We start from the raw sequence: 113532 nt of genomic DNA on the forward strand, positions 1-113532 counted from the left end.
CGAGGCGATGGCCGCCATCTCGATGCCGGGCGTGCACACGCTGCCGCGCACGCGCGAAGGCATTGTCGCCGCGGTCGAGCGCTCGATCGCCTCGTTCGCGGCCCAGGTCGATATCCCGAGCGAAGAGTCGTATCTGTTCGTGCTCGAAGACCTGCAGGATGACCTGAATGCACGCGAAGTGGTCGGCACCGCCATCATCCACGCCTCGGCCGGCTCGAACGGCACCTATTTCGCCTTCCGCAACGACGTGATCCAGCAGGTCTCGCGCGACCTGAACATCAGCCACAGCGTGCACGCGCTCACCTTGTGCTCGGAGCTGACCGCGTATTCGCAGCTCTCGGGTTTCTTCCTGCGCCACCGCGACAGCGCCGGCGTCGAGGCCGCGCTGCTGTCGCGCGCGCGCCTGCTGTACGCCACGCTGGCCCCGCACCGCTTCGGCGACCGCTTCTTCGTGCCGCTGGCCGGGCGCCTCGATGCCGACGGCCAGTCGCCGTTCTGGAATGCGCTGGGCCGCAAGTTCTTCAGCATGGACTTCCTCGAAGCCGAGCGCCTGATCGAGGGCGCCCGCAACCGTACCCTGATCGTCGAGCTGATGCCGCATTATCCGGTCTACGTGCCGCTGCTGCCGGGCGACGCCCAGGCCGCGCTGGGCCAGATCCATCCGGGCGGCCAGATGGCCTTCGACCTGCTGGCGCAAGAAGGTTTCGAGGCCGACGAATACATCGACATCTTCGATGGCGGCCCGATCCTGCAGGCACACAAGAATGCGCTGCGTTCGTTCTGCGCCTCGCACCGGGTGCGCGTCGGCGCCGGCCCCGAATCTTCCCCGCGACCTGCACCTGACGTGGAACCGGTCGAGTATGCCGTGGCTGCTCTCGACAACGGTTTTCGCGCCGTGACCGTGCGCTCGGCGCCGATCGAACACGCGCACACCATCGCGCTCGCGCGCGACGTCCAGCAGGCGCTGGGCGTGACGACGGGCGACGAAGTCGTGTGCGTGCGCATCCAGGGAGAAGCCGCATGCTCGTGATCCGTTCCGCCAAACTGTCCGACCTGGACGCCCTGATCGAGATGGCGCGCCAGGCCGGCAGCGGCATGACCACCCTGAAGCCCGATCCCGAGATGCTGGGCCAGCGCCTGGCGACGTCAGAGGCCTCGTTCGCCGAGACCATCGCGCCCGAAAAACGCGACTATATGTTCGTGCTGGAGCATACCGAAGACGCCAGCATCGCCGGCGTGTGCGCGATCAAGGGCGCGGTCGGCCTGACCGAGCCGTTCTACAACTACCGCATCGGCACCCTGGTGCACTGCAGCCGCGAGCTGAACGTGTTCACCCGGATGGAGACGCTGTACCTGTCGAACGACCTGACCGGCTCGACCGAACTGTGCTCGCTGTTCCTGCTGCCGCAGTACCGCGCCGGCTTCAACGGCAAGTGGCTGTCCAAGAGCCGCTTCCTGTTCATCGCCCAGTTCTCTCACCTGTTCACCGAAAAGATCATCGCCGAGATGCGCGGCTACCAGGACGAGGCGGGCGACTCGCCGTTCTATGAAGGCCTGGGCCGCCACTTCTTCAAGATGGATTTCAACCATGTCGACGGCCTGACCGCGATCGGCAAGAAATCCTTCATCGCCGAGCTGATGCCGCGCCAGCCGCTGTACGTCGACTACCTGCCGCCATCGGCGAGCGAGGTGATCGGCAAGGTGCACACCTCGACCCAGCCGGCGCGCCGCCTGCTGGAGCAAGAAGGCATGCATTACGAGGGCTATGTCGACATCTTCGACGCCGGCCCGGTGCTGCAGGGCCGCGTGTCCGAGCTGCGCGCAGTGCGCGACAGCGTGCTGGCGGTGGCGGCCGAAGGGCTGCCCGCGGAGGATCACGATGCGGCGCCGGACACCGAGCACATGCTGGTGTCGAACACCCGCCTCGACGATTTCCGGATGATCCTGACCCGCGCCGTGCCCGGCGCCACCAGCGTGGCCCTGACGCCTGAGGAATTGATTCAGCTGCGCTGCAGCGCGGGCGACAACGTGCGTACCCTGACACTCAATACCAGGAAAAACAGCCATGGCTAATCTATCGAACTACATCAATGGCGAGTGGCTCGCCGGCAGCGGTCGCGAACTGGCCACGGTCGATCCCTCGACCGGCCGCCAGACCTGGACCAGCAATGAATCGACGCAGGACGACGTGGCGCGTGCTGCACAAGCCGCCCACGACAGCTTCGAAGCCTGGGCGCTGGCGTCGCTGGACGAACGCATCGCGGTCGCCACGCGCTTTCGCGACCTGCTGAAGGAAAACGCCGAGGAGCTGGCGGCGACCATTGCCGAGGAAGTCGGCAAGCCCCTGTGGGAAGCGCGCACCGAAGTGGCCACCATGGCCAACAAGATCGACATTTCTGTCCTTTCCTACGGCGCACGCACCGGCGAGACGGCCAGCAAGGTCGCCGACGGCAATGCCGTGCTGCGCCACCGCCCGCATGGCGTGTTCGCCGTGTATGGCCCGTATAACTTCCCCGGCCACCTGCCGAACGGCCACATCGTGCCGGCCCTGATCGCGGGTAACACCGTCGTGTTCAAGCCGAGCGAATACGCGCCGCGCACCGCCGTCAAGACTGTTCAATTGTGGGCCAAGGCCGGCCTGCCGGCAGGGGTGCTCAACCTGGTCAATGGCGGCCGCGAGACCGGCATCGCGCTGGGCCAGGAGCCGCTGGTCGATGGCGTGCTGTTCACCGGCAGCAGCCAGACCGGCGCCGCCCTGCACAAGCAGTTCGGCGGCCAGCCGGGCAAGATGCTGGCGCTGGAAATGGGTGGCAATAATCCGCTGGTGGTCTGGGACCTCAGCGACAACCCTGAAGATATCGACGCCGCCGTCCATCACACCGTGATGTCGGCCTTTATCTCGGCCGGCCAGCGCTGCACCTGCGCGCGCCGCCTGGTGATCCAGGATAACGAGGCGGGCCAGGCGTTCCTGGCACGCCTGGTCGAAGTGGCGGCACAGCTGCAGGTCGGCCCATCGAACGCCGAGCCGCAACCGTTCATGGGGCCGGTGGTCTCGAGCGCCGTGGCCGCACGCCTGGTGCAGGCGCAAGCCGATATGGCGACCAAGGGCGGCAAGATCCTGCTGCAGATGCGCCAGCTCGACACCAATGCCGGCTTCGTCACCGCCGGCATCGTCGACACCACCGATGCGCAAGGTATTCCGGACGAAGAGTGGTTCGGCCCGCTGCTGCAGGTGATCCGCGTGCACAGCTTCGACGACGCCCTGCGCGTGGCCAACGCCACCGAATTCGGCCTGGCTTCGGCACTGCTGTCGCCGAGCCAGGAACTGTGGTCGCGTTTTTCCGTCCGCGCTCGCGCCGGCATCGTCAACTGGAACCGGCCGACTACCGGAGCTGCCAGCTCGGCGCCGTTCGGCGGCGTCGGCAAGTCGGGCAACCATCGCCCGAGCGCCTATTACGCGGCCGACTACTGCGCCTATCCGGTGGCCTCGATCGAGACGGCGGCGCTGGAATTGCCGGCCAAGCTGTCGCCCGGCCTGGCCTTCCCGGGCAAGGGAGCGTAAGCATGCGTGACGCCCGCGAATTCAATTTCGACGGCCTGGTCGGCCCATCGCACAACTATGCCGGCCTCTCGTTCGGCAACGTCGCCTCGTTCAATAATGTGCGCGCGGCCTCGAATCCGCGCCAGGCCGCGCTGCAGGGCCTGGCCAAGATGCGCGAGCTGGCCGCGCGCGGCTTCGCCCAGGCGGTGATGCCGCCGCAGGGACGCCCGAACTTCCGCCTGCTGCGCAGCCTGGGCTTCTCTGGCACCGATGCAGATGTCCTCGCGCGCGCTTACCGCGAAGCGCCGGTGATCCTGGCCTGCGCCTGGTCGGCCGCGCCGATGTGGACGGCGAACGCCGGCACCGTGAGCCCGTCGGCCGACTCGCTCGACGGCCGCGTGCATTTCACCGCCGCCAACCTGAACAACAAGCTGCACCGCGCCGAAGAGCACCTGCAAGCTACCCGCACCCTGCGCGCCATCTTCGCCGATAGCAATCGCTTCGTGGTGCACGATACGCTGCCCTCGGTGCCGGCCTTCGCCGACGAAGGCGCCGCCAACCACACGCGCTTTGCCGCCAGCCATGGCGCCCCCGGCGTCGAGTTCTTCGTGTATGGCCGGGTCGAGTTCGATCCGTCGGCGCCAAGCCCGAAAAAATACCCGGCGCGCCAGACGCTGGAAGCCTCGCAGGCCATCGCCCGCCTGCATGGCCTGGACCCGGCGCGCACCGTGTTCGCCGCGCAGAATCCGGACGTGATCGACCAGGGCGTGTTCCACAACGACGTGATCTCGGTCGGCAACGGCAATGTGCTGTTCTATCACGAGCAGGCCTTCGCCGACGAGGCGGGCACGCTGGAGGCGCTCCGGCGCGCGCTGGCCGGCGTCGACACGGAGTTGCAGGCCGTGCGCGTGGACGGCAGCCAGGTGCCGGTGGCCGATGCGGTGGCCAGCTACCTGTTCAACAGCCAGCTGCTGTCCAAACCAGACGGCCGCATGGCGCTGGTGGTGCCGCACGAGTGCCGCGAGAACGCGGCGGTCTCGAACTACCTGGCCGGCCTGGTCGCCAGCGGCGGCCCGATCGACGAGCTGGTCGAATTCGACCTGCGCCAGAGCATGCGCAATGGCGGCGGACCGGCCTGCCTGCGCCTGCGCGTGGTGCTGACCGACGAAGAAGCCGCCGCCATGCACCAGGGCGTGATCATGACCGAGACGCTATATGCGCGGCTGGTCGCCTGGGTTGAACAACATTATCGCGACCGCGTCGAGCCGCAAGACCTGGCCGACCCGCAGCTGGCCATCGAATGCGCCGCGGCGCTGGAAGAACTCACACGCATCCTCGGATTGCCGGGGCTGTACGACTTGTAACGATGTAGTATCCGGACGGGAGATCCCTGTCCAGCATAAGCAGGGAAGCGCGCAAGGCCACGAGCCGATGGCGCACCAGGCACACAACTTTGGAGAAGCAAGATGAAAGACATGCCCAACGATTTGCGCAACCAGACGCTCGCCCTGGTCGGTGCAAACCAGTCCGCCAACAGCGCCCAGGTCAATGCCCTGATCGCCGCCTGGCTCGGATCGCTCGACGACGAAGACCTGGCCGGCACCGCGCCGCACAGCCTGGCTCCGGTGCTGGTCGAGGGATTCTCGCAACTGGCCCAGCGTACCGGCCCCGGCGCCCAGATCGCCAACATGCGCTATTCGGACGGCCGCGGCGGCACCGCCACCGCACTCCTGATCCTGAATGACGACCGTCCTTACCTGGTCGACTCCTTCGTCATGGCTTTGCGCCGCGAACGCATCACCGCCGCCGGCGTGATGAACGCCGTGCTGGCGGTGCGCCGTGACGCGCAAGGCGCGGTGGTGGCCGTCGGCGAAGCCGGCAGCCCGCTGGAATCGATCGTCCTGTGCCTGCTGAACGACGAGCTGCAATTCGAAGAGCTGGACAAGCTGACCGCGCGCCTGCGCATGGTCGCCAACGACGCCGCCACCGTGCAGCGTGACGCCGTCGCCATGGGCGACCGCATGACGGCCGTCGCCGCCGCCGCCGCTGCCGCCGGCACCCCGGAAGGCCAGGAAGTCGCGGCCTTCCTCGAGTGGGCCAAGAACGAAGGCTACGAGCCGTTCGGCTACGCCTACTACGTCGTCAAGCCGGGCGCGCGCGAACTCGAACGCGACATCCCGAGCCGCATCGGTGTGCTGAAGGACACTGACCATCCGGTCTACGGCACCTGCCTGGCCAGCATCCCGGGCGACTTCGAGACCCTGTCGCTGCGCGCCGAGAACCTGTCGATCGTCAAGGCCGACGTCGCCGGCACGCTGCACCGCGATGCGCCGCTGGACTTCATCGGCGTGCGCGACCTGGATGCGCAAGGCAAGATCCTGGGCGAGCACTGCTTCATCGGCCTGTTCACCCGCGCCGCCACCTCGACCCCGCTGGCGCGCCTGCCGTTCGCGCGCGGCCGCGTCGCGCGCGTGCTGTCCATCGCCGGCGTGCGCCAGGAAGGCTTCCGCGCCGAGAAATTCATCGAGATCCTCGAATCGCTGCCGCGCACCGAAGCGCTGGAAGCCGAGCCGGAATGGCTGGCCGAGGTCTGCGGCGCCGTGGTCTCGCTGTACAAGCAGCCGCGCGCGAAAGTGTTCGCGCGCCGCGACGTCTACCAGCGCCACCTGAACGTGCTGGTCTACCTGCCGCGCGAGCGCTTCAGCAATGCCGTTGCATCGAGCCTGGCCGCTGCCCTCAAGGACAGCTCGGGCGCGCGCGAGGTCGACGTCCAGACCCTGGTGGCCGATGGCCCGCTGGCGCGCGTCTACCTGACCGCCCACGCCGCGCGCTACCCGCTCGACCTGGAAAGCGACATCCAGCGTCCGCTGCTGGGCGTGCTCGATGGCTGGCACGACCGCTTCGCCGAGTTGATCAACTCGGTCGACGAGAGCCGCCAGCGCAGCCTGATGCGCAAGATCGTGCCGACCCTGCCAGTGAACTTCGTGGCCGCCACCGCGCCCGAAACCGCGTTCCGCGACGTGCATGCGCTGCTCACCAAGTGCCGCCCGGACCGCGTGACCGCGCGCATCGAACACGATGACGCCGCCGGCGCCTCGATCCGCCTTTATTCGAGCGAGACCGTGCCGTCGCTGTCGCGCATCCTGCCGGCGCTGCAGAACGCCGGCATCGCGGTCGACCGCGAGCAGACCTACCGCCACACCGGCCTGGATGGCGTGCGCCGCTACGTCAGTGCGCTGACGGTCGATGCCGAGAGCGCGGCCAAGCTGGCCAAGCCGGGCATCGCCAACGTCGCCGAAGAGTTGTTCAGCGCCCTGTTCAACGACGAGGCCGAAGACGGCCGCATGAACGGTCTCACCATCGAAGGCGGCCTGGCGCTGCGCGAAGTGCAGCTGGTGCGCGCCTACATCAGCTACTGGCGCCAGCTCGGCTCCAAGTTCTCGGTGCGCTACATGGCCGAAACGCTGCGCACCCAGCCTGCGCTGGTCAAGGAATTCGTCGCCGGCTTCCTGGAGCGCTTCGACCCGGCCCTGAGCGAAGAGCAGCGCAACGAAGGCAGCACCAGGCTGGCCACCCTCAAGACCGGCCTGCCGAGCGTGAACCACGCCGACACCGAAGAGATCATGGGCGCGCTGGTCGACCTGGCGCTGGCCACCGTGCGCACCAACTACTTCCAGAACAGCGGCGAGAAGATCATCTTCAAGGTCGACACCAGCAACCTGGCGCTGGCGCCCGAGCCGCGTCCATTCCGCGAGATCTATGTGTTCTCGCGCCGCTTCGAAGGCGTGCACCTGCGCGGCGGCCCGGTCGCCCGCGGCGGCCTGCGCTGGTCGGACCGCATGGAAGACTACCGCACCGAGGTGCTGGGCCTGGTGAAGGCGCAGATGGTCAAGAACGCCGTCATCGTGCCGGCCGGCTCGAAGGGCGGTTTCGTGTGCAAGCAGATGCCTGCCGGCGCCCCGCGCGAAGTGGTGGCGGCCGAAGGCGAGGCATGCTACCGCCTGTTCATCGCAAGCCTGCTCGAAGTGACCGACAACCGCGTGCAGGGCGAGATCGTGCCGCCGCCAGCGACCGCGCGCCATGACCAGGACGACCCCTACCTGGTGGTGGCGGCCGACAAGGGCACCGCGACCTTCTCGGACATCGCCAACAGCATCGCGGTCGAGCGCGGCTTCTGGCTGGGCGACGCCTTCGCCTCGGGCGGCTCGAACGGCTACGACCACAAGAAGATGGGCATCACCGCCAAGGGCGCGTTCGAAGCGGTCAAGCGCCACTTCTACGAACTGGGCCACGACCTGGCCAACAATCCGATCACCATGGTCGGCGTGGGCGATATGTCGGGCGACGTGTTCGGCAATGGCGTGCTGCTGTCGCGCCAGTTGAAGCTGGTGGCGGCCTTCGACCATCGCCATATCTTCCTGGACCCGACCCCGGATGTCGAAGTCTCGTTCAAGGAACGCGAGCGCATGTTCGCGCTGCCACGCTCGTCGTGGGAAGATTATGACCGGAGCCTGATCTCGGCGGGCGGCGGCGTGTATCCGCGTAGCGCCCGTTCGATCGAGCTGTCGCCGCAGATCCGCGAAGTGCTGGGCATCGAAGAGACCTCGCTCCCTCCGCAGGAACTGATGCACCGCATCGTCAAGGCGCCGGTCGACCTGTTCTACAACGGCGGCATCGGCACCTATATCAAGGCTTCGACCGAGACCCACGCGCAAGTAAAGGACCGCGCCAACGACGGGATCCGCGTCGACGGCAACGAACTTCGTTGCAAGGTGGTGGCCGAAGGCGGTAACCTGGGCGCGACCCAGGCCGGCCGCATCGAGTTCGCCCTTAGCGGTGGCCGCATCTTCACCGATGCGATCGACAACTCGGCCGGCGTGGATTGCTCGGACCACGAAGTGAACGTCAAGATCTGGCTCGACACCGAAGTCAACGCCGGCAAGCTGCCAGAGAATGACCGTAACCGCATCCTGAACGAGATGACGGGCGAGATCGAGCGCCTGGTCTTGCGCGACAATACGCTGCAGACCCATCTGCTGACCCGCGAAGTGCAGGCGCAGGCCAATAGCGCGGTGGTCGACGGCTACATTGCCCTGATCGGCAACCTGGAAGCCGAAGGCGCGGTCTCGCGCGAGCTGGAACAACTGCCGGCGGACGTCGAACTGCAGCGCCGCAAGTCGCTGGGCCTGGGCCTGACGGCGCCGGAACTGGCGGTGGTCATTGCCAACGTCAAGAACCGCTTCAAGCGCACCCTGGCGGCGCTCGACCTGACCTCTGAAGTGTGGGCCGACTCGCTGCTGCGTCCTTACTTCCCGGCGCAACTGGTCGCGACCCGCGATCCGCTGGATCACCCGCTGGCCAATACCATCCTGGCCACCGTGCTGGCCAACGAGGCGGTCAACCGCTGCGGCCCGTTGATGCTGCGCGACCTGGCGCTGGAACACCGCATCGATGAGACCGAAGTGGTGAAGGCCTGGGCCCGCGCCTGGGCGGCCCTGCACCTGGCGCCGGTATTCGAGGCGCTCGACCACGATGCGCTGGTGGTGCCGCGCGACGTGTCGGTTTCGGTCGACAACCGCAGCCGCGCCATGCTGCGCGCCACGGTCGAAGGCGTGCTGTCGCTGCCGGCCAATTCGGAAGGCCTCAAGGAGCTGTCGACCCTGTTCGCCGAAGCGGACGCGAGCCAGGCGCCGCAGATCCGCTCCGAAGCCGACGGCCACACCGGCCTGCCGGTGCCGTTCGCGGCGGCCTGGAAGGCGGTCGAGATCATCGAATCGCAGGCCTCCTTCCTGTTCGCGGCGGTGTCGGTGCAGCGTCCGGGCGGCATGACCCTGCTGCAGTTCCTGCAGATCGGCACCGTGCTGCGCCAGAAGGTCGGCATCGACACGCTGGAGCTGGGCCTGAAACTGCCGGCGCAGAGCAAGTCGCAAGAGCAGCTGCGCAACTATGCGCTGCAGTCGCTGCGCCGCGCCCAGCAGCGCCTCCTGCTGCAGGTGATCGAGCGTGCAGGTAGCAATGGCAGCAATATGGAAGCGGCGGTGGAAGAGGTGATGGCTGCGCGCGGCCTCTCCGGCTTCGCCCAGCCGGCCGACCTGGAGCAGGCGATGCTGGATGTGTGGGCCTTGTCCGAAGGCTTGAACCCAGAACGCCTGGCGGCCTGAGTCGTGAGCGCATTGCCCGAAGCAGTGCGCGCGCTGGCCGAGGCGGACTTCGCCTCGGTCGCGCAGCGCTTCCAGGATGCCGGCTTCGCGGTTGCGCAGCCGGCATCCGGTGTGCTGACCGTGAAGTCGACGACGCCCGATCCGGCGCGCGCCAGCGTGCTGGTGTCGGTCGGCGTGCATGGCGACGAGACCGGGCCGATCGAGATGGTCGCGTACCTGGTCGAGGCGCTGTCGCGTACCCCGGATGCGCTGGCGGTGGACCTGATGCTGTGCGTCGGGAATATCGACGCGATCCGGCTCGGCAAACGTTTTGTCGACGCGGACCTGAACCGGATGTTCCGTCTCGAGCGCGGCTCGCTGGCCGGCACCTTCGAGGCGGGACGCGCCGACGTGCTGATCGCGGCCACCCGCGCCTTTTTTGACGGCAGCGGCCCGCAGCGCTGGCACTTCGACCTGCATACGGCGATCCGGCCTTCGCACTACCCGATGTTCGCGATCGTGCCCGAGCTGATCGAAGACACGGCGCGCACAGGCCTGGTCGACTGGCTGGGCGAGGCCGGCATCGGGGCCGTCATCATGAACCCGGCTTCGGCCGGCACCTATAGTTACTTCACCTGCGAACACCTGGGCGCGGCCGGCAGCACGGTCGAGCTGGGGCGGGTCGGCACGCTGGGGCAGAACGACCTGTCGCAGTTCGCCGATGCGTCGAAGGCGCTCGACCGTTTGCTGCGCGGCCAGCCTGCTGGAGAGGCGAAGGCGGCGCCGCACGTGTTCGCGACGGCGCAGTCGATCATGAAGCTGTCCGACGCATTCACCATGCGCGTGGGCCGCGAGACCTGGAACTTCACGCCGATGAAGCAGGGCGAGGTGATCGCCTCCGATGGCGACACGGTCTATACCGTGCAGCGCGACGAGGAACTGGTCGTGTTCCCGAACCCTGACGTGCGGGTAGGATTGCGCGCCGGGATCATGGTGGTGCGCATCAATTAAAGAAGAGCGAGCCGCGGCTCGCTCTTTTGCCGCCTGCACGAATCCGTCCGCCGGGCTAGACTGATGATCCTCGATCTGCAGGAGTCATCATGAGCATGCTCTTTTCCCCGTATTCCCTCGGCGCGCTGGAGCTGTCCAACCGCATCGTGATCGCCCCGATGTGCCAGTATTCCGCCGCCGATGGCTTGCCCACCGACTGGCATATGATCCACCTCGGCAGCCTGGCGCTGTCCGGCGCCGCACTCCTGATCCTGGAAGCGACCGCCGTCGTGCCGGAGGGGCGCATTTCGCCTGAAGACCTGGGCCTGTGGTCGGACGAGCACGCGAAAGCGCTCGAGCCGGTGGTCGCCGCGATCCGCCGTCATTCCCCGATCAAGCTGGGCGTCCAACTGGCCCATGCCGGCCGCAAGGCCTCGACCGAAGTGCCGTGGGAGGGTGGCGGCAACATTCCGCTCGACCAGCCGCGCGGCTGGCAGACCGAAGCCCCGTCCGCCGTGCCGCATGCGGACGGCGACACGGTGCCGCTGGCACTGGACGCCGCGGGCCTGGCGCGCGTGAAGGATGCCTTCGTCGCCGCCGCCCGCCGCGCCCATGCGCTCGGCCTGGATGCGATCGAACTGCACGGCGCCCACGGCTACCTGCTGCACCAGTTCCTGTCGCCCCTGGCCAACCAGCGTGACGACGAGTATGGCGGTTCGCTGGAAAACCGCATGCGCTACCCGCTCGAGGTATTCGCCGCGGTGCGCGCCGCCGTGCCGTCGATGACGGTCGGGATGCGCATCTCGGCCAGCGATTGGGTCGAAGGCGGCTGGGACCTGGAGCAGAGCGTGCGCCTGGCCCGGGAATTGGCGCGCCTGCAGTGCGACTTCATCCACGTCTCGAGCGGCGGCGTCTCGCCGCACCAGCAGATCGCGCTGGGAGCGGGCTACCAGATCGGCTTCGCCGAGCGCATCAAGGAAGAATCCGGCCTGCCGACCATCGGCGTGGGCCTGATCACCGAAGCGCAGCACGCGGAAACCATCCTGCAGAAAGGCCAGGCCGACCTGATCGGCCTGGCGCGTGCCATGCTGTTCGATCCGCGCTGGCCCTGGCATGCGGCGGCCGAACTGGGCGACCAGGTATTTGCGCCACCCCAGTACCTGCGTTCGCAGCCGCGCGAGTACAAGACGCTGTTCGGCAGCTGACTGGTTCGCGCCGTCCATGCGCAGTCCAGGCCCTCTTTTTTGCAGTTTGTCGCATGCAGATGGCGGTAGAAAAGGGGGATTGTTAGAGTGCCATCACTCGAACAACAAACCTGATTGGACTGCCATGCGTACCCTCATTGCCCTCGCTTCCCTTGCAGCACTCACCGGCTGCGCCATCATCGTCGCGCCAGGCGACGGCGATACGCGCGTGCACACCGCGTGGAGCAGCGATGCGAAGGAAGGCAACGGCATCGCCGCGCGCGACCAGCGCGAGGTCAAGGCACTGCCGGCCATCAGCGTGAGCGGCTCGCTGCCGGTCGAGGTGCGCGTCGGCCCGGCGCCGTCGCTGGTCGTCGAGGCGGACAGCAACCTGCTGCCGCTGATCGTCACCGAGACCAAGGGCGACACCCTGCGCATCTATTCCGAAAAAAGCCTGCGTAGCAAGAGCCCGCTGCGCATTGTGTACACCACGCCGCGGCTGTCTGAAGTACGTGCCTCGGGCGCCACCCGCGTCGAGGTCGAAGGCTTGAGCGGTGCGCCGCTCGACGTACGCAAGAGCGGTTCGTCCGACGTGCGCCTCTCCGGCAAGGTCGACAGCCTGAACGCGCGTTCGAGCGGGTCGGGCCTGCTCGATGCAAGCCGGCTGCAGGCCGACGGTATTGACGCGACCCTGTCGGGATCGAGCCGTGCGCGCCTGGGTGAAGTCAAGGGAGACCGCGCGCGCGTGGAGCTGAGCGGTTCGAGCTCGCTCGACGCCAGCGGCGGCGCGGTGCGCTCGCTGAGCGCCCGCGTGAGCGGCTCGGCCAACGTCGACCTGGCCGGGCTGCAGACGATGGACGCCGACCTCGGCGCCAGCGGTTCGGGCGGCATCCGCGCCACCGTCAAGCAGTCGCTGTTCGCCCGCACCTCGGGCTCGGGCGGCATCCGCGTGTATGGTCACCCGGCCCAGCGCAGCATCACTGGCGACCGGGTGCACCTGCTGGATTGATTACAACAGATTATCCAGCAGGTCAGGGCCGAACACTTCGCGGTGGATGCGGCTGGCCGGCGTGCCGGCTTCCAGCAGCGCACCCCACTGCGCCTGCATGAACGGCAACGGTCCGCACATATAGACGTTGGCCTCGGTGCGCGGCCACGACGGCAGGCGCGCCAGGTCCATGAAGCCGGGCAGGGTGCCTGGAGCGTTGCCTTCTTCATGGAAGGTCACCACCTGCAGGTTCGGCATGCGCGCCTCGGCGGCGGCAATGTCTGCCTGGTGCGGATGATGCTCGGCGCTGCGCGCGGCATGCGCGAAGACTACGCGGCGCTGCGGGTTGACCAGGGCGATACGGTTCAGGGCGCCGATCATCGGGGTGATGCCCACGCCGGCCGACAGCAGCACCACCGGCTCGTCGGACTCGGTATCCGGCAAGAAGTCGCCGAACGGATGGCTCACCTGCAGGATATCGCCCACTTCCACGTTCCGGTGCAGCCAGTTCGACACGGCGCCGGCCGGGATATTCTGGTTGCCTTCCTCGCGCTTGACCGAGATGCGCATCGAATCCAGGCCCTGGGCATCCGACAGGCTGTACTGGCGCAGCTGGCGGAATCCGTCGTCGAAGATCGCTTCCACGCTCACGTACTGGCCGGCCTTGAACGGCGGCAGCGGTTGGCCGTCCTGCGGCACGAAGCGGATCGACAGCACGTTCTCGCTTTCGCGGACGACTTCGGTCACCCGCATCGCGCGCAGGTAGCCGGCCTCGATGCGGGCATCGGCATACAGCTTCGTTTCGGCGTCGATGAAGACCTTGGCCAGTGAGCCATAGGCTTCTTCCCACGCCTTCATCAGCGGATCGACGGCGGCGTCGCCCAGGGTCGACTTGATCGCGCCGAGCAGGTGGAAGCCGACGATCGGGTAGTGGGCGGCGGTCAGGCCCACCGAGACGTGCTTGTGGACGATACGGTTCACCACCGGGCCGAGGGCGGCGGCATTGTCGATATTGGCCGCGTAGGCGAACAGCGCCGAGGCGAGCGACTGCTGCTGCACGCCGCTGGCCTGGTTACCCATATTGAACAGATTGGTCAGCTCCGGGTGGGCCTTGAACATATTGGCGTAGAAGGTTGTCGTGATGGCCGGACCGTGCTGGCGCAGGACGGGAACCGAGGCGTCGATATAGGGGCGGGAAGCTGCAGAAATCATGGGAGTCCTTATTAGATGCAGTTTAAAAGCATGTTTTAATGCCAAAAAAAAGCCCGCCTGATGGTCTGTGTTCGCGGGCTACGGTAAGTCGACGGAAGAAATTCTATCAAAGATGCGCAGCGAATGCACCTTATTTAAACTATTTATTGCGGGGGAGGCGGAGTCCCCTATAATCGCTCCTTCATTTTGAGACTGACGAGCTGCGGCTGCCGAGCCGCGATCGCCAACGCGCATTGAAGGACTCGCCGTGAACCAGACCCTGGGCCAGAAGCTGTTACGTACCAAATCGGCAGTACCGCATCATGAGGAAACCGCCAGCGTCGGCGTCGCCGGCGCCGTGCCCGGCCTGCATCGCTCGCTCGGCCTGTTCCCCCTGACCATGATCGGCGTCGGCGCCACGATCGGCACCGGCATCTTCTTCACGATGGTCGAGGCGGTGCCGAAGGCCGGTCCGGCGGTCGTGCTGTCCTTCCTGCTGGCCGCGCTGACGGCCGGCCTGACGGCCTTGTGCTACGCCGAACTGGCCGGCCGCGTGCCGGCCTCGGGCTCGTCGTATTCCTTCGCCTACGCCACCGTCGGCGAATTCGCGGCCTTCATCGTCGCCGCCTGCCTGCTGCTCGAATACGGGTTGGCCGCCAGCGCGACCTCGATCGGCTGGTCCGACTACCTGAACAACTTCCTGCTCAATGCCTTCAACTGGCAGATACCGGAACAACTGCGTTCCCCGATGTTCGTCTCGGACCACCATAACGTGACCTTCCATCCGGGGAATATCAACCTGCCGCCGATCCTGCTGGTGATCATGTGCGGCTTCCTGCTGGTGCGCGGCGCCAGGGAGTCAGCCACTACCAACGCCATCATGGTGATCATCAAGCTGGCGATCCTGGTGTTCTTCTCCGCCATCGCCTTCACCGGCTTCGACGCCAATAACTTCCAGCCCTTCTTCAATATGAACGAGGCCTCGGGCTATGCCGGCATGGCCGGCGTGACCGCCGCCGCCGGCACCGTGTTCTTCTCCTTCATCGGCCTGGACACCATCGCCACCGCCGGCGAAGAAGTGAAAGACCCGCGCCGCAACGTCCCGATCGGGATCCTGGCCGCGCTGATCATCGTGACCGTGTTCTATATGCTGGTCGCGGTGGCCGCCATGGGCGCCCAGCCGGCCCATCTGTTCGAGGGCCAGGAGGCCGGCCTGGCGGTGATCCTGCAGAACGTGACCGGACAAGCCTGGCCGGCGCTGGTGCTGTCGGCCGGCGCCGTAGTCTCGGTGTTCTCGGTGACCCTGGTGACGATCTATGGCCAGACCCGCATCCTGTACGCAATCAGCCGCGACGGCCTGATCCCGCAGGTATTCCAGAAGGTGAGCGCGCGCACCCAGGCGCCGGTCAAGAACACCATGATCGTATGCCTCGTGGTGGGCCTGGTGGCCGGTAGCGTCGACTCCACCTTCTTGTGGGATATGGTGAGCATGGGCACCTTGACCGCCTTCATGGTGGTCTCGATCGCGGTGCCGGTGATCCGCAAGCGCCAGGGCGCGGACGCGCCACCGGGCTTCCGCGTGCCCTTCGGTCCCTACGTGGTCCCGGGCCTGTCGGTGCTGGCCTGCCTGTACATCATGAAAGACCTGTCGCCTGCCACCTTCCGCGTCTTCTTCATCTGGATGGGGGTAGCCGTGGTGGCCTACTTCGCCTACGGCATGCGCAACAGCCGCCTGAACAAGGCACAGTAAGAAGGACAACCGCGATGGACAAATTCGAACAGCGGCGCGACCGTTTCGCGCTGTTCGACGGCATGGACAGCCCGTCGGTCAACCTGTGCTTCCCGCTCGAGCTGCCCGATTTTCGCCCGTGGTGCAAGGCACAGGGCCTGGCCCCGTTCCACGTGCTGCTGTGCGCGGTGCTGCGCTCGGTGCTCAGGATCGAGAACTTCCGCTACCGCATCGTCGACGGCGAAGTGATCCGCATCGAGCGACTGATCCCGTCGTTCACCGTCAAGAACCAGAACGACGACCTCAATTTCGCCACCTTCGACTGGTCGGACGACCTGCGCGAGTTCGTCGCGCGCGGCCGCGCCGCCGGTCTCGAAGCGGCGAACATGACCGGGCTGAACGGGCGCTACGCCACCCTGTCGCCGCGCGACGCCAAGGACCAGGTCTTCGTCACCTGCATCCCCTGGCTCGAGTTCACCTCGATCCAGCACCCGACCACGCGCCTGGTCCGCTCCGATATTCCCTCGCTGGCCTGGGGCCGTTTTCGCGATGGCGCGGACGGCAAGCTGGTGCTGCCGTTCTCGGTGCAGGCCCACCATGGCTTCGTCGACGGCTTCCACATCTATTCGCTGGGCCAGCAGATAGCTAGCGAACTGTTGGCGATGATGCGGCCTACTTCACCAGCGGCCGCACATACTCCAGCAGGCTGACCAGGGTCTTGCCCGGCTCTTCCCAGGGCGCCATATGGGCCGAGCGCTCGAACCACACCGCTTTTTTCGACGGCGCCTCAACTTGCGCCAGCCAGGCCTCGGTCGGCGCGGTCGGCGTCGTGTAGTCGTGCCGGCCCAGGAACATCACGACCGGAATCGGAAACTCTTTCACCTTTGAGTAATCGACGTCGACGAATTCCGGCAGCAGCCGGCCCAGCGAGAGCAGGCTGCCGGCGTTGATGGCCTTGACCTGGTCCATCGTGTAATCGGGAGAGAGAAGAGGACCCTTGAAGAAGTAGGTCGATTCGCTGCGGTAGGCCGACAGCCCGCCGTAGTGCTGCGGCCACTTGCGCGCCGCCACGATGCGCTCGCGCGTGATCGGCTGGTCGCCCGGGTAGGGCGCGATCGCCTGCAACTCCTTGAGCGCTTCCTTGTCGTCGTGGATCCTGGCCTGTTCCAGCGCGTACTCGAAGCTGATGCGCTCGTTCTCGCGGGTACTGATCACCTGGCCGATGCCGACATAGGCATGGAACAGGTCCGGGCGTTTGATTGACGCCGCCATCGAGATCACGGTGCCCCAGCTGTGCGCCATCAGCACCAGCTTTTGCTTGCCGTAGCGCCCGCGCAGGTGTTCGGCGACCTCGATCAGGTCGTCGACATAGCGTGCGATGTGGATCGTCTCGCCCACGATCGCCGGATCGGTCTCGCCATAGGTCTTGCCGGCGCCGCGCTGGTCGTAGTGCGCGACCGTGAAGAATTCCTCGATCGGCCGCTGGAACTGCCACATGGTCGGCACGATGGGCGACGCCGGGCCGCCATGCACGAACAGGATCATCGGATTGGCGCGGTCCTGGCCGCGCACATTGATCCATTGGTCGATGCCGCCAATGCGGGTTGTATAGGACTCTTGCAGGCCGTGCGGCGCCACGATGCGCTGCAGGTCTTCGACCGCGGCGCGGGCGCCGGCCAGGGTCTTGGCATCGAGGCTCTCTTGCGCCGCGGCGCTCGCGCACAGCATGCCCAGCGCGGCCAGGCAGCCTATCAGGGTGTGTTTCATCTCGCTCTCCCGAACTTGTATGACGCCAGTGTAGCGAGCACCTTGCAACGGGTCGCGGCGCGCGCGATAGACGGGCGAAACAGCGGAATGGACTGCACGAACGCTATGAAAAAAGGCCGCGCCCCTTGCGGTGGCGCGGCCCTTCGTGGAGCAGGAACGATTACAGCGCGTTCATCTCTTTCAGCAGATTATCCGCCTTGTCGACTTCCTTCATATTCCACAGCATGTAGCGGGTGTCGACCTGGATCGCGCGGGTCATCTTGTTGTTGAAGTCCCAGTCCGAGATGATCGAATCCAGGGTGCCGTCGAAGGCCAGGCCGATCAGTTCGCCCTTGGCGTTCAGCGCGGCCGAACCCGAGTTGCCGCCGGTGATGTCCAGCGTTGCCAGGAAGTTGACCGGCAGGGTCTTGAGCTTCGGATCGACGTACTTGCCGAAGTTCTTGGCCTGGATCGCGGCCAGCTGGTTGTCCGGCGCATCGAATTCGCTTTCGCCCGTGTGCTTGGCGGTCACGCCCGAGACGGTGGTGAAGGCGGTCCAGCCGGTGGTGCCGTCGGCGCCCACGTCGCGGCCCGCGATCTTGCCGAAGGTGACGCGCAGCGTGCTGTTGGCGTCCGGGTAGACGGCCTGGCCGCGGCTGTTCATGTAGGCGATCTTGGCCTTCATGTAGTTGCCGTAGGCTTGCTGGATCTTGCCGGCCGATTCTTCGCCTTTTTCTTCATCCTTGATGTCGGCGTCGTACATCGCGACCGCGGCCTTGATGAAGCTGTCGTTCGAGGCCTTGAACTCGGCCGGCGACTTCTTGAGCCAGGCGGTGCGCTCCTCCTTGCTGGCCAGCTTGGAACCGGCATAGATGCGGTCCAGCGCCGACTTCAGATCGGCTTCGCTCATGCCCGGCTTGATGCCCAGTGCGGCGTCGAACGCTGCGTCATGCTCGGCGGCCGGCTGTGCGTTGTATTGCTTCAGGAAGTTCAGCACCAGCGCCTTGTCGACTTTTTCGTCGTAGGTGCGGTCCTGGCCTTCGACGACCGAGGTCAGGCGCGGCAGGTCGCGATCCTGGTAACCGGTCTTGCGCTCGGTGTCCGGCTTGGCGCGTTCGTTGGCCAGGCGGTACAGGGTGCGCGCCGAGCTCAGGAACTTCGGCTGCGCATAGGTCAGGAAGAAGCCTTTTTTAGTGCCAGCGTCGCGCTCGGCGATCAGCTTCTCGGCCGCTTCGATGTCGGCGCCGTATTGCGCCTTGCGCGATGCGTCGGCATTCACCCAGGCCTTCAGTGCATTGTGCTCGGCGGTCTTGCGCTGCAAGAAGTCGCTGCCCTGGTACGAGACCAGCATGCCCTTGCGGTTCTTGTAGTAGTTGTTCACGCCTGCGATCTGGCCGGCGTATTTCAGCTTGGCGGCCGGGTCGTTCCTGGTCTCGCGGTCGATGATGGCCAGGGTCTCGCCCGAAGCCTGCACGAAAGCCGGGTAGTTCCAGTCGAAGGTGAAGGCCACTTCGGACGGCAGGCGGTGGCGGTTGGTGCGGCCCGGGTAGCCCAGCACCATCACGAAATCGCCTTCCTTGGCGTGGTCTTGCGCAAGCTTGATGACGTGCTTCGGCTTGTACGGGACATTGTCTTTCGAGAACTCGGCCGATTTGCCATCGCGGCTGACATAGGCGCGGTAGAAGCCGTAGTCGCCGGTGTGGCGCGGCCACATCCAGTTGTCGGTGTCGCCGCCGAACTTGCCGATGCCGTTGGCCGGCGCGTGCACCAGGCGCACGTCGCGGATCTCGAGCTGCTTGATGCGATAGAACTCCAGGCCGCCGTAGTAGCTGGCCACGGTGCAGCGGTAGCCGGCGTCCTGCTCGCAGGCCGCCACCAGGGTCTTCTGGTTCTTCTCGATGGCGTCGATGCGGGCCTTGCCGGTCAGCTTGGCCACTTCTGGCGTGATGACCTGGTTGCTGACGTTGGTGACTTCATCGGTGACGAAGATGCGGCTGCCCGGCGAGGCAGGCAGTTCCTCGGCCATGGTCTTGGCCAGGAAGCCGTTGGTGAGCAGGTCGCGTTCAGGGGTCGAGTTCACGGCGATGCTGCCGTAGACGCAGTGGTGGTTGGTGACCACCAGGCCTTGCGGCGACACGAAGGAAGCCGAGCAGCCGCCCAGGCTGACGATGGCGCCCATCGGGAACTCGGTCAGGCGGGTCAGGTTGGCGGGATCCAGCTTGAGGCCGGCGGCTTTCAGTTGCTTGGCTACTTGTGGCAGCTGTTGCGGCATCCACATGCCTTCGTCCGCGTGCGCGGCGAAGCTGCTCAGGATGGCGAGCGAGAGAAGAGTTTTTTTCATGCGCGTGTGATCTGGTTGGGAAGGGATACTCATGAAATTCTGGAGCGTCCATGAGTATGGTAATCCCATGATGGATCGTCAACCGCTATTTCGACCGCGCAAGCAAATTCCGCATTTCCCGCTTTTTGCCGTGTTTACTACAGCTGTTTCTGGACCAGCGATGCCGCCCAGGTGGCAAAGCGCTGCCACACGGTGCGCTTGGCGAACTTGTGCTCGGTGACCGGCGTGGCGCGGGCCCAGTCCTGTTCGTAGATCTCGCTCATCTGCGCCGCGAATGCCTCGTCCATCACGTTCAGGTTGGCTTCGTCATTGATGCTGAACGAACGGTTGTCGAAGTTGGTCGACCCGACCGAGACCAGCAGCTTGTCGACGATCAGCGTCTTGACGTGGTACATGGTCGGCTTGTACTCCGAGATCTGCACGCCGGCATCGAGCAGCTCGGGCCAGCGGTCGCGCGAGGCGGCTTTCACCAGGTCCGAATCGATGATCGCGCCCGGCGTGATCAGCCGCACCCGCACGCCGCGTTTCGCGGCCGCGATCAGGGTGCGGATGGTCAGGTCGTCCGGCACGAAATAGGCGGCCGACAGGTCGATCGTCTCGCGCGCGGCGGTGATCGACATCAGGTACATCAGGTGCATGCTCTCGCTGCCGCCAGTCGGCGAGCTCGAGAACATCTGGGCCGGCATCGTGCCTTTCGGCTCGAGCGCAGGGAAGTAGTCGGGGCCATCGAGGACGCTGCCGGTGGCCTTGGTCCAGTTATCGTTGAACACGGCCTGGATCTGGCCGACCACCGGGCCTTCTATGCGAAAGTGGCTGTCGCGCCAGTGATTCTCGTCTTCGGCATTGCCACGCCACTGGTCGGCGATGCCGACCCCGCCGGTAAAGCCGATCTTGCCGTCGATAACCAGGAGCTTGCGGTGGGTGCGGTTGTTCATGCGCGCCAGCTTCCACCAGACCGGCTTGTGGTAGCGCTGCACGCGCACGCCGGCCTTCTTCATCTCGTCGACCAGTGCGTTGTCCATCTTCATGCTGCCCATGAAGTCGAGCATGACGTGGACTTTCACGCCGGCGCGGGCGCGCTCGGACAGCGCATCGGAAAATTCCTTGCCGATGGATTCGGACCAGTAGATATACGTCTCGAGATTGATCGATTTCTCGGCCTGGCGGATCGCGGCCAGCATGGCGGGAAAGATCTGGTCGCCATTGATCAAGGCCTCGACCTTGTTTCCTTCAAGAATAGGGGGACCCAGCAGCACACCCATCGAGCGGCGGAATTGCGGGTCGCGGGTATCGTACTGCCGTGTCAGTTGCCGTTCGATCTGCTTTTCGCTCGGCATGAAATTCAGCGCCAGCACGCCAAGCACCAGCGTCGCGGCGATCGTGATCAACACTGTCCAGAACATTTTTTGGCTCATCAATAAAACCACAGAGGAAAAAAAACCAACGCACGCGGCGTTGGTTTTTACAGGTTGCGTTCCGCGTGCATTAACGAACGCGACCGCGGCGCAGCAGATTCACGATGGCCAGCAGGATGACCGCGCCCAGGAACGAGACCAGGAGCGAAGCGACACTGAAGTCGTCTGAATTGATGGTGCCGCTGCCAAACAGCGGCGACAGCAGCCAGCCGCCCAGGAAGGCGCCCACGATACCAACGACAACGTTAAGAATGATGCCTTGCTCTGCGTCGGTTTTCATGACCATGCTGGCAAGCCAGCCCAGGATGCCGCCGACGACGATCCAGATAATGAATAACATGGTTGCTTCCTCCTCAAGTGAAAAGACTTACCCCCAGGCCCAACAATTGCCGTGACCATGGGAAAAAGTCTAGAGATGCGCTCCCATCAAGTCGGTGCGGCAACTCACGTTGGATAGCGTTTTTGCATCGCTGTTCATCGCCGCTCCGATCGATCGCGCCTGCGACGGCCGGTTTGCGCGGGCAGTGCGTAACCGTGCGTCATCGAACAGAGCCGTACTGCGCATGGGCATATCGTGGCCTTTCATGGCGGCGCCGCCCGACAGCGCCTGACCACCCCAATTACCCGCATCGAAAGGAAACCTCATGAGCAGCTTCGACAGCAATCGCCAATCCCAGAACCAGCGCATGGTCACCGGCCTGTTCCCTGACCGTGCCAGCGCCGAGCGCGCCTACGGCACGGTGCACGACCGCGGCTATACCCGCGACGACGTCAACCTGTTGATGTCCGACTCCACCCGCACCACCCACTTCGCCGACAAGGATACGGAACTGGGCAGCAAGGCGGCAGAAGGCGCGGGCATCGGCGCCGGCATCGGCGGCACCATTGGCGCCGTGCTGGCTGGCATCGCTGCCGTGGGCACGACCCTGGTGCTGCCGGGCCTGGGCGTGGTCGTCGCCGGTCCATTGGCGGCGGCCCTGGCCGGCGCCGGCGCGGGCGGCATCACGGGCGGCCTGATCGGCGCCCTGATCGGCGCCGGCATCCCCGAGGAACGCGCGAAACACTATGAAGAAGGCATCAAGAACGGCGGCATCGTGATGGGCGTGCACACTCGCTCCGACGAAGACGCGGCCCATATTCAAGAGAACTGGACCAAGCAGGGCGGCTCGCACGTGATCGGCGCTGGCCTCGGCATCGCGGGCGGCGCTGCGCTGGGCGCCACGGTTGGCACGGTGGCCGGTCCGATCGGCACCGTCACCGGCGCCGTGGTCGGCGGCGTGGCCGGCGGCATCGCGGGCAAGGGCGTGGGCGAAGTCGTCAATCCGAAGGCAGGCGACGACCTGGCCGAGCACCACCTGGCCAAGGGCGTGGGCGCCGGCAGCGGCGCTGCCGCCGGTGCTGCGGTGGGCGCCGTGGGCGGCCCGATCGGGATGGCGGCGGGCGCCGTGGTCGGCGGCCTGGCTGGCGGCGCGGTTGGCCGTGGTGCGGGCGAAGTGGTCAATCCGAAGGCCGACGACGAACTGCATGACCACAACCTGGCGCAGGGCGTGGGCGCCGGTGGCGGCGCCACCGCGGGCGCGATCATCGGCGCCGCGGCCGGCCCACTGGGCGTGGCGGCGGGCGCGGCGATCGGCGGCCTGGCGGGCGGCGCGGCCGGCAAGGGCGTCGGCCACATGGTCAATCCGCACGAGGAAAACGAGTACTGGCGCACCCAGTACCAGACCCAGCCTTATTATTCGCCGGGCTACACCTATGACGACTACGCGCCGGCCTATGCGCTGGGCTACAACAGCTACGGCAAGTACGATGGCGGCTACGACGCCAACGAAGGCCATCTGGCCGGCGAATGGGAACGTTCGAAAGGCAACTCGCGCCTGAAGTGGGAACAGGCCAAGGGCGCTACCCGCGCCGGCTGGCATCGCGTCGAGCGCGCGATTCCGGGCGATTTCGACCGCGACGGCCGCTGATCGCACAGGTCTGTTTGACACGGGCATGAAAAAGCCCCGCCGGCTCGCGCCGGCGGGGCTTTTTTGCGACGGTCGATCAGCGCTTGACGGCTTCGACCTGGATCGCCAGCTTCACTTCAGGCGAGAAGTTTGGCAGCGCGTAGTTGATGCCGAAGTCGCTGCGCTTGAAGGTGCCCACCACGTCGGCGCCGCAGGCTTCTTTTTTCAGCATCGGGTGCATGATGCACTTGAATTTGTTGATCTGCAGCGTCAGCGGCTTGGTCACGCCGTGCAGGGTCAGCTCGCCGTCGACCGAAGTCGGCACGTCGCCGGTGTACTTGATCGACTTTGACTTGAAGGTCGCGGTCGGGTACTTGGCGGCGTCGAAGATGTCCGCGCCCTTGGCGTGCTCGTTCATCTTGTCGTGGCCGAAGTCGATGCTGTTGATGTCGACGGTGATGTCGAGCGAGCCGGTCCTGGCTTCGCGGTCGATGGTCACGCTGCCGCTCGACTTGTTGAACTTGCCGCGCCATACCGACAGGCCCATGTGGTCGGCCTCGAAGCTCGGGTAGGTGTGGTTCGGCTCGATGTCATAGGTGACCGGAGCGGCGAAGGCGGTGCTGGCGGCGAGGGCGGCGGCGGCCGCGATCAGGTGCTTGATCTTCATGTAGTGATGTCCCTTGTAGGTGTGGTGGTGGTGAGGATGACTGTGCTGCGCTTATGGCGCCGCGGTGACGCGGAACTTGATGACGACTTCATCGGCGACCATGCTCGTGTCCTTCCACTCGCCTTCGCCGATATTGAAGGCCAGCCGCTTGATCGGCAGCTGACCCTCGAATACCTGTTTGCCGCCTTCGGCCTTGACCGCCAGCGGGAAGCTCACGTCCGCGGTCTTGCCCTTCATGGTGAGCTTGCCCGACACGGTCAGCTTGCCGGCGCCGGCCGGCGCAATGCTGGTCGAGACGAAGCTGGCCTTCGGGAATTGCGCCGAATTGAACCATTCCTTCTTGGCGACCTCTTTGTTGTACATCGGGTCGCCAATGTCGAAGCTGGCGGTATTGATCTCGACGCTGGCCTTCGAGGCGGCCGGCTTGGCCGCGTCGTAATCGATATTGGCGGTAAAGGTGCGGAACGGCGCCTCGACGGGCACGTTCATCTGCTTGAACACGGCCGAGACGCTGCTCTTGGCCGGATCGGTCTTGAGCGGGACGGCGACGGCGAGGGCGCTGGCGCCGGCCAGGGTCGCGACCAGCAATGCCTTCAATGGTTTCATCGTTTTTCCTTCGGGGTAGGGATGGGTAGCATGCGCTGCATCACGCCGTCGCGGTCGACCAGCAGGTGCTTGAACGCGGCCAGCACGTGCAAGGCCACCAGGCCGGCCAGCAGCATATTGAGCCAGTAGTGCACGCCGCGCAGCACGGCCCTGAGTTCGGGATCGGGGCCGATCAGCACCGGCAGCGGGATCTCGCCGAAATACACGACCGGGAAGCCGGCCGCCAGGCTGAAGAAATACCCCGATAGCGGCACCGCAAACATCAGCACGTACAGCAGGATGTGCAGGCCGTGCGCGGCGCCGCGCTGCCAGGCCGGCATGGCGTCGGCATACTGCGGCGGGTGGTTGAACAAGCGCCACAAGAGGCGCAGCGCGGCCAGGGCGAGCACGGTGACGCCGGCCCATTTATGCCAGTTGGTGTAGCGGATCTTGGCCATGCTGATGCCCTGGATGTCGGTCATGACCAGGCCCAGCGTGAACGTACCGATGATGGCGATGGCGATCAGCCAGTGCAGCAGGATCGCGGGCATCGTATAGCGGCGCATGTTTGTCTTTAGGTAACTAGTACGAGTTAGAACTAACCAACTATAGCAAAAAAGCGGTCACTGTGCTGTCGAGTGCGATTTTCCCGGTCAAACACTAGCACGGTCTTGTACGAGATGCACCATTCAGCGCGACAGAATGTAAAATCCGATCATGAGCGCGTTTATCAGTTATTGCTGCAGGAATCTTGTGTTGGCCTCGGGCGCAGCCGCCTGCCTGGTGCTGCCCGCCATCGCCGCGCCCGGCGGGCAGGCCGACCTGGCCGACCTGTCGATCGAGGAGCTGGCCAATATCCAGGTGACCTCGGTCTCGAAGCGTCCCGAGCGCCTGCAGGATGCCCCGGCGGCGGTGTTCGTGATCACGGCCGACGACATCCGCCGCTCGGGCGCCGATTCGCTGCCCGAGGCGCTGCGCCTGGCGCCCAACCTGCACGTGGCGCGCATCAACGGCTATGCCTATTCGATCAGCGCGCGCGGGCTCAATAGCGGCGGCAGCGCGCTGTCCAACAAATTGCTGGTGCTGGTCGACGGCCGCTCGGTCTACACGCCGCTGTTCTCGGGCGTGTTCTGGGACGCGCAAGACGTGCTGCTCGAAGACGTCGAGCGCATCGAGGTGGTCAGCGGTCCGGGCGGCGTGCTGTGGGGCCTGAACGCGGTCAATGGCGTCATCAACATCACCACCCGCTCCGCGCGCGACACACAGGGCGGCATGGTGGCGGCGCATGGCGCCAACGACGGCGACGCCGGCGCCGCCTTCCGCCAGGGCGGCACCAGCGCGGGCGGCGTCGCCTGGCGCGCCTTCGGCAAATATACGCGCCGGGCCGACAGCGACCGCGTCGAGGGCGGGAATATCGACGATGGCTATCGGCGCGCCATGGCCGGCGTGCGCGCCGACTGGGAGCAGGGCAGCGACCGCTTCACGGTGCTGGGCAATGTCTACCAGGGCCGGCTCGACCAGCCGGCGCCGGGCGAGATCGCCACGCCGGGCGGGCCGGACCGCTTCGGCCGCGTGCATTCGGATGGCGTCAACCTCACGGCGCGCTGGCAGCGCATGCTTGACGACGGCGGCAGCGTCGACGTCCAGGCCTATCTCGACCACACGCTGCGCGAGTCGCCGCCGCTGTTCACCGAGCGCCTGACCACTGCCGACCTGCAGTTCCAGCACACGCTGCCGGCGCAAGGCAGGCATGGCATCGTGTGGGGCGCCAACTACCGGCATTCGCGCGACCGGGTCGACAACAGTCCCTATGTCGCCTTCCTGCCGGCGCGCACCACGCAGCGCTGGGGCAGCCTGTTCGTGCAAGATGAGATAACGCTGCGCGACGACTGGCGCCTGGTGCTTGGCGGACGGGCTGAGTACAACCACTACACGGGCACCGAGTTCCTGCCCAGCGCGCGGCTGTCGTGGCGGCTGTCACCCCAGCACGCGCTATGGGCGGGCATGGCGCGCACGGTGCGCGCGCCGTCGCGCCTGGACGTCGACGCCTGGGTGCCGGGCCAGCCGCCCTACATCCTGCAGGGCGGGCCGCAGGTACGCAGCGAAGTGGCGCGCGTCATCGAGCTCGGTTATCGCGGCCAGCCGGCGCCCACATTGTCGTATTCGGCCACGCTGTTCCACCACGACTACGAGCACCTGCGCACGCAAGAATTCGACCCGACCCGCAGCTACCTGCAGTTCGCCAGCCTGATGGAGGGCTATGGCAGCGGCATCGAGGCCTGGGGCAGCTGGCAGGCCATGCCGCGCTGGCGCCTGGCGGCCGGCTTCACGGCGCTGCGCCAGCGCCTGTACACCAAGCCGGGCAGCAACGACACAGGCAGCGTGCTGGCGGCGCGGCGCGATCCCACGCATACCTTGCAGCTGCGTTCGAGCTACAACATCGACGATACGCGCGAGATCGACGTCAGCCTGCGCCGGGTGGGCGAGCTGGCCGCCGCCGGGGTGCCGTCGTACACGGCGCTCGACGCGCGCTTCGGCTGGCGCCTGCGGCCAGGGGTGGCGCTGTCGGTGTATGGCGAGAACCTGAACGGTGGGCACACCGAGTTCGGCACCGCGCTGTACCGCGCGCAGTTCGAGCGCCGGGTGGGCGTCAAGCTGAGGTGGGATTATTGAGGCGATGCCGCCGGCGCGGCGGCATCGTTCGATGCAGGCTTAGATCTCGGCTGCCAGCTTGGCCGCCAGGCCGGTGTAGTTCGCCGGCGTCATCGCCAGCATCAGGTCCTTGGCTTCCTGCGGCACGGCCAGCGTCTCGATGAACTCGCGCAGCGCGTCGCGGGTGATGCCCTTGCCGCGGGTGAGTTCCTTGAGCTGTTCGTACGGGTTGGCGATTCCATAGCGGCGCATCACGGTCTGCACCGGCTCGGCCAGCACTTCCCAGTTGGCGTCCAGGTCCTGCTCGAGGCGGGCAGGGTTCACTTCGAGCTTGTTCAGGCCGCGCAGGCAGCTGTCGTAGGCCAGCAGCGCGTAACCGAAGCCGACGCCGATATTGCGCAGCACCGTCGAATCGGTCAGGTCGCGCTGCATGCGCGACACCGGCAGCTTGTCGGCCATGTGGCGCAGCACGGAATTGGCCAGGCCCAGGTTGCCCTCGGAGTTCTCGAAGTCGATCGGGTTGACCTTGTGCGGCATGGTCGACGAACCGATTTCGCCGGCCTTCAGCTTCTGCTTGAAGTAGCCCAGCGAGACATAGGTCCAGATGTCGCGGTTCAGGTCGAGCAGGATGGTGTTGGTGCGCGCGATGGCGTCGAACATCTCGGCCATGTAGTCGTGCGGCTCGATCTGGATGGTGTACGGGTTGAAGGTCAGGCCCAGGCGTTGCTCGATCACGTCCTTCGAGAAGCTTGGCCAGTCGAATTCAGGGTAGGCCGACAGGTGGGCATTGTAGTTGCCGACCGCGCCATTCATCTTGCCCAGGATTTCGACGTCGGCGATGCGGCGGGCGGCGCGCTGCAGGCGCGCGACCACGTTGGCGATTTCCTTGCCGAGCGTGGTCGGGCTGGCAGTCTGGCCATGGGTGCGCGACAGCATCGGCAGCGCCGCGTTGGTGTGCGCGATCTCGGTCAGCCTGGCGATGATGGCCTGCAGGGCCGGCAGCATCACGCCGTCGCGCGCCGCTTTCAGCATCATGCCGTGCGAGGTGTTGTTGATGTCTTCCGAGGTACAGGCGAAGTGGATGAACTCGCTGGCCGCGACCAGTTCGGGCACGTCCTTGACCTGCTCCTTGAGCCAGTACTCGACCGCCTTGACGTCGTGGTTGGTGACCGCCTCGATTTCCTTGATGCGCGCGGCATCCTTTTCACTGAAATCGGCCGCCATCCGGTCGAGGTGAGCGATCGCTTCACTTGAGAATGGCTTGATCTCGGCAAAGCCTGCCTGCGACAGCGCCTGCAGCCACGCGATCTCGACCTTCACGCGGTGGTGCATGAAACCCGTTTCCGACAGGATCGGGCGCAACTTGTCGGTTTTGGAGGCGTAGCGGCCGTCGAGCGGGGACAGGGCCGACAAGGTAGGGGACAGGGCGGTAGAGGTCATGGCAGGCGGTCCGGGCAAAAACGCGGATTTTACCACCGGACCGGTTTTGAATCCTTGCGCATGCCGCACCTGGCCGATGTGTGCAGGCGGCGACAGCGCAGGTTTTGCGGCAGGGCCCGATGCTATACTGGGTTTCGATTCCCAACTCCGTGCTTCCATGAAACTCATCGGTTCTGTCACCAGCCCTTACGTCCGCAAGGTCCGTGTCGTGATGGCGGATAAAAAGCTCGACTATTCCTTTATGCAGGAGAATGTCTGGGCCGCCGATACCACCATCCAACAGACCAATCCCTTGGGCAAGATTCCATGCCTGGTGATGGAAGACGGCAGCACCCTGTACGACTCGCGCGTGATCGCAGAATACCTCGACACCCTCACCCCGGTATGCAAGCTGCTGCCGCCCAATGGCCGCGACCGGGCCGAGGTCAAGGTCTGGGAAGCGCTGGCCGACGGCGTGCTCGACGCCGGCATCCTGGTGCGCCTCGAAACCACGCTGCGACCCGCAGCCCAGCAAAGCCCGGAGTGGATCGATCGCCAGTGGGGCAAGGTGCACGCCGGCCTGCGCATGATGTCCGAGCGCCTGGGCGAGTCCAGCTTCTGCGCCGGCAACCACTACTCGCTGGCCGACGTCGCCGTCGGCTGCGCGCTGGGCTGGATCGCCTTGCGCTATCCCGACATCGACTGGCGTGGCGACTACCCGAACCTGGCCCGCCTGTTCGATAAGCTGTCCGAGCGCCAGTCGTTCAAGGACACCGTCCCCTTCCTGGCATGAACGGCACGCCGGGCATGTCCACCGCCGTGATTTTCGGCGAAGCGCTGGTCGACGATTTCCAGTCCGGGCAAGTCGTCGGCGGGGCGCCGTTCAACGTGGCGCGCCACCTGGCCGCCTTCATGGCGCCCGTGCTGGCCATCACCCGCATCGGCGACGACCAGGGCGGCCAACTGGTGCGCGCCGAGTTCGAGCGCTTCGCCATGAGCGAGGCCGGGCTGCAGCGCGACCCGCTGGAAGAAACCGGCCGGGTGCTGGTCGAGCGCGGCCCGCGCGGCCACCGCTTCACGATCCTGCCGAACCAGGCCTACGATTTCATCGACCGCGCCGCGGCCGTGGCGAGCGTGCAGGGCGTCGGCGCCGGCATCGTCTATTTCGGCATGCTGGCCCAGCGCAACGAGGTATCGCGCGGCGCGTTGAAGGCCGTGCTGGAGGCGAGCAGCGGCACGGCTGCGCGCTTCCTTGACCTGAACCTGCGCGAAGGCCAGTACGACGAGCGCGGCGTCACCCGCGCGCTGCAGGTGGCGAACATCGTCAAGGTCAACGAAGAAGAACTGCAGGCGCTGTTCGGCTGGCACTTCCAGATCAAGCCCGACGATCCGGCGCTGTCGGCCGACGAGGTGCACGCCTCGTGCCAGGCCTTGCTCAAGATGTTCTCGCTCGACGCCCTGGTGGTCACGCTGGGGCATCGCGGCTCGGTGTATTTCGGCAGCGACGGCCGGGTGCTGACCCAGCGCGATCATCCCGCGCCGCCGTTCGTGATCGATACGGTGGGCGCGGGCGACGCCTTCGCGGCGATCTTCCTGCTGGGCCGCATGCGCGGCTGGCCGCTCGAGACGGCCTTGTCGCGTGCGAACGAATTCGCCGGCGCGATCTGCGCGATTCCCGGCGCGGTGCCGACCGATATGGGGTTCTACGACAAGTGGATGACGCGCTGGCGCTGAGCGCAGCGCATGCGAGGGGGCAATGCAAAAGGGCCGGCGAAAGCCGGCCCTTTTTCAATCACGGAACGATCACGGAGCGATCTGGCTCTGCAGGTAGTTCTGGATGCCGACCTTGACGATCAGGTCGAGCTGGGTTTCCAGCCATTCGATATGCTCTTCGGTGTCTTCCAGGATCATCAGGAACAGGTCGCGCGACACGTAGTCGGCAGCCGCTTCGCAGGCGGCGATGCCTTCCTTGACGGTCACTTGCGCGGCGCGTTCCAGCTTCAGGTCGCATTCCAGCATTTCCTGGGTCGATTCGCCGATCAGCAGCTTGTGCAGCGCCTGCAGGTTCGGCAGGCCGTCCAGCATCAGGATGCGGTCGATCAGCTTGTCGGCGTGCTTCATCTCGCCGATCGATTCTTCGTACTCTTTCTTGCCCAGTTTTTCCAGGCCCCAATGGCGGTACATGCGCGCATGCAGGAAATACTGATTAACTGCGGAGAGTTCATTGGTCAACTGTGCGTTCAGCAGACGGATGACGTTTTGATCGCCTTTCATTGGAGTGCCCTTGGTAATTTCGAATGGGCTCAATGATAGCAAACAAGCCGCCGTAATATGCCCTCAAAAGAGAGAAAAATGGCGAAAAAAGCGCATTAAATCGAAGAAAAAGCCACAAAATGGCGCGTAATAAAAACCGTTCTCACTCCATAGTGAAAACGCTTCTCGCTACCGAAAAAATGAAATGAAAGCGCTTCTCATTTCACCCCGCCGGACATTATCCCCAGCATGGTTTCATGCATAAAAAAAGGCGATGTCACCGTTACCTATGGATGAATCTGATCGCGACGCGCAGCAATTGCTCTACAGAAGTAACTCGCCCACCATCGAGCGCCCACAGCCAACCCAGGTAATTTGGCAGGCGCCATGACGCCACGCCATGAAAGCGAGCCAGCCACTCCTTGAACCGCCGATGATAGGCGTTCACGTTCTGCACGTGGATGGCGCCCTGGGTGCTTGCGCGCACCCGCTGGCCCGCCTGGAGATTGACGGCGTGATGGGCGATGCCGTGCTCGCGGGCGAAGGCGCGGTAGGCGGCGTTGGCGTCGGTGACCAGCAGCGCCTGGGGATCGAGCTTGGGAAACAGGTATTCGTTTAACTGGGATTTTGTCAAAGCGCCGCGGCCGGTGACGGCGTCGATGGTCTGCCCGCTACGGTCGCGTGCTACCAGGATGCAGTCGAGGTGGTGTGAGAGGCCGCGCAAGGCCGCCTTGCCGCCGCGCTTGCGCGGTTTGCGATCGAGCTTGCGTGAACCCTTTTGCGATTCGAGCAGGAAGGTCTCGTCTGCTTCGACGATGCCTGTGAGTTGCTGCGGCCGGTCGTATTTGACCCAGTGAAGAAAACGGTGACGCCAGCGAAAGGTGGTGTTGCGGTGGACGCCGACCTGCCTGGCTGCGCTGCGCACGGTGCGCGAATCGAGTAGCGCAGTCAGGTAGTCTAGCCACTTGCCCTTGTGCCTGAGCCGCGCCAGTGGCGTGCCGGTCAGGTCGTTGAAGGTACGGCCACACTGGCAGCAACGGAACCGTTGCAAGTCATTGGCCTGCCCATGGCGATGGCAGCGCTCGCAGGCACAATCCGGGCAGCGGCGGCCTGGCGCGCGAATCTCGGCGATGAGCGCGATTACGCGGTCGAGCCCGGCTGCCGGATGCAGGGCGGCGAGCACCTGCAACCGCTGTGGCTGGTTCAAGGACGGCAGTTGCGCGAACAGCTTCATGAACTTGGGCGCTTTCACGATCCCCTCCCATGAGGGACACCAGGAGTTGGACCGCTGGGCAGCTCAACAGTTCAATACTCATCCATATTTAACGGTTACAGCGCCTTAAAAAACCGTTAATCGTTGCCCGGTATGGTTCGCCCTGTCATGGTCCGCCATGGTACGCCTGCCGACCGCGGCCGGCGTAATCGCCACAGATTGTTTCTATCGCCGATGACTCCAGTATCTCTTCCTATCCGTTCGACCACGCTGCTGCTGGCGGCGCTGGCTTGCGCCGTGCCGGCGTCGGCCCAGGTCGTGGCGCCCGAGCAGGTCGCCGCAGAAGCCTCGCCCAGGACCTCCCAGTGGGGCCTCGGCTTCGGCGCCGGTTTCGATAAAAGCCCGCTGCGCGACTTCGACGATGACGTCGATCCACTGCCGCTGGTGCTATACGAGGGCAAGCACCTGAGCGTGTTCGGCGCCCGCATCGACTACAAGCTGCCGTCCTACGGTCCGCTGCAGTTCCGCCTGCGCGCGCGCTATGCCAACGATGGCTACGAGGCCAAGGATTCGCCTTACCTGGCCGGCATGGAAGAGCGCAAGGGCGGCCTGTGGCTGGGCGGCGCGGCCATCTGGCGCAGCGGCGCCATGAGCGTGGCCAGCGAATTCACGGCCGCCACCGGCGACGCCGAGGGCAAGCGCTTCAAGCTGGAACTGAACCGCGAGTTCCGCACGGGCGCCGTCACCATCACGCCGCGCATCGGGGGCGAATGGTACGACAAGGACTACGTCGACTATTACTACGGCGTGCGCGCCAATGAGGTACGCGCGGACCGCCGCGCCTACCGCGGCGACTCGTCGCAGGCGATCGAGGCCGGCGTGCGCTTCGGCTATGCCTACCAGCGCCGCCACAACTTCTTCGTCGACGTCAGCGCCAAGTCGCTGGGCAGCGAGATCAAGGACAGCCCGCTGGTGGAGCGCTCCACCGAGAGCAGCGTCAAGCTGGGCTATCTGTACGCGTTCTGACGGCCGGAGCGGCGCCTGCGGCGGTCGCCTGGAACGCGATCCGCACCAGGAAGCCCTTGCCGGCCAGGCCGTCGCCGGTCTCGATGCGCGCCGCATGCAGGCGGGCGATGGCGGCCACCAGCGACAGGCCGATGCCGCTGCCGCGCCCCTGGTTGCCGGGCAGGCGATAGAAGCGCTGGAAGATGGCCGTGCGTTCGGCCTCCGGCACGCCGGGACCGTCGTCGGCCACGTCCAGCCACGGTCCTTGCGGCCCCACGCCGCAGGCGACCTGCACCTGCCCGCCGTCGCGCGCGAAGCGAATCGCATTGTCCAGCAGGTTGCGCAGCAGGGTCGCCAGCTCGTCGAGATTGCCCTCGACCCAGGCCGGCGCCATATCGCAGTCTAGCCTGCAGCCCAGGCGCTGCGCGTGATAGGTGTATTCATGCACCACATGCTCGACCAGTTGCGCCAGGTCGAGCGCTTCGGTGCGGATCGAACACGACATCGCATCGAGCCGCGCCATGTCGAGCAGCTGCTCGGCCATGCGCGCGCTGCGCCGCACACCCTGCTGCAGCATCTCCAGCGCCTGCTGGCGCTCGTCGTCGCTGCGCGCGTGCAGGGCGACCTCGACGTGGGCCTGCAACACCGACAGCGGGGTGCGCAGCTCGTGGGCGGCGTCGCCCAGGAAGCGGCGCTCGTTCCCCACCGCCTTGTCGAGCTGCACCAGCAGGTGGTTGAACGAGGTGACCAGCGGCTGCAATTCCACCGGCAGCGCGTTCACCGGCAGCGGCGTCAGGTCGAAGTCCTTGCGCCGCAACAGCGCGCGCTCGATGACCGACAAGGGCCGCAGCGAGTGCTCCAGCGCATGCAGCAGCAGCACGGCCACCAGCACCAGCACCGCCGTCATCATGGCCAGCGCGAACAGGACCTCGCCATACATCTCGCGGTCGATCACGCCTTGCAGGTTGGCGACCTGCACCGACACCAGGCCATCGCGGTCCGAGATGGTGTACACACGCCATGACTGGCCGCCAGCCTCCAGCGTCGCGAAGCCATTGCGGAAGGTCGGCTGGAACGGCGTTTCGGGCGCGGCCGGCGAGCGCAGCACCAGCCGGCGATCGTGGCTCCAGACCTGGAGCGCGAAGTTCTCGGGGTCGCGCTCCATATCCGGCAGCAGCTCGAGGCCGGGGCCGAACGGCCCTTCGTTGATCTTCTCGGCCGGCAGCGACAGCAGCAGGCGGGTGCCGAACGATTGCAGCTTGCCGTCCCACAGGCTGTGTTCATTGCTGGCGATATAGGCGACCACCACGCCGCCGCCGCAGATCCAGCAAAAGGCCAGCGCCAGGCCGAATACCCGGCGCACGCGGGCGCGGATCGAATTCATGCCACGTCCTTGTCCGCGCCCCTACCCAGCCTGTAGCCCTGGCCGTGCACGGTCTCGACGATGTCCTCGCCGAGCTTGCGCCGCAGCTGGTGGATGAAGACGGCGATCGTATTGCTCTCGACGTCGCCGTCCGCACCATAGATCAGGGTTTGCAGGTGGCTGCGCGCGATGATGTGGCCGGGCCGCTCCATGAAGGCGAGCAGGGTCCGGTATTCGTAGGCGCTGAGCGTCACCGGCCGGCCGTCGCAGGTCACGGCCTGGCGCGCCACGTCCAGCACCACGTTGCGGCAGGTAAGCGTCGGCACCGTCTTGCCTTCGCTGCGCCGGGTGACGGCGCGCATGCGCGCCCACAGCTCGCTGAATTCGAAGGGCTTGACCAGGTAGTCGTCGGCGCCGGCGTCCAGCCCGGCAATGCGCTCGGACATCTGGGCGCGCGCGGTGAGGATGATCACCGGCGTCGCGTTATACGCCGCGCGCAGGTTGCGCAGCAGGGCCAGGCCCGATTCGCCCGGCAGCCCGAGGTCGAGCAGGATCACCGAATAGGCGTTGTCGATGAGCGCCAGGCGCGCACCGTCGGCGTCGCCCGCATGGTCGAGCGCCAGACCCTCCTGCCGCGCGCGTTCGCGGATGGCGGCGGCGAGCATGGCGTCGTCCTCGACGAGCAGGATCTTCATGGGCGTGGCGGGTAGTCGTTGACCGGCCAGTATAACGGGGGCCGATTAACGGCTTGTTAAGAGGGATGGACGAAAAAAAGCCCCGCTACATGGCGGGGCAGGAGAGATGTGGGAGTCAATTCAGGCCGCTTGCGGGGTGCGACGCACTTCGGTGATCGTGGTCTTGCTGTCGATGTGATCGTGCAGGACTTCGCGCGCATAGCTGACGCATTTGCCGCACATGGTGCCGACGCCCAGTTCCTTGCGCAGCTCGGCCATCGAGGAGATGCCCAGGTCGGCCGCCTGGCGGATTTCACGGTCGGAGATGTTGTTGCAGACACAGACGATCATCGAAACTACCCTTGCTGTTTATGCTACAAAAATGCGAATCATTCTCATTTGCGTTGCTATTTTCTGTAAACTCGGCGGCGAACGCAAGCAGAATTTGCCTATCGTGTGCACTTTTTTTGTGCTTTTCGTCCAGGCAATGACAAGCTGCAAATAGTAATAGTTCGCATTTAGGTTTATGATGTCGGCATCATTCCTGTCGCTGTCTCATAAGCGCAACAACCTATTGGAAGCTGCCATGACCCTAGCCCCGTCCCTGTCCACCCTCGACTCGCTGAAAGCGGGCCAGAGTGCCACCGTAGTCCAGCTGGCGCCGCATGCGCAGGGCGGCGTCGACGTGCAACGCCGCCTGATGGAGCTGGGCTTCGTGCCGGGCGAGCGCATCCGCGTGCTCAAGCGCGTGCTGGGCGGTCCGCTGGCGGTCAAGGTCGGCGAGTCGACCTTCGCCCTGCGCCGCTTCGAAGCGGCGCTGGTTTCGATCAAGGCGGATTGAACGCATGGGAGTCATGGAACAACAAGTCGCCGCCCGCACGCCATTGGTCGCACTGCTCGGCAACCCGAACTGCGGCAAGACCGCGCTCTTCAACCGTTTGACCGGCTCGCGCCAGAAGGTCGCGAACTATGCCGGCGTTACCATCGAACGCAAGGAGGGCAGCTTCAAGTCGCCGGCCGGCCGCGCCTTCCGCGTGCTCGACCTGCCGGGCGCCTACAGCCTGAACGCCCAGACCCCGGACGAGGGCATCACCCGTGACGTGGTGGCCGGCCTGCGTGCCGGCGAAGCCGCGCCGGATGCCGTGCTGTGCGTGGTCAATGCCACCAACCTGCGCCTGAACCTGCGCCTGGTGCTGGAACTGAAGCGCCTCGGCCTGCCGATGGTGCTGGCCCTGAACATGGTCGACGTCGCGAAAAAGCGCGGCATCGAGATCGACACCGCGAAGCTGTCGCAAGAGCTGGGCATGCCGGTGGTGGAGACCGTCGCCATCCAGTCGGGCGGCGAACAGGCGCTGCTGGCCGAACTCGATCGCATGCGCTTCGATGCGCCGGTCAAGGCCAATCCGCTGTCGGCGATCGACGCGGTGCCGGTCGAAGAGACCCAGCGCGAAGTGCGCCGCATGCTGGCCGTCGCCGTCTCGACCGCGAAGGACACCGGCAACCTGACCGAGAAGATCGACAACGTCGTGATGCATCCGGTCGTGGGCCCGATCATCCTGGCGGCGCTGATGTTCCTGATCTTCCAGGCCGTGTTCAGCTGGGCCGGCACGCCGATGGACCTGATCGAGGCCGGCGTCGGCGCGCTGGGCGAGGCGGTCGGCTCGTTGCTGGGCGAAGGCATCCTGCACAGCCTGATCGTGGACGGCATCATCGCCGGCGTCGGCAGCGTGCTGGTGTTCCTGCCGCAGATCCTGATCCTGTTCTTCTTCATCCTGCTGCTCGAAGACGTCGGCTACCTGCCGCGCGCCGCTTTCCTGCTCGACCGCATCATGGGCAGCGTCGGCCTGTCGGGCCGCGCCTTCCTGCCTTTGCTGTCCTCGTTCGCCTGCGCGATTCCCGGCGTGATGGCCGCGCGCACGATCCAGAATCCGCGCGACCGCCTGGTGACGATCATGATCGCCCCCCTGATGACGTGCTCGGCGCGCCTGCCGGTGTATGCGCTGCTGATCGCCGCCTTCATCCCCGACCAGACCGTGGCCGGCTTCCTCAACCTGCAGGGCGTGGTGCTGTTCATCCTGTACATGGCCGGCATCCTGTCGGCGATGGCGGTGGCCTGGTTCATGAAGCGCCAGGGTGAATTCAAGCAGCACGCGCTGATGCTCGAACTGCCGGCCTACCACTGGCCGCAACTGAGCGCCCTGGCCTCGGGCCTGTGGGAACGCACCAAGATCTTCCTGATGCGGGTCGGTACCCTGATCCTGACCATGATGGTCCTGCTCTGGCTGCTGTCGAGCTTCCCGGGCGCCCCGGAAGGCGCGACCAATCCGCCGATCTACTATAGCGTGGCCGGCATGATCGGCCGTGCACTGGAAGTGATCCTGGCGCCGATCGGCTTCAACTGGCAGATCGCGATCGCCCTGGTGCCGGGCATGGCCGCACGCGAAGTCGCGGTCGGCGCGCTAGGCACCGTGTATGCGCTGTCGGGCGGCGACGAAGTGGGCGACCTGCTGGCGCCGATGATCGCCGAGTCGTGGTCGATGGCCACCGGCCTGGCGCTGCTGGCCTGGTATGTGTATGCGCCGCACTGCCTGCCGACGCTGGCCACCGTGGCCCGCGAAACCGGCAGCCGCAAGTACGCCTGGATCATGGCCGGCTATATGTTCGGCCTGGCCTATGTGGCGGCCTTCATCGTCTATCGCGTCACCCTCGCCATCACTGGAGCGTAACCATGCAGGAACTGCTTGTCGTCGTCATCGTGGCCGTCTCGGCGCTGTACCTGGGCGCGAAGTACATGTCGGCCGGCCTGCGTGCGCGCCTGGTCATGCACCTGACCCGCGGCGGCAAGCGTTCCTTCATCGCCCGCTGGCTCGACAAGTCGGGCGGCGGCGGTTGCGGCGGCGGCAGCTGCGGCAGCGGCTGCGCGCCCAAGCAGCCCGACCCGCCGGGCAAGCACCGCGTGATCAAGCTGCACCAGCGCTGATCCATCCTCGCGGTCCGTGCCCTGGTACGGGCCCGCCCCGGGCTTGTTGGTGCATGCGCAACGGTGCTAAGCTGGCGCCCATCGCCACTTCGCCTTCCCGCCATGATCGTCGTCCATCACCTGAACAACTCGCGCTCGCAGCGCATCCTGTGGCTGCTCGAAGAGCTGGGCCTGGAATACGAGATCAAGCGCTACCAGCGCGACCCCAAGACCATGCTGGCCCCGCCCGAGCTGAAGGCCGTGCACCCGCTGGGCAAGTCGCCCGTCATCAGCGACGGCGACCTGGTCGTGGCCGAATCGGGCGCCATCGTCGAGTACCTGGTCGAGCGTCATGGCGACGGCCGCCTGCGGCCCGCGGCCGGCACGCCGGCGCGCCTGCGCTATACCCACTTTTTGCACTATGCCGAGGGTTCGGCGATGCCGCCGCTGCTATTGAAGCTGGTGTTCGACAAGGTCGAGAATAGCCCGATGCCGTTCTTCGTCAAGCCGATCGCGCGCGGCATTGCGCAAAAGGTCAAGGGCAGCTTCGTGCTGCCGCAGATCGCGCTGCACCTGGGCTACCTTGAGGCGGAGCTGGGCAAGCACCCCTGGTTCACTGGCGAGGAATTCACTGCCGCCGACATCCAGCTCAGCTTCCCGCTGGAGGCTGCGGCCTCGCGCGGCGGGCTGGACGCCAGATACCCGAACCTGCTTGACTTCCTGAAGCGCATCCATGCGCGGCCGGCCTACGGGCGCGCGCTCGAGCGCGGCGGCAAATACGAGATCGGCAAATGAGTGGCAACGTTTGACGGAGTCCACGGCATGGCCAAGCTGCTCGCCATCGACGGCCTGAACATCGTGCGCCGGGTGTACGAGGCCAGTCCCGAGCCGGATTCGGACCTCAAGGCCAGCATCGCACTGCGCCACGCCTTCTCGTCGTTTCGCAACGTGCTCGAGACGCATGCGCCGACCCATGTGCTGGCCGCCTTCGACCACGGCGGCCCGAACTGGCGCCATGCGCTGTATCCGCGCTACCGCGAGGGCCGGGCGGCGATGCCGCACGAGCTGCGCGCGGCGCTGCCCGAATTCCACGAGCGCCTGCGCGCGGCCGGCGTGCACGTCGTGAGCGTGCCCGAGGTCGAGGCCGACGACGTGATCGCCACCGGCGTGATGCGCTGGCTGTCGGAAGGGCGGGGCGAGGCCATCGTCGCCACCACCGACAAGGACCTGCATCCGCTGATCGCGCACGGCGCGCTGGTGTGGGACCACTTCAAGAACGAATGGCATGACGACGCCTGGGTGCGCCAGCGCTTCGGCGTCGCGCCCGAGCTGCTGCACGACCTGCTGGCGCTGATGGGCGACCCGACCGACGGCGTGCCGGGCGTGTCCAAGGTCGGCATGAAGACCGCCGCGCGCCTGCTCAACGCCTATGGCAGCCTGGATGCCGTGATCGCGGGCGCCGGCATCCTCAAGACGCCGCTCGGCGAAAGGCTGCGCGCCGAGCGTGAGATACTCGAGATCTCGCGCTGCCTGGTGTCGCTCAAGCTCGACGTGCGCCTGGGCGTGACCTGGAAAATGCTGGCCTATGACACAAATTAAAAGGAAAACGACGCGATGCTGAAGGCGGTAATCGTGGATGGAAACGCGGTCTCGCGTTCGATGCTGGGCACCGTGCTGGCCGACGGCAGCTACGATGTCGTGGGCACGACCCACACCAGCGCGCTCGGCTACGCGCTGGCAATGAAGCACCGCCCGCACGTGGTCTGCATCGCACGCGAGCAGGTCGAGGACGGCAACGACGTGGTCGAGCAACTGCGCGCCGATTTGCCCAAGACCCTGGTGTTCCTGGTCTCGGGCACGCTCGACGCGCAAGCGGTGCAGTCGGCGGCGGCGCGCGGCGTGCACGGCTTCATTGTCAAGCCGTTCAAGGCCGACACCGTGCTCAGGACGATCCGCAATACCGTGCTGGCCTTCGTCAAGAAGCAGCAGGCGGCAGTCAAGCCCGACCCGCAGTCCTAGTGTCCTGAATTGAAGATTCGTTGAATAAATGCGGCGAGAATCGCCCCGATACTGCGTCGCAAATGCGCGCAAGGCCCCGGCCTTGCTGTGCTTTGCTCCTTGTCTCGCGCCGATTTCGCCACATTTACTATTCAACGAACTTCCAATTCAGGACACTAGGGAAGCGCTGATTTATTCATGGCGGCGGTCTTGGCACGGAAAAAACACGCCCTGCTGCGTGGTAAATCCTCGTCATACCACGCGGTATGGCTGCGGTTTACGCCTTGCCGTGCGCCTTTTTCCCCCGCCAATCCCATCCGCCAGAATAAATCAGCGCATCCCTAGGCGCGGCGCTTGATCTCGTCGGACGCGATGGCCGCCAGCTCGCGCAGGGCGCGCAGTTCGCGTTCGCGCAGTCGGCGCGGTTCGCGGTCCAGTACGCACAGCGAGCCCAGGGCCATGTCGTTGGCGTCCAGTACCGGATAGCCGGCATAGAAGCGGATGTGCGGTTCGCCCGTCACCAGCGGATTGGCGGCGAAGCGCGGGTCGGCGTCCGCATCTTCCACGACGAATGCCCCATCCTGCATGATGGTATGGCTGCAGAAGGCCACCTCGCGCGGGGTCTCGCGCTGCGTCATGCCCAGGCGCGACTTGAACCACTGGCGCCGGCCGGATAGCAGCGTCAAGAGGGCCATCGGACAATCGGTCACATGGCTGGCCAGCCAGGTCAGGCGGTCGAACACTTCTTCGTCGGCCGATTCCATCAGCTTCGACGCCGCCAGCGCCCGCAGGCGCCGGGCTTCATCGGATGGCGCCGGATAGGCAGGCGCCGGGCAGGGCAGGAATTCGCCGGTCGGCGCGGCGCTCTCGGCATCCACTTTGCGCTGTCGCAGCAGCCCGTGAACCGCGCTCAGGCGCACGCGGCGATGGCCTCCCGGAGTCTTCCAGGTCGGCAATGCGCCGCCCTCCATCCAGACCTGTGCCGTGCTCACGGCCACGCCAAGCAGCCGCGCCGCCTCGCGCGTGGTCAGGATCGGATCGTCGTCTTCTTGTCTCAATATCACGGTGCATTTTCCTTTGATATTGTAATTTTACACCAAGCAACAAAAAATGACGAATATGACGAGAGAATTGGATATATTTGTTGACTTGAAGAATCTTTGTTGCAACAATGAATTTCAATCCGTCAATTTCGTCATATTTACGTACGTGTGTACGTATCCAGGCCAACTATGAATTCACCGATCGATCCAACACTGTGGACATGTTCCGCCTACGAGGTGGCGCGCCTCGACGCCCTGCATCGCCTTGAACTGCTGGACACCCCTCCCAGCGAAGCCTTCGACCGCATCACCCGCATGGCAGCCCAGCTGTTCAACTTGCCGATTGCGGCGGTGTCGCTGACCGACAGCGACCGCCAATGGTTCAAGTCGAAGGTCGGTGTCGAGCACGACGCGATCCCGCGCATGCGTGCGCCGTGCGCGACAGTGGCCGATACCGCCGGCGTGCTGGTCGTGCCCGACCTGCTCGAGGACGAGCATTTTCGCGACAGTGGGCTGGCCGAAGGCGGCATCCGCTTCTATGCCGGGGCGCCGCTCAATACGAGCGAAGGTTACTGCCTGGGAGCGATGTGCGTGCTGGGCACCGAACCACGCCAGGTGACGGCGGCCGAAAGCCAGGCGTTGCAGGACCTGGCGACGATGGTGATGGCGCAGATCGAGCTGCAGCATGCGCTGGGCAGGATCGATCCGGTCAGCGGACTGCCCAACCGCAACCAGTTCATTGGCGACTTCACCGACATCGAGCTGGCCGGCCAGGCCGGCGACATGCGGCTGGCGGCCCTGGTCAGCCTGGCCAGCCCGCAGGAACTGAGCGATGCCCAGCGCGTGATGGGCGCCGGCTGCCTGGACGACATGGTGCGCGACGCCATGCCGCAGTTGCGCCTGGCGGGCGCCGGCAAGATCTACCATGTCGGCACCACCCAGTTCGCCTTCTTCGCGCCGCCTGGCATCTCGCTCGAGACTTTTTGCTCGCAGCTGCAGTCCTGGCTCGACGTGCGCGCCAGCCATGGCCGGGCGCGCTTCCTCACCACGACCACGGTCGGCATCGCGCCGTTCACGATCGGCCAGACCGAAGGCCTGGATCTGCTGCGCAATATGCACAGCGCGGCCCACGACGGCCTGGCAGCCGAGCGCTGCGTACGCGTGTTCTCGTCCGAGCACGATGCGATCCTGCAGCGCCGTTTCTGGCTGGTGAACGCCTTCGGCGCGGCGCTCGCGGGCCGCGACCAGCTGCACCTGGTGTACCAGCCCAAGGTGATGCTCAAGGACGGCGCCTGTGCCAGCGTCGAAGCCTTGCTGCGCTGGACCCATCCCGAGATCGGGGCGATCTCGCCGGGTGAATTCATCCCCGTGATCGAAGGCACGTCGCTGGCGCGCGCCACCACCGAATGGGTGCTGACCGCAGCCATGCGCCAGATGGCCGCGTGGCGCCACGACGGCGTCGCATTGCAGGTGGCGGTGAACGTGTCGGCGGTGAACCTCGAAGAGCCCGATTTCTGCGACCGCGTAATGCAGCTCCTGCGGCGCCATGGACTGCCGCCGTCAAGCCTGGCGATCGAGCTGACCGAAAGCGCGCTGATGCGCAATCCGAAGGTGGCCCAGGCCACGCTGGAACGCCTGGCGCGCGCCGGCGTGCAACTGGCGATCGACGATTTCGGCACCGGCTACAGCAGCCTGTCGTACCTGCAAAGCCTGCCGGCCAATGTGGTCAAGATCGACCAGAGCTTCATGCGCAACCTGGCCCATGACGAACGCCGGCGCGCGCTGGTGGGCACGATGATCAAGCTGTCGCACGACCTGGGCCACAAGGTGGTGGCCGAAGGCGTGGAGACGGTGGAAGTGGAAGACTTCTTGCGCGCGGCGGGCTGCGACGAGGTGCAGGGCTACCTGCATGCGCGCCCGCTGGCGCCGAACGCGCTGGCCGAATGGCTGGCCGGGCGCGCTGGCTGAGAGGGTTTACGCGACGCCCGAGCGGGCGTCGATGATGCCGCCGCCCAGGCACACGTCGCCGTCGTACAGCACGGCCGACTGGCCGGGCGTGACCGCCCATTGCGGATCCGTGAAGTCGAGGGCGAAACGGCCATCGCTTGCAGCTTGCACCTTGCAGGCGACATCGGCCTGGCGATAGCGGGTCTTGGCCGACAGCTCGCACGGATCAGGCGCTTCGCCCGCGATCCAGCTGGCCTGGCCGGCTTCCAGCCGGTTCGACAACAGCCATGGGTGGTCGTGGCCCTGCACGATGTACAGGGTGTTGGCCTCGATGTCCTTGCGCGCCACGAACCATGGCTCGCTGATGCCGTCCGCCGTCTTGCGCGACTTGAGGCCGCCGATGCCGATGCCCTTGCGCTGGCCCAGCGTGTAGAACGACAGGCCGACGTGTTCGCCGACCTTGCTGCCGTCGTCGAGCCTGATCGGGCCCGGTGTATAGGACAGGTAGCGGTTCAGGAAGTCGCGGAAAGGGCGCTCGCCGATGAAGCAGATGCCGGTCGAATCCTTCTTGGCGGCGTTAGGGAGCTTGAGCTTTTCGGCGATCTTGCGCACCTCGGTCTTGGGGATCTCGCCCAGCGGGAACAGCGACTTGGAGAGCTGCGCCTGGTTCAGGCGGTGCAGAAAGTAGCTCTGGTCCTTGGTGGCGTCGAAGGCCTTGAGCAGCTCGAACTTGCCGCTGCCGGTGTTTTCGCGCACGCGCGCATAGTGACCGGTGGCGATCAGGTCGGCGCCCAGCTTCATCGCATGGTCGAGGAAGGCCTTGAACTTGATCTCGGCGTTGCACAGCACGTCCGGGTTGGGCGTGCGGCCGGCCTGGTATTCGCGCAGGAATTCGGCGAACACACGGTCCTTGTATTCCGAGGCGAAGTTGACCGCCTCGATGTCGACGCCGACCACGTCGGCCACGCTGGCCGCGTCGATCCAGTCCTGGCGCGTCGAGCAGTATTCGGAGTCGTCGTCGTCTTCCCAGTTCTTCATGAACAGGCCGACCACGTCATAGCCTTGTTCCTTCAGCATCCACGCCGCGACCGAGGAGTCGACTCCGCCCGACATCCCGATCACGACTTTTTTCTTGCTCATATCACGTCCGTATTGAATTCAGATCCCGCCCTCGAATACCGAGGAGTGGGTGTACAGCAGGGACAGCGGCGTGCTTCTTCCGGCCAGGTAGTCGTCGACGCACTGGAGCACGATCGGGCTGCGGTGGCGGTCGGCGGTGGCGGCGATCTCGTCGCGCGTCATCCACAGGGTGCGCAGGATGCCTTCGTCGAGCGGCTGGTCGAACTTGCGGCCGACATTGCCGGCGAAGGTGAAGCGCAGGTAGGTGACGTCGGCATTGCGCGACTTGGAGTGGTAGCGCGACATATACATTCCCACCAGCGTGCGCGGTATGAACTCGTGGGCGGTTTCCTCCAGCGCTTCGCGCACGACCGCTTGTTCCAGCGACTCGTGCGGGTCGAGATGGCCGGCGGGCTGGTTCAGCTTGACGCCCTCGCTCGTCTCTTCCTCGATCAGCAGGAAACGGCCCTCGTGCTCGATGATCGCAGCCACGGTAACCGATGGTTTGAAGATGTCGCTCATGCCTGTCCTTGAAAATGAGCCGGTATTCTACATCGGGCCGGGCCTGCTCTGCTCAGCCTTGCCCCGCCTCTGGTGCTTGCCTGTCGTTAATTCGGTTTGATCTGTCGCAAAAATGCCGGTAAATCTTCCGGTAAGCATGAGTTTTGTCATAAGCATTGCAAATTCGTTAAAACTTCGCGTATATTGGAGTAATTGCTGTAAAGACAGATTCTGCACTCGTATTCCAACGTACGGAGGTGGCATGAAGATAGGCATACCGGTCGAGACAAGGCCGGGCGAGACACGGGTTGCAGCAACGCCCGAAACCGTCAAGAAACTCGCCGCGAAGCACCAGGTACTGGTGCAGGCCGGCGCCGGCCTGCATGCGGCGGCGCCGGACGCCGCCTACGAGGCGGCCGGCGCCAGCATCGTCGACGGCGCCACGGCCTTTGGCGCCGACATGGTGCTCAAGGTGCGCAGTCCCGACGCCACCGAACTGGGCCTGATGCGGCGCGAGGCGGTGCTGGTCGGGATGCTCGACCCTTTCGATACCGATAATCTTTCTGCCCTGGCCGGCGCCGGCCTGACCGCCTTCGCACTGGAAGCGGCGCCGCGCATCACGCGCGCACAGTCGCTCGACGTGCTTTCTTCGCAAGCCAATATCGCCGGCTACAAGGCGATCCTGCTGGCCGCGAATACCTACGGGCGCTTCATGCCGATGCTGATGACGGCGGCCGGCACGGTCAAGGCGGCGCGGGTGCTGATCATGGGCGTTGGCGTGGCCGGGCTGCAGGCGATCGCCACCGCCAAGCGCCTGGGCGCCGTGATCGAGGCATCCGACGTGCGCCCGCCGGTCAAGGAACAGGTGGAGTCGCTCGGCGCCAAGTTCATCGACGTGCCGTACGTGACCGACGAAGAACGCGAGATCGCGAAGGGCAGCGGCGGCTATGCGCGGCCGATGCCGCCCGACTGGATGCGGCGCCAGGCCGAACTGGTGCACGAGCGCGCGAAGCTGGCCGACATCGTCGTCACCACCGCCCTGATCCCGGGCCGCAAGGCGCCGTTGCTGATCGGCGAAGAGACGGTGCGCGCGATGAAGCCGGGCTCCGTGATCGTCGACATGGCGATCGCACAGGGCGGCAACTGCCCGCTCACGGAACTCGGACAAACCGTGATCAGGCATGGGGTGCACATCATCGGCGAACCCAATCTGGCGGCGCTGGTGCCGGCCGATGCGTCGGCGCTGTATGCGCGCAATGTGCTCGATTTCCTCAAGCTGGTGATCGACAAGGACGACCGCTTCTTCATCGACCGCGAGGACGAGATCGTGACCGCGACGCTGGTATGCGCGAACGGGGAAGTGCTGCGCAAATAGATTGCTTCAGGCAGCCGGGCCCGCTGGCCAGGACAAGAAAAGACAGGAGACTAGGCATGGACATCAGCCACACCATCATCAACCTGATCATCTTCGTGCTGGCGATCTACGTCGGCTACCACGTGGTCTGGACCGTCACCCCCGCGCTGCACACGCCCCTGATGGCGGTGACCAATGCCATCTCGGCGATCGTGATCGTCGGCGCCATGCTGGCCGCCGGCCTGACCGAGGGCCTGACCGGGCGCGTGGCCGGGACGGTCGCGGTGGCGCTGGCGGCGGTGAACGTGTTCGGCGGCTTTTTGGTCACCCAGCGCATGCTGGAGATGTTCAAGAAGAAGGAGCCGAAGGCGGCGCCGCGCGCCGACGCCAAGGAGCAGCTGGCGGAGGAGCGGGCATGAGCTACATCAGCATGAATGTCGTCACCCTGTTCTATCTGATCGCCTCGGTATGCTTCATCCAGGCGCTCAAGGGCCTGTCTTCTCCATCGACTGCGCGCCTTGGCAATACCTTCGGCATGGCCGGGATGGCGATCGCGGTGGTGACCACGGTGGCGCTGATGCTCAAGCTGCAGGCCGAGCTGGGCCAGGGCGGCGGCTCGGGCTTCGTGCTGGTGCTGCTGGGCGTGGTGGTCGGCGGCGCGATCGGGGCGTATGCCGCGAAGAAGGTCGAGATGACCAAGATGCCGGAGCTGGTGGCGGCCATGCACTCGCTGATCGGCCTGGCGGCGGTGTGCATCGCGATCGCGGCGGTCTCCGAGCCCTGGGCCTTCAACATCGCCACGCGCGAGACGCCGCTGCCGTTCGGCAACCGCCTGGAGTTGTTCATCGGCACCTTCGTGGGCGCGGTGACTTTCTCGGGCTCGGTGATCGCCTTCGGCAAGCTGTCGGGCAAGTATAAGTTCCGCCTGTTCCAGGGAGCGCCGGTGCGCTTCGGGGGCCAGCACATCCTGAACCTGGTGCTGGCGATCGCGATCGTCGTGCTGGGCCTGATGTTCTGCTTCGCCGATGGCGTGGCGCCGGCCTGGACGCCGTTCATCGTGATGGCGGCGCTGGCCTTCGTGCTGGGCGTGCTGATCATCATCCCGATCGGCGGGGCCGACATGCCGGTGGTGGTGTCGATGCTGAATTCCTATTCGGGCTGGGCGGCGGCAGGCATCGGCTTCTCGCTGAACAACTCGATGCTGATCATCGCCGGCTCGCTGGTGGGCTCGAGCGGCGCGATCCTGTCGTACATCATGTGCAAGGCGATGAATCGCTCTTTCTTCAATGTGATCCTGGGCGGCTTTGGCGGCGAGGCGGCGAGCGACACCGGCGGCGAGAAAGAGCAGCGCCCGGTGAAATCGGGTTCGGCCGAAGACGCCGCCTTCATCCTGCAGAATGCCGAGTCGGTGATCATCGTCCCCGGCTACGGCCTGGCGGTGGCGCGCGCCCAGCACACGGTGAAGGAACTGGTCGACAAGCTGACCGAACACGGCGTGACGGTACGCTACGCGATCCACCCGGTGGCGGGCCGCATGCCCGGCCACATGAACGTGCTGCTGGCCGAGGCCGAAGTGCCCTACGACCAGGTCGCCGAGATGGAAGACATCAACGGCGACTTCGGCCAGACCGACGTGGTTCTGATCCTGGGCGCCAACGACGTGGTGAACCCGGCGGCGAAGGATCCGAAATCCCCGATCGCCGGCATGCCGATCCTGGAGGCCTACCGCGCCAAGAGCATCATCGTCAACAAGCGCTCGATGGCCTCCGGCTACGCCGGCCTGGACAACGACCTGTTCTACCAGCCCAACACGATGATGGTCTTTGGCGACGCCAAGAAGGTGATCGAATCGATGGTCAAGGCCGTCGAATAACCCCAATCAATAGCCCAACAATTGGGGTCAGAGTAGATTTATTGGCCAATTGCCCGGCCGACAGCGAGGGTCAGAGTCGAATTCTTTGACAACATCGAGCTGAGTAATTGCTCAATAATTCTACTCTGACCCTCATTGAGGAGCTTTTGACGGGGGGCTCAATATTTTGAGAAGGTTTCACACGATCCGTCTCACTGCGCTGCAGGAGCATCGACGTCGATATGTCCAGGCGTACTGCAGCGCGGTGCGCCGTTGATGTAGCGCCACCCGCGGCTCATCCGGACTACGCCGCTTTCATCGAGGATGGCTCCCTGGCCGCACAGGATCGCGGCAGCGCCCGGATGACGTTCGTTGTACAGGATCTTGCTGGGGCGCCGGGAGTCCGGCCAGGCGATCACGGTGTTCTCGGGCATCTCGCCATCGATGCCCAGCGCGCGGTCGTGAAAAATCTCGGGATCGGGGTTGTACAGCGCGGGTGCGGTGCGCAGCAGCCACGCGGCCGCGGGACTGAATTCGGTATGGCCGTATCCCTTGGCATGCCACATGGCGACGCCCTGCGCCAGCAGCACGAGCAGCACGGCCCTGGCGGGCCAGCGCGGCGCCAGGGCCAGCCCCGCGAGCGCGAGAAACAGCAGTGGCGCCGCGGCCCAGACGACGTAGCGCATCGGCCCCGCAGCACCCGAGTTCCAGTTCACGGTCGACATGGCCGGCACCACCAGCACCAGCATCAGTCCTAGCGCACTGGCAGCGAGCCAGGCGATATGCTTGGCTCGCAGCGTCCATGCCTGCCATAGCAACAAGACGACCACTGCCGGAAATGCCACGATGACGCCCTGGTTGGGATCGAAGAAGAAGGAGCCGAAGCGGCTGGCGCCGATCAGGGCGGAGTCGCTGGAAAACTTGGCGATCAGGCTGGGCTCGCCGAAATGCCAAAGGCTGAACAGCACGGGAATGCCCGCCATCGTAATCAGCATCGCGCAGGCCGCGACGTTGCGTCGGGTGGCGGTGCGCAAGAGCGCTGCCCGCCAGGGGAGATCCTCGGATGCCATCAACCAGCCAACACGCAGCAGGGGAGCGAAGAGCGCGACGAACAGCAGCGGCGGGTTCTGCATCGCCGCCAGGCCGGGCAGGACGACTGCGGCAACCGGACGTCCGAGACTGAACAGGATCAGGCCGGACAGCAGCGCGGCCATGCTGAACACTTCGGGGCTGAACCAGGTCAGGTAGCGCAGCGCCCCGCACAGCAGGAACAGCGCCAGCGCCAGCCAGGCGCGCCTGGCCGAACCCAGCAGCAGATAACAGGCGATTCCCAGCACGAACACCGGCAGCAGATTGACCAGTTGGCCAGCCTTGAAAGGATCCACGCCGAGCACGTCGAGGACGCGCATGGGAATCGCCGCCATCGCCGGGTAGGCGAAGAAGTGAATCGCGAGGTAGTGCCCGTGGCGTGAACGTATCAGGCCTGGCAGCGGAACTTCGTCGCCCCGCGCCATATTGGCGCGTATCGTGGTGAACAGGTCCCGGAAGCCAGCCTCGTGCGAGAGTGCGATCGCGCGGTCGACGTCGTCCAGTGTGATGTAGGGCGTACCGTGTTGCGCCAGCGCGATTGCCGTCAGCCCGTATTCGGGAAAGTCGCCGCCCTTCTTCACCTTCGTCGCGCCGAATATCACCACCAGCACCAACAGCAGGGACAGGACAAAGCGTGGGAATGGAGCTTGCATGAATGCGCGGCGATTGCTTAACGAAGAATAACTTTTAAGTCTAATGCTTGCCCGCCAAAATAACCAGACACGACGCCGGATCATGCAAGGCGCATCGAAGCAGGGCCTGCATCGTGCCGCGACTGCCGGCCTTGTCGGCGGCATCACCGTTGCGCAAGGCAGGTAATGAGGGTCAGCGTCGAATTAATTGCCAATTGATTTACTGAAGTTGTCAAACAATTCTACTCTGACCCTCATTAGGTGGCAGGTCAGCGGCGGCCGAACATCATCAGGTCGGCGAGGAGCATGCGTGCCGGGCGGGCCAGGTCGAGGGCGGCCAGGCCGAGGCCCAGCAGCGGCTGCAGCGGGCCACCGCCGGTGAAGGCGCGGGCCATGGTGTCGGTCAGGCCGATCGTCAGTTTCCGGTCTTGCGCGCGCGCCTCCAGGAAGCGGCCGATTGCGGCGGAATCGCCGCTATCCTGGCGCGCCAGCTGGCGCGCCAGGACGGCGGCGTCGCGCAGGCCCAGGTTCAGGCCCTGGCCGGCGACCGGGTGCAGGGTTTGCGCGGCGTTGCCGATGGCGACCGTGCGGGCGGTGGCGCGCGCTTCGGCGTTCAGGCCGAGCGGGAAGGCGACGCGCGGCGAGACCTTGGTGAAGGTGCCCAGGCGGCTGCCGAAGGCGTCGGTCAGCTGCTTCAGGAAAGTCGCATCGTCCAGGTCGAGGACGGCGCCGGCGCGTTCGGGCCGCACGCACCAGACCAGCGCGTACCCGTGGCCATCGGGGCCGTCTTCCGGCAGCAGGGCCAGCGGACCTTCGTCGGTGAAGCGCTCGAAGGCGCGGTGCGGGATCGGCAGCGCGCTCGTCACGCGCGCAATCACGGCGGTCTGTTCGTAGTCACGGCTCCTGGCGCGGTGGTCCTGCTGGCCGAAGATGCCGCCTTCGGCCTGCACCGCCACCTGGGCGCGTACCGTGCGGCCATCGTCCAGCGCCAGCAGCGCGCCATCCGGCATTTCTTCCAGCGCCTGCACGCGCGCCGGGCGCAGCACCGCCACGCCGGCCGCCTCGCAGCGCCGCGCCAGCGCGTCGACCACGGCGCCGTAGCGCGTCACGTAGCCCAGCGCCGGCAGGCCGTGTTCCGCGCGGTCCATCAGGCTGCGGCCCAGCTGGCCGCGGCGCGAGACGTGGATCTGGTGGATCGCCGTGGCCGGCAGCGGCCAGGCGCCAACTTCGTCCAGCAACTGCACGCTGCCCCAGGACAGCGCAATCGAGCGCGGATCCGAGATCGCCTGGCCCAGCGATTTGCCGTCGATCAGGACGATGCGCTGGCCCGGCACTCCGCGCCGCGCCAGGAAGGCGGCCAGGGCCAGGCCCACCGGGCCGGCGCCGCAGATCGCCACGTCGAAGTCGAGATCGTGTACTTGTTCCGTCATCGTGTTTCCCGCATCAATGCTTCGATTTCCGCCACGTCCTTCGGCGCGTCGCCGGTCAGGATGCGGCAGCCGGCGTCGGTCACGAGCACGTCGTCCTCGATCCGGATGCCGATGTCCCAGAACCGCTCCGGCACACCCTCGCCGGGCCGCACGTAGATGCCCGGTTCCACCGTCAGCGCCATCCCCGGCTGCAGGGCGCGCGAGGGCTTGTCGGGCAAGCTCACATCGCGGTAGGCGCCGACGTCGTGCACGTCCATGCCCAGCCAGTGGCCGGTGCCGTGCATATAGAACTGCGCGTAGGCGCGCGATGCGATCGCATCGTCGAGCGTGCCGACCTTGCCGGCATCGAGCAGGCCAAGATCGAGCATGCCCTCGGTGAGCACGCGCACCGCCGCATCGTGGATCGCGCTGTATGGCCGGCCCGGAACGATGGCCGCGAGCGCGGCGGCCTGGGCACGCAGCACCAGTTCGTACAAGGTGCGCTGCGCATCGCTGAAGCGGCCATTGGCCGGATACGTGCGCGTGATGTCGGCCGCATAGCCATCCAGTTCGCAGCCGGCGTCGATCAGCACCAGGTCGCCGTCGACGATGCGCCGGTTGTTGGCGCTGTAGTGCAGCACGCAGGCATTCGCGCCCGAGGCGACGATCGATGGACAGGCCGGGAATTGCGCGCCGCTGCGGCGGAACTCGTGCAGCAGCTCGGCCTCGATCTCGTACTCGAACAGGCCGGGCCGGGTGGCGCGCATCGCGCGCGCATGCGCCTGGCCCGAGATCGCGCCGGCGCGCGCCATCAGCGCGACCTCGTGCGCGTCCTTCAACAGCCGCATCTCGTCCAACATGCCAAGCAGGTGATGCGTCGTCTGCGGCGCGGTGACGCCGCTGCGGCTGCGCGCGCGCACCGCCTCGAGCCAGATCGCCACCCGGGCGTCGAGCCGCGAGCCGAGCGCGTAATAGAGCGAGGGCGCATCGGCCAGGATGTCGGCCATGCGCGCATCGAGTTCGCCGATCGGATACGCCTCGTCGAAACCGCATTCGCGCTGCGCAGCGTCGGGGCCGAAACGAAAGCCTTCCCAGATCTCGCGCTCGACGTTCTTCTCGCGGCAGAACAGGATGGACCGCGCCGCATGTTCTCCGCGCGCCGCCACCAGCACCAAAAAGCTGTCGGGTTCGGCGAAGCCGCCCAGGTAATAGAAATGGCTGTCGTGGCGGTAGGGATAGTCGCTGTCGCCATTGCGCAGGACTTCAGGCGCGGTGCCCAGCACCGCCACCGCGCCCGGCTGCATCTGCGCCAGCAAGCGCGCGCGCCGGGCTGCGTACGGCATCATGAGGCGGTCTTGGCCGCCCGCAGCGGCGCGTTCAGTTCTTCGAGCTGGCCCACGGTGCCGACATTGACCCACTGGCCCTGGTAGATCTCGCCGCCGACGCGGCCGGCTTCGATGAACTTGCGCATCAGGGGCCCGAACTTGAGGAATTCGCCGGCCTCGATCCCGTCGAACATCTCGGCGCGGTACACGCCGATGCCGGCGAAATTCCACTTATGTGGACCGTCGTTCTTGAGCGTGTACATGTCGAGCGCGAAGTCGCCTTCCGGGTTGTGCCACGGGTTCGGCGTCAGCCACAGCCAGGCGATGTCGCGCTTGTCGACCGGGTAGGGCACACCCACCGCATCGATATCCTTGAGCGCGTCGAGCGCCAGCGAGAAATCGAAGTAGGGCGCATAGATGTCACCCGACACCGCCAAAAACGGTTCGTCGCCCAGGAGGTGCAGCGCATTGGCGATACCGCCCGCCGTCTCGAGCGGCGCCGGTTCGTGCGAATACACGATGCGCGCGCCGTAGCGGCTGCCGTCGCCCAGTTCTTCCTCGATCATGTGCCCCAGGTGGGAGTGGTTGATCACGATCTCGGTGATCCCGGCGCGCACCAGGTTCAGTACATGCCAGGTGATCAGCGGCCGTCCGCGCACTTTCAACAAGGGCTTGGGGCAGCTGTCGGTCAGGGGCCGCATGCGCTCGCCGCGGCCGGCGGCGAAAATCATCGCTTTCATGCGCGCCTCAGAAGGTGTAGCCGACTTGCGGCGCCTTGTTGTCCAGGGCGTCGAGCAGGCGCAGCAAGGGCTTGAGTTCGATGTAGCGGTTCGCGGTCTTGCGCACGTAGTCGAGCACCGTCGGCAGGTCGCCCATGTAGTGCGACTTGTTGTCGCGGTAGTTCAGGCGGCAGAAGATGCCGAGGATCTTCAGGTGGCGCTGCAGGGCCATGAACTCGAAGTCGCGATAGAAGGCGTCGATGTCCGGATTGACCGGCAGGCCGGCCTGCTTGGCGCTCTGCCAGTAGCGCACCACCCAGTCCAGCACGATCTCTTCGTCCCACTGGATATAGGCGTCGCGCAGCAGCGAAGCCAGGTCATAGGTGACCGGGCCATACACGGCGTCCTGGAAATCGAGCACGCCAGGATTGAACTGGTCGAGGAACATCAGGTTGCGCGAATGGAAATCGCGGTGCATGAACACCTGCTGCTGCGCCAGCACGTTGGCCGTGATCGCCTCGAATACCTTGTCGAGCGTGGCCTGCTGCTTGTCGTCCAGGGTCACGCCCAGGTGGCGGTTCAGGTACCACTCCGGGAAGATGTTCAGCTCGCGCATGATGAAGGCGCGGTCGAACTCGGGCAGCACGCCCGGCTGGCTGGCCATCTGGAACTTGAGCAGGGCGTCGACCGCGTCGGAATACATGAAGGCGGCATTGTCGCTGGAGAGGCGCGCCAGGTACGTGGTGGTGCCCAGGTCGCCCAGCAACAGGAAGCCACGTTCGACGTCGCGCGCGACGATTGCCGGGACGGTCACGCCGGCATCGAACAGCAGGCCTTGCACGTGGATATAGGCCGGCACGTTCTCGCGTTCAGGTGGGGCGTCCATGGCGACCAGGGTCGCGCCCAGCTTATCCTGCATGGCGGGCACGACGCCGTAGCGGAAGTAGCGGCGAAAGCTCGCATCGATCGATGCGGGACGGCCAGTGCCGACGTCCACCAGGCCGGTCGAGGCCAGCCATTCGTTCAGTTGCGCCAGGCGCGCGTCTACGTTGGTGGATGTGGCAGAGTTTTGATACGAAGATGACATGAAGCAGCCTGACGAATCCGGTTGGTTGAGCTAATTCCCATATAATAAGGGATTCATTCTAAAAAAACCGCCCTTTATGGTGCATGTCCGATTTTCCATGAGCTGCGATTTTCCATGAGCTGGTCGTCACGCCAACCTTTCCCCCCGCGGCAGGTGCTCGCGCTCTATGCACTGGTTTCCGTCACTGCGGTCCCCGCATTCGCCCAGGGTGTTCCCACGGCCCCCCAAGCTGAAGACGAACTCCCCGTCACCATCCAGGCCGAGGAAATCGGCGGCCGTCCCGACCGCCGGCTCGACCTGAACCGCAACGTCGAGATCACGCGCGGCCAGAGCGGCATCACCGCCGATACCGCCTGTTATCTGCGGGTCGAAGACGAGGTGACGGCCACCGGCAACGTGAATATGTGGCGCTTCGGCGACCGCTACAAGGGCGACGAGCTGCAGCTGAACCTCGAAACCGGCAAGGGCTACCTGCTCAACCCGACCTACTTCCTGGCCGACAGCAACGGCCAGGGCCAGGCCGATCGCATCGACTTCTTGGGCGAGCAGCAGGCCCTGGTGCGCAACGGCACGTACAGTACCTGCGAAGGTCCCGACCCCGACTGGTACCTCAAGTCGAGCACCCTGCGCCTGGACAGCGGGCGCGATGTCGGCACGGCCGGCAAGACCATCATCTATTTCAAGGACGTGCCCATCCTCGGCACGCCGGCGATGTCGTTCTCGCTCTCGGGCCAGCGCCGCTCCGGCTGGCTGCCGCCTACGGTGGGCTTCGGCTCCCAGGGCAAGGCCGAGATCATGGTCCCGTACTACGTCAACATCGCCCCGAACCGCGACCTGACGCTGTATCCGCGCATGATGTTCGACCGCGGCTTCCAGATGGGCGCCACCGGCCGCTACCTGGGCAGCACCTACCAGGGCGAGACCCATGTCGAGGTCTTGCCGGACGACCGCAAGACCGATACCACGCGCTGGCGCGTCGACTCGCTGCACAGCCAGTCGATCCGGCCGAACTGGTCGTACGGCTGGAACCTGCACGGCGCCTCGGACGACGAATACCCGTCCGACTTCTCGCGCAACGTCTCGGCCAGCGCCGAGCGCCAGCTGCTGCGCGAACTGCGCACCGACCTGCACGGCCAGTTCTGGAATCTCTCCGCGCGTGCCCAGAACTACCAGGTGCTGCAAGATCCGGCCGCCGACACCGACCCCAACCTGCGGGTGCCGCGTCCCTACGACCGCCTGCCGCAGATTAACTTCCGCGCCGCGCGCTACGACGTGGCCGGTTTCGACTGGGCGCTCGACGCCGAGATAACCCGTTTCGACCACCCCGAAATGGTAGGCGGCAACCGCGCCGTGGTGCAGGGCCAGGTCAGTTATCCGATCGTGCGTCCGGGCTGGTTCGTCACGCCCAAGCTGATGTACAACGCGGCCAAGTACGATCTCGAAGAGCATGTGGAGCGGGTCAAGATGCCCACCAAGATCTCGCGCACGCTCCCGACCTTCTCGCTCGACAGCGGACTGGTGTTCGAGCGCAAGGCCTCGTTGTTCGGCGGCGGCACCACCCAGACCCTCGAGCCGCGCCTGTTCTATGTCTACACGCCGTACGAAAACCAGGACGACGTGCCGCTGTTCGACACCGGCCGCTCCGGTTTCAACTATGCCCAGCTGTTCTCCGAAAACCGTTACGTGGGCCTGGACCGGGTGTCCGACGCCAACCAGGTGACGGCGGCGCTGGTCTCGCGCTTCATCCAGGAAGACGGCTCCGAGCGCCTGCGGCTGGCCTTCGGCCAGCGCCAGTACCTCAAGCAGCCGCGTGTCGGCCTGTTCAAGGACGAAGCGCCGCACCAGAGCCGTTCCGACATGCTGCTGGCGGCCTCCGGCACCATTTCCGAGTCCTGGAGCTTCGATAGCGGCGTACAATACGATGCCAGCGGAAGTAGTTTGTATAGCTCGAATGTGGGTGTACAGTGGCGTCCGGGGCAGATGAAGGTGTTGAATGCCGAATACCGTTATCAGCGTGACAGCTTCCGCAACATCGACCTGTCGGCGCAGTGGCCGATCGGCCGCCGCTGGTATGGCGTGGGGCGGGTCAGCTACGCGTTGCGTTCGTATGGCGTGGGGACGCAGCTCGATGCAGCCAAGGGCGGCGGCAAGCTGATCGAAAGCCTGATCGGTCTCGAATACAAGGCCGATTGCTGGGTGTTCCGGATGGGCGCGCAGCGTTTCGTGACCGCGGCGCGCGAGGCCTCGACGCCGATCTTCTTCCAGCTCGAGCTCAATGGCTTGTCGCGCCTGGGCTTGGGTAATCCGCTCGATTCGTTCAACAAGAGCATCCCGGGCTATACGCGACTGAATTCCGGAATCGGACGGCCATAAGCCAGCGTTCAGACTGGCCGTCCATACTAGCCGTCCAACTGGTCCATGAAGTGAACTATCCTGAAATGAGTGCTTTCCAGATGATGCGTACTACCCGTTTGCAGTCCCTCCGCATGGCCGCAGCGCTGCTGTGCGTCTTGAGCGCCGGCCAGGCGCTGGCCCAGGCCGACACCTCGGCCGCCACCGGCGGCGGCTTCCTGCCGCCGGCCTCGGCCAATGCCAAGGTGATCGATTCGATCCAGGTCGTCGTCAATGACGAAGTGATCACCCGCAACGAAGTCGCGGGCCGCATGGTGCAGGTCACCCAGAACATGAAGGCACGTAACGCCCAGATGCCCGACCCGGCCACCATGGAGCGCCAGGTGCTCGAGGCGATGATCGTCGAACGCGCCCAGCTGCAGCTGGCGAAAGAGATGGGCGTCAAGGTCGACGACCGCACCCTGGACGCCACCATCGCCCGCATCGCCGAAAATCAAAAGATGTCGGTGCAGGACATGCGCAACCAGATGGAAAAAGAGGGCATGCCGTACGCCCAGTTCCGCGAAGACATCCGCAACGAGATCATGATGCAGCGCCTGCGCGAGCACGAGGTCGACAGCAAGATCCAGGTGTCCGAAGCCGAGATCGATACCTATATGGCCGCCGCCAAGGCCGCCGAAGCCGACCGCATCGAGGTCGACATCTCGCAGATCCTGGTGCGCGTCCCAGAGGACGCCACGCCCGAGCAGATCGCCGCGCGCCGCGCGCGCGCCGAAGAAGTCATGCGCCAGCTGCGCACCGGCGCCGACTTCGCGCGCATGGCCTCGACCTATTCCGACGCGCCCGACGCGCTCAAGGGCGGCGAGATCGGCTGGCGCGACGCTGACCGCCTGCCGCCGATGTTCTCGACCGAGCTGCGTAAAATTGAAGCGGGCCAGGTGACCCCGGTCCTCAAGACCAACGTCGGCTTCCACATCCTCAAATTGGCCGGCAAGCGCCCGCTGACCGAGCAGACCGAAAAATCGGTGGTCGAGCAGACCCACGCGCGCCACATCCTGATCAAGGTCACCCCGACCATGACCGAGGGCGAGGTCAAGCGCAAGCTGCTCGAGCTGAAAGAGAAAATGGATAACAACGCCGGCACCTTCGAGGACCTGGCGCGCCTGCACTCGCAAGACGGTTCGGCCCCGAAAGGCGGCGACCTGGGCTGGCTGTATCCGGGCGACACCGTGCCGGAATTCGAAACCGCGATGAACGACCTGAAACCCGGCCAGGTGTCGGATGTCATCCAGTCGCCCTTCGGTTTCCACCTGATCCAGGTCATCGCACGCAAGAGCGAAGACGTGACGCAGCAGAAAGAACGTAACCTGGCGCGTAACGTCCTGCGCGAACGCAAGATGCAGGAAGCGATGGAAGACTGGATGCGCCAGGTGCGCGACCGCGCCTACGTCGAGTTCCGCGAGGATCAGTAAACCATGGTCGCGCCACAGGCGCCCGGGCGCCCGTTGGCGCACCAGAGGCCAGTGTTGGCCATTACCGTCGGCGAGCCGGCCGGGATCGGCCCCGAGATCGCCATCCGCGCCGCCTGGGCCCTGCGCGCGCAGGCCAACTGCGTGCTGGTCGGCGACGCCGCCTTCCTGGCGCTCACGGCCAGCCTGATCGATCCATCGATCCGCCTGTCGGCGCTGTCGACCCAGGCCCTGCGCAATGGCGGCCTGCCGCATTTCGGCCTTGACCGGCTGGCGGTGGTCGACGTGCCGCTGGCCGCGCACGTGGTGCCGGGCCAGCTCGATCCCGAGAATGGCCGGGCGGTGCTGGCCACGCTGGACCTGGCGATCGAGGGGTGTGGCCGTGGCTGGTTCGACGCCATCGTCACCGCGCCCCTGCAAAAAAGCACGATCAACGACGCCGGCATCGCATTCTCGGGCCATACCGAATACCTGGCCGAGAAGACCGGCACGCACAAGGTGGTCATGATGCTGGCCGGCGCGCCGGCACATGAGCAGCCTTATCTGCGCGTGGCCCTGGCCACCACCCATTTGCCGCTGAAAGAAGTCCCGGCCGCGCTCACGCGCGAGAACCTGGCGCAAGTGCTGGACATCCTGCACGCCGACCTGCGCGACAAGTTCGGCATCGCGGCGCCGGTGATCCTGGTCACCGGCCTGAATCCGCACGCCGGCGAGAACGGTTACCTGGGCCGCGAAGAGATCGACGTCATCGCGCCGGTACTTGCGGACGCTAGAGGCCGCGGCATCGATGCGCGCGGCCCGTATCCGGCCGACACGCTGTTCCAGCCCAAATACCTGCAGGACGCCGACTGCGTGCTGGCGATGTACCACGACCAGGGCTTGCCGGTGCTCAAGCACGCGACCTTCGGGCGCGGCATCAACGTCACCCTGGGCCTGCCCCTGATCCGCACCTCGGTCGACCATGGCACCGCGCTCGACCTGGCCGCCCAGGGGCTGGGGCTGGCCGACTGCGGCAGCATGGAAGAGGCGATCCGCGCCGCCATGCACATGGTGGCGGCGCGCCGCGCGGCCCCCGCCACGAACAATTACGAAAGCAATAATGAAACACGTCGCACGCAAGCGCTTCGGCCAGAACTTCCTGACCGATGACAATGTCCTGAACAATATCATCGACGCCATCGAACCGCGCCGCGGCGAGGCGATGGTCGAGATCGGCCCAGGGCTGGCGGCGATGACGGCGCTGCTGCTCAAGTCGCTCGACCATATGCATGTGGTCGAACTCGACCGCGACCTGGTGACGCGCCTCGAAAAAGCCTATCCGCGCGAGCGCCTCACCGTGCATTCGGGCGATGCGCTCAAGTTCGATTTCGGGTCGATCCCGGTGCCGGAAGGGCAGAAGCTGCGGGTGGTCGGCAACCTGCCGTACAACATCTCGAGCCCGCTGCTGTTCCACCTGGCCGAATTTGCCCACCTGGTCGAGGACCAGCACTTCATGTTGCAGAAGGAAGTGGTCGAGCGCATGGTGGCCGAGCCGGGCACCAAGGCCTATAGCCGCCTGTCGGTGATGTTGCAATGGCGCTACGACATGGCCATGCTGTTCATCGTGCCGCCGACCGCCTTCGATCCGCCGCCGCGGGTCGAGTCGGCCATCGTGCGCATGGTGCCGACCAGCCGCCAACTACCTTGCGACGGCAAGCGCCTGGAAGCCGTGGTGGCCAAGGCCTTCTCGCAGCGGCGCAAGGTGATCCGCAACTGCGTGGCCGGGATGTTCACCGAGGCCCAGCTGGTCGAGGCTGGGATCGACCCCAGCCTGCGTCCAGAGGCAGTTACCCTCGAACAATACGTCGCCCTGGCCAACCTGGCCGTCTCGTGACGTGGCGTGGTCGGCTCTGCCGGCCACGTGTTCAATTCTTCTCAGCGCCGCCTGCCGGCGCTTTTTTGCGTCCAAAACAAACTCTGTTGCGTCGCAGCATACGGGTTATCACGTATTTCCCGTATCTCAATCCGCGTTTCATGCAGTCCGTCGCATCCCGGTGGAAACCGTCGAAGCGATTTTCTATAGTGCTCACATGGACAGCCGATCCGGCGCCCAACCGACCAACAAGGAGCACACAAATGAACGTCCTCAAGCACATGGAAGCCATCTTCATCGCCGCCGCCATCCTCGCCGGCTTCAGCAGCTACGCCGTCGCCGCCAATGCGCGCTCGATCGAGGCTTACCAGTCCCAGGTGTCGGTCGGCATGGACAAGATCGCCGTGGTAAAGGTCAGCGCCGCCCGCTGATCGCCGTCCAGCCGGCGCCATGAAGCACGCGGGCAAAAAAAAGCCCGCTCAGGGAGCGGGCTGAAATCCAATTCTTTTCTGAGGAGAGTTGGAGGAGACAGGAGCTATTATGCTGCGCGACAGCATATAAATCCAATTTCCCTTTCAAATACTCGACATAAGAATTGTGTATATCTGATCAGCTCGGTGCTGCAACGCAGGTCACGGCGATATTGCTCACATTGGCAGCCTTCATGACGTCGGTGCCGTTTGCAACGGTACAGACCTGGCCGGTAGGCTGGGTCAGGACGGTCACGCCATAGGAGACGCCAAAGCGAACAGGCGTGTCGAACGTGAAGGGAACCGGCGTCGTCACGCCAGCGGCCGGCTTGGCAATGCTGACCGTGCCGCCAGTGCTTCCGTTGGAAAGCACCAGGCCGTCGGCGGTCAGGCCAGTGACCGCGCCGCCGATCGCATAGGGGGTGACCTCGCAAACGAAGGCGATGTTGATGTCCGCCAGGCGGCCGGCAGTATCGCTGGAGCTGTCATACTGCCCCTGCGGCGTACCGCATTGCTGGTTGTTTGGAGGGCTCTTGAATACGACGCGGTAGACATCGCCATATTCGAGCTTGTTCGGGAATGAGAAACTGACCAGGTCGCCAGGCGTGGCGGGCGGTGCAATGGCGATCTCCATGCCGTTGGTGGACAGGACCGCCCCCGGATAGACGATGCCGGCGATCGTGCCTTTGACGACAAATTCGGCTTTGTCACTGCCGCCACAGCCGGCCAGGCCTGCAACCAGCGCCAGCGCGAGCGCCGGACGGATCAGGGAAGACTTCATGCGTAACGCTCCAGGAAAAATTAAGGGGTGCAGGTAACAGCCACATTGGTGACGGGGGCCGGGCCGACAGCGCCGGAGCCATTGCTCACAGTGCAGGTCTGATTAGCCGGTTGTCGCAGGATTGATACACCATATGGGGAATCTTCCGGGATGTCGGCCAGCTTGAACGAGGTGGCGCCCGGCTGGAGCGTGACGTTATCCGAGCCATTGGCCAGGACCAGTTCGCCCTTCAGGTTGCTGACGGTGCCCGACAGCCCATGGAGCCTGACATCACAGATAACTTCGACGGTGTAGACGTGGTAGCCGGCGCGGCCACTACCATTCTCGATCCTGCAACCGCTGACGTTCGACGGTTCGGCCTTGATTTGCACGTTATAACGGTCGTCGCTCGCAATCAGGGTGTCGAAATACCAATCGCCCCTGCCGTTACTGGTCGGCGTGATGGCCTTGTCGGAACCGCCGTTATTGGTCAGCACGAGGCCGGCCTTGGTCACGCCGTAAAACTGGCCGCCCAGGTACAGTTGGCCATCGCTGCCGCCGCAGGCAGACAGGGCGACCGCGCATGCCAGCGCCGCGCCGGCGCGCAGGTAGGAACTCTTCATAACATCTCCAAAAAATCTAGCGGGAAAGCGCAGCTGCGCGGTTGGAATAGAAAAATCGCTCAACATTTTAGTCCATTTGGCAAGCTGCTGGTCCATTTCGGGCGCATTTGGTTTTGTATCATGGTGTAACCAGGATTTAACAACAGCAACACTCTCCGTGTGCGCATTGCATTTGGACTGGCGCATCGCTATGCTTGGGGCGCACTGATTCCCCTGTCTGGAAGCCGATGACCCGCCGCCAAGCCTGGCCCAAAGCCGTCCTGTTCGACCTCGACGATACCCTGTGGCCGATCGCGCCCGTGATCCTGGAAGCCGAAAAACTGTTGTATGCCTGGCTCGGGCAGCATGCGCCGCGCGTCGCCGAGCGCTTCACGATCGACAGCCTGCGCCAGGCGCGCCTCGAATTGCTGGCCGCCCGCCCCGAATTCGGGATCGACCTGGGTGCCCTGCGCCATGCCGGCCTGGTCGCCGCCTTCGAACAGGTGGGCGAGGATGCCGGCAAGGTCGAACTGGCGATGACCGAGTTCTTTGCCGCCCGCAATGCGGTCACCCCTTACCAGGATGTCGTGCCGGGCCTCGAACGCCTGAAGAAACAGGTGCTGGTCGGCTCGGTCACCAATGGCGTGGCCGACTTGCAGACGATCGGCCTGGCCCACCACTTCCAGGCCTCGGTGGCGGCGCGCGCGTTCGGCCGTGCCAAGCCCGATCCCGGCATTTTTCTGGCCGGCTGCGCCGCCCTGGACGTGGCGCCGTCCGACACCCTGTATGTCGGCGACGATCTGCTGCTCGACGTGCAGGGCGCCCAGCGCGCGGGCCTGCGTGCGGCCTGGATGAACCGGACCGGCAAGGTGAATGACCTGGCCGGCGAAGTCTCGCCCGATGTCGAGGTATCGAGCCTGGACGAGCTGCTCGACTGGCTGGAAACGCACCATCTGCACGAACATCAGGTCTGAACATGCGTCACAGCAAGCCTTGTGCTGCCGTGCCATGCCCCAACCTGCCTATAATATAAGCATATCGAACGTTTCCTGGAATCATGCAACTCGACCACCGTGCCCAAACCCTGCTCAAAGCGCTCGTCGAACGTTATATCGCCGACGGCCAGCCGGTAGGCTCGCGCGCACTGTCCAAGCTGTCGGGCCTGGAGTTGTCGCCGGCCACTATCCGTAACGTCATGGCCGACCTCGAGGACATGGGTTTCGTCGCCAGCCCGCATACCTCGTCCGGCCGCATCCCCACCCCGCGCGGCTACCGCGTGTTCGTCGACACCCTGCTGACGGTGGGGCCGATCGACGACAAGGCGGTCGATGCCGAGCGCATGCGCCTTCCCATGCACCAGCCGCAGAAGCTGATCGCCAACGCGGCGCAGATGCTGTCCTCGCTGTCGCAATTCGCCGGCGTGGTGCAGAGCCCGCGCCGCGAATCGGTCTTCCAGCAGATCGAATTCCTGCGCCTGGGCGAAAAGCGCATCCTGCTGGTGATCGTCGATCCGCGCGGCGACGTCCAGAACCGCCTGCTGTTGCTCGACAAGGACTACACCCCCGCGCAACTGACCCAGTCGGCCAATTACCTGAACCAGAATTTCGCCGGCCTGTCGTTCGACGCGGTGCGCAAGCGCCTGAGCGGCGAGCTGCAGCAGCTGCGTGACGATATGGGGCGCCTGATGCAGGCGGCGGTCGAGGCCGGTAGCGAGGCGATGGCCGAGGGCGACGATATGGTCATCGCGGGCGAGCGTAACCTGCTGTCGGTGGCCGACCTGTCATCGAACATGAGCTCGCTGCGCCAGATGTTCGAGATGTTCGAGCAAAAGACCGGCCTGATGCAGTTGCTGGACGTGTCGAGCAAGGCGGGCGGGGTGCAGATCTTCATCGGCGGCGAGTCGAAGCTGGTGCCGATGGACGAGATGAGCGTGGTGACGGCGCCGTATGCGGTCGACGGCCGCATCGTCGGCACCCTGGGCGTGATCGGGCCGACCCGGATGGCGTATGAAAGGGTGATCCCGATCGTCGATATCACGGCCAAGCTGCTGTCGAATGCATTGAGCCACTCCTGACGCCGGGCGGCATCAGGCGAAAAAAAAGGCACGTAGGGATATCCCACGCGCCTTTTTTAGTATGCCCGCGGAAGCGGGCGGCAGGCTTTATTCAGGCTTGCCGATGCCCCGGCATTGCGGGCAGCTGCCATAGATCGCGAGCGCATGCTCGACGATCGTGAAGCCGTGTTTTTCGGCGATCATCTGCTGGCGCTTTTCGATCTCGTCGTCGTAGAACTCCTCGACGCGGCCGCAGGTGACGCACACCAGGTGGTCGTGGTGCGAACCGGCATTGAGCTCATAAATGGCCTTGCCGGTCTCGAAATGGTTGCGGTTGAGCAGGCCAGCCTGTTCGAACTGGGTCAATACACGGTAGACGGTCGCGAGGCCCACGTCCATATTGTCGGCCAACAGGATCTTGTAGACATCCTCGGCCGTCAAATGCCGTACGGAGCTGTTCTGGAAGATTTCCAGGATTTTCAGTCGTGGCAAGGTGGCCTTGAGGCCGCTCGCCTTCAGGTCGGTCGGGTTGTTACTCATGTTTTGTTACTCGCATATTGGCAGAGTGCTTTATGATATAGCGTTTTGAAAGCTCCCGCTCGAACGTTTTGAGGTTAACTATGCGCGTCAAACAAGCCGTACTCCATCGATTCTCCGCCAAAGCGGCGCTGGCGGCGGGTCTCGCCTGCACGCTTGCGCTGTCCGGCTGCGCTTCCTGGCGCAACCAGACACGCCCGGCGCCGCCGGTGGCAACGGATGCGGCTGCCAGTGCGGCCGACGCGGAAAAATCGGCCGCCATCGCCAATGCCGGCGCGCAAACCGTCCAGGCGACGCGCTTGCAGCGCTTCCTGTGGATCTTCTCGCCCTACCGCCCGGACATCCAGCAGGGTAACTTCGTTTCGCAAGAGATGCTGAACCAGCTCAAGGCCGGCCAGACCCGCGACCAGGTGCGTTTCCTGCTCGGTTCGCCGCTGCTGATGGACGCCTTCCACGCCGACCGCTGGGATTACCCGTTCTACCTGGCGCGCGGCAATGGCGAGCTGACCACCAGCCGCGTGACCGTGTTCTTCAAGGACGACGTGGTCGAGCGCTTCGAGGGCGGCAACCTGCCGAGCGAGCGCGACTACATCGATCGTATCGCCGGTCCGGTCAAGAAGAAGAAAGGCGAAGAGCTGCCGCCGAAGCCGGCCGATGCGCCCGCCATCCAGATCAATGCCGGCAACACCGAACGCCGCCCAGGAACGCCTTGATGACCATGTTGAATATCGCCGTCGCCGGCGCCAGCGGCCGCATGGGCCGCATGCTGATCGAAGCCATCCAGTATGCCCCCGACGCGCGCCTGGCCGGCGCGCTCGATGTGCCGGGCTCGCCCTTCATCGGCCAGGACGCGGGCGCCTTCGCCGGCATCCTGACCGGCGTGGTCATCGAGGACAGCATCAGGCATGGCCTGCACAATGCCGACGTCCTGATCGACTTCACCCGCCCCGAGGGCACCCTGCAGCACCTGGAATACTGCGCCGCCAACGGCAAGCAGATGGTGATCGGCACCACCGGCTTCGACGACGCCGGCAAGGCCGCCATCGCGCTGGCCGCCGAAAAGGTCGGCGTGGTGTTCGCCCCGAATATGAGTGTGGGCGTGAACGTCACCCTCAAGCTGCTCGAAGTGGCCGCCAGGAGTTTCTCTGAAGGCTATGACATCGAGATCGTCGAGGCGCACCACCGCCACAAGGTCGACGCGCCGTCCGGCACCGCGCTCAAGATGGGCGAGGTCATTGCCGACGCCCTGGGCCGCGACCTGAAGGATTGCGCCGTCTACGGCCGCGAAGGCGTGACCGGCGAACGCGACCCGTCGACCATCGGCTTTGCCACCGTGCGCGGCGGCGACGTGGTGGGCGACCATACCGTGATGTTCCTCGGCACCGGCGAACGGATCGAGATCACCCACAAGTCGAGCAGCCGCGTGACCTATGCCCACGGCTCGCTGCGCGCCGCGCGCTTCCTGGCGGACAAGGCCAGCGGCCTGTTCGACATGCAGGACGTGCTGGGCCTGAAGGGTTAGATAATGGCAGTGGCACAACTGAACGGCGCCGTCATCACCGACGAAGCATCGTTCCACAGGCAGAGCCGCGAGGCCTTCGGTTTCCCGACCGACTATGCGGACAGCATCGACGCCTGGGTCGACTGCATGAGCTATCTGCGCGACGAGGAGAACATGACCAAATTCCGCCTGAAGGCGAATGAGGTGCTGGAGATCGTCATTCTTGAGGCCGACAAGATGAAAGCGGCCGTGCCCGAGCTGCTCGAAGAGCTGACCTTCTGCATCGGCGGCATCAACGAGCGCTACGAGGATTACGGCGAGAAGCCGGCGCTGGAACTGGTCCTGCGCTAAATCCACGAGGCAGCGTTCAACCGGCGCTGCCTTTCTTACATTTCCCCCTCGCACCGCGGTGTCGCCGCAGTGCAAAATGAACGGGTTATAATGACCGGTTCCACATCCCACATTACGTCTGCAGAAATCATGCAAGAAAAATATAGTCCAGCCGAAGTAGAACAGGCCGCCCAGGCCTACTGGAAGTCGATCGACGCCTATAAGGCCGTCGAAAACGACCCGCGTTTCCCGAAAGGCAAGTATTACGCCTGCTCGATGCTGCCTTACCCATCGGGCAAGCTGCACATGGGTCACGTGCGCAACTATACGATCAATGACGTGATGTACCGCTACCTGCGGATGAACGGCTACAACGTCCTGATGCCGATGGGCTGGGATGCGTTCGGCATGCCGGCCGAGAACGCGGCAATGGCCAATAACGTGCCGCCGGCCGAATGGACGTATTCGAACATCGCCCACATGCGTGGCCAGATGGAGTCGATGGGCCTGGCGATCGACTGGTCGCGCGAAATGACCGCCTGCAAGCCGGACTACTACAAGTGGAACCAGTGGATGTTCCTCAAGATGCTCGAGAAGGGCATCATCTACCAGAAGACCGGCACCGTGAACTGGGATCCGATCGACCAGACCGTGCTGGCCAACGAACAGGTCGTCGATGGCCGCGGCTGGCGTTCGGGCGCGCTGATCGAGAAGCGCGAAATCCCGATGTACTACGTGCGCATCACCGACTACGCCGACGAGCTGCTCGACCACGTCGACAACAAGCTGCCTGGCTGGCCGGAGCGCGTGCGCACCATGCAGGCCAACTGGATCGGCAAGTCGACCGGCGTGCGCTTCGCCTTCCCGCACAGCGTGAAGGACGACAGCGGCGACGCGATCGGCGACGGCAAGCTGTACGTGTTCACCACCCGCGCCGACACCATCATGGGCGTGACCTTCTGCGCCGTGGCGCCAGAACATGCGCTGGCCCAGCACGCGGCCCGCAACAACCCCGAACTGCAAGCGTTCATCGCCGAGTGCAAGCTGGGTTCCGTGATCGAAGCCGATATGGCGACCATGGAGAAGAAGGGCATGCCGACCGGCCTGTTCGTCACCCATCCGGTTACGCAAGAACAAGTCCCGGTCTGGGTCGGCAACTATGTCCTGATCACCTATGGCGACGGCGCCGTGATGGGCGTGCCGGCGCACGACGAGCGCGACTTCGGCTTCGCGAAAAAATACAATCTGCCGATCAAGCAGGTGGTGGCGGTGGAAGGCCAGGAATTCTCGCTCGACGCCTGGCAGGAGTGGTACGGCGACAAGGAAAACGGCCGCACCATCAATTCGGGCAAGTACGACGGCCTCGATTACACCTCGGCCGTCAATGCCGTGGCCGGCGAGCTGGCAAACCACGGCCTGGGCGAGAAGAAGACCACCTTCCGCCTGCGCGACTGGGGCATCTCGCGCCAGCGCTACTGGGGCACCCCGATCCCGATGATCCACTGCGGCGAATGCGGCTCGGTGCCGGTTCCCGAAGCCGACCTGCCGGTCGTGCTGCCCGAGCACCTGGTCCCGGACGGCACCGGCAACCCGCTGAACAAGGACGAAGCCTTCCTCGCCTGCGACTGCCCGCAATGCGGCAAGCCGGCGCGCCGCGAGACCGATACGATGGATACCTTCATCGATTCGTCGTGGTACTACATGCGCTATACCTCGCCGGGTTCGAACGAGGCGATGGTCGACGCCCGCAACGATTACTGGATGCCGATGGACCAGTACATCGGCGGCATCGAGCACGCCGTCATGCACCTGCTGTATGCGCGCTTCTGGACCAAGGTGATGCGCGACTTCGGCCTCGTGAAATTCGACGAGCCCTTCGTGAACCTGCTCACGCAGGGCATGGTGCTCAACGAGACCTACTACCGCGAAGACGCATCGAGCAAGAAGACCTGGTTCAATCCGGCCGACGTCGACCTGACCTTTGACGACAAGGGCCGCCCACAGAGCGCGGTCCTGCGCGCGGACGGCCAGCCGGTGGAGATCGGCGGCACCGAGAAGATGTCGAAGTCGAAGAACAACGGCATCGACCCGCAAGCCCAGATCGAGCAGTACGGCGCCGACACCGCGCGCCTGTTCACGATGTTCGCTTCGCCGCCGGAGCAGACCCTGGAATGGTCGAACAGCGGCGTCGAAGGCGCCAGCCGTTTCCTGCGCCGCGTGTGGGCCTTCGGCTATGCGCAGCGCGAGCGCATTGCGGCGTCGTTCAATGGCGAAGCGCAAGGCACGTTGAATGACGACCAGAAGACGCTGCGCCGCGAAGTGCACAAGGTGCTGCAGCAGGCCGACTACGACCTGAAGCGCATCCAGTACAACACCGTGGTCTCGGCCTGCATGAAGATGCTCAACACGCTCGAGTCGGCCAAGCTGGACGACTCGGCGGCCTCGAACGCGATTATCGCCGAAGGCTTCTCGGTCTTCCTGCGCTTGCTGAACCCGGTTGCGCCGCACATCACCCACGCGCTGTGGCAGGAACTGGGCTTCGCCCAGGCCCATGGCGACATCCTGAATGCCGCCTGGCCGCAGGTCGACCCGGCCGCGCTGGAGCAGTCCGAGATCGAGATGATGATCCAGGTGAACGGCAAGCTGCGCGGCTCGGTCAAGGTAGGCAAGGATGCCGACAAGGCCGCCATCGAAGCCGCCGCGCTGGCCTCCGAGGCGGTGCAGAAGTTCATCGAAGGCACGCCGAAGAAGGTCATCGTGGTGCCCGGCAAACTCGTCAACATCGTGGTGTAAGCATGAGCATGAACGCGTCGAACAAGACCCTGGTGCGCTTGATGGCCGCCATGCTGGTGGCGGCAGTCCTGGCCGGCTGCGGCTTCAAGCTGCGCGGCAGCGACGGCCAGTACAATCTGCCGTTCCAGAGCATCTGGCTGTCGTTCAACGAAGCCTCGCCGCTGGGCACGGAGCTCAAGCGGAACCTGCGCGCGGGCGACACCGTGCGCATCGAGAACGATGCTTCCAAGGCCGAGGCGCTGTTCGACGTGCTCAGCGAAACGCGCGGCAAGTCCATCCTGTCGCTCAACAGCCTGGGCCGGGTACGTGAGTACTCGCTCAGCTATACCCTGGTATTCCAGGTGCGCGACGCCAACAACCGCCAGTTGCTGGCGCCGACCGAGATCACCCTGCGCCGCAATATCGCCTTCGACGAAGGGCAGGTGCTGGCCAAGGAATCCGAAGAAGCGCTGCTGTACCGCGACATGCAGTCCGACCTGGTGCAGCAGATCCTGCGGCGCCTGGCGGCGATCAAGCCGGCGTGAGGGACTAGTCAGCGATGCAGTTGCGGCTCGAGGCGCTCGACGGCCATCTCTCCAAGGGCTTGGCGTCCTTGTATGTGATTACCAGCGACGAGCACCTGCTCGCGCTGGAAGCGGCCGACCGGATCCGCAAGACGGCGCGCGCCCAGGGTTACACCGAGCGCGACGTGCTCACGGTCGAGCGCAGCTTCAAATGGGGCGAGCTGCTGGCCGCCAACCAGGCGCTGTCTCTGTTCGGCGACAAGAAGCTGATCGAGCTGCGCATCCCGACCGGCAAACCGGGCAAGGACGGCAGCGCGGCGCTGCAGGCTTACGCGAAAGACCTCGGCCCCGACAACCTCACCCTGGTCACATTGCCCAAGCTCGACTGGCAGACCGCCAAGTCGTCGTGGGTGACGGCGCTGCAGCAGGCCGCCGTCTACATCGAGATCCCGAACGTCGAGCGCGCGCACCTGCCGGGCTGGATCGGCCAGCGCCTGTCGAGCCAGGGCCAGGGCGCCGAGCGCCAGAGCCTGGACTTCATCGCCGACCGGGTCGAGGGCAACCTGCTGGCGGCGCACCAGGAAATCCAGAAGCTGGGGCTGCTGTACGAGCCTGGCAAGCTCAGTTTCGAGCAGGTGCACGATGCGGTGCTGAACGTGGCGCGCTACGATGTGTTCAAGCTGTCCGAGGCCATGCTGGGCGGCGATCCGGCGCGCCTGGCGCGCATGCTCGAGGGCTTGAAAGGCGAGGGCGAGGCGCTGCCGCTGGTGCTGTGGGCGGTGTCCGAAGAGATCCGCACGCTGCTAAAATTAAAGACCGGCATGTCGCAGGGACGCCCGCTGGGCGCGCTGCTGAAGGAATACCGGATCTGGGGACCGCGCGAGCGGATGATGGAACCGGCGCTGCGCCGCGTGTCGCTGGGCACGCTAGAGGCAGCGCTGCAAGAAGCAGCGCAGGTCGACCGCATGGTCAAGGGCTTGCGCTCGAAGCAGTTCGCGGGCGATGCGTGGGATGCGATGTTGCAGCTGGCGTTGAAGGTGGCGCGCTAAGGCAGCCTTCAATACGGATGTGCATCGCGGCCGAGGCGCCTGATCGATAACGCAACGGGAATACGATGGACATCACCGCACACATGCACACGCTGGGCCGCCAGGCCCGCGCCGCCTCGCGCGCCATGGCGCGCGCCGACACGGCCACCCGCAACCGCGCCTTGGAACTGATCGCGGCCGCCATCGAGCGCGATGCCGACGACCTGCGCGCCGCCAACCGGCAAGACCTGGACGCCGCGCAGGCCGCCGGCCTGGCCCCGGCCCTGATGGACCGCCTGGCCCTGTCGGACGCCGCGATCGCCACCATGGTCGCCGGCCTGCGCCAGATCGCGACCTTGCCCGATCCGGTCGGCGAGATCTCGAACATGAAGGTGCGCCCGAGCGGCATCCAGGTGGGCCAGATGCGCGTGCCGCTGGGCGTGATCGGCATCATCTATGAAGCGCGGCCGAACGTGACGGTCGACGCGGCGGGCCTGTGCATCAAGAGCGGCAATGCCGCCATCCTGCGCGGCGGTTCGGAAGCGATCCACTGCAACCGCGCGCTGGCCAGGCTGGTGGCCGAAGGCCTGGCGGGCGCCGGCCTGCCGCAAGACGCGGTGCAAGTGGTCGATACCACCGACCGCGCCGCCGTGGGCGCCCTGATCACGATGCCGGACCACGTGGACGTGATCGTCCCGCGCGGCGGCAAGGGCCTGATCGCGCGCCTGATGAAGGAAAGCACGGTGCCGATGATCAAGCACCTGGACGGCATCTGCCACGTGTATATCGACGACAAGGCCGACACCGACAAGGCGCTGGCGGTGGCGTTCAATGCCAAGTGCCACCGCTACGGCACCTGCAACACGATGGAAACCCTGCTGGTGGCGCGCGCCATCGCCCCAAGCGTGCTGCCGCGCCTGGCCGGGCTGTATGCGACGAAAGAGGTCGAGCTGCGCGCCGACCCCGAGTCGCATGCGATCCTGGCCGGCTACCCGCACCTGGTCAAGGCAACGCAAGAAGACTGGTCGACCGAGTACCTGGCCCCGATCCTGGCGGTCAGGGTGGTGGCCGATATGGATGAAGCGATCGACCACATCACGGCGTATTCGTCGAAGCATACCGAGTCCATCATCACCGAGGACTATACGAGCGCCATGCGCTTCCTGCGCGAAGTAGACTCGGCCTCGGTGATGGTGAACGCCTCGACCCGCTTCGCCGACGGTTTCGAGTACGGCCTGGGCGCCGAGATCGGGATCTCGAACGACAAGCTGCATGCGCGCGGCCCGGTCGGGCTGGAAGGACTCACTTCGCTCAAGTACGTCGTGTTCGGGCACGGCGAAGTTCGCAATTAAAACAAAGGAACCGCATGTACCTCTGGATCAAAGCCCTGCACATCGTCTTCATCGCCTCGTGGTTCGCCGGCCTGTTCTACCTGCCGCGCATCTTCGTGAACCTGGCCCAGGAAACCAATCCGGCGGCGCTCGAGCGCCTGCAGGGCATGGCGCGCCGCCTGTACCGCTTCACCACGATCCTGATGGTGCCGGCCCTGCTGCTCGGCCTGTGGCTGGCGATGATGATCGGCATGAAGCATGGCTGGCTGCATGCGAAGCTGCTGCTGGTGGTGCTGGCGATCGGCTACCACCACGCTTGCGGGTCGATCCTCAAGAAATTCGAGCGCGGTGTGAATACGCGTAGCCACAAATGGTTCCGCTGGTTCAATGAAGTGCCGGTCATCCTGCTCCTGGCGATCGTGATCCTGGCAACAGTAAAGCCGTTCTGAACGGCGACATCAACAATACGACGGTCATCCGGAACCCCGGGTGACGCGTTATCAACAACGTTTCATCAACGGACAAAGGGTACCCCTCATGGCTTCTTATTTTTGCCCATGCCCGCGCGGCATGGAAGCGGCGCTGGCCGAAGAACTGGGCGAGATCGCCCAACTTTCCACCACCTTCAAGGTGCACAACCAGGTCCCGGGCGGCGTGCACTGCTCGGGTTCGATGCAGGACGCCTGGCTGGTCAACCTGCACTCGCGCATCGCGTCGCGGGTGCTGATGCGCATGGGCCAGCGCAGCTACTCGAACGAAAACGACATCTACGACCTGGTGCTCGAGCAGCCCTGGGAAGACTGGTTCGGCCCCGACCATACCATCCGCGTGGACGTCACCGCCGTCAAGTCGCCGCTCAAGAGCCTCGAATTCACTACGCTCAAGATCAAGGACGCGATCTGCGACCGCTTCCGCGACCAGTTCGACAAGCGCCCGTCGGTCAATACGCGCGAACCTGACATGCGCATCGTCGGCTTCCTCGACCCGCGCAATTTCATCATCTACCTGGACACCTCGGGCGAGGCGCTGTTCAAGCGCGGCTGGCGCGAAGAGACGGGCGACGCGCCGCTGCGCGAGAACCTGGCCGCGGGCTTGCTGCGCGTAGCGGGCTGGAAGCCGGGCGTGCCGCTGTTCGACCCGATGTGCGGCTCGGGCACGATCCTGGTCGAGGCGGCCCAGATGGTGCAGGGCATCCCGCCCGGCGCCCGCCGCCGCTTCGCCTTCGAACAGTTTGCCGACCACGACCGCCAGGCCTGGGCCGCAATGAAGGCCGCGATCAAGCCGAACCCGCTGCCGGGCGAACCGACCATCTTCGGCTCGGACATCTCGGGCGACATGGTCGCCATGACGCGCCATAACCTGAAGGTGGCCGGCATCCTGTTCGACGTGCCGCTCAAGCAGATCGAGGCCCAGCACGTGGTGGCGCCGCTAGATGCGCCAGGCATCCTGCTGACCAACCCGCCATACGGCGAGCGGATCGGCGTGCGCGGCGACAGCACCGTGCCGCAGGACGAGATGGCCATGGGCTTCTACTCGGCCTTCAGTACCACGCTCAAGCAGCGCTTCGCCGGCTGGACCGCCTACCTGTTCACTGCCGATCTTGGTTTGCCCAAGATGCTGCGCCTGAAGGAATCGCGCAAGACGCCGTTCTTCAACGGCGCGCTCGAATGCCGCCTGTTCCGCTTCGATATGGTGGCGGGCTTCAACCGCCGCGAGGGTGCAACCCCGAGCAAAACCGAAACAGGACAGAACTGAACTGGATTAAACGATGCTGCCGCCAACCGACCCGCCCGATCTACCCAAGGACCCCGTCACCCCGGTTCCGCTGCCCACTCCCCACAAGATCGTGATGCTGTCGGCCGGCGGCCTGGCGACCCTGCTGGCGGCCCTGGCGATGCTGGGACCGTTCTCGATCGATGCCTACCTGCCGGCCTTCCCGCAGATCCAGGCCGAACTGGCGGCCACGCCGCTCGAGGTGCAGCAGACCCTGACCGCCTATATGCTGGCCTTCGCCGGCATGGTGCTGTGGCATGGCGCGCTGTCGGACGCCTTCGGGCGCCGCAACGTGATCCTGGTGGCGCTGGTGGTGTTCGCGATCGGCACCTTCGGCTGCGCCTCGGCGTCCTCGGTGCACTACCTGTGGGTGTTCCGCATCATGCAGGGCGTGTCGGCCGGTGCCGGCGTGGTCGTGGGCCGCGCCATTATCCGCGACCTGTATTCGGATACCGCGGCAGCGCGCCTGCTGTCGATGGTGACCATGATCTTCTCGATCGCCCCGGCCATCGCGCCGGTGGTGGGCGGCTGGATCGTGCTGTGGTTCGACTGGCGCGCCATCTTTCTGGCGCTGTGCATCTACACCGTGCTGCTCGGCTGGTTCTGCTGGAAGCACCTGCCCGAGACCATCCCGAGTACCCAGCGCCAGCCTTTCAACCCGCGTTTTTTGGCCAAGAGCTATGGCGCCATCTTCAGCTCCTTCCTGTTCCACATGAAGGCCGGCGTGACCGCCCTGAATTTCGGCGGCCTGTTCCTGTACATCGCGGCGGCGCCGGTCATGCTCCCCGAGAGCCTGGGCCTGGGCCCGTCGCAGTTCGCCTGGCTGTTCGTGCCGACCGTGAGCGGGATCTTCCTCGGTTCGCTGATGGCCAACCGCCTGGCCGGCAAGATGGATTTTGCGCGCCAGATCCGCATCGGCTTTTTCTTCATGCTGGCCGCGGTGAGCTTCAACGTGGCTTACCACGCCTTCCTGCCGCCGGCCCTGCCGTGGACGGTGGCGCCGATGTTCTTCTTCACCTTCGGCAGCTCGCTGATCGCGCCCGGCGCGACCCTGCTGGCGCTCGACCTGTTCCCGCACATCCGCGGCACGGTCGCCTCGTGCCAGTCCTTCGTCTCGACCCTGCTGGGCGCGATCGTGGCCGGCGTCGTGGCGCCGGTGCTGTCGCATTCGGTGCTGGCGCTGGCGATCGGCCAGATGTTCTTCGTGCTGCTGTCGCTCGCTTTCTGGGATACGGCGAGGCGGCATCGCAGGAAACTGCGGGCGCGGGGAGAGCATGTGCCCTGAAACAGAAACCCGGCCTGCCCGGGTTTTTTTGTGTCGAATAATTATGAAATTTTGAGAAACAGTCGTATCGATGCAACAAGCATATGTCAGTTTCTCATAGACATACCTCTAGAGTATCTCTTCGGCAAGCATTATTCTTGTAACTATTGTTCCTGATCAGAAATGTATATATGCTACGATACGTTTTTTTACATCTGGAACAGAGGGCAAACTCGTCGCCTGTTTCATTGACTGACGTGCTAGACGTTGTGGCAGGCCTCCACGAGCGGCAGCGCCACCAACCCTTCTACAAGTGGCGGCCGTGTTTGAAAACATGCACCAATCCGACCAGGATATCCGCAATCGCCTCCTGATTGCCCGTCTGCCGGCCATGCCGCAGATCCTGGTCAAGCTGATCGAGCACCTGCAGGCCGACGACCTCGGCATGCCGGAGCTGGCCGCCCTGATCTCGAAGGATGCCGGCATGACCGGCAAGCTGCTGGCGGTTGCCAACAGCTCCGCCTACCACCGCAGCACGCGCAGCGCCAACCTCGAACAGTCGCTGGTGGCGCTCGGCACCGACATGATCAAGACCCTGGTCATCAGCGATTCGGTATTCCAGACTTTTAACAGTTTTCCCCATTCGAACAGCACCGACCTGCGCGCGTTCTGGAAGAATTCGCTCAGTGCCGCGGTGCTGGCGCGCGAGGCGGCGCGTGCGCTCGACTACGCGCACCCCGAAGAAGCCTATCTCGCCGGCCTGCTGCACAACGTCGGCCGGCTGGCGCTGCTGGCCGCGGCGCCCAAGGAATACGGCTTCAACTTCACCGCGCGCGACGACGAAGACCTGTGCGCGGTCGAGCAGCGCACCCTGCAGATCACCCATACCGAGGCCGGCGCCTGGCTGCTCGAGCGCTGGCAGCTCGATTCCTTCCTGGCCGACGCGGTGCTGTACCACCACGAACCGAGCGCGCGGCTCGAGTCCAGCCATCCGCTGATCCGCATCGTGCGCCTGGCGCACGTGCTGTCCAGCCATGCGGACGACGCCACGATGGTGAACGACGCCTGCGCGCTGTGCGGCATCGACGCCGAGTGCGCGGCGCAGATGGTGCAGGGGGCCGCGCGCCAGGTCGAGCAGGCCGCCGCCCACCTGGGCATCGACCTGGCCGGCGCCGACGACATCCCGAGTCCGCCGGCCCATGCGCCGGCGCTCCCGGGCGACCCGGTGCAGCAGCGCCTGAACGAGGAAGTGCGCAATATGGTGCTGGTGTCCGAGGTCGGGCAAAGCCTGGCGCGCCAGCAGGGCGAGTCGGGCCTGCTGGACGCGATGACGCGCACCGCGCGCATCCTGTTCGACTTCGAAAGCGCCGTGGTGCTGCTCGAGAACCCGACCGGCCAGCTGCTGGCCGGCGCGCCGACCTTCGGCGTGCAGCGTATCGCCGAATTCACGGTGCCGCTGTCCAGGGGCGGGCCGGTTGCGCGCAGCGCGCTCGAACGCCGTCCAGCCTTCGTGCAGCGCGAGCGCCAGCAGGATCAACTGGGCCTGGCCGAAGAGCAGCTGCTGCGCATGCTGGGCACCGACAGCCTGGTGGTGGTGCCGCTGGTCGCCGGCGCGCGCTGCCTGGGTGTGCTGGTCGGCGGCGTGCCGGGCTGGCAGCTGCCGCATTGCCAGCGCCGCGAGCGTTTCATGCAGGCCTTCGGCGCGCAAGCCGCCGGCGCGCTCGAAAACCTGCTGCTCGAGCGCGGCCACGCGCGGCGCCAGCTGGCCAGCGTGGCCGAGGAATTCCGCGACGCCTCGCGCCGCGTGATCCACGAGGTGAACAATCCGCTGGCGATCATCAAGAACTACCTGAGCGTCCTGGATGGCAAGCTGGCGCGCCAGGAACCGGTGGGCGGCGAGCTGTCGATCCTGAACGAAGAGATCGACCGCGTCGGCCAGCTGATCGGCAGCCTGGCCGATCCACGCGCGCCGGGCGACCCGGAACCCGGCTCGCGCCCGCTGGACGCGGCCAAGGTGGTGGACGACGTGCTGCGCCTGTTCCGCAGCAGCGGCTTCGTGCCGGCCACGACCCAGGTGGTGACGCGCATGGAAGGCGACGGCGCGATCGAGGGCGACCCCGACCTGCTCAAGCAGATCCTGGTCAACCTGGTCAAGAACGCGGTCGAGGCCCTGGGCAGTCGCCCGGATGGCCGGATCGAGATCGTCAACCGCGGCCACGTGAACCGCGAGCGCCAGGTCTACCTTGAGCTGGTCGTCAGCGACAACGGTCCCGGCCTGTCGCGCGAGGTACTGGCCAAGCTGTTTTCGCCGGTCACGAGCGGCAAGGACGGCATGGAAAGCGGCACCAACGGCAACCGCGGCCTGGGCCTGTCGATCGTCCACGGCCTGGTCAAGAAGCTGGGCGGCCATATCGCATGTCGCAGCGGCGGCGCCGGCACTTCCTTTGAAATCCTCCTGCCGGCGTGGTCCGGCGCCGGCGCGGCTCCCGCGCTGCCGGCGCGCGCCCTCGGTTCGGCTTAGACCCCACCATGTTTCCCGGCGAACCCGCTCCCTACTCCCAGACCCTCGAGACCGACAGCCAGCCACGCCTGCTGCTGGTCGACGACGAGCCACGCCTGCTGTCCTCGCTGTACGAACTGCTGCAGGGACGCGGCTACCGCCTCGTAACGGCGCCGTCGGGAACCGAAGCCTTGGCTCACCTGTCCCGTCAGCACTTCGACCTGGTCCTGCTCGACCTGCGCCTGCCCGATATCGGCGGCCATGAGATCATGGACTTCATCAACGAGAAAGGCATCGACGCCGACGTCATCGTGATGAGCGGCGAAATCGGGATCGACGCCGCGATCGGCGCGCTCAAGCGCGGCGCCTACAGCTACCTGCGCAAGCCGTATAGCCGCGAGGAGCTGCTGTCGACGGTGAGCAATGCGCTGCAGCGGCGCCGCCTGACGCTGGACAACGCGCGTATCGCGAACCAGCTCGAGAACTCCGAGAAGATGTACCGCTACCTGGTCGATTCGTCGCCGGACATCATCTATACGCTGAACCACGAGGGCCGCTTCACCTTCGTCAACGACCGCGCCTACCAGCTGCTCGGCTACACGCGCGAAGAGCTGATCGGCCAGCATTACTCGATCCTGGTGCACGAGGAAGACCTGGAGCGCGCGCGCTATGTGTTCAACGAGCGCCGGGTCGACGAACGCGCCTCGCGCAACGTCGAGCTGCGCCTCAAGTGCCGCGGCGGCAACGGCAATAGCGACCGCACCTTCAACACCACCCTGATGACGATCTCGCTCAACGCGATCGGCATGCACGTGCCTGACCAGGAGGTCAAGAAGCTGGAGTTCTTCGGCACCTATGGCGTGGCGCGCGACATCACCGACCGCAAGCGCGCCGAAGAAGTCATCTCCTACCAGGCCTACCACGACATCCTGACCGACCTGCCGAACCGCATCCTGTTCAAGGACCGCCTGGGCCTGGCCGTGATCCAGGCCAAGCGCAAGCAGACCGAGCTCGCGGTGATGTTCATCGACCTCGACCGCTTCAAGCTGGTGAACGACACGCTCGGCCATGTGAAAGGCGACGAGCTGCTGCAGCAGGCTGCGGGGCGCCTCAAGGAATGCCTGCGCAAGGGCGACACCCTGGCGCGCCAGGGCGGCGACGAATTCACGATCGTGCTGCCCGAGCTGCGCGACCGCGACGACGCGCGCATGGTGGCCGACAAATTCCTGGAAGTGCTGCAGGAGCCGTTCGACCTGGACGGGCACGAAGTGCACATCTCGGCCTCGATCGGCATCGCGATCTATCCGAAGGATGGCGAATCGATCGACGAACTGCTGCGCCACGCCGACATCGCGATGTACCAGGTCAAGGCGCTGGGCAAGAACGGCCACAGCTTCTACCACGACTCGATGCTGGAAGTGTCGCACCAGAAGATCGCGCTGGAGCAGGCGCTGCGCCGCGCGCTCGAGCACGACGAGCTGGAGATGTTCTACCAGCCGCAGATCGACGCCATGACCGGCCGCATCACCGGCGCCGAAGCCCTGATGCGCTGGAACCATCCAACGCGCGGGCGCCTGTCGGCCGGCGAGTTCCTGCCGTTCGCCGAAGAGAACGGCCTGATGCTGCCGATCTCGGACTGGATGATCGGCGCGCTGTGCCGTGACATGCTGCAGTGGAATGCGATCGGCGGCAGCGAGATCCGTTTGTCGCTGAACCTGTCGCCGCAATACCTCGACCGCGGCGACTTTTTCGAGAAGATGCGCGGCGCGCTGGCGCGCTACGGCATCTCGCCGCAGCAGATCGAGGTGGAGATCACCGAGAACATCTGCATCCGCAATCCGCAGTACGCGATCGAGCAGCTCAACAAGCTGTGCCAGCTGGGGGTGTCGATCGCGATCGACGATTTCGGCACCGGCTATTCGTCGCTATCGTACCTGCACCGCTTCCCGATCCACACCGTCAAGATCGACCAGTCCTTCGTCAAGGAGATCCACCAGGAGGACGGCCACTATCCGGTGATCCTGGCGATCATCTCGATCGCGCGCGGCCTGGGGCTGAACCTGATCGCCGAAGGCGTCGAGACCGACGAGCAGGCGCGCTACCTGCGCGCCAACGGCTGCCTGACGATGCAGGGCTACCTGTTCTACCGCCCGATCTCGCTGCACGACTTCATGGCGGCGCTGCGCACCCAGTCGGGCGCGGCCAGCCTGCGTGCGGTGCAGGCCTGACCGACCATGCCGGGCGCCGCGCTGCAATCGAACGACACCCCTACCTATAGCGCCGAATTCCTGCGCGTGAAGGGGCTGGCCGAGCGCGGCGTGGCCCAGGCCCAGCATAGCCTGGGCTTCATGTACGTCAATGGCCAGGGCGTGCCCAGAAACGACGAGCTGGCGGTGGTCTGGTACCGGATGGCCGCCACCGGCGGCCTGGCGCAGGCCCAGTACAACCTTGGCGTGATGTTCCAGAAGGGCCAGGGCGTGGAGCAGGATTTCGCCCAGGCGGCCCACTGGTACGGGCGCGCCGCCGAGCAGGGCTATGCGCCGGCCCAGTACAACCTGGGCTGGCTGTATGCGAAGGGCCACGGCGTGGCCAGCGACGTGGGCCAGGCGCTGCACTGGTTCAGCCAGGCGGCGGAGCAGGGAGAACCGGGCGCGCAACACAACCTGGGCATGATGTTCGAGACCGGCAAGGGCGTGCCGCAAGACCAGGAAGCGGCCCTCGGCTGGTACCGGCGCGCGGCGGAGCAGGGCTATATGCGCTCGCAATACAACCTGGGCCTGCGCTACGACGCCGGCCAGGGCGTGGCGCGCGATGCGGCAGAAGCGCTGGCATGGATGCGCAAGGCGGCCGACCAGGGCCATGCGCCGGCCCAGTTCAACCTCGGCCTGCGCTACGACAAGGGGCAGGACGTCGCGCAGGACAGCGCGCAGGCGGTGCATTGGTACGGCCGCGCCGGCGAGCAGGGACATGCCAGCTCGCAGTTCAATCTCGCCTTGATCCACGACACCGGCCACGGCGTGCCGCGCGACGAGGCGCTTGCCTTGCAATGGTACCGGCGCGCCGCTGGACAGGGCCATGCCGGCGCCCAGAACAGCCTCGGCATGCGCTACGAACACGGGCAAGGCGTGGCGGTCGACGCCGCGCAGGCGGCCGACTGGTACCGCCGTGCGGCCGAACAGGGACTGCCTGCGGCCCAGTATCACCTGGGACAGCTGATCGATGCCGGCAACGGCGTCGAGCAGGATGCTGCCCGCGCTGCCCACTGGTACCGCAAGGCGGCCGAGCAGGGCCATTTGCGGGCCCAGTTCGACCTCGGCCTGCGGTATGAGGCCGGCAACGGCGTCGAGCAGGACTTCGCCCAGGCGCTGGGCTGGTACCGGCGCGCGGCCAGCCAGGATTACGCGCCGGCCCAGTACAAGGTCGGCGCGCTGCTCGACCGGCTCGACGCGGGCGACCCGTTCGAGGCGACCGACTGGTTCCACAAGGCGGCCGACCAGCGGCACGCGCTGGCGCAGTTCGAGCTGGGGCTGCGCTACGATTGCGGCAAGGGCGCGGAACGCGACTACGAGGCCGCCCACTTCTGGTACCTGTGCGCCGCGCGCCAGGGCCATGCGCGGGCCCAGTTCAATCTCGGCGTGATGTATGCGGCGGGACAGGGCGCCCAGCGCGACCTGGTCGAGGCCTATGCCTGGCTGCACCGGGCCGGCGCTGCCGGCGTGGCGCCTGCGTCGGCCTACCTTGGCAAGATCGCGGGACGGATGGAAGCACAACAGTTGTCCCAGGCGGAACGGTTGATTTCGGCGTAAGCGCCTTCCGTCGAAAGCGCTTACTGCACCGCATTTGAACCGGCAGTAACTGCGCGCGGCTGCGCCAACGCACCGTGTGCGTATGCACGCCGCGTTATACTGTATGTCCATACAGTCACGCGCGCGCGATGGAACTCAACGACAAGCTGGAAATCTTGGCCGACGCGGCCAAGTACGACGCATCCTGCGCCAGCAGTGGTGCGCCCAAGCGCGGTTCCGAGGGCAAGGACGGCCTGGGCGCCACCACCGGCATGGGCATCTGCCACAGCTATACGCCCGATGGCCGCTGCGTCTCGCTGCTCAAGATCCTGCTCACCAATTTCTGCATCTACGACTGCCAGTACTGCATCAACCGGCGCACCTCGAACGTGCCGCGAGCGCGCTTCGCGGTCGATGAAGTGGTCAAGCTGACCCAGGATTTTTACCTTCGCAACTACATCGACGGCTTGTTCCTCAGTTCGGGCATCATCCAGTCGGCCGACTACACGATGGAGCAGCTGGTCGCGGTGGCGCGCCAGTTGCGCGAGGTGCACCAGTTCCGCGGCTACATCCACCTCAAGACCATCCCCGACGCCGATCCGCTGTTGATTCAAGAGGCGGGGCGCTGGGCCGACCGGCTGTCGGTGAACATCGAACTGCCGACCCACGACAGCGTGACCCGCCTCGCGCCCGAGAAAAGCGTCCACACGATCAAGCTGGCGATGGGCTCGATCCGGCGCAAGCTGGATGAAAAAGCCGAGGAACCGAAGGCGCCGGCATTCGCGCCGGCCGGCCAGAGCACGCAGATGATCGTCGGCGCCGACGCCAGCGACGACCACACCATCCTGAATACGGCCGAGACGCTGTACGGCAGCTATAAGCTCAAGCGCGTGTATTACTCGGCCTTTAGCCCGATCCCGCAAAGCCCCGGCAGCGTGCCGCTGGCGCCGCCGCCGTTATTGCGCGAACACCGCCTGTACCAGGCCGATTTTCTCTTGCGCGGCTACGGCTTCACGGCTGGCGAACTGATGCCGCAGTCGGGCAACCTGGCGCTGGATATCGATCCCAAGCTGGCCTGGGCGCTGGCCAACCGCGAGCACTTTCCGATGGACCTGAACCGGGTCGACGCTTCGCTGATCCCGCGCATTCCCGGGATCGGCCTGCGCAACGCCAAGCGCATCGTCGAGCTGCGCCGCCTGCGCCGCATCCGCTGGGAAGATCTGTCGCGCCTGCGCTGCAGCCTCAAGAAGCTGGCGCCGTTCGTCGTCACCGCCGACTACAAGCCGGCGCAGGGCGCGACCAGTTCCGAACTGCTGCGCAAGCACATGGCCGATGCGCCGCAGCAGATGAACCTGTGGCCCGAATTGCAGGCGGCATGAACCCTGCCATCAGCGCGGCCGAACTTGCCGCCGGCGCGGTGGCGAACGTGCGCGCGGGCCGGCCGCTGCTGGTCCAGGACTTTATCGAATGGCGCGCGGTGGCGCGCGAACTGCTGCGCGCCGGCGTGCCGCCTGAAGCGGTGACCTGGGGCGCGCCGGGCGCCGACCTGTTCTCGGGTGCGCCGGCCGCATCGCCGGCTGCGCATAATGGGGCAGACCTCCTGTCGCTCCCGACGCAAGCGGAAGCGCAGGAGCCTTCGAACGCAACGGCGCCAAGGCCGCATGTCCCTCGCTCGCTGATGGAGATGTTGCAGACCGCCGCCTGCTACCGCGATCGCGACCGCTGGGCCTTCCTGTACCGGGTGATCTGGCGCTGGCAGCAGGGCGAGCACGACGTGCAATCGCCCGCCGATCCGGACGGGCAGCGGCTGCACACGATGGTCAAGGCGGTGCGCCGCGAGGTACATGATATGCACGCCTACATCCGCTTCCGCGAACGGCCGCCCGAGGCCGGCGCGCCCCATTTCGTGGCCTGGTTCGAGCCGGCCCACGACGTCTTGCCGCAGGTGGCCGAACACTTTGTCGCGCGCATGGGCAAGGTGAGCTGGATGATCGCCACGCCCGATGCCAGCGTGCTGTGGGATGGCGCGACCCTGCACCATACCGGCCCGCTGATGTCGAGCGCGGCCGACCTGGACGATGCGGGAGAGGCGCTGTGGCTGACCTATTACCGCAGCATCTTCAATCCAGCGCGTTTGAATACGCAGGTGATGAACAGCCATATTCCATCGCGCTTCTGGAAGAACCTGCCGGAGGGCGCGCTGGTGCCTTCCCTGGTGAGCCAGGCGGGCCTGGGCGCGCGCCGCATCGGCCAGGTCGAGGCTGTGGGGCGGCGCAGCGGCCGCACGATCCCGATCGAAGCCGAGCAGGCCCAGCCCGAACGCCAGCAGCCGTCGAAATTGGACGAATGCCGGCGCTGCGAGCTGTGGGAACATGCGACCCAGGCGGTTGGCGGCGAAGGGCCGAAGAGCGCGAAAATCATGATCGTCGGCGAGCAGCCGGGCGACCAGGAAGACCTGGCCGGCCAGCCCTTCGTCGGCCCGGCCGGCAAGCTGCTCGACCGCGTGTTCGAGCAGGCCGGCGTGGATCGCGAGGGCGTCTACATCACCAACGCCGTCAAGCATTTCAAGTGGGAGCCGCGCGGCAAGCGGCGCCTGCACAAGACGCCGGCGCAGAAGGAGATCGAGGCCTGCCACTACTGGCTCGAGAAAGAGATCGCCACCCGCAAGCCGAAGGTGATCGTGGCCATGGGCGCGACCGCGCTCAAGTCGGTGCTGCAGACCGGAAGCGTGACCCTGAAGGATAAGCTCGGGCATCCGGTTCGGCATGGCGACAGCTGGGTGGTGACGATCTATCACCCGTCGTACGTGCTGCGTGTGCCGGATGAAGCGTCGAAGCACGAGGCGTTGTCGGTGATGGTGAAGGGCTTGAAGCTGGCGCAGGATTTACTCGACCGGCCCGATGTGCCAGAGCCGCCGGCAAGCTGATATATGCACGATATGCGTGGCTCATGTAATTGAAACAGGGGCGTTACAGCCTGGATGTCGAGGGCGTCGTTGACGTAATATCTGGCGGTCTCCATCACCGGATCTCTTCATGAGCAAATTGGTCGTACCCGTTTTCTGCATATGCATGCTGGCCGCTCCCGCATGGGCGCAATCGGAGGACGTGGCCGTTCCGGCGCAGGCCGCCGCCGATGTTGTCGACACGGCTGCCGCCGCCGGACCTGCGCCGGAGCAGATTCACGTCGTGGCCCAGCGTCCCGGTCCTGGCTTGTGGAAGGTGTCGAAAGGCGAACACGTCTTGTGGGTGTTCGGCATGTACGGGCCAGTGCCGAAGGACATGCAGTGGCGCTCGCACGAAGTCGAGAACGTCATCCGCAATTCGCAGGAATACCTGTCGGCACCCAGCGCCTCGGCGAACCCGGGCTTCTTCAAGTCGATCACGCTGCTGCCGAGCCTGATCGGCGTGCGCAAGAATCCGGATGGCGCCACCCTGCGCGACGTGATGCCGGCCGAAGACTATGCGCGCTGGAGCACGCTCAAGGCGAAGTACCTGCCCGAGAACGACGACGTCGAACGCGAACGTCCGATCTTCGCGGCCCAGGTGCTGTCGAATGCCGCGCGCAAGCAGGCAGGCCTGATCGACAGCCATGTGCTGCGCAAGCAGGTGGTCGAGCTGGTCAAGAAGGCAAAGCTGAAAGAGACCTCGTCCACCTTTGAGCTACCAATGGACAATGCGCGCGCAGTGCTGAAGAACTTCAAGAAGTCGACCCTTGGCGATGCGGCGTGCCTGGCGCGGACGATGGCCACGCTGGAACAGGACATCGAGGCCGCCAGCCAGCGCGCCAATGCCTGGGCCAAGGGCGACCTGGATGCGATGCGCAAGCTGGACTTCACCACGCGCGAGGAAGCCTGCTTCGGCGCCCTGATGAACAGCGCGGCATTCGATGCCGAGCCTGAATTCAAGAACATGAAAGCGCGCGCCGAGGCGATGTGGATCGCCTCGGCCGAGAGGGCGCTCGAGGCTAACGCGTCGACCTTCGCCATGCTGAGGGTCGACGAAATCTTCGATCCGAAAGGGGTTATTGCGGCGCTGGCGGCGAAAGGGTATACAGTCGAACAGCCGGATTGATCCGAGGCAGGCGCGGGAGGGGCGGAAAATTGTCAAACCGTCCCAAACGCGCGTAGAATGCTGGCAACGCGGGTGTAGTTCAATGGTAGAACGGCAGCTTCCCAAGCTTCATACGAGGGTTCGATTCCCTTCACCCGCTCCACACGATCACGTCGTATCCGCCGACGCTCATGAAATGATCTCCAGGACAGCATTCAAGGACCGCGCACTGCTGCTGCTGGCAGGCCTCGTCGCAGCAGGCGCAGCATGGGCGTTCTGGCGCTATCTTGGCGCCAACGCATTCGTCGTGCTGACGACCATCACCCTGATCGCACTCTGGCTCGACAACCGACGCTTGCGCCGTCAGCTGGGAACCAAGCCGCTGTTAGGGCCGGAACAGCGCTAACGGCAGCGCCATCTCATCGTTGGACGCAGTATCCTGTCGATTCCTTCACTCAGCCATGCGAGAACGAGGATGACACTGGACTCACCTTCACGCCGACGCCTGCTGCAAACGATGCTTGCCGCATCCGGCAGCCTGTCCCTGCCATCGCTGCACGCCGCGCCAGCAGCGGCGCCGCTGCTCACCCGCCCGATCCCCTCGTCCGGCGAACAGATCCCCGTCATCGGCCTGGGCAGCTGGATCACCTTCAACGTCGGCCGCGACCCGCAGGCGAGAGCCGAGTGCGCCGACGTCATGCGCCAGTTCTTCGCTGGCGGCGGCCGGTTGATCGACTCTTCCCCGATGTACGGCTCGGCCCAGGACGTGATCGGCGAAGCGGTGCAGGCCATCAAGCCGCCGCGCCTCTTCTCGGCCGACAAGGTCTGGATCAGCGGCGGCGCGCGCGGTCCGGGCCAGATAGAAACTTCGCGCAAGCTGTGGCGAGTACCGCGCTTCGACCTGCTGCAGGTGCATAACCTGCTGTCATGGGAAGAGCATCTCAAGACCCTGCAGGCCATGAAGAAGGAAGGGCGGCTGCGCTACGTCGGCATCACGACGTCGGAAGGTCGGCGCCATGGCGAGATCGAGAAGATCATGGCCTCGCACCCGATCGACTTCGTGCAGATCTCATACAACGCCCTCGATCGCGAGGTGGAACAGCGCATCCTGCCGCTGGCGCGCGAGCGCCGCATCGGCGTGATCGTCAACCGGCCGTTTCGCCAGGGCGACCTGACGCAGGCGCTGGCCGGCAAGCCGCTGCCCGGCTGGGGCGCGGAGATCGGCTGCACCACCTGGGCCCAGGCGCTGCTGAAGTTCATCGTCTCGCATCCCGCCGTCACCTGCGCGATCCCTGCCACGTCCAGCGTGGCCCATGTGCGCGAAAACCTGTTGGCCGGCGCCGGCCGGATGCCCGACGACGCCCTGCGCAAGCGCATCGCCCAGGATGCCGAGAGGCTGGCATGAGCGAGTGGTGGACCTACAGGCTGTCGGACTTCCTGATGTTCTCGCAGCGCAGCTACTACCGAATGATCGCCCTGTACAACGAGGCGGTGTGGCCCGCGCATCTGCTGGCACTGGCCGCCGGCCTTGTCGTTATAGGCTGCGTCGCGCTTCCCGGACCCCGCACGCGCCGTATCGCGCTGCTGGTGCTGACCGCGGCCTGGGCCTGGGCCGCCTGGGCCTACCACTGGCAGCGCTATGCGGACATCAACACCGCCGGGCCCTGGTTCGCGCTCGTATTCGGCGTGCAGGCACTGCTGCTGTGCTTCATGGCCCTGCGCCCGCACGGCGCCGCGCCGGCCCGCATGCAGAAGCACGTAGCGCTGGGCCTCACTGGCCTGGCGGTTATCGGATATCCGCTGCTGGCATTGGGCAGTGGCCGCGGCTGGAGCCAGGCCGAGGTATTCGGCATCGCCCCCGATCCGACGGCTGTTGCGACGCTGGGTGTGCTGCTGGCATGCCGCGCGCATCCGATCGCCTGGCTGATGCCGCTGGCCTGGTGCGCCGTCAGCGGCGCGACCTTGATGGAACTGCGGGTCGGTTATGCGTGGTTGCTGCCGACGTTTGCCATTCTTGCGGTGGCGGCTGGATTACTCTCCAGGCACTCGAAGCATTCGGCAGCGCATTGAGACGCGGGTTAGTTGCCGCTGCGAGGCAGCTTACGCGCGAGCAGCTGCTTGAGGGAGGCACCGGACATTCCAGGATAGCGGATGTCACCGATTCGCCAGCCTTCCTGGCTTTTGGCCAATCGGTATTCCAGCCTCACTTTTTCGCCGCTGGAAGGGGAGGTGAATTCGACAGCAACCATATCGTTGGGCGCTGAACGGATCGATAAATCGATAGCGGCCGGGTCCTGTGAAGCGAAGATCGGATCGAAGTCGAGGTTGCAAATCTCTCCAGATGCAGTAGCGCATTGACGGTCTTTGAGTAGCAGAGAAGCCAGTTCCTTGTCAAAGTATCGACGAAGGGTGGCGCCTTCTTGCTGCGTCAGCGGCTTACCAAAGGTATTGTTCGAGTTCGACAGTACCTGCCATGCAAAGGCCTTGTATAGGCTGCCGACAATGGCGATTTGCTCATCGGATGCTCGTGGCGCCGCAGGGCTTGAAGCCACGAAAAAGACGGCTAGCGCAATCGCTCCGAGTACGCGATTAAGGGCGGTAGACAGCATACTCAGGCCTTTCCCTGCGATAGTTAGGACCCGCCCAGAAGTCTCGCTGGGCGAAATCGGATATCCACTTTTGACCGTCGAATCCAGCGATATGACCAGCTGGATTTCCATCTCGATACGGTTGGATAACCACGATATCGCCTCTTTGAAACCTGAACCGCTCTGGATCAGATACCGCGATCGAACGGAATCCATTTCTCGTCAGGACAGGACCCCAGTCCTTTGCTCTGAGCGGATGGCCTGCTGTATTGGCGCCACCGGCTTCGAGTGCGAGTCGAACATAACGAGCGCATCTGCCTAGACTTTGACCTTCTGCATGCGTTCGCAAGTGCGATGCGAACTTCTCGACATCGAAAGACATGATATTGGCGTGTCGTTGGAAACACGTCCAATTATTGTTTTTCAGCTGACGACTGCATTGCGCCTTCGCAATTATCCCGGTCTTAGCTCGACAACAGATTCCCAGACCTGAACGAATCCGCCCCCGCCACTTTGCAAACGTGCATCCCGCGCAGCAGATGCCGATGCGCCGTGCTGGCAAACAGCAGGCCTGCACGGCTGGCCGAGACGGTAGTCACCTGGCCGCTGACCGGATTGACGATATCCGCGATCGGCTCGCCAGCCGCGACCTGCTCGCCCAGCTTCTTGCGAAACACCAGCACCCCCGCATGCGGCGCCGACAAGGGTTCGACCGCGTCCAGCGGCGTCGGGCCACATTGCGCCGTGGGCAGGGGATTGACCGGGATGTCGAGCACGCCCGCATGCGCCAGGTACTGCACGATGGCGTCGGCATCCTGCTGCGCATAGTCGTAGTTCACATCGTTCTCGCCGCGCAGTTCGACGGTGACGGCGGCGCAGGCGGGCGGGATGGCGGCGTCCGTGAAATGGTCGGCCAGGTCCCACCACACCCGGCTGCAGGCTTCGTCGAAGGCTTCGCCGCCCGATTCCTTCGCCACCAGCAGCACGCGCGCGCCCATCAGGTCGGCCAGCGGCTGGATCGCGTCGACCAGCGGGGTGCCGGTGTACATGTGCAGCACCGCCTCGTTATCGCAGTGCAGGTCGAGCACGATGTCGGCGTCGATCGCCATCGTCAACAGGAGTTTCTTGAGCGTGGCGGCATTGTCCGCCGGTTCCCAGGCCGCCACCTCGTTGCGGGCCAATTCGCGGATCAGCGCCACGTTGCTTGCTGCGTCCGCGCCCAGCCGGCCTTCGAGCGCCGTCTTGAGCGCGGCGGCGACGTGGCGGTAGGAGCGGTTGAAGTTCAGGCCGGTGGACAGGTCGTAGCGGCCGAACGGTGCGCCATGCAGCACCTGGGACAGGCCGAGCGGGTTGGCGGCCGGCACCAGGATGATCTCTCCCTTGATCCGGCCCTCGGCATCGAGCCTGTCGAGCTGCCCGCGCAGCAGGTGCGCCACCAGCATCGCCGGCACCTCGTCGGCGTGGATCGCGGCCTGGATGTACACCTTCTTGCCGCTGCCGGGCGCGCCGTAGTGGAACGAGGTCAGGTTCAGGGTGGCGACACTGTCTTCGATGGCGATCGGGTGTTTCGTCGAGTGCATGGCAAGGGGCTCCGGCGTTGCAGGGGGAAGACACCGATTATGCGCGATTCCGCCTTGCCGCCACGCACGGCCGGACGTGGAGGAGGGCTGCGCTATAATGACAGCCGTTTTTTTGCGCATACTCCACACTCCCCATGTCTTCTGAAAAGCCCACCAGCGGTCCTGCACGCTCCATGCTGTATGACCCCACCGAACACCGCATCCGCAGTTTCGTCACGCGCGCAGGGCGGCTGTCGACCGCGCAGGCGCGGGCCTTCGAGGAGCATGGTCCGCAATTCCTGATCGAGTACAAGAAGGAGCCACTCGACCTGGTGCAGGCCTTTGGCCGCCAGGCGCCGGTCGTCCTGGAAATCGGCTTCGGCATGGGCGACACCACGGCCCATATCGCGAAACTGATGCCCGAGAAGGACTTCCTGGGCGTCGAGGTGCACACGCCGGGCGTGGGGAGCCTCCTCAAGCAGATCGGCGAGCAGGGCATCGCCAACCTGCGCCTGGTGCAGCACGATGTGTTCGAGGTGCTGAACCACATGATCGCCGATGGCTCGCTGCACGGCGTGCACGTGTTCTTCCCCGATCCGTGGCACAAGGCGCGCCACAACAAGCGCCGCCTGATCCAGCCGGAGTTCGTCAAGCTGCTGTGCCGGAAGATCGCGCCGGGCGGCTACCTGCATCTGGCGACCGACTGGGAAGATTATGCGGTGCAGATGCTCGAGGTGTTGAGCGCCGAGCCGGAACTGGCCAATACCGCCGAGGGCTACGCCCCGCAACCCGCATACCGTCCCCTGACCAAGTTCGAGAACCGCGGCATCAAGCTGGGTCACGGCGTGTGGGACCTGGTCTTCACCCGCAAGTAAGAGCCTATCCCGGTAGGTGGGGGGAAGCTCATGACGATGCATGGCGGGCGTGAGCAAGGCGCGAGGAGGCCGCATGGCGAGCCATGCAACGACGAGCAACGCAGCGCACGCTTGCCAGGCGCGTCAGGAGCGACTCCCACCTACCGGGATAGGCTCTAAGTGTCAATCCGGGGGCGAATCGTCGTTCGTTCCCCCGTCTTCGTCGTTCGTCGCCACCCGCTGTCCCGGGCTGCCGGAAATCCTCAGACTGTACTCGTTGATATACATTGTCGATGACAACAAGGAGAACGGTATGTGGAAACGAATTGCAGCGTATTACCGCGAGTGCGACGCAGAGCAGCTCGCGGTGCTCAAGAACCCAGCCCTGGCCGCGCATGCGCCGGCCGGATGGCGGCGCTTCATCGCCTGCAAGCTGGCCGAGATGTCGCCGCAGGAGCGCGAGGAGCTGCACCGCTTCTCCAGCACCGTCCGCACTTCCACGGTACTGCTTGCGATTCTCAAGCTGCTCGTCGTGCTGTCGGTACTTGGGTTCCTGATCAACCTCGCCTTCCTGCCGGCCAAGCCGTGGTGGGAAACGGTCGTTATCGCCAACGCGATCGGGATTGCGATGTCCTTCTCGCTGTTCGGCGTCTGGTTCAACTACGGCAAGATCGTACGTGCCAAGGGCAAGGCGCTGGTTACCATCGTCGGCCTGGGCTTGCTGGGTGGGTTGTTCGGCGCCATGACCGCCATGTTCGAGAAGGGCGACCAGTGGACGGTCCTGCTGGATAAACTGCCCAAGGTCGTCGTTATCGTGACACTGGTCGTGACGGCGCTGGTGGCGATACCGACCATCGTGGTGGCCGTGCTGCGCAACCGCCATTATCAGCTCCAGGCCGAACAGCTCAAGCGCGATGCCGAACAGGAGCGCCTGGCGCGCGAACTGAGCGAAACCCAATTGCGCCTGCTGCGCGCCCAGATCGAACCGCACTTCCTGTTCAATACCCTGGGCGCGGTGCAGCAGCTGGCCGAGCAGGGCGCCCAAGGTGCGGCAAGGGCAGCCGAACTCACGTCCCACTTGATCGACTTCCTGCGCGCCAGCATGAGCGATATGCGCTGCGAGCAGGTGGCATTGGCGACCGAATTCGGCCTGGTCGACTCCTACCTGCGTGTGATGCAGATCCGGATGGGCGATCGCCTGCGCTACCGTGTCGACCTGCCGGAGGCGCTGGCCGCTACCCAGGTGCCCAGCATGCTCGTGCTCACCCTGGCCGAGAACGCGATCAAGCATGGCATCGAACCGTCCCTGCATGGCGGCGAAATCGTCGTCACGGCCCAGGACGACGAGGGAACGATCCGGATCGGGGTGCGCGACAGCGGCGTCGGCATGAGCGATACGCCGGGCGCCGGCACCGGCCTGGAAAACGTGCGCCACCGCCTGCGCCTGGCCTACGGCGAGGGCGCCTGCCTGTTGCTCTCTGAAGCCGAACCCGGCCTGCTGGCCGAAATTGCCATCCCTTGCAAGGAGCCGAAATGAGCATCACCGTGCTGGTCGCCGAAGACGAACCCCTGATGCGCGAGCGCCTGCTCGGCATGCTGGCCACGGCCTGGCCCGAGGCGCAGGTCGTGGCCGCGCCCGAGAACGGCATCGACGCCTGGGATGCCTGGCTCGAACACGAGCCGCAAGTGGTCTTTCTCGATATCCGCATGCCGGGCATGTCGGGCCTGGAAGTGGCCGAGCGCATCGGCCGCCGCTCGCACGTGGTGTTCGTCACGGCCTACGACCAGTATGCGGTCGACGCCTTCGACACCGGCGCGGTCGACTACCTGCTCAAACCCATCCAGCCGGGCCGCCTGGACAAGGCGCTGGTGCGCCTGCGCGAAAAACTGGATGCCCGCCCGGACGACGTCAGCGAGGTCGTCAAGCAGGTGCAGGAGGCTTCGCCCGAACCCAGGCGCGAAAAGCTGAAGTGGCTGAAAGCCAGCGTCGGCAAGCAGATCCGCCTGATCGACGTGCAGGAGGTGTTGTTCTTCCAGGCCGACACCAAGTACACGCGGGTGGTGCTGGCCGACTCCGAAGCCCTGGTGCGCATTCCCTTGAAAGACCTGGTGGGCGGGCTCGATCCCGGCCTGTTCTGGCAGATCCACCGCGGCACCCTGGTGAATGTGAATGCGATCAAGGCGGCCGAACGGATCGACGCCGAACGGATGCAGGTGCTGCTGCGCGGCAGCGACGAAGTGCTGCCGGTCAGCCGCAGTTTTACTTACCTGTTCCGCGAGTAGACCGACGGCGCCTACGTCATCTCATTGATGATGGCGACGATCTCGTCGCCGTAAGAGACCAGCTTTTTCTCGCCGACACCCGACACGCCACGCAGCTGGTCGATCGAGGTCGGCTTGACCTTGGCGATTTCGCGCAGGGTCGCATCCTGGAACACGACATAGGCCGGCACGCCGTGTTCGCGCGCGGTGCCCATGCGCCAGGAGCGCAGGCGGTCGAAGATGCCCTGTTCGTCGCGCGACAATTCGGTCTCTTCGTAGCTCGAGCGCGAGGTGGATGGGCGCTTGGCCTTGACCGGCTTCTGGTACTGGCGCAGCTGCACCTTCTGCTCGCCCTTGAGCACCGGACGCGCGGCGTCGGTGAGTTTCAGTGAGCTGAAAGCGTCATGGTCGACCGTGACCAGGCCCAGGGCGATCGCTTGGCGCAAGATCGCGCGCCACTCCTGTTCGCTGCGGTCGGCGCCGACACCATACACGGTGAGCTTGTCATGGTGCCACTGGCTGATGCGTTCGGTCTGGGCGCCGCGCAGCACGTCGATCACGTGGCCGCCGGCGAAGCGCTGGTCGACCCGGTAGATGGTCGACAGCAGCTTTTGCACCGGCACCGAACCGTCGAAGCTGACCGGCGGCACCAGGCAGGTGTCGCAGTTGCCGCAGGGGCCGGAGCGCTCGCCGAAGTAGTCGAGCAGGCGCATGCGCCGGCAGGACAAGGTCTCGCACAGGCCCAGCATGGCGTCGAGCTTCATCGACAGTACGCGCTTGAAGGTTTCGTCGGCCTCGGATTCGTCGATCATGCGGCGCTGCAGGACCACGTCTTGCAGGCCGTAGGCCATCCAGGCGCTGGCGGGAGCGCCGTCGCGGCCGGCGCGACCGGTCTCTTGATAGTAACCCTCGATACTCTTGGGCAGGTCGAGGTGGCAGACAAAGCGCACATCGGGCTTGTCGATGCCCATGCCGAAGGCAATGGTGGCGACCATGACGATGTTCTCTTCGCGCAGGAAGCGGGCCTGGTTGGCGGCGCGCACCGTGTGCTCCATGCCGGCGTGATAGGCCATGGCGCGGATGCCGTTCTCGTTCAGGAAGTCGGCCGTCTCTTCGACCTTCTTGCGCGACAGGCAGTAGACGATGCCGGAATCCTGGGCATGCTCGCCGGCGATGAAGTCGAGCAGCTGCTTGCGGCCGTTGGCTTTCTCGACGATCGAATAGCGGATATTGGGCCGGTCGAACGACGAGACGAACTGGCGCGCGCCTTCGAGTTGCAGGCGGTGCGCGATCTCGGCCCGGGTCTGCTGGTCGGCAGTCGCGGTGAGCGCGATGCGCGGCACATTGGGGAAGCGCTCGTGCAGGATCGACAGCCGGATGTACTCGGGCCGGAAATCATGCCCCCATTGCGAGACGCAGTGGGCCTCGTCGATGGCGAACAGCGAGATGCGCGCTGCCTCGAACAGTTCGAGGCAGCGCGGCGTCATCAGGCGCTCGGGCGCCACGTAGACCAGGTCGATCTCGCCGGTACGCACCAGGCGCTCGATGCGCATGGCTTCTTCGAAGGTCTGGGTCGAGTTGAGGAACGCGGCGCGCACGCCGACTTCTTCCAGCGCATCGACCTGGTCTTGCATCAGGGCGATGAGCGGGGAGATAACGACGCCGACGCCGTCGCGCAGCAGGGCGGGGATCTGGTAGCACAGCGACTTGCCGCCGCCGGTCGGCATCAGGACCAGCGCGTCGCCACCGCTGGCCACGTGCTCGACGATCTCTCCCTGCTGCCCGCGGAAGGCGGGATAGCCAAAGACCGTCTCCAGCACGTGGAGAGCGCGCGCGCCGAGGTCGGCGCCGATATCGGGATTCATACTGTCTGTTTCAGTGTTTGGATCAGGGTAAGGCGCTAGTTTACTCCGACCAGTTGACCAAGCCAAAGTGGGCGGTCACCAGCACCAGGATACCGAATACGATACGGTACCAGGCGAAGATCGTGAAGTCGTGCGTGCTGATGTAGCGCAGCAACCAGCGCACGCACATGAAGGCGGCGATGAAGGCCGAGACGAAGCCCAGGCTGAACAGCGGGAAGTCAGCCATCGACAATGCCTCGCGTTCCTTGACCACAGAATACACCGTGGCGCCGAGCATCGTCGGGATGGCCAGGAAGAACGAGAATTCGGTGGCGGCCTTGCGCGACAGGCCGAACAGCATGCCGCCGATGATGGTCGAGCCCGATCGGCTGGTGCCGGGGATCAGGGCGAAGGACTGGGCGAAGCCGACTTTCAGGGCGTCGAGCGCCGTCATCTGGTCGACCGTTTCGACCCGCGGTGGCGTGGTGCGCTGGCGCTGGCGGTGTTCGACCCACAGGATGATGACGCCGCCCACGACCAGGGCGATTGCCACCGGAACCGGGTGGAACAGGAGTTCGGTGATCGTGGCGCTGAACAGCACGCCCATGATCGCGGCCGGCAGGAAGGCGACGACGACATTGCGCGCGAAGCGCTGCTGGAGCGGGTCCGAGCCCAGCCCCGCGAACAGGCGCGTGACGCGCTCGCGGTATTCCCACACGACGGCCAGCACGGCGCCGAGCTGGATCACGATCTTGAACACCGTTTCCCGTACGCCCGTGAAATCGAGCAGCTCGCCCGCAAGAATCAGGTGACCAGTGGAAGAAATCGGGAGGAATTCGGTGAAGCCCTCGACCAGGCCCATGATGATCGCCTTGATGGCGAGCGCAATATCCATGAAATTGTTTCGGTGTGGAAGTGACTAGGAGAAGCCAGAGAGGCATGCCGACTTGGGCTCGAAGCTTACCATGAGCCGGGCCGCCACCGTTGGGCTAACTGAACCGTACGGGCGATTTTTGCCGGCGCCGGCCGGCGCTGGACGGCGTATGGACGTGCGCACGCACAAAAAAGCGCTTGCGAAGAATGTGAAATCGCGTGCTACACTAAAACCATGAGTAATCCTGCACTCACCCAATGAGTCTATTATTGGTCATCGTCCTCGCCGGGTTGTCCTGGCTGGCATTTCATGACTGGCAGTTGCCTAATGCATTACGCTACCGACCCTTCCAGGGCCGGGTCTGGCGTAGTTCCTTCCCTACCGCTTCCCGCAAGGACATCCGCGAATTCCTGTCCGTGTTCGGCGCCGCCTTCTCGTTCGGCGACAGTGAACGGCTGCACCTGCGTCCCGACGACCAGGTGCTGGGCGTGGTGCGCGCCGCCAGGCCGGCGCGCTGGATGCCCGATGCCTCCGACATCGAACCGCTGGCGCGCGCCCTGCGCGAACGCTACGGCTTGCTGCTGGACGATATCTGGCATGATGGCTTGACCGTGGGCGGGCTGTTCCAGCGGGTGCAGCAGGCGCGCGGCAAATCGGCGGTGTAGACGTCGCGTTACGGCGCCGTTGCCCGCTCCAGCTCGGTGAGCCACCGGATCGCCTGCGCGCGCTCGTCGCCGCACATTTCGTGCGACGGTTGCAGGCCGCCGCAGAAGGCCGGTCGTTCCGGCCGTCCAAAGATCTTGCACAGCGCATCCTCTCCCAACTGAATACACCGTACCCCGGCTGGTTTGCCGTTCGGCATGCCGGGAATCGGGCTGGTGATCGAGGGCGCGGTGCAGCAGGCGCCGCATTGTGGCCGGCAGGGGAAAGAGGCGGACATGGACAGCATGGATGCTTGAACGAAGCCCGCCAGTATAACGCGCCTTTCTCGCTACCCAAGCCGCATCGGGCGTATCAAAACAGATGAATCTATGGTCAGTACGATATTTCACGTAATATAGTTTCGGTTATACAACGATTGCTTGACTAGGCGGACAAGCGCGGTCTATATTAATTGTTCCTTAGATAATTTCTGGGCGGGAATATGGACTGCCAACTTGACAGTAAGCCGCGCTGGGAACGTCGCAAGGAAGCGCGTCCCCAGGAGTTACTGGCTTCCGCAATCGAGCTGTTCGTCGAGCGCGGTTTCGCCTCTACCCGTCTTGAAGACGTGGCCCGCCGCGCCGGCGTTTCCAAGGGCACGCTGTACCTGTATTACGCCAACAAGGAAGACCTGTTCAAGGCGGTCGTCCGCCAGACTATCTTGCCGATGATCGGCGATGCCGAAGCGTCGGTGGCCGAGTTCGATGGCCACAGCGCCGAACTGCTGCGCCACGTGATCTTGTCGTGGTGGCGCCGCATCGGAGCGACCAAGGCTTCCGGCATCAGCAAACTGATCCTCGCCGAAGCCGACAATTTCCCCGAACTGGCGCGTTTTTATCAGCAGGAAGTCATGACACGCGGTATCGTCATGATCTCGAACATGCTAGAGCGCGGTATCCGCCGCGGCGAATTCCGCGTGATCGATGTACCACAAACGGCGCAGGTGCTGATTGCGCCATTGATGATGCTGTCGACCTGGAAGCACACCATTGCCCCCTGCGAGCGCTGCGACCTGCAGCCCGAAGCCTTCCTCGAAGCCTTCCTCGACATCACCCTGCACGGCCTGGTTCCCGCAACCCGCTAGGTGTCCAATCACGCCAGGGACGGATTTCTGGCGTTCATCCCCCTCAAACTGCAGACTGTCGCAATTTTCCGCTGGCCTGGCCGTGCATCGTTAAGATGTGCGTCCAGAGAGCATTGTGCGATTAGAATATCGGATTGTTTATTTTTCCACCGAGAACTGAAATGAATATCGAACAAGCCCGTTTCAACATGATCGAACAGCAAATCCGTCCGTGGAACGTACTGGATGAAGACGTGCTGGCCATGCTGCACGTGGTCAAGCGCGAACAATTCGTGCCGAAGGCGTACGAAAACCTGGCCTTTGCGGACGTCGAGATCCCGCTGCCGGGCGGCGAGGCGATGCTCAATCCGAAGGTCGAAGCGCGCATCGTGCAAGAGATCGCGGTAAAGAACCATGAAAACGTGCTCGAGATCGGCACCGGCTCCGGCTACATGACCGCGCTGCTGGCGCGCACTGCGCGCCACGTGACCAGCGTCGAGATCCAGCCCGAGAGCGTGACCCTGGCCAAGGAAAACCTGGCAAGGGCCGGCGTGATCAACGTCAGCGTGGAAGAAGGCAATGGCGCCCAGGGCTGGTCGACCGGCACCGAATATGACGTGATCGTGGTGTCGGGCGGCCTGCCGGTGCTGCCGGAAGCACTGGTCAAGCAGCTGAAGGTGGGCGGTCGCATGATCGCGATCCTGGGCGAAGCGCCGGCGATGAGCTGCCAGCTGATCACCCGCACCTCGGAAACGGCGCACGATGCGGTCAAGGTGTTCGAGACCCTGGCCAAGCCGCTGACCGGCGCCGAAGCGCCGTCGCGCTTCACCTTCTGAGGGCGACGATGCGACAGATGACCGCTCCCGAGTTGGCCGCCTGGCTGGCCGACCCGGCGCGCGAGCAGCCGCTGCTGCTCGACGTGCGCGAGGACTGGGAATTCGAGACCTGCAAGATCGCAGGCTCGACCCAGATCCCGATGCACCTGATTCCGGTCCGCGTGAGCGAGATCGACGACGACAGGGAGGTGGTGTGCATTTGCCACCACGGCGCGCGCAGCATGCAGGTGGCCGCCTTCCTGGAGCGAAATGGGTTCAGTAACGTAACGAATTTAACGGGCGGGGTACACGCCTGGGCCGTACAGGTCGATCCGTCGATGCCGAAGTATTGACCTGATCCTCAACTAGATGACTCCTGTGGAGATAGCAATGCAGAAACCCCTACTTGCCGTGCTGCTTGCCAGCGCCGGCTTCTCGCTCAACGCCGGTGCTGCCGACCTGATCCAGGTTTACCAGCAGGCGCTGGCCAACGATGCGACGTATGCGAGCGCGCGCGCCTCGCTGTCCGCGGGCCGCGAGCGGATCACACAGGGGCGTGCCGGCCTGCTCCCGACCGTGGGTCTCAGTGGGGGCATCAGCAAGAACGACAATGAGTTCGACCCGTGGAATATCGGCCAGGTCGGCACCTTGCCGAACGGCCAGCCGGGCATCATCGATGGCAGCGGCTCCAACCTGCGCACCAACGAATACACCTTGTCGCTGCAGCAGCCGCTGTACCGCTGGGATCGCTGGCAGACCTACCAGCAGAGCAAGCTGCAGCAGGCGATCGCCGAGGCGCAGTTCGCCCAGGCCCAGCAAGACCTGATCACCCGCGTGGCGACGGCCTATTTCGACGTGCTGGCGGCGCAAGACAAGCTGGAATCGACCCGCGCCCAGAAGGAAGCGACCACCGAACAGCTGGCGTCGGCCAAGCGCAACTTCGAGGTCGGCACCCAGACCATCACCGACACCCACGAGGCGCAGGCCGCATACGACCTGGTGCTGGCGCAGGAATTCGCCGCCGTCAACGACCTGGACAACAAGCGCAACACGCTGCAGACGATCATCGGCACCGCGCCGGGCAACCTGGCCTCGCTCAAGCCGGGCGTGACCCTGGCGGTGCCGCAGCCGGCCTCGGTTGACCCATGGGTCTCGTCGGCCGAGAACCAGAACTACGGCGTGACCGTCGGCCAGTTGCAGGTCGAATTCGCCATGCGCGACATCTCGCGCAACCGCGCCGGCCACCTGCCGACCGTCGACCTGGTGGCCAGCTCGACCCGCCGCGACGTCAACGGCCGCACCGGCAGTTCGGGCGACACCAGGAACAATGCGATCGGCGTGCAGTGGAGCGTGCCGATCTTCAGCGGCTACGCCGTGACCAGCCGGGTGCGCGAAGCGATCGCGCTGGAAGACAAGGCCCGCAACGACCTGGAAGCGACCCGCCGCAACGCGGCCCTGCAGGCGCGCCAATCGTTCCTGGGCGTGAACAGCGGCCTGGCCCAGGTCAAGGCGCTGGAAGCGGCCGAAGTGTCGAGCCAGTCGGCGCTGGAATCGAACAAGCTGGGTTACCAGGTCGGCGTGCGCATCAATATCGACGTGCTGAACGCCCAGCGCCAGCTGTACCAGACCCGCACCGACCTGTCGCGTGCGCGGTATGACGTCGTCATCAACGGCCTGCGCCTGAAGGCGGCCGCCGGTTCGCTGCGCGAGGCGGACCTGGTGCCGGTGAACAGCCTGCTGGGCGAGTAAACGCAGGCACGCCGTTCGGCGTGCACACCGCATGCGCGGCCACTCGGGTGGCGCGCAAGGGGCCGGGTCGTTATCCGGCCTTGTTTTTGACGGCAACGATCGAATACGCCGGCGATCCGGTTGAGTATCGGAATCGCACACAGAATTCGGTCGAGCACGAGCAGTAGCGGAGTGAACTTGCTGTAGACCTTGCGCAAGGCCATCGGCATGCCGGTTAGATTCTTGGGGACCAGATTGGCGCGTTTCAAGCGGGTTACCGTGAAACCGGCACCGGCCAGGATCGCGACAATCTCGGCCTCGGCATAGCGCCGGGGATGTGCATAGCCGAGCTTGAAGCGGCGTACGACGGCCTCTTGCCAGGCTGCCTTCTGCGGTAATTGGTAGATCAGAAATTTGCCATTCGGGCTCAGGACCCGTGCAATCTCGTCCAATGATTTGCTCTCGTTGCCAGGTGTACCGCTGCATTCGTCGACATGTTCCAGCACGCCGCAGCTCATGACGGCATCGAAGCACGCATCAGGAAATGGCAGGTTGGTAGGATGGGTCGAACGCACCACCTTCAGTTCCGAGCACAGGGGCATGTCGGGCGGGGGGTGTCCTCGGGGCCGATGTCGAACGAAGTGACGGCGAGGCCGCGATTCTTGAGCAGCCAGGTCATCTGGCCATATCCGCAGCCCCAGTCGAGCGTGCGCCCTGGAGCATTCTGCCCTTCAGGCAACGCCAAGCCCGAGAGATTGGCCGCGACGTCCTCGGCGATGCGGATATAGTTCAGCAAATTGATGCGCTGATCCAGATGCGGCAGAAATATGCCAGCGCGCGCCATTGCAGAAGAGTTCTGTTCGAGGAACTGCAGGTCGGAGGCCCTTGGCCGATAGATCACGCGTGCTTCATCCATGTCGATAACAGTGGGCGCCAGTTTAACAGTTCGCCATGACAGGATTTCCACCTAATATCACTTCGGCCCGGATGTGCGGCACATGGCTTCACATCCGGTAATAGCGGTCCAGGCAGTTTACAGCGCGCGTGCGCGGCGCCATTGGATCAGTTCGGCGATGGTGAGGATCGGGAAAGCACGCTCTTCGGCGAACTGTTCGATTTGCTCGCCGCGCATCATGGTGCCGTCCGGGTTCATCAGCTCGCACAGCACGGCGGCCGGCTGCAGGCTGGCCAGCTTGGCCAGGTCGACCGAGCCTTCGGTATGACCGGCGCGCGCCAGCACGCCGCCCGGCGTGGCGCGCAGCGGGAACACGTGGCCGGGACGCACCAGGTCGTGCGGCTGGGCATTGCGCGCGATCGCGGCCTGGATGGTCGACACGCGGTCGGCGGCGGACACGCCGGTGGTCACGCCATGGCGAGCTTCGATCGAGACCGTGAACGGGGTGCCGTAACGGCTGCCGTTTTCCGGCGCCATCGGCGGCAGCTCGAGCGCGCGCACCTTGTCGTCGGACAGGCACAGGCAGACGATGCCGCTGCATTCGCGGATCATCAGGGCCATGGTTTCGACGCTCAGTTTCTCGGCGGCGACGATCAGGTCGGCCTCGTTCTCGCGGTCGAAGTCGTCGAGCAGGATGACCGGGATACCGGCGCGCATGGCGGCCAGGGCGGCGGCGATACGGCCTTCCAGGTCGTTGCTGTGAAGGGTGTAGGTAGGGACTAGCATGTGAAACGCTCCTCGCAGTGGTTGGCGAAAAACGCATCAGGGCAAAGCGAAACCGCGCACCTGTTCAGCCGCGAAGACGCGGGCGATCAGGCGCATGACAGCGCACATCTTCTTTCATCCGGACTATACCGTCGGCCCTGGCTTCTCACCAGGTCTGCTGACCCTGCTCATTGGAACCTGAACAGGCGCTCGCGGGCTCGACCTGTGAAGGTCATACCGCCGGTGGGGAATCGCACCCCGCCCCGAAGACGTAATTGAATTGTGGTGCACTGCTCAACAGCAGGCGGGGGTGATTGTAGCAGTGGTGTGTGGAGTTTGCTGGGAGGCGGTCGAATCCCCCGCCGCTACAACTGTCAGTCTTGCCGGGTGTCCCATTGCCAGATCGACTGTCCGTAGGAGGAGTCGACCGCTGGAAATTCCATATATACATCTGTGCGGGGCGGTATTTCTCCATTATCTGAAATTACATTCTGCAATACACGAGGCGATGGTCGCCTCGCTCAGGACCGCGCCTTTGTCGATCTTAAAAGAACAGGTCTTGTCAGTGATGCCTGCAGGCATGACGGTCGTCAAGCTGTCGGCGGGATATGTGCAATGGGTACGGAGAAATGAAAATGGCGCGGCGCCCGTGAAGGCGCCGCGCCATTGCCCTCAGACAGCCAGTGTTTAGTTGCTCAATCCACCGCCGCCAGCATGGTCTGCACGTTCGATCAGCTCGACCTTGTAGCCATCGGGATCGGTGATGAAGGCGATCACGGTGGTGCCGCCCTTGACCGGGCCCGGTTCGCGGGTAATGTTGCCCCCGGTCGCGCGCACCTGGTCGCAGGTGGCGTAGATGTCGTCGGCCGAGATGGCGATGTGGCCGTAGGCCGAGCCCATGTCGTAGCTGTCGGTGCCCCAGTTATAGGTCAGTTCGAGCTCGGCGTGGTCCGGGTTGCTGCCGTAGCCGAGGAAGGCCAGGCTGTACTTGTACTCCGGGTTGTCGCTGGTGCGCAGCAGTTTCATGCCCAGCACCTTGGTGTAGAAGTCGATGGAACGTTGCAGGTCGCCGACCCTCAACATGGTATGCAGGATGCGCATTGGGTTGTCCTTATGTGTTCCGGGAAAACCGCATTCTATGCGTTTGACAGCTTCCTTGCCGAAGCCGGGAAAGCGGACGCGCCGCGGATCGCCCAGGTCCGCGGCGCAGCCGATCAGTTCTCGAGCTTCGCGTCGAGCGTGATCTTGGCGTTCAGCAGTTTGGAGACCGGGCAGTTTTCCTTGGCCGTGGTGGCCGCCTTGTCGAAGGCTTCCTGGCTGGCGCCCGGGATCTTTGCCACCAGCTCGAGGTGCACGGCCGTGATCGAGAAGCCGCCCTCGACTTTTTCCATCGACACCGTCGCCTTGGTGCGCAGTTCGTCGGCGGTCAGGCCGGCCTGGCCCAGCTGGCCCGACAGCGCCATCGTGAAGCAGCCGGCGTGGGCCGCACCGATCAGCTCTTCGGGATTGGTGCCCGGCGCGTCTTCGAAGCGGGTGTTGAAGCCATAGGGCTGGTCCTTGAGGGCGCCGCTGCCGGTCGAGACCTGGCCCTTGCCGTCCTTGATGCCGCCGCTCCAGACGGCGCTGCCGTCGCGTTTGATCGTCATGGTTTATTTCCTTTCGCTGTCGTTGTCTTCGGGTGCGGGCTCGGCGTCGTGGTCGCGCATGTCGCGATGACGGTCGGGCTGCGGCTGGGCCTGGCCACTGGCGCCCGGCGCGGGGTCGACCGCTTCCGAGATGCCGGGCGTGTTGCGCGAATCGGTGTCGACCAGGCCTTGTTCGAGGTCTTTGGCCGCCTGTTTCATGACGCCACGAGGCTCCTGGTCTTGCGCGTCCGGCGTTTCGTCGCGTTCGTGCGGCTGGCGTTTGACGCCATCGTTGCTCATCGGTTCCTTGGTATTGACGAACCGGTCCTTGGATTCTGTCACCATGGTGCTCTCCTTTGCATTTTCGTCATCATTATCCTAACTGCCTGCCGATGAACGGGTCGCGCAATTGAACCTCGTAATTTGATGATGCTTTTTTGCAATTACATGGATAAGATGAGTGCTTGACCGTATTGACGGAAAAGCACGATGAGTACAGATTCCCTGATCCACCATGCCAGCGTCGCCTGCAAGAACTGCGGCGCCGATACGCAAGGCAATTTCTGCCAGCATTGCGGGCAGGCGACCCATCTGCATGTGCCGAGTGCGCGCGAATTCCTGCACGAATTCATCGCTCACTACGTGGCGCTGGAAGGCAAGCTGTGGAAAACGCTGGCCCTGCTGATCGCCAAGCCTGGCGTGCTGACCTGCGAATACATCCAGGGCCGCCGCGTACGCTATCTCGAGCCGCTGCGCGTGTACCTGACCTTCAGCATCATCTTCTTTGCACTGTTCAAGATTAGCGGCGTCGACGTGGCGCGCTTCGACGAACCGTCGCCCGCGCTGACCGCCGCGGTGGCCGAAGGGCGCGTCAAGGAGACGGTGCTGGGCCCGGCCATGGGGGCGAACGCCGCCGAGTATGAAAGAGTCCTGGCCATGCTCGACAAGAAGGCCGGCAATGTGCATCCGGTGTTGCGAGAGCGGGTCGCGCGCTTCCTGTCGCTGTCGCCGCAGGCCCAGAAGGCGGCCCTCAAGCAGGCTTTCTACAGTTACACGCCGTACGCGATCTTCGCCATGATGCCGCTGTTCGCGCTGTACCTGAAGATCCTGTACCTGGGCAGCGGGCGCCGCTACGGAGAGCACTTCCTGTTCGCGCTGCACGTGAATGCCTTCGCCTTCCTGATGCTGTCGGTGATGATCCTGGTGCCGGAGACCTGGAAATTCATTACCTTCGCATTGCTGTTATGGCTGGTGTTCTACCTGCCGATCGCGATGCGCCGGGTCTACGAGAGCGGCTGGTTCGGCACTGTCGTCCGGTGGGTGGTACTGATCTTTGCCCACATCGTGACCCTGGCCTCGGCCGTATTGACCGTGATGGGCATGGTCCTGATGGGCTGAACTTGCAGGGCAGGGGTGGCGCCCGCTATACTGTTCATCTATACAGTAATGGCAGAGCGCCGTATGGCAGCCGCAGGGATTATCGGTTAATCTCCAGCGTACCCTTAACCTCATAGTGCAGAGACCGTCATGCCCGCTTCGCCCCAAACGCAACAGATCATCGCGCTCGTGGTGCGGCACAATACGGCAGGCGTCGAAGAGCCGGTCGGCCGCATCCGCGATTTCCTGCAAGAGGCGGGCTACCGGGTGGTGTTCGAGGCCGATACCGCGGCCAACCTGCAATTGGCCGACATCGATTCGATGACCGTGGCCGAGATCGGCGTCCAGGCCAGGATCGGCATCGTGGTCGGCGGCGACGGCACCATGCTGGGCATTGCGCGCCAGCTGGCCGCGTACGACATCGCCCTGGTCGGCATCAACCTTGGCCGGCTCGGCTTTATCACCGACATCCCGCTCGACGACATGCTGCCTGCGCTCAGCGAGATCCTGCAGGGCCGCTCGCGCGCCGAAGAGCGCACGCTGCTCGAGGCGCGCGTGATGCGCGGCGGCGAGCAGATCTTCTGCAGCGTGGCCGTCAACGACGTGGTCGTGGCGCGCGGCACCGGCGCCGGCATGGTCGAACTCAAGCTGTCCGTCGACGGTCAATTCATGTACAACCAGCGTTCGGACGGCCTGATCGTGTCCACGCCCACCGGCTCCACGGCGTATGCGCTGTCGGCCGGCGGCCCGCTGCTGCACCCAAGGATGAAGGGCACGGTGCTGGTGCCGATCGCGCCGCACGCGCTGTCGAACCGGCCGATCGTGGTGCCCGACGACAGCGAGATCGTGGTCGAGCTGGTGACGGGACGCGACATCAGCGTGAACTTCGACATGCAGACCTTCACCAGCCTGCAGCTGGGCGACCAGATCGTCATCTCGCGCTCGCCGCACACGATCACCTTCCTGCATCCGCTCGACTGGAGCTACTACCACACGCTGCGCCAGAAGCTGCACTGGAACGAATACCCCACCAACGACGGCCGGCTCAAATAAGCAACGGCCATCCGTCGCCCGACTTGTTCGCCACAGAATCGCCAATCACCGGAGACCCGATTTTTCATGCTGCGCACACTGACCATCCGCGACTTCGTCATCGTCGACGCCATCGAACTGGAGTTCTCGAACGGCTTTTCGGTGTTCACCGGCGAGACCGGCGCCGGCAAGTCGATCCTGATCGATGCGCTGCAACTGGCGCTGGGCGGGCGCGGCGACGCCAGCATGGTGCGCGAAGGCGCGGCCAGGGCCGACATCACCGCCGATTTTGCGCCGAACGACGCAGGGATGGCCTGGCTGGCGCAGCATGAATTCAGCGTCGACGAGGGCGGGGCGCTGCTACGCCGCGTGATCGACAACGCCGGCCGCTCCAAGGCCTATATCAATGGCGTGGCTGCCACCGCGGCCCAGTTGCGCGAGCTGGGCGAGCTGCTGGTCGACATCCACGGCCAGCATGCCCACCAGTCGCTGCTCAAGCCGGACGCCCAGCGCGCGCTGCTCGACAACCAGATCGCGGTGCGCGATCCGCAGGCACGCAGCGAGGCGCAAGAAGTCTCGCAAGCCTGGCGCGCCTGGCGCGCGCTGGTGCGCCAGCGCGAGGAATACGAGACCAATGCCAAGAACGTGCTGATCGAGCGCGAGCGCCTCGAGTGGCAGGTGAGCGAGCTCGATAAACTGGCGCCCAAGCTTGGTGAATGGGTCGAGATCAGCAACGAGCACAGCCGCCTGTCGCATGCCGCCAGCCTGCTCGAAGGCGCGCAGGAAGCCCTGGCGGCGATCTCCGAGTCCGAGCATCCGATCCTGTCGCAGCTGTCCTCGCTCAACGCCAAGCTCGGCAAGCTGGTCGACGTCGACGCGCAACTGCAGTCGGTGCTCGACTGCATGGAGCCGGCCCGCATCCAGCTGCAAGAGGCGGTGTCCGAGCTGAACAACTATATCGACAAGGTCGAGCTCGACCCTGGTCGCCTGCGCGAAGTCGACGCCCGCATGGACGCCCTGCACAGCGCCGCGCGCAAATACCGCGTCACGCCCGAAGAACTGCCCGAGGAACACGCGCAACTGGCCACCAAGCTGCGCCAGCTGGCCGATGCCACCGATATCGAGGGCCTGCGCAAGCAGGAAGAAAAAGCCAGGGGTGGCTACATGGAAGTGGCCGGCCGCTTATCAAGCCGGCGCGTCAAGGCGGCGGCCGAACTCGGCACCCAAGTGACGGCCGCGATGCAAGAGTTGAGCATGAGCGGCGGCAGCTTCGCCATCGGTCTCAATAACGGCGAACCCGGTGCGCATGGCCTGGAGCAGGTGGAATTTTTGGTTGCCGGCCATGCCGGCGTGGCGCCGCGTCCGCTGGCCAAGGTGGCCTCGGGCGGTGAGCTGGCGCGGATCTCGCTGGCGATCTCGGTGATCACCTCGAATGCGAGCACGGTGCCGACCCTGATCTTCGACGAGGTCGATACCGGCATCGGCGGCGGCGTGGCCGAGGTGGTGGGGCGCCTGTTGAAGCGCCTGGGCCAGCAACGGCAGGTACTGTGCGTGACCCACTTGCCGCAGGTGGCGAGCCAGGCCAACCAGCACTTCCAGGTGGCCAAGGGCACGACGGGCGAGGGCCGTACCGTCTCGCGCATCGACGTGCTCGACAGCCGCGCGCGGGTCGAAGAGGTGGCGCGCATGCTGGGCGGGATCGAGATCACCGAGACCACGCGCAAGCATGCGCGGGAGTTGCTCGCTTCGTGAAACACCGTGGTGACGGTCATGGCAGGCTTCTATTCAATTAGTCGTCATGCCCGCTTCTTGATTCTGTGGCAGAGTGATGTTCGACCTGCAGCCTGCTCGCTGCAGCATCGCCCACCAACCCAACCACGAAAGGAATTCGCATGAGCATCGAAAAAGTCCTCTACCGCGCCCAAGCCACCTCGCAAGGCGGCCGTGAAGGCTCGTCAAAAAGTTCCGATGGCGTCCTTGACCTGAAACTGAGCACGCCGAAGGAACTGGGCGGCGGTGGCGGCCCGGGCACGAATCCGGAGCAGCTGTTCGCGGCCGGCTATTCGGCCTGCTTCCTGGGCGCCCTCAAGTTCGTGGCCGGCCAGGCCAAGGTCGCGCTGCCGCAAGACCTGACCATCACCGGCGACGTCGGCATCGGCCAGATCCCGACCGGCTTCGGCATCGAAGTCGACCTGACCATCAAGGCCCCCGGCATGGACCAGGCCCAGCTGCAAGAGCTGGTCGACAAGGCCCACATCGTGTGCCCGTACTCGAACGCCACCCGCGGCAATATCGACGTGCGCCTGCACGTGAACACCTGATTCCTGGCAGATAGGACAGTTTCCGTGGCGGCAGCGCCACGGAAGGCGGTGGCGCCACTCCGGCAAAGGGGGGCGCCATCCGATTCGGCGGCAGGCCCCACTTATAATAGATGAGTCCTGTCACGAATCCCTCTCTATGCCATTTCGTAAAGAACCGCCTCATCTCCACGGCACCGTGTCGCACAGCGCGATCGTCCTGGTCAACCTCGGCACGCCGGACGAGCCGACCCGCTCGAGCGTGCGCCGCTACCTGAAGCAGTTCCTGTCAGATCCGCGCGTGGTCGAGATCCCCAGCCGCATCTGGTGGTTCATCCTGAACCTGTTCATCCTGCCGTTCCGCTCCGGCCAGTCGGCCGCCAAATACCGCACCATCTGGACCCGCGACGGCTCGCCGCTGCGCATCCATACCGCCCAGCAGGCATCGAAGCTGCACGCCGTACTGGCCGAACGCGGCCACGAAGACGTCAAGGTCGTCATGGCCATGCGCTATGGATCGCCGTCCCTGCCCGACGTGCTCGACGGGCTCAAGCAAAACGGCTGCGACCGCATCGTCGTGCTGCCCGCCTACCCGCAGTATTCCGGCACCACCACCGCCTCGATCTGGGACGCGGTCTTCCAGCACTACGGCCAGGTGCGTAACGTGCCCGAGCTGCGCCTGGTGAAGCACTACCACGACCACGAAGGCTATATCCATGCGCTGCGCGACAATGTGCTGGCGTATTGGGACGCCCACGGCCGCGGCCAGAAGCTGGTGATGAGCTTCCACGGCACGCCCAAGCGCACCCTCGAGCTGGGCGACCCGTATTTCTGCGAGTGCCAGAAGACCGGACGCCTGCTGGCGCAAGCCCTCGAGCTGGGCCCGGACGACTACCTGGTCACTTTCCAGTCGCGCTTCGGCAAGGCCGAATGGCTGCAACCCTACACGGCGCCGACGGTGCAGCAGCTGGCCCAGGCCGGGGTCGAGCGCATCGACGTCATCTGTCCGGGCTTCACCAGCGACTGCCTCGAAACGCTCGAAGAGATCTCGATGGAAGTGCGGCATGATTTCGAAAGCAACGGCGGCAAGGATTTCCACTACATCCCCTGCCTGAACGCCTCGCCCGCATGGATCCGCGGCATGGCCGAGATCGCCGAGCAGCACCTGATCGGCTGGTCGACCATCCAGACCCCGGCCCAGCGCGAAGCGCAACGCCTCGACGCCGAACTCGGCGCCCAGAACGCGGCGCGCCTGGGCGCCTGAAACCGCTTGCCGGCCCCATGCCGGCATTTTTTCGACCAGCGCTTGCTTATTGACAACCTGCTAAAATGCCAGGTTGTTGGTGCTGGGCGCCGTATTTATGGCGTTTTCCGATGACACCTCTGCAATTCCCCTTGAAATTGTAGGAGATCGCCCCATCTGGGGCGCTGTGTATCGATCAGGATACGTTTTCAACTCAGCCAAGTCCTTGATTCTAGGAGTTTTTCCGATGCAAGACCAAGAAAACAAAGAAGTGATTGACCAGCAGAGCAGCGAGGCGCCTGGCGCTGACGCCGTTGCCGGTGCAGACACTCAAGCAGAAGCGCCGGCCGCTCCATTCGCCGTGCCGGGCCTCGAAGAACAGCTGAGCGCGACCGAAGCGAAACTGGCAGAAATGCACGACGCCTTCATGCGCGCCAAGGCCGAGGCCGATAACATCCGCCGCCGCGCCCAGGAAGACGTCAGCAAGGCCCACAAATTTGCCATCGAAAGCTTCGCCGAGGCCATGGTGCCGGTGCGCGACAGCCTGGAGATGGCCGTCAAGGTCGAAGCCCCGACGGTCGAGTCGATCAAGGAAGGCGTCGAAATGACCCTCAAGCAGCTGACCGCCGCCTTCGAAAAGAACCGCCTGGTCGAAGTCATGCCGCAGCCGGGCGACAAGCTCGATCCGAACAAGCACCAGGCCGTGGCCGTCGTGCCATCGGAGCAGGAAGCCAATACCGTGGTCGCCGTGCTGCAAAAGGGCTATATGATCGCCGACCGCCTGCTGCGTCCGGCCATCGTGACCGCCGCGGCGCCGAAATAAGGAGCGGCAGCATGCATCTGTGTGTGTTCTGACTGACGCTGTCAACTGAACCACTTGAAAGCACGCTGCTCCTTCCCAATATTGAATCCATCAGAAATTCACAAATACTAAAGGAACACATCATGGGCAAAATCATCGGTATCGACCTGGGCACCACCAACTCCTGCGTCGCCATCATGGAAAACGGTACCCCGAAGGTGATCGAGAACGCCGAAGGCGCGCGTACCACGCCGTCGATCATCGCCTACCAGGAAGACGGCGAGATCCTCGTCGGCGCGCCGGCCAAGCGCCAGGCAGTGACCAATCCAAAGAACACCCTGTTCGCCGTCAAGCGCCTGATCGGCCGTAAATTCGACGAAAAAGAAGTGCAGAAAGACATCTCGCTGATGCCGTACGCCATCGTCAAAGCCGACAACGGCGACGCCTGGGTCGGTGTGCGCGACAAGAAACTGGCAGCCCAGCAGATCTCGGCTGAAGTCCTGCGCAAGATGAAGAAGACTGCCGAGGACTACCTGGGCGAAGAAGTCACCGAAGCCGTCATCACCGTGCCGGCCTACTTCAACGACTCGCAGCGCCAGGCGACCAAGGACGCCGGCCGCATCGCCGGCCTGGACGTCAAGCGCATCATCAACGAGCCGACCGCGGCCGCGCTGGCCTTCGGCCTGGACAAGACCGACAAGGGCGACCGCAAGATCGCCGTGTATGACCTCGGTGGCGGCACCTTCGACGTCTCGATCATCGAGATCGCCGACGTCGACGGCGAGAAGCAGTTCGAAGTGCTCTCGACCAACGGCGACACCTTCCTGGGCGGCGAAGACTTCGACCAGCGCGTGATCGACTACATCATCGACGAGTTCAAGAAGATCAACGGCCTGGACCTGTCGAAAGACGCCATCGCCCTGCAGCGCATCAAGGCATCGGCCGAGCGCGCGAAGATCGAACTGTCGTCGTCGCAGCAGACCGAGATCAACGAGCCGTACATCGCCATGGCCAACGGCGCCCCGGTCCACCTGAACCTCAAGATGACCCGCGCCAAGCTGGAATCGCTGGTCGAGGAACTGATCGCCAAGACCATCGAGCCATGCCGCATCGCCATCAAGGATGCCGGCGTGAAGGTCTCGGACATCGACGACATCATCCTGGTCGGCGGCATGACCCGTATGCCGAAGGTGCAAGAGAAAGTGAAGGAATTCTTCGGCAAGGATGCACGCAAGGACGTGAACCCTGACGAAGCCGTCGCTGTCGGCGCCGCGATCCAGGGCTCGGTCCTGTCGGGCGAGCGCAAGGACCTGCTGCTGCTGGACGTGACCCCGCTGTCGCTGGGCATCGAGACCCTGGGCGGCGTGATGACCAAGATGATCCACAAGAACACCACGATCCCGACCAAGTTCTCGCAGGTGTTCTCGACCGCCGACGACAACCAGCCGGCCGTGACGATCAAGGTCTACCAGGGCGAGCGTGAAATCGCGCAAGGCAACAAGAGCCTGGGCGAGTTCAACCTCGAGGGCATCCCGCCGGCAGCACGCGGCACCCCGCAGATCGAAGTGACCTTCGACATCGATGCCAACGGCATCCTGCACGTCGGCGCGAAAGACAAGGCCACCGGCAAGGAAAACAAGATCACCATCAAGGCCAACTCGGGCCTGTCGGAAGAAGAAATCCAGAAGATGGTGAAGGACGCCGAGCTGAACGCCGAAGAAGACAAGAAGGTCAAGGAAATGGCCGAAGCCCGCAACCAGGGCGACGCGCTGGTCCACTCGACCCGCAAGTCGCTGACCGAGTACGGCGACAAGCTGGACGCGGCCGAGAAAGAGAAGATCGAAGCGGCGATCGCCGACCTGGAAGGCGCGATCAAGAGCGGCGACAAGGCTGACATCGACGCCAAGACCGCGGCCCTGTCGAGCGCAGCGCAGTCGCTGGGCGAGAAGATGTACGCCGACATGCAGGCGCAGCAGGCTGGCGGCGCGGGCGCGGCCGGCGCGGCTGGCGGTGCCGGCGCAGCCGGTGGCGAACAGTCGGCCAAGCAGGACGACGACGTGGTCGACGCCGACTTCAAGGAAGTGAAGGACGCCAAGTAAGCGTCTCTGGCGCGGGAACCGACAGCATCCCGCGCATAGGCCGAGCCGACACCTTCACTGGTCATCGGCTCGGTTTTTTTGTTAGAGAATTCAGTAGATAACTTTAGGTGCCGACCATGGCGAAGCGTGATTTTTACGAGATCCTCGGGGTCGCAAAAGGTGCGTCGGAAGACGAGATCAAGAAGTCGTATCGCAAGCTTGCGATGAAGTACCACCCCGACCGCAACCCCGACAACAAGGAAGCGGAAGAGAAGTTCAAGGAGGTCAAAGAGGCCTACGAGATGCTGACCAATCCGGAGAAGCGCGAGGCGTATGACCGCTACGGTCACGCCGGCGTCGATCCGAACAGCGGCATGGGCGGGGGCTTTGGCGGCGGTGCGGGCGGCTTCGGCGATGCCTTCGGCGACATCTTCGGCGACATCTTCGGCGGCGGCCGCGGCGGCCGCGGTGGCGGTGGCCCGCAGGTGTACCGCGGCGCCGACCTGCGCTACAACCTCGAGATCACGCTGGAGCAGGCGGCCCACGGCTTCGACACCACGATCCGCGTGCCGAGCTGGGACAAGTGCGACACCTGCCACGGCAGCGGCGCCAAGGCGGGTACCCAGCCCGTCACTTGCACCACTTGCGCCGGCCACGGCCAGGTGCGCATGCAGCAGGGCTTCTTCAGCATCCAGCAGACCTGCCCGAAATGCCATGGCAGCGGCAAGATCATCCCCGAGCCGTGCGCGGCCTGCGGCGGCGCCGGACGCATCAAGCGCAACAAGACGCTCGAAGTGAAGATCCCGGCCGGCATCGACAACGGCATGCGCATCCGCTCGTCGGGCAACGGCGAACCGGGCACCAATGGCGGACCGCCGGGCGACCTGTATGTGGAGATCCACATCAAGCAGCACGCGGTGTTCCAGCGCGAAGGCGACGACCTGCATTGCGAAATGCCGATCTCGTTTTCCAAGGCCGCCCTGGGCGGCGAGATCGAGGTGCCGACGCTCACCGGCAAGGTCTCGTTCACGGTTCCTGAAGGTACCCAGACCGGCAAGACCTTCCGCCTGAAAGGCAAGGGCATCAAGAACGTGCGCTCGGGCTATACCGGCGACCTGTTCTGCCACGTGGCGGTCGAGACCCCGGTCAAGCTGACCGACAAGCAGAAGGACCTGCTGCGCGAGTTCGAGCGCCTGACCACCGAAGGCGGTTCCAAGCACAGCCCGCAAAGCAAGGGCTGGATGGACAAGGTCAAGGACTTCTTCGAATAAGCGGCTTTACTGAAACCGCCGAGCGGCACACGCCCTCGGCGGTTTTTTTTGCCCCGCCGCGACGCCGCCGCACGCCACGCAACGCTGTTACACTTCACGTAATTTTGAGGAGCACCGCCGAAGCGCCCGCACGAGATGGGCCAGGCAACGTCGGCCGGAAACTTCCCGCCCGACGGCAACACGACAATATAAGGAATCACGATGGACAAGTACAAGACCAAGGGACTGACCGCGGCGGAACTGTTTGAACGCAACCGGACCTGGGCCGCTTCGATGGTGGCCGAGGACCCGAACTTCTTCAAGGCGCTGCAAGACCAGCAGGCGCCCGAATACCTGTGGATCGGCTGCTCGGACAGCCGCGTGCCGGCCAACGAATTGCTGGGCATGGCGCCGGGCGAACTGTTCGTGCACCGGAACATCGCCAACGTGGTCGTGCACTCCGACCTGAACTGCCTCTCGGTGCTGCAGTTCGCGATCGACGTCCTGAAGGTCAAGCACATCATCATCTGCGGCCACTACGGCTGCTCGGGCGTGCATGCGGCGCTGACCGACATCCGCGTCGGCCTGGCCGACAACTGGCTCGGCCACGTGCGCGATGTGCGCGAAAAGCATGGCAAATACCTGGGCAACGTGGCCGGCCGCGCCGCCACCAACCGCCTGGTCGAACTGAACGTGGCCGAGCAGGTCATGAACACGGCCCACACCACCATCGTGCGCGACGCCTGGGAACGCGGCCAGCCGCTGACCATCCACAGCTGGGTGTACGGCGTGCACGACGGCCTGCTGCGCGACCTGGGCATCACGGTCAGCAGCTTCGACGAGATCGC

103 protein-coding genes, 1 tRNA gene, 1 pseudogene and 1 riboswitch (1 of these 106 only partly in view) are annotated in these 113532 nt (G+C 65.0%); of the genes and pseudogenes, 69 read left to right on the forward strand and 36 right to left on the reverse strand.

What is annotated here, in order from left to right; translation table 11 throughout:
* The 8 genes from E8M83_RS16965 to E8M83_RS17000 form a co-directional block, all read left to right on the forward strand.
* Positions 1-1030: arginine N-succinyltransferase (locus E8M83_RS16965; protein WP_229491612.1), on the forward strand; the 1030-nt coding region annotated here is incomplete at its 5' end.
* Entirely contained in the window at positions 1021-2073 is a 1053-nt protein-coding gene (astA, locus tag E8M83_RS16970; RefSeq protein WP_137174531.1) for an arginine N-succinyltransferase, read from the forward strand. The genes E8M83_RS16965 and astA, both read left to right, overlap by 10 nt.
* Positions 2066-3562: a succinylglutamate-semialdehyde dehydrogenase gene (astD, locus tag E8M83_RS16975; RefSeq protein WP_137174532.1), complete on the forward strand. Its 1497-nt coding sequence runs from the start codon at positions 2066-2068 to the stop codon at positions 3560-3562. The genes astA and astD overlap by 8 nt, the downstream gene beginning before the upstream one ends.
* A gap of 2 nt (positions 3563-3564) precedes the next feature.
* The gene (gene astB / locus E8M83_RS16980) at positions 3565-4905 is read left to right on the forward strand and encodes an N-succinylarginine dihydrolase (RefSeq protein WP_137174533.1); all 1341 of its coding nucleotides are present in this window, start codon (positions 3565-3567) and stop codon (positions 4903-4905) included.
* Between the two features lie 102 nt (positions 4906-5007).
* Complete coding sequence (locus tag E8M83_RS16985; protein WP_137174534.1) at positions 5008-9702, forward strand: NAD-glutamate dehydrogenase domain-containing protein; 4695 nt, start codon at positions 5008-5010, stop codon at positions 9700-9702.
* Between the two features lie 3 nt (positions 9703-9705).
* A complete protein-coding gene (locus E8M83_RS16990; protein WP_137174535.1) occupies positions 9706-10692 on the forward strand; it encodes a succinylglutamate desuccinylase in 987 nt (328 codons plus the stop codon).
* An 89-nt stretch (positions 10693-10781) separates the two neighbouring features.
* Positions 10782-11876, forward strand: a complete 1095-nt coding sequence (locus tag E8M83_RS16995) for an NADH:flavin oxidoreductase/NADH oxidase (RefSeq protein WP_137174536.1) — start codon at positions 10782-10784, stop codon at positions 11874-11876.
* Positions 11877-12000: 124 nt separating this feature from the next.
* Positions 12001-12864 (forward strand): head GIN domain-containing protein, encoded by an 864-nt coding sequence (locus E8M83_RS17000; RefSeq protein WP_137174537.1) that lies wholly within the window; start codon positions 12001-12003, stop codon positions 12862-12864.
* On the opposite strand, the gene E8M83_RS17005 is transcribed toward E8M83_RS17000, so the two are convergent.
* Positions 12865-14055: a globin domain-containing protein gene (locus E8M83_RS17005; RefSeq protein ID WP_137174538.1), complete on the reverse strand. Its 1191-nt coding sequence runs from the start codon at positions 14053-14055 to the stop codon at positions 12865-12867.
* A gap of 247 nt (positions 14056-14302) precedes the next feature.
* Here E8M83_RS17005 and E8M83_RS17010 point away from each other — a divergent pair, with 247 nt between their 5' ends.
* Both E8M83_RS17010 and E8M83_RS17015 read left to right on the forward strand, forming a co-directional pair.
* Positions 14303-15784, forward strand: a complete 1482-nt coding sequence (locus E8M83_RS17010; protein WP_137174539.1) for an APC family permease — start codon at positions 14303-14305, stop codon at positions 15782-15784.
* A gap of 14 nt (positions 15785-15798) precedes the next feature.
* Positions 15799-16473: a CatA-like O-acetyltransferase gene (locus E8M83_RS17015; RefSeq protein WP_137174540.1), complete on the forward strand. Its 675-nt coding sequence runs from the start codon at positions 15799-15801 to the stop codon at positions 16471-16473.
* Here the strand turns inward: E8M83_RS17015 and E8M83_RS17020 are convergent.
* The 4 genes from E8M83_RS17020 to E8M83_RS17035 form a co-directional block, all read right to left on the reverse strand.
* A complete protein-coding gene (locus tag E8M83_RS17020) occupies positions 16436-17530 on the reverse strand; it encodes an alpha/beta fold hydrolase (protein ID WP_137174541.1) in 1095 nt (364 codons plus the stop codon). The genes E8M83_RS17015 and E8M83_RS17020 overlap by 38 nt on opposite strands.
* 160 nt (positions 17531-17690) lie before the next feature.
* On the reverse strand, positions 17691-19850 hold the full coding sequence (locus E8M83_RS17025; RefSeq protein ID WP_137174676.1) for a S46 family peptidase: 2160 nt from the start codon (positions 19848-19850) through the stop codon (positions 17691-17693).
* Positions 19851-19987: 137 nt separating this feature from the next.
* Complete coding sequence (gene cls, locus E8M83_RS17030) at positions 19988-21253, reverse strand: cardiolipin synthase (protein ID WP_170976846.1); 1266 nt, start codon at positions 21251-21253, stop codon at positions 19988-19990.
* Positions 21254-21335: 82 nt separating this feature from the next.
* Positions 21336-21605 (reverse strand): GlsB/YeaQ/YmgE family stress response membrane protein, encoded by a 270-nt coding sequence (locus E8M83_RS17035; protein WP_137174542.1) that lies wholly within the window; start codon positions 21603-21605, stop codon positions 21336-21338.
* 304 nt (positions 21606-21909) lie between these two features.
* Here E8M83_RS17035 and E8M83_RS17040 point away from each other — a divergent pair, with 304 nt between their 5' ends.
* A complete protein-coding gene (locus E8M83_RS17040) occupies positions 21910-23232 on the forward strand; it encodes a hypothetical protein (RefSeq protein ID WP_137174543.1) in 1323 nt (440 codons plus the stop codon).
* A 76-nt stretch (positions 23233-23308) separates the two neighbouring features.
* Here the strand turns inward: E8M83_RS17040 and E8M83_RS17045 are convergent, their stop codons facing one another.
* Genes E8M83_RS17045 through E8M83_RS17055 form a run of 3 tightly spaced genes read right to left on the reverse strand, consistent with a single transcriptional unit; the run spans position 23309 to position 25029 of the window.
* Positions 23309-23878, reverse strand: coding sequence for a YceI family protein (locus E8M83_RS17045; RefSeq protein ID WP_137174544.1), 570 nt, complete (start codon positions 23876-23878; stop codon positions 23309-23311).
* 51 nt (positions 23879-23929) lie between these two features.
* Positions 23930-24484 (reverse strand): YceI family protein, encoded by a 555-nt coding sequence (locus E8M83_RS17050; protein WP_137174545.1) that lies wholly within the window; start codon positions 24482-24484, stop codon positions 23930-23932.
* Positions 24481-25029 carry a cytochrome b gene (locus E8M83_RS17055; RefSeq protein ID WP_137174546.1) on the reverse strand — a complete coding sequence of 183 codons (549 nt, stop codon included), beginning with the start codon at positions 25027-25029 and terminating at the stop codon, positions 24481-24483. The genes E8M83_RS17050 and E8M83_RS17055 overlap by 4 nt, the downstream gene beginning before the upstream one ends.
* Before the next feature lie 187 nt (positions 25030-25216).
* On the opposite strand from E8M83_RS17055, the gene E8M83_RS17060 reads away from it, so the two are divergent.
* Positions 25217-27136 (forward strand): TonB-dependent receptor plug domain-containing protein, encoded by a 1920-nt coding sequence (locus E8M83_RS17060; RefSeq protein ID WP_373995057.1) that lies wholly within the window; start codon positions 25217-25219, stop codon positions 27134-27136.
* A 39-nt stretch (positions 27137-27175) separates the two neighbouring features.
* Here E8M83_RS17060 and purB read toward each other — a convergent pair whose 3' ends face one another.
* The gene (gene purB / locus E8M83_RS17065; RefSeq protein ID WP_137174547.1) at positions 27176-28555 is read right to left on the reverse strand and encodes an adenylosuccinate lyase; all 1380 of its coding nucleotides are present in this window, start codon (positions 28553-28555) and stop codon (positions 27176-27178) included.
* A gap of 157 nt (positions 28556-28712) precedes the next feature.
* On the opposite strand from purB, the gene E8M83_RS17070 reads away from it, so the two are divergent.
* Positions 28713-29327: a glutathione S-transferase C-terminal domain-containing protein gene (locus tag E8M83_RS17070; RefSeq protein ID WP_137174548.1), complete on the forward strand. Its 615-nt coding sequence runs from the start codon at positions 28713-28715 to the stop codon at positions 29325-29327.
* A 14-nt stretch (positions 29328-29341) separates the two neighbouring features.
* Entirely contained in the window at positions 29342-30268 is a 927-nt protein-coding gene (locus E8M83_RS17075) for a PfkB family carbohydrate kinase (RefSeq protein ID WP_229491616.1), read from the forward strand.
* A 69-nt stretch (positions 30269-30337) separates the two neighbouring features.
* Here E8M83_RS17075 and bfr read toward each other — a convergent pair whose 3' ends face one another.
* Together bfr and E8M83_RS17085 are read right to left on the reverse strand one after the other, a co-directional pair.
* Positions 30338-30808, reverse strand: a complete 471-nt coding sequence (bfr, locus tag E8M83_RS17080; RefSeq protein ID WP_137174550.1) for a bacterioferritin — start codon at positions 30806-30808, stop codon at positions 30338-30340.
* 262 nt (positions 30809-31070) lie between these two features.
* Complete coding sequence (locus tag E8M83_RS17085; RefSeq protein WP_137174551.1) at positions 31071-32039, reverse strand: IS1595 family transposase; 969 nt, start codon at positions 32037-32039, stop codon at positions 31071-31073.
* A 195-nt stretch (positions 32040-32234) separates the two neighbouring features.
* Here E8M83_RS17085 and E8M83_RS17090 point away from each other — a divergent pair, with 195 nt between their 5' ends.
* Positions 32235-33026, forward strand: a complete 792-nt coding sequence (locus tag E8M83_RS17090; RefSeq protein ID WP_170976847.1) for a MipA/OmpV family protein — start codon at positions 32235-32237, stop codon at positions 33024-33026.
* On the opposite strand, the gene E8M83_RS17095 is transcribed toward E8M83_RS17090, so the two are convergent.
* The 3 genes from E8M83_RS17095 to E8M83_RS17105 form a co-directional block, all read right to left on the reverse strand.
* Complete coding sequence (locus E8M83_RS17095; protein ID WP_137174553.1) at positions 32998-34389, reverse strand: ATP-binding protein; 1392 nt, start codon at positions 34387-34389, stop codon at positions 32998-33000. The genes E8M83_RS17090 and E8M83_RS17095 overlap by 29 nt on opposite strands.
* Positions 34386-35063: a response regulator gene (locus E8M83_RS17100; RefSeq protein WP_137174554.1), complete on the reverse strand. Its 678-nt coding sequence runs from the start codon at positions 35061-35063 to the stop codon at positions 34386-34388. Before E8M83_RS17100 ends, E8M83_RS17095 begins: the two co-directional genes overlap by 4 nt.
* 120 nt (positions 35064-35183) lie before the next feature.
* Positions 35184-35393: a (2Fe-2S)-binding protein gene (locus E8M83_RS17105; RefSeq protein ID WP_137174555.1), complete on the reverse strand. Its 210-nt coding sequence runs from the start codon at positions 35391-35393 to the stop codon at positions 35184-35186.
* Between the two features lie 235 nt (positions 35394-35628).
* Between E8M83_RS17105 and E8M83_RS17110 the strand changes: the two genes are divergently transcribed.
* From E8M83_RS17110 to E8M83_RS17135, 6 genes are all read left to right on the forward strand, one after another.
* Complete coding sequence (locus E8M83_RS17110) at positions 35629-35883, forward strand: FeoA family protein (protein ID WP_137174556.1); 255 nt, start codon at positions 35629-35631, stop codon at positions 35881-35883.
* 4 nt (positions 35884-35887) lie between these two features.
* Complete coding sequence (locus tag E8M83_RS17115; protein ID WP_137174557.1) at positions 35888-37768, forward strand: ferrous iron transporter B; 1881 nt, start codon at positions 35888-35890, stop codon at positions 37766-37768.
* A 2-nt stretch (positions 37769-37770) separates the two neighbouring features.
* A complete protein-coding gene (locus tag E8M83_RS17120; RefSeq protein ID WP_137174558.1) occupies positions 37771-38022 on the forward strand; it encodes a DUF6587 family protein in 252 nt (83 codons plus the stop codon).
* Positions 38023-38124: 102 nt separating this feature from the next.
* A complete protein-coding gene (locus tag E8M83_RS17125; protein ID WP_137174559.1) occupies positions 38125-38796 on the forward strand; it encodes a glutathione S-transferase in 672 nt (223 codons plus the stop codon).
* 27 nt (positions 38797-38823) lie between these two features.
* Positions 38824-39600 (forward strand): 5'-3' exonuclease H3TH domain-containing protein, encoded by a 777-nt coding sequence (locus tag E8M83_RS17130; protein ID WP_137174560.1) that lies wholly within the window; start codon positions 38824-38826, stop codon positions 39598-39600.
* Positions 39601-39615: 15 nt separating this feature from the next.
* Positions 39616-40020, forward strand: a complete 405-nt coding sequence (locus E8M83_RS17135; RefSeq protein ID WP_137174561.1) for a response regulator — start codon at positions 39616-39618, stop codon at positions 40018-40020.
* A gap of 320 nt (positions 40021-40340) precedes the next feature.
* Here E8M83_RS17135 and E8M83_RS17140 read toward each other — a convergent pair whose 3' ends face one another.
* Positions 40341-41063 (reverse strand): GAF domain-containing protein, encoded by a 723-nt coding sequence (locus E8M83_RS17140; protein ID WP_137174562.1) that lies wholly within the window; start codon positions 41061-41063, stop codon positions 40341-40343.
* A 168-nt stretch (positions 41064-41231) separates the two neighbouring features.
* Between E8M83_RS17140 and E8M83_RS17145 the strand changes: the two genes are divergently transcribed.
* Positions 41232-43010: an EAL domain-containing protein gene (locus E8M83_RS17145; RefSeq protein ID WP_137174563.1), complete on the forward strand. Its 1779-nt coding sequence runs from the start codon at positions 41232-41234 to the stop codon at positions 43008-43010.
* Between the two features lie 6 nt (positions 43011-43016).
* Here E8M83_RS17145 and mnmA read toward each other — a convergent pair whose 3' ends face one another.
* Both mnmA and E8M83_RS17155 read right to left on the reverse strand, forming a co-directional pair.
* On the reverse strand, positions 43017-44129 hold the full coding sequence (gene mnmA / locus E8M83_RS17150) for a tRNA 2-thiouridine(34) synthase MnmA (protein WP_137174564.1): 1113 nt from the start codon (positions 44127-44129) through the stop codon (positions 43017-43019).
* Between the two features lie 18 nt (positions 44130-44147).
* The gene (locus E8M83_RS17155; RefSeq protein ID WP_137174565.1) at positions 44148-44630 is read right to left on the reverse strand and encodes an NUDIX hydrolase; all 483 of its coding nucleotides are present in this window, start codon (positions 44628-44630) and stop codon (positions 44148-44150) included.
* A gap of 241 nt (positions 44631-44871) precedes the next feature.
* On the opposite strand from E8M83_RS17155, the gene E8M83_RS17160 reads away from it, so the two are divergent.
* From E8M83_RS17160 to E8M83_RS17170, 3 genes are read left to right on the forward strand one after another with little or no spacing between them, the layout of a single operon-like run.
* Entirely contained in the window at positions 44872-45984 is a 1113-nt protein-coding gene (locus E8M83_RS17160; protein ID WP_137174566.1) for a Re/Si-specific NAD(P)(+) transhydrogenase subunit alpha, read from the forward strand.
* A 56-nt stretch (positions 45985-46040) separates the two neighbouring features.
* Positions 46041-46382, forward strand: a complete 342-nt coding sequence (locus tag E8M83_RS17165) for an NAD(P) transhydrogenase subunit alpha (protein WP_137174567.1) — start codon at positions 46041-46043, stop codon at positions 46380-46382.
* Complete coding sequence (locus E8M83_RS17170) at positions 46379-47836, forward strand: NAD(P)(+) transhydrogenase (Re/Si-specific) subunit beta (protein ID WP_137174568.1); 1458 nt, start codon at positions 46379-46381, stop codon at positions 47834-47836. The genes E8M83_RS17165 and E8M83_RS17170 overlap by 4 nt, the downstream gene beginning before the upstream one ends.
* 191 nt (positions 47837-48027) lie before the next feature.
* Here E8M83_RS17170 and E8M83_RS17175 read toward each other — a convergent pair whose 3' ends face one another.
* The 5 genes from E8M83_RS17175 to E8M83_RS17195 form a co-directional block, all read right to left on the reverse strand.
* Positions 48028-49557: a hypothetical protein gene (locus E8M83_RS17175; protein ID WP_137174569.1), complete on the reverse strand. Its 1530-nt coding sequence runs from the start codon at positions 49555-49557 to the stop codon at positions 48028-48030.
* A 248-nt stretch (positions 49558-49805) separates the two neighbouring features.
* A complete protein-coding gene (locus tag E8M83_RS17180; protein WP_137174570.1) occupies positions 49806-50966 on the reverse strand; it encodes an FAD-dependent monooxygenase in 1161 nt (386 codons plus the stop codon).
* Complete coding sequence (gene pepP / locus E8M83_RS17185) at positions 50963-52291, reverse strand: Xaa-Pro aminopeptidase (RefSeq protein ID WP_137174571.1); 1329 nt, start codon at positions 52289-52291, stop codon at positions 50963-50965. Before pepP ends, E8M83_RS17180 begins: the two co-directional genes overlap by 4 nt.
* On the reverse strand, positions 52288-53010 hold the full coding sequence (gene murU / locus E8M83_RS17190; RefSeq protein WP_137174572.1) for an N-acetylmuramate alpha-1-phosphate uridylyltransferase MurU: 723 nt from the start codon (positions 53008-53010) through the stop codon (positions 52288-52290). Before murU ends, pepP begins: the two co-directional genes overlap by 4 nt.
* Positions 53011-53017: 7 nt before the next feature.
* The gene (locus E8M83_RS17195) at positions 53018-54076 is read right to left on the reverse strand and encodes an aminoglycoside phosphotransferase family protein (RefSeq protein ID WP_137174573.1); all 1059 of its coding nucleotides are present in this window, start codon (positions 54074-54076) and stop codon (positions 53018-53020) included.
* A 114-nt stretch (positions 54077-54190) separates the two neighbouring features.
* Between E8M83_RS17195 and E8M83_RS17200 the strand changes: the two genes are divergently transcribed.
* From E8M83_RS17200 to E8M83_RS25990, 5 genes are all read left to right on the forward strand, one after another.
* Positions 54191-56449: an LPS-assembly protein LptD gene (locus tag E8M83_RS17200; protein ID WP_137174574.1), complete on the forward strand. Its 2259-nt coding sequence runs from the start codon at positions 54191-54193 to the stop codon at positions 56447-56449.
* A gap of 113 nt (positions 56450-56562) precedes the next feature.
* On the forward strand, positions 56563-57900 hold the full coding sequence (locus E8M83_RS17205; RefSeq protein ID WP_229491617.1) for a peptidylprolyl isomerase: 1338 nt from the start codon (positions 56563-56565) through the stop codon (positions 57898-57900).
* A gap of 3 nt (positions 57901-57903) precedes the next feature.
* Positions 57904-59046 (forward strand): 4-hydroxythreonine-4-phosphate dehydrogenase PdxA, encoded by a 1143-nt coding sequence (gene pdxA / locus E8M83_RS17210; protein ID WP_229491618.1) that lies wholly within the window; start codon positions 57904-57906, stop codon positions 59044-59046.
* Positions 58997-59770 (forward strand): 16S rRNA (adenine(1518)-N(6)/adenine(1519)-N(6))-dimethyltransferase RsmA, encoded by a 774-nt coding sequence (rsmA, locus tag E8M83_RS17215; RefSeq protein WP_137174576.1) that lies wholly within the window; start codon positions 58997-58999, stop codon positions 59768-59770. Before pdxA ends, rsmA begins: the two co-directional genes overlap by 50 nt.
* Before the next feature lie 242 nt (positions 59771-60012).
* The gene (locus E8M83_RS25990; RefSeq protein ID WP_170976848.1) at positions 60013-60180 is read left to right on the forward strand and encodes a hypothetical protein; all 168 of its coding nucleotides are present in this window, start codon (positions 60013-60015) and stop codon (positions 60178-60180) included.
* A 178-nt stretch (positions 60181-60358) separates the two neighbouring features.
* Here the strand turns inward: E8M83_RS25990 and E8M83_RS17220 are convergent, their stop codons facing one another.
* Positions 60359-61000: a hypothetical protein gene (locus E8M83_RS17220; protein WP_137174577.1), complete on the reverse strand. Its 642-nt coding sequence runs from the start codon at positions 60998-61000 to the stop codon at positions 60359-60361.
* 20 nt (positions 61001-61020) lie between these two features.
* Positions 61021-61788, reverse strand: a complete 768-nt coding sequence (locus tag E8M83_RS17225) for a hypothetical protein (RefSeq protein ID WP_137174578.1) — start codon at positions 61786-61788, stop codon at positions 61021-61023.
* Between the two features lie 41 nt (positions 61789-61829).
* Between E8M83_RS17225 and E8M83_RS17230 the strand changes: the two genes are divergently transcribed.
* Entirely contained in the window at positions 61830-62555 is a 726-nt protein-coding gene (locus E8M83_RS17230; RefSeq protein ID WP_137174579.1) for an HAD family hydrolase, read from the forward strand.
* Between the two features lie 83 nt (positions 62556-62638).
* Complete coding sequence (hrcA, locus tag E8M83_RS17235; RefSeq protein WP_137174580.1) at positions 62639-63655, forward strand: heat-inducible transcriptional repressor HrcA; 1017 nt, start codon at positions 62639-62641, stop codon at positions 63653-63655.
* Positions 63656-63742: 87 nt separating this feature from the next.
* On the opposite strand, the gene fur is transcribed toward hrcA, so the two are convergent.
* Positions 63743-64174 carry a ferric iron uptake transcriptional regulator gene (gene fur, locus E8M83_RS17240; RefSeq protein ID WP_137174581.1) on the reverse strand — a complete coding sequence of 144 codons (432 nt, stop codon included), beginning with the start codon at positions 64172-64174 and terminating at the stop codon, positions 63743-63745.
* Positions 64175-64254: 80 nt separating this feature from the next.
* On the opposite strand from fur, the gene E8M83_RS17245 reads away from it, so the two are divergent.
* The 20 genes from E8M83_RS17245 (at position 64255) to E8M83_RS17340 (ending at position 87101) form a co-directional block, all read left to right on the forward strand.
* Positions 64255-64884 (forward strand): outer membrane protein assembly factor BamE, encoded by a 630-nt coding sequence (locus E8M83_RS17245; protein WP_137174582.1) that lies wholly within the window; start codon positions 64255-64257, stop codon positions 64882-64884.
* A complete protein-coding gene (dapB, locus tag E8M83_RS17250; RefSeq protein WP_137174583.1) occupies positions 64884-65693 on the forward strand; it encodes a 4-hydroxy-tetrahydrodipicolinate reductase in 810 nt (269 codons plus the stop codon). Before E8M83_RS17245 ends, dapB begins: the two co-directional genes overlap by 1 nt.
* 3 nt (positions 65694-65696) lie before the next feature.
* A complete protein-coding gene (locus tag E8M83_RS17255) occupies positions 65697-66023 on the forward strand; it encodes a barstar family protein (RefSeq protein ID WP_137174584.1) in 327 nt (108 codons plus the stop codon).
* Positions 66024-66152: 129 nt separating this feature from the next.
* Positions 66153-68795 (forward strand): leucine--tRNA ligase, encoded by a 2643-nt coding sequence (gene leuS / locus E8M83_RS17260; protein WP_137174585.1) that lies wholly within the window; start codon positions 66153-66155, stop codon positions 68793-68795.
* Between the two features lie 2 nt (positions 68796-68797).
* Positions 68798-69319, forward strand: coding sequence for an LPS assembly lipoprotein LptE (gene lptE / locus E8M83_RS17265; protein WP_307721861.1), 522 nt, complete (start codon positions 68798-68800; stop codon positions 69317-69319).
* Between the two features lie 14 nt (positions 69320-69333).
* Complete coding sequence (holA, locus tag E8M83_RS17270; protein ID WP_137174586.1) at positions 69334-70347, forward strand: DNA polymerase III subunit delta; 1014 nt, start codon at positions 69334-69336, stop codon at positions 70345-70347.
* Between the two features lie 65 nt (positions 70348-70412).
* The gene (locus E8M83_RS17275) at positions 70413-71678 is read left to right on the forward strand and encodes a glutamate-5-semialdehyde dehydrogenase (protein ID WP_137174587.1); all 1266 of its coding nucleotides are present in this window, start codon (positions 70413-70415) and stop codon (positions 71676-71678) included.
* Between the two features lie 14 nt (positions 71679-71692).
* Positions 71693-72106 carry a CopD family protein gene (locus E8M83_RS17280; protein WP_137174588.1) on the forward strand — a complete coding sequence of 138 codons (414 nt, stop codon included), beginning with the start codon at positions 71693-71695 and terminating at the stop codon, positions 72104-72106.
* 88 nt (positions 72107-72194) lie between these two features.
* Positions 72195-73412, forward strand: coding sequence for a class I SAM-dependent RNA methyltransferase (locus E8M83_RS17285; RefSeq protein ID WP_373995058.1), 1218 nt, complete (start codon positions 72195-72197; stop codon positions 73410-73412).
* Positions 73413-73425: 13 nt separating this feature from the next.
* The gene (locus E8M83_RS17290; RefSeq protein ID WP_137174589.1) at positions 73426-74715 is read left to right on the forward strand and encodes a multidrug effflux MFS transporter; all 1290 of its coding nucleotides are present in this window, start codon (positions 73426-73428) and stop codon (positions 74713-74715) included.
* Between the two features lie 313 nt (positions 74716-75028).
* Complete coding sequence (locus E8M83_RS17295; RefSeq protein WP_137174590.1) at positions 75029-77215, forward strand: HDOD domain-containing protein; 2187 nt, start codon at positions 75029-75031, stop codon at positions 77213-77215.
* 8 nt (positions 77216-77223) lie between these two features.
* Positions 77224-79422, forward strand: coding sequence for an EAL domain-containing protein (locus tag E8M83_RS17300; RefSeq protein WP_137174591.1), 2199 nt, complete (start codon positions 77224-77226; stop codon positions 79420-79422).
* Positions 79423-79428: 6 nt separating this feature from the next.
* Positions 79429-81000, forward strand: coding sequence for an SEL1-like repeat protein (locus E8M83_RS17305; RefSeq protein ID WP_137174592.1), 1572 nt, complete (start codon positions 79429-79431; stop codon positions 80998-81000).
* Between the two features lie 128 nt (positions 81001-81128).
* Entirely contained in the window at positions 81129-82358 is a 1230-nt protein-coding gene (locus E8M83_RS17310) for a putative DNA modification/repair radical SAM protein (RefSeq protein WP_137174593.1), read from the forward strand.
* Positions 82355-83905, forward strand: coding sequence for a UdgX family uracil-DNA binding protein (locus tag E8M83_RS17315; protein ID WP_137174594.1), 1551 nt, complete (start codon positions 82355-82357; stop codon positions 83903-83905). The genes E8M83_RS17310 and E8M83_RS17315 overlap by 4 nt, the downstream gene beginning before the upstream one ends.
* A gap of 145 nt (positions 83906-84050) precedes the next feature.
* The gene (locus E8M83_RS17320) at positions 84051-85052 is read left to right on the forward strand and encodes a TraB/GumN family protein (protein ID WP_229491620.1); all 1002 of its coding nucleotides are present in this window, start codon (positions 84051-84053) and stop codon (positions 85050-85052) included.
* 68 nt (positions 85053-85120) lie between these two features.
* A tRNA-Gly gene (locus E8M83_RS17325) sits at positions 85121-85194 on the forward strand.
* Positions 85195-85227: 33 nt separating this feature from the next.
* Positions 85228-85437 (forward strand): hypothetical protein, encoded by a 210-nt coding sequence (locus E8M83_RS17330; protein ID WP_137174596.1) that lies wholly within the window; start codon positions 85228-85230, stop codon positions 85435-85437.
* 111 nt (positions 85438-85548) lie between these two features.
* Positions 85549-86436 (forward strand): aldo/keto reductase, encoded by an 888-nt coding sequence (locus E8M83_RS17335; protein ID WP_229491622.1) that lies wholly within the window; start codon positions 85549-85551, stop codon positions 86434-86436.
* Positions 86433-87101, forward strand: coding sequence for a DUF6064 family protein (locus E8M83_RS17340; RefSeq protein ID WP_137174598.1), 669 nt, complete (start codon positions 86433-86435; stop codon positions 87099-87101). Before E8M83_RS17335 ends, E8M83_RS17340 begins: the two co-directional genes overlap by 4 nt.
* 8 nt (positions 87102-87109) lie before the next feature.
* Here E8M83_RS17340 and E8M83_RS17345 read toward each other — a convergent pair whose 3' ends face one another.
* Complete coding sequence (locus tag E8M83_RS17345; protein WP_229491623.1) at positions 87110-87835, reverse strand: DUF3828 domain-containing protein; 726 nt, start codon at positions 87833-87835, stop codon at positions 87110-87112.
* Between the two features lie 248 nt (positions 87836-88083).
* Positions 88084-89199 carry a succinylglutamate desuccinylase/aspartoacylase family protein gene (locus E8M83_RS17355; protein ID WP_137174601.1) on the reverse strand — a complete coding sequence of 372 codons (1116 nt, stop codon included), beginning with the start codon at positions 89197-89199 and terminating at the stop codon, positions 88084-88086.
* Positions 89200-89372: 173 nt separating this feature from the next.
* Between E8M83_RS17355 and trmB the strand changes: the two genes are divergently transcribed.
* From trmB to E8M83_RS17370, 3 genes are all read left to right on the forward strand, one after another.
* Positions 89373-90053, forward strand: coding sequence for a tRNA (guanosine(46)-N7)-methyltransferase TrmB (gene trmB / locus E8M83_RS17360; protein ID WP_137174602.1), 681 nt, complete (start codon positions 89373-89375; stop codon positions 90051-90053).
* Positions 90054-90345: 292 nt separating this feature from the next.
* Positions 90346-91569, forward strand: coding sequence for a sensor histidine kinase (locus tag E8M83_RS17365; RefSeq protein ID WP_170976849.1), 1224 nt, complete (start codon positions 90346-90348; stop codon positions 91567-91569).
* Complete coding sequence (locus E8M83_RS17370; RefSeq protein WP_137174604.1) at positions 91566-92315, forward strand: LytTR family DNA-binding domain-containing protein; 750 nt, start codon at positions 91566-91568, stop codon at positions 92313-92315. Before E8M83_RS17365 ends, E8M83_RS17370 begins: the two co-directional genes overlap by 4 nt.
* An 11-nt stretch (positions 92316-92326) precedes the next feature.
* Here E8M83_RS17370 and recQ read toward each other — a convergent pair whose 3' ends face one another.
* On the reverse strand, positions 92327-94159 hold the full coding sequence (recQ, locus tag E8M83_RS17375; protein WP_137174605.1) for a DNA helicase RecQ: 1833 nt from the start codon (positions 94157-94159) through the stop codon (positions 92327-92329).
* A gap of 40 nt (positions 94160-94199) precedes the next feature.
* Positions 94200-95033 (reverse strand): undecaprenyl-diphosphate phosphatase, encoded by an 834-nt coding sequence (locus E8M83_RS17380; RefSeq protein WP_137174606.1) that lies wholly within the window; start codon positions 95031-95033, stop codon positions 94200-94202.
* A 236-nt stretch (positions 95034-95269) separates the two neighbouring features.
* On the opposite strand from E8M83_RS17380, the gene E8M83_RS17385 reads away from it, so the two are divergent.
* Entirely contained in the window at positions 95270-95677 is a 408-nt protein-coding gene (locus tag E8M83_RS17385; RefSeq protein ID WP_137174607.1) for a hypothetical protein, read from the forward strand.
* A gap of 8 nt (positions 95678-95685) precedes the next feature.
* Here E8M83_RS17385 and E8M83_RS17390 read toward each other — a convergent pair whose 3' ends face one another.
* Positions 95686-95961 carry a YkgJ family cysteine cluster protein gene (locus tag E8M83_RS17390; protein WP_137174608.1) on the reverse strand — a complete coding sequence of 92 codons (276 nt, stop codon included), beginning with the start codon at positions 95959-95961 and terminating at the stop codon, positions 95686-95688.
* Positions 95962-96156: 195 nt separating this feature from the next.
* On the opposite strand from E8M83_RS17390, the gene E8M83_RS17395 reads away from it, so the two are divergent.
* From E8M83_RS17395 to E8M83_RS17410, 4 genes are all read left to right on the forward strand, one after another.
* Positions 96157-96798: a TetR/AcrR family transcriptional regulator gene (locus E8M83_RS17395; RefSeq protein WP_137174609.1), complete on the forward strand. Its 642-nt coding sequence runs from the start codon at positions 96157-96159 to the stop codon at positions 96796-96798.
* 161 nt (positions 96799-96959) lie between these two features.
* A complete protein-coding gene (locus tag E8M83_RS17400; protein WP_137174610.1) occupies positions 96960-97613 on the forward strand; it encodes a protein-L-isoaspartate O-methyltransferase in 654 nt (217 codons plus the stop codon).
* Positions 97614-97621: 8 nt separating this feature from the next.
* The gene (locus E8M83_RS17405) at positions 97622-97945 is read left to right on the forward strand and encodes a rhodanese-like domain-containing protein (RefSeq protein WP_137174611.1); all 324 of its coding nucleotides are present in this window, start codon (positions 97622-97624) and stop codon (positions 97943-97945) included.
* Between the two features lie 37 nt (positions 97946-97982).
* Positions 97983-99341 (forward strand): TolC family outer membrane protein, encoded by a 1359-nt coding sequence (locus E8M83_RS17410; RefSeq protein ID WP_137174612.1) that lies wholly within the window; start codon positions 97983-97985, stop codon positions 99339-99341.
* Positions 99342-99736: 395 nt separating this feature from the next.
* Here the strand turns inward: E8M83_RS17410 and E8M83_RS26585 are convergent.
* The 6 genes and pseudogenes from E8M83_RS26585 to E8M83_RS17440 form a co-directional block, all read right to left on the reverse strand.
* Positions 99737-99922, reverse strand: a pseudogene (locus E8M83_RS26585) (methyltransferase domain-containing protein); the annotation flags it as partial.
* Positions 99901-100287: a hypothetical protein gene (locus E8M83_RS17420; RefSeq protein WP_137174614.1), complete on the reverse strand. Its 387-nt coding sequence runs from the start codon at positions 100285-100287 to the stop codon at positions 99901-99903. The pseudogene E8M83_RS26585 and the gene E8M83_RS17420, both read right to left, overlap by 22 nt.
* Positions 100288-100353: 66 nt before the next feature.
* Positions 100354-101001, reverse strand: a complete 648-nt coding sequence (gene ribB, locus E8M83_RS17425; protein WP_137174615.1) for a 3,4-dihydroxy-2-butanone-4-phosphate synthase — start codon at positions 100999-101001, stop codon at positions 100354-100356.
* Between the two features lie 102 nt (positions 101002-101103).
* Positions 101104-101255, reverse strand: a riboswitch (FMN riboswitch).
* A 412-nt stretch (positions 101256-101667) separates the two neighbouring features.
* Positions 101668-102081, reverse strand: coding sequence for a lactoylglutathione lyase (gene gloA / locus E8M83_RS17430; RefSeq protein ID WP_137174616.1), 414 nt, complete (start codon positions 102079-102081; stop codon positions 101668-101670).
* A gap of 113 nt (positions 102082-102194) precedes the next feature.
* The gene (locus E8M83_RS17435; protein ID WP_123067820.1) at positions 102195-102626 is read right to left on the reverse strand and encodes an OsmC family protein; all 432 of its coding nucleotides are present in this window, start codon (positions 102624-102626) and stop codon (positions 102195-102197) included.
* Positions 102627-102629: 3 nt separating this feature from the next.
* The gene (locus E8M83_RS17440; RefSeq protein ID WP_137174617.1) at positions 102630-102950 is read right to left on the reverse strand and encodes a hypothetical protein; all 321 of its coding nucleotides are present in this window, start codon (positions 102948-102950) and stop codon (positions 102630-102632) included.
* A 144-nt stretch (positions 102951-103094) separates the two neighbouring features.
* Between E8M83_RS17440 and E8M83_RS17445 the strand changes: the two genes are divergently transcribed.
* The 9 genes from E8M83_RS17445 to can all read left to right on the forward strand — a co-directional run.
* Entirely contained in the window at positions 103095-104003 is a 909-nt protein-coding gene (locus tag E8M83_RS17445; protein ID WP_137174618.1) for a DUF3667 domain-containing protein, read from the forward strand.
* 129 nt (positions 104004-104132) lie between these two features.
* Positions 104133-105035, forward strand: coding sequence for an NAD kinase (locus E8M83_RS17450; protein ID WP_137174619.1), 903 nt, complete (start codon positions 104133-104135; stop codon positions 105033-105035).
* A 66-nt stretch (positions 105036-105101) separates the two neighbouring features.
* A complete protein-coding gene (recN, locus tag E8M83_RS17455; protein WP_137174620.1) occupies positions 105102-106766 on the forward strand; it encodes a DNA repair protein RecN in 1665 nt (554 codons plus the stop codon).
* Between the two features lie 140 nt (positions 106767-106906).
* Entirely contained in the window at positions 106907-107335 is a 429-nt protein-coding gene (locus E8M83_RS17460) for an organic hydroperoxide resistance protein (RefSeq protein WP_137174621.1), read from the forward strand.
* Positions 107336-107471: 136 nt separating this feature from the next.
* Positions 107472-108575: a ferrochelatase gene (gene hemH, locus E8M83_RS17465; protein ID WP_137174622.1), complete on the forward strand. Its 1104-nt coding sequence runs from the start codon at positions 107472-107474 to the stop codon at positions 108573-108575.
* A gap of 226 nt (positions 108576-108801) precedes the next feature.
* A complete protein-coding gene (gene grpE, locus E8M83_RS17470; RefSeq protein ID WP_137174623.1) occupies positions 108802-109377 on the forward strand; it encodes a nucleotide exchange factor GrpE in 576 nt (191 codons plus the stop codon).
* Positions 109378-109499: 122 nt separating this feature from the next.
* Complete coding sequence (dnaK, locus tag E8M83_RS17475) at positions 109500-111455, forward strand: molecular chaperone DnaK (RefSeq protein ID WP_137174624.1); 1956 nt, start codon at positions 109500-109502, stop codon at positions 111453-111455.
* 116 nt (positions 111456-111571) lie between these two features.
* Complete coding sequence (dnaJ, locus tag E8M83_RS17480) at positions 111572-112705, forward strand: molecular chaperone DnaJ (RefSeq protein WP_137174625.1); 1134 nt, start codon at positions 111572-111574, stop codon at positions 112703-112705.
* 201 nt (positions 112706-112906) lie between these two features.
* Positions 112907-113532 carry the 5' portion of a carbonate dehydratase gene (can, locus tag E8M83_RS17485; RefSeq protein WP_137174626.1) on the forward strand. Its footprint extends 73 nt past the window's final position, so 626 of the gene's 699 nt are visible here — the first part of the coding sequence; it begins with the start codon at positions 112907-112909; its stop codon lies beyond the right edge, outside the window.

Origin of the sequence: Massilia sp. HP4 (genome assembly GCF_005222695.1) — a bacterium.
In the GTDB taxonomy this organism is placed as follows: domain Bacteria; phylum Pseudomonadota; class Gammaproteobacteria; order Burkholderiales; family Burkholderiaceae_D; genus Telluria.

Excerpts from the sequence above, each read along its gene's own strand:
- astA (WP_137174531.1), top strand. The coding sequence starts at position 1,021 with ATGCTCGTGATCCGTTCCGCCAAACTGTCCGACCTGGACGCCCTGATC.
- astD (WP_137174532.1), top strand. The coding sequence starts at position 2,066 with ATGGCTAATCTATCGAACTACATCAATGGCGAGTGGCTCGCCGGCAGC.
- astB (WP_137174533.1), top strand. The coding sequence starts at position 3,565 with ATGCGTGACGCCCGCGAATTCAATTTCGACGGCCTGGTCGGCCCATCG.
- E8M83_RS16985 (WP_137174534.1), top strand. The coding sequence starts at position 5,008 with ATGAAAGACATGCCCAACGATTTGCGCAACCAGACGCTCGCCCTGGTC.
- E8M83_RS16995 (WP_137174536.1), top strand. The coding sequence starts at position 10,782 with ATGAGCATGCTCTTTTCCCCGTATTCCCTCGGCGCGCTGGAGCTGTCC.
- E8M83_RS17000 (WP_137174537.1), top strand. The coding sequence starts at position 12,001 with ATGCGTACCCTCATTGCCCTCGCTTCCCTTGCAGCACTCACCGGCTGC.
- E8M83_RS17005 (WP_137174538.1), bottom strand. The coding sequence starts at position 14,055 with ATGATTTCTGCAGCTTCCCGCCCCTATATCGACGCCTCGGTTCCCGTC.
- E8M83_RS17015 (WP_137174540.1), top strand. The coding sequence starts at position 15,799 with ATGGACAAATTCGAACAGCGGCGCGACCGTTTCGCGCTGTTCGACGGC.
- E8M83_RS17020 (WP_137174541.1), bottom strand. The coding sequence starts at position 17,530 with ATGAAACACACCCTGATAGGCTGCCTGGCCGCGCTGGGCATGCTGTGC.
- E8M83_RS17025 (WP_137174676.1), bottom strand. The coding sequence starts at position 19,850 with ATGAAAAAAACTCTTCTCTCGCTCGCCATCCTGAGCAGCTTCGCCGCG.
- cls (WP_170976846.1), bottom strand. The coding sequence starts at position 21,253 with ATGTTCTGGACAGTGTTGATCACGATCGCCGCGACGCTGGTGCTTGGC.
- E8M83_RS17035 (WP_137174542.1), bottom strand. The coding sequence starts at position 21,605 with ATGTTATTCATTATCTGGATCGTCGTCGGCGGCATCCTGGGCTGGCTT.
- E8M83_RS17040 (WP_137174543.1), top strand. The coding sequence starts at position 21,910 with ATGAGCAGCTTCGACAGCAATCGCCAATCCCAGAACCAGCGCATGGTC.
- E8M83_RS17045 (WP_137174544.1), bottom strand. The coding sequence starts at position 23,878 with ATGAAGATCAAGCACCTGATCGCGGCCGCCGCCGCCCTCGCCGCCAGC.
- E8M83_RS17050 (WP_137174545.1), bottom strand. The coding sequence starts at position 24,484 with ATGAAACCATTGAAGGCATTGCTGGTCGCGACCCTGGCCGGCGCCAGC.
- E8M83_RS17055 (WP_137174546.1), bottom strand. The coding sequence starts at position 25,029 with ATGCGCCGCTATACGATGCCCGCGATCCTGCTGCACTGGCTGATCGCC.
- purB (WP_137174547.1), bottom strand. The coding sequence starts at position 28,555 with ATGACCTCTACCGCCCTGTCCCCTACCTTGTCGGCCCTGTCCCCGCTC.
- E8M83_RS17070 (WP_137174548.1), top strand. The coding sequence starts at position 28,713 with ATGAAACTCATCGGTTCTGTCACCAGCCCTTACGTCCGCAAGGTCCGT.
- E8M83_RS17075 (WP_229491616.1), top strand. The coding sequence starts at position 29,342 with ATGTCCACCGCCGTGATTTTCGGCGAAGCGCTGGTCGACGATTTCCAG.
- bfr (WP_137174550.1), bottom strand. The coding sequence starts at position 30,808 with ATGAAAGGCGATCAAAACGTCATCCGTCTGCTGAACGCACAGTTGACC.
- E8M83_RS17090 (WP_170976847.1), top strand. The coding sequence starts at position 32,235 with ATGACTCCAGTATCTCTTCCTATCCGTTCGACCACGCTGCTGCTGGCG.
- E8M83_RS17095 (WP_137174553.1), bottom strand. The coding sequence starts at position 34,389 with ATGAATTCGATCCGCGCCCGCGTGCGCCGGGTATTCGGCCTGGCGCTG.
- E8M83_RS17100 (WP_137174554.1), bottom strand. The coding sequence starts at position 35,063 with ATGAAGATCCTGCTCGTCGAGGACGACGCCATGCTCGCCGCCGCCATC.
- E8M83_RS17105 (WP_137174555.1), bottom strand. The coding sequence starts at position 35,393 with ATGATCGTCTGTGTCTGCAACAACATCTCCGACCGTGAAATCCGCCAG.
- E8M83_RS17110 (WP_137174556.1), top strand. The coding sequence starts at position 35,629 with ATGACCCTAGCCCCGTCCCTGTCCACCCTCGACTCGCTGAAAGCGGGC.
- E8M83_RS17115 (WP_137174557.1), top strand. The coding sequence starts at position 35,888 with ATGGGAGTCATGGAACAACAAGTCGCCGCCCGCACGCCATTGGTCGCA.
- E8M83_RS17120 (WP_137174558.1), top strand. The coding sequence starts at position 37,771 with ATGCAGGAACTGCTTGTCGTCGTCATCGTGGCCGTCTCGGCGCTGTAC.
- E8M83_RS17125 (WP_137174559.1), top strand. The coding sequence starts at position 38,125 with ATGATCGTCGTCCATCACCTGAACAACTCGCGCTCGCAGCGCATCCTG.
- E8M83_RS17130 (WP_137174560.1), top strand. The coding sequence starts at position 38,824 with ATGGCCAAGCTGCTCGCCATCGACGGCCTGAACATCGTGCGCCGGGTG.
- E8M83_RS17135 (WP_137174561.1), top strand. The coding sequence starts at position 39,616 with ATGCTGAAGGCGGTAATCGTGGATGGAAACGCGGTCTCGCGTTCGATG.
- E8M83_RS17145 (WP_137174563.1), top strand. The coding sequence starts at position 41,232 with ATGAATTCACCGATCGATCCAACACTGTGGACATGTTCCGCCTACGAG.
- mnmA (WP_137174564.1), bottom strand. The coding sequence starts at position 44,129 with ATGAGCAAGAAAAAAGTCGTGATCGGGATGTCGGGCGGAGTCGACTCC.
- E8M83_RS17155 (WP_137174565.1), bottom strand. The coding sequence starts at position 44,630 with ATGAGCGACATCTTCAAACCATCGGTTACCGTGGCTGCGATCATCGAG.
- E8M83_RS17160 (WP_137174566.1), top strand. The coding sequence starts at position 44,872 with ATGAAGATAGGCATACCGGTCGAGACAAGGCCGGGCGAGACACGGGTT.
- E8M83_RS17165 (WP_137174567.1), top strand. The coding sequence starts at position 46,041 with ATGGACATCAGCCACACCATCATCAACCTGATCATCTTCGTGCTGGCG.
- E8M83_RS17170 (WP_137174568.1), top strand. The coding sequence starts at position 46,379 with ATGAGCTACATCAGCATGAATGTCGTCACCCTGTTCTATCTGATCGCC.
- E8M83_RS17175 (WP_137174569.1), bottom strand. The coding sequence starts at position 49,557 with ATGCAAGCTCCATTCCCACGCTTTGTCCTGTCCCTGCTGTTGGTGCTG.
- E8M83_RS17180 (WP_137174570.1), bottom strand. The coding sequence starts at position 50,966 with ATGACGGAACAAGTACACGATCTCGACTTCGACGTGGCGATCTGCGGC.
- pepP (WP_137174571.1), bottom strand. The coding sequence starts at position 52,291 with ATGATGCCGTACGCAGCCCGGCGCGCGCGCTTGCTGGCGCAGATGCAG.
- murU (WP_137174572.1), bottom strand. The coding sequence starts at position 53,010 with ATGAAAGCGATGATTTTCGCCGCCGGCCGCGGCGAGCGCATGCGGCCC.
- E8M83_RS17195 (WP_137174573.1), bottom strand. The coding sequence starts at position 54,076 with ATGTCATCTTCGTATCAAAACTCTGCCACATCCACCAACGTAGACGCG.
- E8M83_RS17200 (WP_137174574.1), top strand. The coding sequence starts at position 54,191 with ATGAGCTGGTCGTCACGCCAACCTTTCCCCCCGCGGCAGGTGCTCGCG.
- E8M83_RS17205 (WP_229491617.1), top strand. The coding sequence starts at position 56,563 with ATGGCCGCAGCGCTGCTGTGCGTCTTGAGCGCCGGCCAGGCGCTGGCC.
- pdxA (WP_229491618.1), top strand. The coding sequence starts at position 57,904 with ATGGTCGCGCCACAGGCGCCCGGGCGCCCGTTGGCGCACCAGAGGCCA.
- rsmA (WP_137174576.1), top strand. The coding sequence starts at position 58,997 with ATGAAACACGTCGCACGCAAGCGCTTCGGCCAGAACTTCCTGACCGAT.
- E8M83_RS25990 (WP_170976848.1), top strand. The coding sequence starts at position 60,013 with ATGAACGTCCTCAAGCACATGGAAGCCATCTTCATCGCCGCCGCCATC.
- E8M83_RS17220 (WP_137174577.1), bottom strand. The coding sequence starts at position 61,000 with ATGAAGTCTTCCCTGATCCGTCCGGCGCTCGCGCTGGCGCTGGTTGCA.
- E8M83_RS17225 (WP_137174578.1), bottom strand. The coding sequence starts at position 61,788 with ATGCGCCAGTCCAAATGCAATGCGCACACGGAGAGTGTTGCTGTTGTT.
- E8M83_RS17230 (WP_137174579.1), top strand. The coding sequence starts at position 61,830 with ATGACCCGCCGCCAAGCCTGGCCCAAAGCCGTCCTGTTCGACCTCGAC.
- hrcA (WP_137174580.1), top strand. The coding sequence starts at position 62,639 with ATGCAACTCGACCACCGTGCCCAAACCCTGCTCAAAGCGCTCGTCGAA.
- fur (WP_137174581.1), bottom strand. The coding sequence starts at position 64,174 with ATGAGTAACAACCCGACCGACCTGAAGGCGAGCGGCCTCAAGGCCACC.
- E8M83_RS17245 (WP_137174582.1), top strand. The coding sequence starts at position 64,255 with ATGCGCGTCAAACAAGCCGTACTCCATCGATTCTCCGCCAAAGCGGCG.
- dapB (WP_137174583.1), top strand. The coding sequence starts at position 64,884 with ATGACCATGTTGAATATCGCCGTCGCCGGCGCCAGCGGCCGCATGGGC.
- E8M83_RS17255 (WP_137174584.1), top strand. The coding sequence starts at position 65,697 with ATGGCAGTGGCACAACTGAACGGCGCCGTCATCACCGACGAAGCATCG.
- leuS (WP_137174585.1), top strand. The coding sequence starts at position 66,153 with ATGCAAGAAAAATATAGTCCAGCCGAAGTAGAACAGGCCGCCCAGGCC.
- lptE (WP_307721861.1), top strand. The coding sequence starts at position 68,798 with ATGAGCATGAACGCGTCGAACAAGACCCTGGTGCGCTTGATGGCCGCC.
- holA (WP_137174586.1), top strand. The coding sequence starts at position 69,334 with ATGCAGTTGCGGCTCGAGGCGCTCGACGGCCATCTCTCCAAGGGCTTG.
- E8M83_RS17275 (WP_137174587.1), top strand. The coding sequence starts at position 70,413 with ATGGACATCACCGCACACATGCACACGCTGGGCCGCCAGGCCCGCGCC.
- E8M83_RS17280 (WP_137174588.1), top strand. The coding sequence starts at position 71,693 with ATGTACCTCTGGATCAAAGCCCTGCACATCGTCTTCATCGCCTCGTGG.
- E8M83_RS17285 (WP_373995058.1), top strand. The coding sequence starts at position 72,195 with ATGGCTTCTTATTTTTGCCCATGCCCGCGCGGCATGGAAGCGGCGCTG.
- E8M83_RS17290 (WP_137174589.1), top strand. The coding sequence starts at position 73,426 with ATGCTGCCGCCAACCGACCCGCCCGATCTACCCAAGGACCCCGTCACC.
- E8M83_RS17295 (WP_137174590.1), top strand. The coding sequence starts at position 75,029 with ATGCACCAATCCGACCAGGATATCCGCAATCGCCTCCTGATTGCCCGT.
- E8M83_RS17300 (WP_137174591.1), top strand. The coding sequence starts at position 77,224 with ATGTTTCCCGGCGAACCCGCTCCCTACTCCCAGACCCTCGAGACCGAC.
- E8M83_RS17305 (WP_137174592.1), top strand. The coding sequence starts at position 79,429 with ATGCCGGGCGCCGCGCTGCAATCGAACGACACCCCTACCTATAGCGCC.
- E8M83_RS17310 (WP_137174593.1), top strand. The coding sequence starts at position 81,129 with ATGGAACTCAACGACAAGCTGGAAATCTTGGCCGACGCGGCCAAGTAC.
- E8M83_RS17315 (WP_137174594.1), top strand. The coding sequence starts at position 82,355 with ATGAACCCTGCCATCAGCGCGGCCGAACTTGCCGCCGGCGCGGTGGCG.
- E8M83_RS17320 (WP_229491620.1), top strand. The coding sequence starts at position 84,051 with ATGCTGGCCGCTCCCGCATGGGCGCAATCGGAGGACGTGGCCGTTCCG.
- E8M83_RS17330 (WP_137174596.1), top strand. The coding sequence starts at position 85,228 with ATGATCTCCAGGACAGCATTCAAGGACCGCGCACTGCTGCTGCTGGCA.
- E8M83_RS17335 (WP_229491622.1), top strand. The coding sequence starts at position 85,549 with ATGCTTGCCGCATCCGGCAGCCTGTCCCTGCCATCGCTGCACGCCGCG.
- E8M83_RS17340 (WP_137174598.1), top strand. The coding sequence starts at position 86,433 with ATGAGCGAGTGGTGGACCTACAGGCTGTCGGACTTCCTGATGTTCTCG.
- E8M83_RS17345 (WP_229491623.1), bottom strand. The coding sequence starts at position 87,835 with ATGGATTCCGTTCGATCGCGGTATCTGATCCAGAGCGGTTCAGGTTTC.
- E8M83_RS17355 (WP_137174601.1), bottom strand. The coding sequence starts at position 89,199 with ATGCACTCGACGAAACACCCGATCGCCATCGAAGACAGTGTCGCCACC.
- trmB (WP_137174602.1), top strand. The coding sequence starts at position 89,373 with ATGCTGTATGACCCCACCGAACACCGCATCCGCAGTTTCGTCACGCGC.
- E8M83_RS17365 (WP_170976849.1), top strand. The coding sequence starts at position 90,346 with ATGTGGAAACGAATTGCAGCGTATTACCGCGAGTGCGACGCAGAGCAG.
- E8M83_RS17370 (WP_137174604.1), top strand. The coding sequence starts at position 91,566 with ATGAGCATCACCGTGCTGGTCGCCGAAGACGAACCCCTGATGCGCGAG.
- recQ (WP_137174605.1), bottom strand. The coding sequence starts at position 94,159 with ATGAATCCCGATATCGGCGCCGACCTCGGCGCGCGCGCTCTCCACGTG.
- E8M83_RS17380 (WP_137174606.1), bottom strand. The coding sequence starts at position 95,033 with ATGGATATTGCGCTCGCCATCAAGGCGATCATCATGGGCCTGGTCGAG.
- E8M83_RS17385 (WP_137174607.1), top strand. The coding sequence starts at position 95,270 with ATGAGTCTATTATTGGTCATCGTCCTCGCCGGGTTGTCCTGGCTGGCA.
- E8M83_RS17390 (WP_137174608.1), bottom strand. The coding sequence starts at position 95,961 with ATGCTGTCCATGTCCGCCTCTTTCCCCTGCCGGCCACAATGCGGCGCC.
- E8M83_RS17395 (WP_137174609.1), top strand. The coding sequence starts at position 96,157 with ATGGACTGCCAACTTGACAGTAAGCCGCGCTGGGAACGTCGCAAGGAA.
- E8M83_RS17400 (WP_137174610.1), top strand. The coding sequence starts at position 96,960 with ATGAATATCGAACAAGCCCGTTTCAACATGATCGAACAGCAAATCCGT.
- E8M83_RS17405 (WP_137174611.1), top strand. The coding sequence starts at position 97,622 with ATGCGACAGATGACCGCTCCCGAGTTGGCCGCCTGGCTGGCCGACCCG.
- E8M83_RS17410 (WP_137174612.1), top strand. The coding sequence starts at position 97,983 with ATGCAGAAACCCCTACTTGCCGTGCTGCTTGCCAGCGCCGGCTTCTCG.
- ribB (WP_137174615.1), bottom strand. The coding sequence starts at position 101,001 with ATGCTAGTCCCTACCTACACCCTTCACAGCAACGACCTGGAAGGCCGT.
- gloA (WP_137174616.1), bottom strand. The coding sequence starts at position 102,081 with ATGCGCATCCTGCATACCATGTTGAGGGTCGGCGACCTGCAACGTTCC.
- E8M83_RS17435 (WP_123067820.1), bottom strand. The coding sequence starts at position 102,626 with ATGACGATCAAACGCGACGGCAGCGCCGTCTGGAGCGGCGGCATCAAG.
- E8M83_RS17440 (WP_137174617.1), bottom strand. The coding sequence starts at position 102,950 with ATGGTGACAGAATCCAAGGACCGGTTCGTCAATACCAAGGAACCGATG.
- E8M83_RS17445 (WP_137174618.1), top strand. The coding sequence starts at position 103,095 with ATGAGTACAGATTCCCTGATCCACCATGCCAGCGTCGCCTGCAAGAAC.
- E8M83_RS17450 (WP_137174619.1), top strand. The coding sequence starts at position 104,133 with ATGCCCGCTTCGCCCCAAACGCAACAGATCATCGCGCTCGTGGTGCGG.
- recN (WP_137174620.1), top strand. The coding sequence starts at position 105,102 with ATGCTGCGCACACTGACCATCCGCGACTTCGTCATCGTCGACGCCATC.
- E8M83_RS17460 (WP_137174621.1), top strand. The coding sequence starts at position 106,907 with ATGAGCATCGAAAAAGTCCTCTACCGCGCCCAAGCCACCTCGCAAGGC.
- hemH (WP_137174622.1), top strand. The coding sequence starts at position 107,472 with ATGCCATTTCGTAAAGAACCGCCTCATCTCCACGGCACCGTGTCGCAC.
- grpE (WP_137174623.1), top strand. The coding sequence starts at position 108,802 with ATGCAAGACCAAGAAAACAAAGAAGTGATTGACCAGCAGAGCAGCGAG.
- dnaK (WP_137174624.1), top strand. The coding sequence starts at position 109,500 with ATGGGCAAAATCATCGGTATCGACCTGGGCACCACCAACTCCTGCGTC.
- dnaJ (WP_137174625.1), top strand. The coding sequence starts at position 111,572 with ATGGCGAAGCGTGATTTTTACGAGATCCTCGGGGTCGCAAAAGGTGCG.